The 115,343-nt window shown below is 56.4% G+C and carries 108 protein-coding genes, 1 tRNA gene and 3 pseudogenes (2 of these 112 only partly in view); 72 read left to right on the top strand and 40 right to left on the bottom strand.

The window, feature by feature from the left end:
* From SCD_RS09370 to SCD_RS09300, 15 genes are all read left to right on the top strand, one after another.
* Window positions 1-130: the final stretch of an ExbD/TolR family protein gene (locus SCD_RS09370; protein WP_009204898.1), read on the top strand. 293 nt of this gene lie to the left of the window's left edge; 130 of the gene's 423 nt are visible here — the last part of the coding sequence; its start codon lies off the left edge, out of view; the stop codon is at window positions 128-130.
* A gap of 35 nt (window positions 131-165) precedes the next feature.
* The gene (gene lpxK, locus SCD_RS09365; protein WP_009204897.1) at window positions 166-1,176 is read left to right on the top strand and encodes a tetraacyldisaccharide 4'-kinase; all 1,011 of its coding nucleotides are present in this window, start codon (window positions 166-168) and stop codon (window positions 1,174-1,176) included.
* Window positions 1,157-1,336 carry a Trm112 family protein gene (locus SCD_RS09360; protein ID WP_009204896.1) on the top strand — a complete coding sequence of 60 codons (180 nt, stop codon included), beginning with the start codon at window positions 1,157-1,159 and terminating at the stop codon, window positions 1,334-1,336. Before lpxK ends, SCD_RS09360 begins: the two co-directional genes overlap by 20 nt.
* A 23-nt stretch (window positions 1,337-1,359) precedes the next feature.
* Entirely contained in the window at window positions 1,360-2,115 is a 756-nt protein-coding gene (gene kdsB / locus SCD_RS09355) for a 3-deoxy-manno-octulosonate cytidylyltransferase (protein WP_009204895.1), read from the top strand.
* 134 nt (window positions 2,116-2,249) lie between these two features.
* Complete coding sequence (gene adk / locus SCD_RS09350) at window positions 2,250-2,903, top strand: adenylate kinase (RefSeq protein ID WP_009204894.1); 654 nt, start codon at window positions 2,250-2,252, stop codon at window positions 2,901-2,903.
* 10 nt (window positions 2,904-2,913) lie between these two features.
* Window positions 2,914-3,258: a hypothetical protein gene (locus tag SCD_RS09345; RefSeq protein WP_009204893.1), complete on the top strand. Its 345-nt coding sequence runs from the start codon at window positions 2,914-2,916 to the stop codon at window positions 3,256-3,258.
* Window positions 3,259-3,277: 19 nt separating this feature from the next.
* Entirely contained in the window at window positions 3,278-4,537 is a 1,260-nt protein-coding gene (locus SCD_RS09340) for a 6-phosphofructokinase (protein ID WP_009204892.1), read from the top strand.
* Window positions 4,538-4,788: 251 nt separating this feature from the next.
* Window positions 4,789-6,807, top strand: coding sequence for a sodium-translocating pyrophosphatase (locus SCD_RS09335; protein ID WP_041673424.1), 2,019 nt, complete (start codon window positions 4,789-4,791; stop codon window positions 6,805-6,807).
* A gap of 82 nt (window positions 6,808-6,889) precedes the next feature.
* Complete coding sequence (gene ppa, locus SCD_RS09330; protein WP_023506929.1) at window positions 6,890-7,438, top strand: inorganic diphosphatase; 549 nt, start codon at window positions 6,890-6,892, stop codon at window positions 7,436-7,438.
* A gap of 94 nt (window positions 7,439-7,532) precedes the next feature.
* Entirely contained in the window at window positions 7,533-8,045 is a 513-nt protein-coding gene (locus SCD_RS09325; RefSeq protein WP_009204889.1) for a metallophosphoesterase family protein, read from the top strand.
* Window positions 8,046-8,222: 177 nt separating this feature from the next.
* On the top strand, window positions 8,223-9,509 hold the full coding sequence (locus tag SCD_RS09320) for a CoB--CoM heterodisulfide reductase iron-sulfur subunit A family protein (protein ID WP_009204888.1): 1,287 nt from the start codon (window positions 8,223-8,225) through the stop codon (window positions 9,507-9,509).
* A 4-nt stretch (window positions 9,510-9,513) separates the two neighbouring features.
* Window positions 9,514-11,784: an FAD-dependent oxidoreductase gene (locus SCD_RS09315; protein ID WP_009204887.1), complete on the top strand. Its 2,271-nt coding sequence runs from the start codon at window positions 9,514-9,516 to the stop codon at window positions 11,782-11,784.
* Window positions 11,785-11,794: 10 nt separating this feature from the next.
* Window positions 11,795-12,394, top strand: coding sequence for a 4Fe-4S dicluster domain-containing protein (locus tag SCD_RS09310; RefSeq protein WP_009204886.1), 600 nt, complete (start codon window positions 11,795-11,797; stop codon window positions 12,392-12,394).
* A gap of 7 nt (window positions 12,395-12,401) precedes the next feature.
* Entirely contained in the window at window positions 12,402-13,304 is a 903-nt protein-coding gene (locus SCD_RS09305; protein ID WP_332370301.1) for a CoB--CoM heterodisulfide reductase iron-sulfur subunit B family protein, read from the top strand.
* A gap of 106 nt (window positions 13,305-13,410) precedes the next feature.
* Window positions 13,411-13,728 (top strand): hypothetical protein, encoded by a 318-nt coding sequence (locus tag SCD_RS09300; RefSeq protein WP_009204884.1) that lies wholly within the window; start codon window positions 13,411-13,413, stop codon window positions 13,726-13,728.
* Between the two features lie 3 nt (window positions 13,729-13,731).
* Here the strand turns inward: SCD_RS09300 and SCD_RS09295 are convergent, their stop codons facing one another.
* On the bottom strand, window positions 13,732-14,760 hold the full coding sequence (locus SCD_RS09295; RefSeq protein ID WP_084607493.1) for a DUF2279 domain-containing protein: 1,029 nt from the start codon (window positions 14,758-14,760) through the stop codon (window positions 13,732-13,734).
* A 196-nt stretch (window positions 14,761-14,956) separates the two neighbouring features.
* Between SCD_RS09295 and SCD_RS09290 the strand changes: the two genes are divergently transcribed.
* Complete coding sequence (locus SCD_RS09290) at window positions 14,957-16,153, top strand: ammonium transporter (protein ID WP_009204881.1); 1,197 nt, start codon at window positions 14,957-14,959, stop codon at window positions 16,151-16,153.
* Between the two features lie 206 nt (window positions 16,154-16,359).
* Here the strand turns inward: SCD_RS09290 and SCD_RS09285 are convergent, their stop codons facing one another.
* Entirely contained in the window at window positions 16,360-17,589 is a 1,230-nt protein-coding gene (locus SCD_RS09285) for an HD-GYP domain-containing protein (RefSeq protein WP_009204880.1), read from the bottom strand.
* A gap of 66 nt (window positions 17,590-17,655) precedes the next feature.
* The gene (trhP, locus tag SCD_RS09280; RefSeq protein WP_041673925.1) at window positions 17,656-19,002 is read right to left on the bottom strand and encodes a prephenate-dependent tRNA uridine(34) hydroxylase TrhP; all 1,347 of its coding nucleotides are present in this window, start codon (window positions 19,000-19,002) and stop codon (window positions 17,656-17,658) included.
* Window positions 19,003-19,022: 20 nt separating this feature from the next.
* On the opposite strand from trhP, the gene dnaE reads away from it, so the two are divergent.
* Both dnaE and SCD_RS09270 read left to right on the top strand, forming a co-directional pair.
* Window positions 19,023-22,466 (top strand): DNA polymerase III subunit alpha, encoded by a 3,444-nt coding sequence (gene dnaE / locus SCD_RS09275; RefSeq protein ID WP_009204878.1) that lies wholly within the window; start codon window positions 19,023-19,025, stop codon window positions 22,464-22,466.
* Window positions 22,467-22,664: 198 nt separating this feature from the next.
* The gene (locus SCD_RS09270; protein WP_023506927.1) at window positions 22,665-23,138 is read left to right on the top strand and encodes a WbuC family cupin fold metalloprotein; all 474 of its coding nucleotides are present in this window, start codon (window positions 22,665-22,667) and stop codon (window positions 23,136-23,138) included.
* A 19-nt stretch (window positions 23,139-23,157) separates the two neighbouring features.
* Here the strand turns inward: SCD_RS09270 and SCD_RS09265 are convergent, their stop codons facing one another.
* Window positions 23,158-23,433: an acylphosphatase gene (locus tag SCD_RS09265; protein ID WP_009204876.1), complete on the bottom strand. Its 276-nt coding sequence runs from the start codon at window positions 23,431-23,433 to the stop codon at window positions 23,158-23,160.
* Between the two features lie 285 nt (window positions 23,434-23,718).
* Here SCD_RS09265 and SCD_RS09260 point away from each other — a divergent pair, with 285 nt between their 5' ends.
* A complete protein-coding gene (locus tag SCD_RS09260; protein ID WP_009204875.1) occupies window positions 23,719-24,171 on the top strand; it encodes a DsrE family protein in 453 nt (150 codons plus the stop codon).
* Window positions 24,172-24,220: 49 nt separating this feature from the next.
* On the opposite strand, the gene metG is transcribed toward SCD_RS09260, so the two are convergent.
* On the bottom strand, window positions 24,221-26,260 hold the full coding sequence (gene metG, locus SCD_RS09255; protein ID WP_009204874.1) for a methionine--tRNA ligase: 2,040 nt from the start codon (window positions 26,258-26,260) through the stop codon (window positions 24,221-24,223).
* Window positions 26,261-26,396: 136 nt separating this feature from the next.
* Here metG and apbC point away from each other — a divergent pair, with 136 nt between their 5' ends.
* From apbC to SCD_RS09240, 3 genes are all read left to right on the top strand, one after another.
* Window positions 26,397-27,491, top strand: coding sequence for an iron-sulfur cluster carrier protein ApbC (apbC, locus tag SCD_RS09250; RefSeq protein WP_009204873.1), 1,095 nt, complete (start codon window positions 26,397-26,399; stop codon window positions 27,489-27,491).
* Between the two features lie 90 nt (window positions 27,492-27,581).
* The gene (gene dcd / locus SCD_RS09245) at window positions 27,582-28,148 is read left to right on the top strand and encodes a dCTP deaminase (protein WP_009204872.1); all 567 of its coding nucleotides are present in this window, start codon (window positions 27,582-27,584) and stop codon (window positions 28,146-28,148) included.
* Between the two features lie 99 nt (window positions 28,149-28,247).
* Complete coding sequence (locus tag SCD_RS09240; RefSeq protein ID WP_009204871.1) at window positions 28,248-30,494, top strand: arginine/lysine/ornithine decarboxylase; 2,247 nt, start codon at window positions 28,248-28,250, stop codon at window positions 30,492-30,494.
* 62 nt (window positions 30,495-30,556) lie between these two features.
* Here SCD_RS09240 and SCD_RS09235 read toward each other — a convergent pair whose 3' ends face one another.
* The 15 genes and pseudogenes from SCD_RS09235 to SCD_RS09165 form a co-directional block, all read right to left on the bottom strand.
* Complete coding sequence (locus SCD_RS09235; RefSeq protein ID WP_009204870.1) at window positions 30,557-31,375, bottom strand: metal-dependent hydrolase; 819 nt, start codon at window positions 31,373-31,375, stop codon at window positions 30,557-30,559.
* 16 nt (window positions 31,376-31,391) lie between these two features.
* A complete protein-coding gene (locus SCD_RS09230; protein ID WP_009204869.1) occupies window positions 31,392-31,883 on the bottom strand; it encodes a dihydrofolate reductase in 492 nt (163 codons plus the stop codon).
* 13 nt (window positions 31,884-31,896) lie between these two features.
* Entirely contained in the window at window positions 31,897-33,120 is a 1,224-nt protein-coding gene (locus SCD_RS09225; protein WP_009204868.1) for a methyl-accepting chemotaxis protein, read from the bottom strand.
* 130 nt (window positions 33,121-33,250) lie between these two features.
* Window positions 33,251-34,045, bottom strand: a complete 795-nt coding sequence (locus SCD_RS09220) for a thymidylate synthase (protein ID WP_009204867.1) — start codon at window positions 34,043-34,045, stop codon at window positions 33,251-33,253.
* Window positions 34,046-34,167: 122 nt separating this feature from the next.
* A complete protein-coding gene (locus SCD_RS09215; RefSeq protein ID WP_009204866.1) occupies window positions 34,168-36,654 on the bottom strand; it encodes an EAL domain-containing protein in 2,487 nt (828 codons plus the stop codon).
* Window positions 36,651-37,118 carry a response regulator gene (locus tag SCD_RS09210; RefSeq protein ID WP_009204865.1) on the bottom strand — a complete coding sequence of 156 codons (468 nt, stop codon included), beginning with the start codon at window positions 37,116-37,118 and terminating at the stop codon, window positions 36,651-36,653. Before SCD_RS09210 ends, SCD_RS09215 begins: the two co-directional genes overlap by 4 nt.
* Entirely contained in the window at window positions 37,115-38,647 is a 1,533-nt protein-coding gene (locus SCD_RS15725) for a sensor histidine kinase (RefSeq protein ID WP_009204864.1), read from the bottom strand. Before SCD_RS15725 ends, SCD_RS09210 begins: the two co-directional genes overlap by 4 nt.
* A gap of 146 nt (window positions 38,648-38,793) precedes the next feature.
* Window positions 38,794-39,525, bottom strand: a complete 732-nt coding sequence (locus SCD_RS09200; protein ID WP_009204863.1) for an arginyltransferase — start codon at window positions 39,523-39,525, stop codon at window positions 38,794-38,796.
* The gene (gene aat, locus SCD_RS09195) at window positions 39,522-40,205 is read right to left on the bottom strand and encodes a leucyl/phenylalanyl-tRNA--protein transferase (RefSeq protein WP_009204862.1); all 684 of its coding nucleotides are present in this window, start codon (window positions 40,203-40,205) and stop codon (window positions 39,522-39,524) included. Before aat ends, SCD_RS09200 begins: the two co-directional genes overlap by 4 nt.
* The gene (locus SCD_RS09190; protein ID WP_009204861.1) at window positions 40,202-40,591 is read right to left on the bottom strand and encodes a DUF302 domain-containing protein; all 390 of its coding nucleotides are present in this window, start codon (window positions 40,589-40,591) and stop codon (window positions 40,202-40,204) included. The genes aat and SCD_RS09190 overlap by 4 nt, the downstream gene beginning before the upstream one ends.
* A gap of 146 nt (window positions 40,592-40,737) precedes the next feature.
* Window positions 40,738-41,181, bottom strand: coding sequence for a c-type cytochrome (locus SCD_RS09185; RefSeq protein ID WP_009204860.1), 444 nt, complete (start codon window positions 41,179-41,181; stop codon window positions 40,738-40,740).
* Between the two features lies 1 nt (window position 41,182).
* Window positions 41,183-44,316, bottom strand: a pseudogene (locus SCD_RS09180) (efflux RND transporter permease subunit).
* A 1-nt stretch (window position 44,317) separates the two neighbouring features.
* Complete coding sequence (locus SCD_RS09175; protein ID WP_009204857.1) at window positions 44,318-45,649, bottom strand: efflux RND transporter periplasmic adaptor subunit; 1,332 nt, start codon at window positions 45,647-45,649, stop codon at window positions 44,318-44,320.
* Window positions 45,646-46,941: a TolC family protein gene (locus tag SCD_RS09170; protein WP_009204856.1), complete on the bottom strand. Its 1,296-nt coding sequence runs from the start codon at window positions 46,939-46,941 to the stop codon at window positions 45,646-45,648. Before SCD_RS09170 ends, SCD_RS09175 begins: the two co-directional genes overlap by 4 nt.
* Before the next feature lie 69 nt (window positions 46,942-47,010).
* Window positions 47,011-47,313 (bottom strand): copper-binding protein, encoded by a 303-nt coding sequence (locus SCD_RS09165; RefSeq protein WP_009204855.1) that lies wholly within the window; start codon window positions 47,311-47,313, stop codon window positions 47,011-47,013.
* A gap of 143 nt (window positions 47,314-47,456) precedes the next feature.
* On the opposite strand from SCD_RS09165, the gene SCD_RS09160 reads away from it, so the two are divergent.
* The 6 genes from SCD_RS09160 (at window position 47,457) to SCD_RS09135 (ending at window position 53,779) form a co-directional block, all read left to right on the top strand.
* Window positions 47,457-47,795, top strand: a complete 339-nt coding sequence (locus tag SCD_RS09160; RefSeq protein WP_009204854.1) for a hypothetical protein — start codon at window positions 47,457-47,459, stop codon at window positions 47,793-47,795.
* A 120-nt stretch (window positions 47,796-47,915) separates the two neighbouring features.
* Window positions 47,916-49,385, top strand: coding sequence for an EAL and HDOD domain-containing protein (locus SCD_RS09155; protein ID WP_009204853.1), 1,470 nt, complete (start codon window positions 47,916-47,918; stop codon window positions 49,383-49,385).
* A gap of 67 nt (window positions 49,386-49,452) precedes the next feature.
* Window positions 49,453-50,613: an ADP-forming succinate--CoA ligase subunit beta gene (sucC, locus tag SCD_RS09150; RefSeq protein WP_009204852.1), complete on the top strand. Its 1,161-nt coding sequence runs from the start codon at window positions 49,453-49,455 to the stop codon at window positions 50,611-50,613.
* A gap of 78 nt (window positions 50,614-50,691) precedes the next feature.
* Window positions 50,692-51,570 carry a succinate--CoA ligase subunit alpha gene (sucD, locus tag SCD_RS09145; RefSeq protein WP_009204851.1) on the top strand — a complete coding sequence of 293 codons (879 nt, stop codon included), beginning with the start codon at window positions 50,692-50,694 and terminating at the stop codon, window positions 51,568-51,570.
* Window positions 51,567-53,174 (top strand): NAD+ synthase, encoded by a 1,608-nt coding sequence (locus SCD_RS09140; RefSeq protein WP_009204850.1) that lies wholly within the window; start codon window positions 51,567-51,569, stop codon window positions 53,172-53,174. The genes sucD and SCD_RS09140 overlap by 4 nt, the downstream gene beginning before the upstream one ends.
* Before the next feature lie 266 nt (window positions 53,175-53,440).
* Window positions 53,441-53,779 carry a P-II family nitrogen regulator gene (locus SCD_RS09135; protein ID WP_009204849.1) on the top strand — a complete coding sequence of 113 codons (339 nt, stop codon included), beginning with the start codon at window positions 53,441-53,443 and terminating at the stop codon, window positions 53,777-53,779.
* A gap of 1 nt (window position 53,780) precedes the next feature.
* Here SCD_RS09135 and SCD_RS09130 read toward each other — a convergent pair whose 3' ends face one another.
* Complete coding sequence (locus SCD_RS09130; RefSeq protein ID WP_009204848.1) at window positions 53,781-54,608, bottom strand: outer membrane protein assembly factor BamD; 828 nt, start codon at window positions 54,606-54,608, stop codon at window positions 53,781-53,783.
* Here SCD_RS09130 and rluD point away from each other — a divergent pair.
* The 5 genes from rluD (at window position 54,607) to SCD_RS09105 (ending at window position 59,314) form a co-directional block, all read left to right on the top strand.
* Entirely contained in the window at window positions 54,607-55,596 is a 990-nt protein-coding gene (gene rluD / locus SCD_RS09125; protein ID WP_009204847.1) for a 23S rRNA pseudouridine(1911/1915/1917) synthase RluD, read from the top strand. The genes SCD_RS09130 and rluD overlap by 2 nt on opposite strands.
* Window positions 55,589-56,401 carry a peptidoglycan editing factor PgeF gene (gene pgeF / locus SCD_RS09120; protein WP_009204846.1) on the top strand — a complete coding sequence of 271 codons (813 nt, stop codon included), beginning with the start codon at window positions 55,589-55,591 and terminating at the stop codon, window positions 56,399-56,401. The genes rluD and pgeF overlap by 8 nt, the downstream gene beginning before the upstream one ends.
* Before the next feature lie 56 nt (window positions 56,402-56,457).
* The gene (locus tag SCD_RS09115) at window positions 56,458-57,237 is read left to right on the top strand and encodes a ZIP family metal transporter (protein ID WP_009204845.1); all 780 of its coding nucleotides are present in this window, start codon (window positions 56,458-56,460) and stop codon (window positions 57,235-57,237) included.
* A gap of 273 nt (window positions 57,238-57,510) precedes the next feature.
* Window positions 57,511-58,827: a 30S ribosomal protein S12 methylthiotransferase RimO gene (rimO, locus tag SCD_RS09110; RefSeq protein ID WP_009204843.1), complete on the top strand. Its 1,317-nt coding sequence runs from the start codon at window positions 57,511-57,513 to the stop codon at window positions 58,825-58,827.
* Between the two features lie 22 nt (window positions 58,828-58,849).
* Window positions 58,850-59,314: a hypothetical protein gene (locus SCD_RS09105; RefSeq protein ID WP_009204842.1), complete on the top strand. Its 465-nt coding sequence runs from the start codon at window positions 58,850-58,852 to the stop codon at window positions 59,312-59,314.
* Window positions 59,315-59,319: 5 nt separating this feature from the next.
* Here SCD_RS09105 and SCD_RS09100 read toward each other — a convergent pair whose 3' ends face one another.
* The 6 genes from SCD_RS09100 to ompR all read right to left on the bottom strand — a co-directional run bounded on the left by SCD_RS09100 (window position 59,320) and on the right by ompR (window position 62,671).
* Window positions 59,320-59,613: a hypothetical protein gene (locus SCD_RS09100; RefSeq protein ID WP_009204841.1), complete on the bottom strand. Its 294-nt coding sequence runs from the start codon at window positions 59,611-59,613 to the stop codon at window positions 59,320-59,322.
* A complete protein-coding gene (locus tag SCD_RS09095; RefSeq protein WP_009204840.1) occupies window positions 59,610-60,239 on the bottom strand; it encodes a hypothetical protein in 630 nt (209 codons plus the stop codon). Before SCD_RS09095 ends, SCD_RS09100 begins: the two co-directional genes overlap by 4 nt.
* Window positions 60,240-60,291: 52 nt before the next feature.
* Window positions 60,292-60,507: a heavy-metal-associated domain-containing protein gene (locus tag SCD_RS09090; RefSeq protein WP_009204839.1), complete on the bottom strand. Its 216-nt coding sequence runs from the start codon at window positions 60,505-60,507 to the stop codon at window positions 60,292-60,294.
* Window positions 60,508-60,651: 144 nt separating this feature from the next.
* Window positions 60,652-61,785: an ATP-binding protein gene (locus SCD_RS09085; protein WP_009204838.1), complete on the bottom strand. Its 1,134-nt coding sequence runs from the start codon at window positions 61,783-61,785 to the stop codon at window positions 60,652-60,654.
* A 20-nt stretch (window positions 61,786-61,805) separates the two neighbouring features.
* Window positions 61,806-61,955, bottom strand: a complete 150-nt coding sequence (locus tag SCD_RS16550; RefSeq protein ID WP_154655465.1) for a hypothetical protein — start codon at window positions 61,953-61,955, stop codon at window positions 61,806-61,808.
* Complete coding sequence (ompR, locus tag SCD_RS09080) at window positions 61,952-62,671, bottom strand: osmolarity response regulator transcription factor OmpR (protein ID WP_009204837.1); 720 nt, start codon at window positions 62,669-62,671, stop codon at window positions 61,952-61,954. Before ompR ends, SCD_RS16550 begins: the two co-directional genes overlap by 4 nt.
* Window positions 62,672-62,865: 194 nt before the next feature.
* Between ompR and SCD_RS09075 the strand changes: the two genes are divergently transcribed.
* The 4 genes from SCD_RS09075 to SCD_RS15710 all read left to right on the top strand — a co-directional run bounded on the left by SCD_RS09075 (window position 62,866) and on the right by SCD_RS15710 (window position 66,079).
* Window positions 62,866-63,447, top strand: a complete 582-nt coding sequence (locus tag SCD_RS09075; protein ID WP_009204836.1) for a hypothetical protein — start codon at window positions 62,866-62,868, stop codon at window positions 63,445-63,447.
* A 58-nt stretch (window positions 63,448-63,505) separates the two neighbouring features.
* Window positions 63,506-63,940 (top strand): DUF3106 domain-containing protein, encoded by a 435-nt coding sequence (locus tag SCD_RS15720; protein ID WP_009204835.1) that lies wholly within the window; start codon window positions 63,506-63,508, stop codon window positions 63,938-63,940.
* 55 nt (window positions 63,941-63,995) lie between these two features.
* The gene (locus tag SCD_RS15715; RefSeq protein WP_009204834.1) at window positions 63,996-64,457 is read left to right on the top strand and encodes a hypothetical protein; all 462 of its coding nucleotides are present in this window, start codon (window positions 63,996-63,998) and stop codon (window positions 64,455-64,457) included.
* 191 nt (window positions 64,458-64,648) lie between these two features.
* A complete protein-coding gene (locus SCD_RS15710; protein ID WP_009204833.1) occupies window positions 64,649-66,079 on the top strand; it encodes an HD-GYP domain-containing protein in 1,431 nt (476 codons plus the stop codon).
* A 272-nt stretch (window positions 66,080-66,351) separates the two neighbouring features.
* On the opposite strand, the gene SCD_RS09055 is transcribed toward SCD_RS15710, so the two are convergent.
* The 8 genes and pseudogenes from SCD_RS09055 to recJ all read right to left on the bottom strand — a co-directional run bounded on the left by SCD_RS09055 (window position 66,352) and on the right by recJ (window position 76,800).
* A complete protein-coding gene (locus SCD_RS09055) occupies window positions 66,352-68,733 on the bottom strand; it encodes a heavy metal translocating P-type ATPase (RefSeq protein ID WP_009204832.1) in 2,382 nt (793 codons plus the stop codon).
* 49 nt (window positions 68,734-68,782) lie between these two features.
* Window positions 68,783-69,472 carry a glycine zipper 2TM domain-containing protein gene (locus SCD_RS09050; RefSeq protein ID WP_009204831.1) on the bottom strand — a complete coding sequence of 230 codons (690 nt, stop codon included), beginning with the start codon at window positions 69,470-69,472 and terminating at the stop codon, window positions 68,783-68,785.
* A gap of 190 nt (window positions 69,473-69,662) precedes the next feature.
* On the bottom strand, window positions 69,663-71,171 hold the full coding sequence (gene lysS / locus SCD_RS09045; protein WP_009204830.1) for a lysine--tRNA ligase: 1,509 nt from the start codon (window positions 71,169-71,171) through the stop codon (window positions 69,663-69,665).
* Between the two features lie 70 nt (window positions 71,172-71,241).
* Window positions 71,242-71,595, bottom strand: a complete 354-nt coding sequence (locus tag SCD_RS09040) for a CZB domain-containing protein (RefSeq protein ID WP_009204829.1) — start codon at window positions 71,593-71,595, stop codon at window positions 71,242-71,244.
* An 83-nt stretch (window positions 71,596-71,678) separates the two neighbouring features.
* A protein-coding gene (gene prfB, locus SCD_RS09035) for a peptide chain release factor 2 (protein WP_148290763.1) occupies window positions 71,679-72,786 on the bottom strand; the annotation gives its coding sequence in 2 pieces (ribosomal slippage) (window positions 71,679-72,704 and window positions 72,706-72,786; 1,107 coding nt in all).
* 168 nt (window positions 72,787-72,954) lie between these two features.
* Window positions 72,955-73,809, bottom strand: coding sequence for a GGDEF domain-containing protein (locus SCD_RS15705; protein ID WP_009204827.1), 855 nt, complete (start codon window positions 73,807-73,809; stop codon window positions 72,955-72,957).
* Between the two features lie 95 nt (window positions 73,810-73,904).
* Window positions 73,905-74,997: pseudogene (locus SCD_RS17115) on the bottom strand (lipid A deacylase LpxR family protein).
* A gap of 102 nt (window positions 74,998-75,099) precedes the next feature.
* On the bottom strand, window positions 75,100-76,800 hold the full coding sequence (gene recJ, locus SCD_RS09020; protein WP_009204824.1) for a single-stranded-DNA-specific exonuclease RecJ: 1,701 nt from the start codon (window positions 76,798-76,800) through the stop codon (window positions 75,100-75,102).
* A gap of 99 nt (window positions 76,801-76,899) precedes the next feature.
* Between recJ and SCD_RS09015 the strand changes: the two genes are divergently transcribed.
* From SCD_RS09015 to SCD_RS08990, 6 genes are all read left to right on the top strand, one after another.
* The gene (locus tag SCD_RS09015) at window positions 76,900-77,868 is read left to right on the top strand and encodes an acetyl-CoA carboxylase carboxyltransferase subunit alpha (RefSeq protein WP_009204823.1); all 969 of its coding nucleotides are present in this window, start codon (window positions 76,900-76,902) and stop codon (window positions 77,866-77,868) included.
* Window positions 77,837-79,246, top strand: coding sequence for a tRNA lysidine(34) synthetase TilS (gene tilS, locus SCD_RS09010; RefSeq protein WP_009204822.1), 1,410 nt, complete (start codon window positions 77,837-77,839; stop codon window positions 79,244-79,246). The genes SCD_RS09015 and tilS overlap by 32 nt, the downstream gene beginning before the upstream one ends.
* Window positions 79,247-79,333: 87 nt before the next feature.
* Window positions 79,334-80,347, top strand: a complete 1,014-nt coding sequence (locus tag SCD_RS09005) for a TRAP transporter substrate-binding protein (protein ID WP_009204821.1) — start codon at window positions 79,334-79,336, stop codon at window positions 80,345-80,347.
* 79 nt (window positions 80,348-80,426) lie between these two features.
* Window positions 80,427-80,966, top strand: a complete 540-nt coding sequence (locus SCD_RS09000) for a TRAP transporter small permease (protein ID WP_009204820.1) — start codon at window positions 80,427-80,429, stop codon at window positions 80,964-80,966.
* Entirely contained in the window at window positions 80,963-82,252 is a 1,290-nt protein-coding gene (locus tag SCD_RS08995; protein WP_009204819.1) for a TRAP transporter large permease, read from the top strand. The genes SCD_RS09000 and SCD_RS08995 overlap by 4 nt, the downstream gene beginning before the upstream one ends.
* A gap of 79 nt (window positions 82,253-82,331) precedes the next feature.
* Entirely contained in the window at window positions 82,332-83,228 is an 897-nt protein-coding gene (locus tag SCD_RS08990) for an AEC family transporter (protein ID WP_009204818.1), read from the top strand.
* A 3-nt stretch (window positions 83,229-83,231) separates the two neighbouring features.
* Here SCD_RS08990 and SCD_RS08985 read toward each other — a convergent pair whose 3' ends face one another.
* Window positions 83,232-83,582: a DUF3147 family protein gene (locus tag SCD_RS08985; protein WP_009204817.1), complete on the bottom strand. Its 351-nt coding sequence runs from the start codon at window positions 83,580-83,582 to the stop codon at window positions 83,232-83,234.
* Window positions 83,583-83,590: 8 nt separating this feature from the next.
* Entirely contained in the window at window positions 83,591-84,307 is a 717-nt protein-coding gene (locus SCD_RS16420) for an SPOR domain-containing protein (protein ID WP_023506921.1), read from the bottom strand.
* Window positions 84,308-84,470: 163 nt separating this feature from the next.
* On the opposite strand from SCD_RS16420, the gene ndk reads away from it, so the two are divergent.
* The 18 genes from ndk (at window position 84,471) to SCD_RS08890 (ending at window position 103,326) form a co-directional block, all read left to right on the top strand.
* Window positions 84,471-84,896 carry a nucleoside-diphosphate kinase gene (ndk, locus tag SCD_RS08975; RefSeq protein WP_009204815.1) on the top strand — a complete coding sequence of 142 codons (426 nt, stop codon included), beginning with the start codon at window positions 84,471-84,473 and terminating at the stop codon, window positions 84,894-84,896.
* A complete protein-coding gene (gene rlmN, locus SCD_RS08970) occupies window positions 84,896-85,975 on the top strand; it encodes a 23S rRNA (adenine(2503)-C(2))-methyltransferase RlmN (RefSeq protein WP_009204814.1) in 1,080 nt (359 codons plus the stop codon). Before ndk ends, rlmN begins: the two co-directional genes overlap by 1 nt.
* An 82-nt stretch (window positions 85,976-86,057) precedes the next feature.
* Window positions 86,058-86,837: a type IV pilus biogenesis/stability protein PilW gene (gene pilW / locus SCD_RS08965; RefSeq protein ID WP_009204813.1), complete on the top strand. Its 780-nt coding sequence runs from the start codon at window positions 86,058-86,060 to the stop codon at window positions 86,835-86,837.
* A gap of 12 nt (window positions 86,838-86,849) precedes the next feature.
* Window positions 86,850-87,746, top strand: a complete 897-nt coding sequence (locus SCD_RS08960) for a RodZ domain-containing protein (protein ID WP_009204812.1) — start codon at window positions 86,850-86,852, stop codon at window positions 87,744-87,746.
* Between the two features lie 3 nt (window positions 87,747-87,749).
* The gene (gene ispG, locus SCD_RS08955; protein WP_009204811.1) at window positions 87,750-88,841 is read left to right on the top strand and encodes a flavodoxin-dependent (E)-4-hydroxy-3-methylbut-2-enyl-diphosphate synthase; all 1,092 of its coding nucleotides are present in this window, start codon (window positions 87,750-87,752) and stop codon (window positions 88,839-88,841) included.
* Window positions 88,841-90,100 carry a histidine--tRNA ligase gene (gene hisS, locus SCD_RS08950; RefSeq protein ID WP_009204810.1) on the top strand — a complete coding sequence of 420 codons (1,260 nt, stop codon included), beginning with the start codon at window positions 88,841-88,843 and terminating at the stop codon, window positions 90,098-90,100. Before ispG ends, hisS begins: the two co-directional genes overlap by 1 nt.
* Before the next feature lie 29 nt (window positions 90,101-90,129).
* Complete coding sequence (locus tag SCD_RS08945) at window positions 90,130-90,765, top strand: YfgM family protein (protein WP_009204809.1); 636 nt, start codon at window positions 90,130-90,132, stop codon at window positions 90,763-90,765.
* Window positions 90,762-91,940 carry an outer membrane protein assembly factor BamB gene (gene bamB, locus SCD_RS08940; RefSeq protein WP_009204808.1) on the top strand — a complete coding sequence of 393 codons (1,179 nt, stop codon included), beginning with the start codon at window positions 90,762-90,764 and terminating at the stop codon, window positions 91,938-91,940. Before SCD_RS08945 ends, bamB begins: the two co-directional genes overlap by 4 nt.
* Before the next feature lie 109 nt (window positions 91,941-92,049).
* Window positions 92,050-93,447, top strand: a complete 1,398-nt coding sequence (gene der / locus SCD_RS08935; protein WP_009204807.1) for a ribosome biogenesis GTPase Der — start codon at window positions 92,050-92,052, stop codon at window positions 93,445-93,447.
* 118 nt (window positions 93,448-93,565) lie between these two features.
* Window positions 93,566-94,735, top strand: coding sequence for a hypothetical protein (locus tag SCD_RS08930; protein WP_009204806.1), 1,170 nt, complete (start codon window positions 93,566-93,568; stop codon window positions 94,733-94,735).
* 112 nt (window positions 94,736-94,847) lie between these two features.
* Window positions 94,848-97,022 (top strand): EAL domain-containing protein, encoded by a 2,175-nt coding sequence (locus SCD_RS15690; RefSeq protein WP_009204805.1) that lies wholly within the window; start codon window positions 94,848-94,850, stop codon window positions 97,020-97,022.
* 130 nt (window positions 97,023-97,152) lie between these two features.
* Window positions 97,153-97,392, top strand: a complete 240-nt coding sequence (gene hfq / locus SCD_RS08920; RefSeq protein ID WP_009204804.1) for an RNA chaperone Hfq — start codon at window positions 97,153-97,155, stop codon at window positions 97,390-97,392.
* Window positions 97,393-97,400: 8 nt separating this feature from the next.
* The gene (hflX, locus tag SCD_RS08915) at window positions 97,401-98,552 is read left to right on the top strand and encodes a ribosome rescue GTPase HflX (RefSeq protein ID WP_009204803.1); all 1,152 of its coding nucleotides are present in this window, start codon (window positions 97,401-97,403) and stop codon (window positions 98,550-98,552) included.
* A gap of 21 nt (window positions 98,553-98,573) precedes the next feature.
* Entirely contained in the window at window positions 98,574-99,758 is a 1,185-nt protein-coding gene (gene hflK / locus SCD_RS08910) for an FtsH protease activity modulator HflK (protein ID WP_009204802.1), read from the top strand.
* The gene (gene hflC, locus SCD_RS08905) at window positions 99,755-100,621 is read left to right on the top strand and encodes a protease modulator HflC (RefSeq protein WP_009204801.1); all 867 of its coding nucleotides are present in this window, start codon (window positions 99,755-99,757) and stop codon (window positions 100,619-100,621) included. Before hflK ends, hflC begins: the two co-directional genes overlap by 4 nt.
* A 22-nt stretch (window positions 100,622-100,643) precedes the next feature.
* Window positions 100,644-100,829 carry a DUF2065 domain-containing protein gene (locus SCD_RS08900; RefSeq protein WP_023506919.1) on the top strand — a complete coding sequence of 62 codons (186 nt, stop codon included), beginning with the start codon at window positions 100,644-100,646 and terminating at the stop codon, window positions 100,827-100,829.
* A gap of 2 nt (window positions 100,830-100,831) precedes the next feature.
* On the top strand, window positions 100,832-101,986 hold the full coding sequence (locus tag SCD_RS08895; protein WP_009204800.1) for an ATP phosphoribosyltransferase regulatory subunit: 1,155 nt from the start codon (window positions 100,832-100,834) through the stop codon (window positions 101,984-101,986).
* 29 nt (window positions 101,987-102,015) lie between these two features.
* Window positions 102,016-103,326 (top strand): adenylosuccinate synthase, encoded by a 1,311-nt coding sequence (locus SCD_RS08890; RefSeq protein ID WP_009204799.1) that lies wholly within the window; start codon window positions 102,016-102,018, stop codon window positions 103,324-103,326.
* 41 nt (window positions 103,327-103,367) lie between these two features.
* On the opposite strand, the gene SCD_RS08885 is transcribed toward SCD_RS08890, so the two are convergent.
* Window positions 103,368-103,452 (bottom strand) — tRNA-Leu (locus SCD_RS08885).
* Window positions 103,453-103,490: 38 nt separating this feature from the next.
* Between SCD_RS08885 and rnr the strand changes: the two genes are divergently transcribed.
* The 10 genes and pseudogenes from rnr to SCD_RS08835 all read left to right on the top strand — a co-directional run bounded on the left by rnr (window position 103,491) and on the right by SCD_RS08835 (window position 112,998).
* Window positions 103,491-105,851 carry a ribonuclease R gene (gene rnr, locus SCD_RS08880; protein ID WP_023506918.1) on the top strand — a complete coding sequence of 787 codons (2,361 nt, stop codon included), beginning with the start codon at window positions 103,491-103,493 and terminating at the stop codon, window positions 105,849-105,851.
* Window positions 105,852-106,589 (top strand): 23S rRNA (guanosine(2251)-2'-O)-methyltransferase RlmB, encoded by a 738-nt coding sequence (rlmB, locus tag SCD_RS08875; RefSeq protein ID WP_009204797.1) that lies wholly within the window; start codon window positions 105,852-105,854, stop codon window positions 106,587-106,589.
* A 92-nt stretch (window positions 106,590-106,681) separates the two neighbouring features.
* On the top strand, window positions 106,682-107,086 hold the full coding sequence (gene rpsF / locus SCD_RS08870; RefSeq protein WP_009204796.1) for a 30S ribosomal protein S6: 405 nt from the start codon (window positions 106,682-106,684) through the stop codon (window positions 107,084-107,086).
* Window positions 107,087-107,392: a primosomal replication protein N gene (gene priB, locus SCD_RS08865; protein WP_009204795.1), complete on the top strand. Its 306-nt coding sequence runs from the start codon at window positions 107,087-107,089 to the stop codon at window positions 107,390-107,392.
* Window positions 107,393-107,394: 2 nt separating this feature from the next.
* Entirely contained in the window at window positions 107,395-107,661 is a 267-nt protein-coding gene (gene rpsR, locus SCD_RS08860; protein ID WP_009204794.1) for a 30S ribosomal protein S18, read from the top strand.
* A gap of 11 nt (window positions 107,662-107,672) precedes the next feature.
* Window positions 107,673-108,121, top strand: a pseudogene (gene rplI / locus SCD_RS16130) (50S ribosomal protein L9).
* Window positions 108,122-108,250: 129 nt separating this feature from the next.
* Complete coding sequence (dnaB, locus tag SCD_RS08850; protein WP_009204791.1) at window positions 108,251-109,624, top strand: replicative DNA helicase; 1,374 nt, start codon at window positions 108,251-108,253, stop codon at window positions 109,622-109,624.
* A gap of 82 nt (window positions 109,625-109,706) precedes the next feature.
* The gene (gene alr, locus SCD_RS08845) at window positions 109,707-110,774 is read left to right on the top strand and encodes an alanine racemase (RefSeq protein WP_023506917.1); all 1,068 of its coding nucleotides are present in this window, start codon (window positions 109,707-109,709) and stop codon (window positions 110,772-110,774) included.
* A gap of 2 nt (window positions 110,775-110,776) precedes the next feature.
* The gene (radA, locus tag SCD_RS08840; protein ID WP_009204789.1) at window positions 110,777-112,135 is read left to right on the top strand and encodes a DNA repair protein RadA; all 1,359 of its coding nucleotides are present in this window, start codon (window positions 110,777-110,779) and stop codon (window positions 112,133-112,135) included.
* A 74-nt stretch (window positions 112,136-112,209) separates the two neighbouring features.
* On the top strand, window positions 112,210-112,998 hold the full coding sequence (locus SCD_RS08835; protein ID WP_009204788.1) for an FHA domain-containing protein: 789 nt from the start codon (window positions 112,210-112,212) through the stop codon (window positions 112,996-112,998).
* Window positions 112,999-113,009: 11 nt separating this feature from the next.
* Here the strand turns inward: SCD_RS08835 and SCD_RS08830 are convergent, their stop codons facing one another.
* The gene (locus tag SCD_RS08830) at window positions 113,010-113,417 is read right to left on the bottom strand and encodes a TssQ family T6SS-associated lipoprotein (RefSeq protein WP_009204787.1); all 408 of its coding nucleotides are present in this window, start codon (window positions 113,415-113,417) and stop codon (window positions 113,010-113,012) included.
* A 14-nt stretch (window positions 113,418-113,431) separates the two neighbouring features.
* Complete coding sequence (locus SCD_RS08825) at window positions 113,432-114,856, bottom strand: serine/threonine protein kinase (RefSeq protein WP_009204786.1); 1,425 nt, start codon at window positions 114,854-114,856, stop codon at window positions 113,432-113,434.
* A 250-nt stretch (window positions 114,857-115,106) separates the two neighbouring features.
* On the opposite strand from SCD_RS08825, the gene SCD_RS08820 reads away from it, so the two are divergent.
* A protein-coding gene (locus SCD_RS08820) for a PP2C family protein-serine/threonine phosphatase (protein ID WP_009204785.1) crosses the window boundary here: on the top strand, window positions 115,107-115,343 show its 5' portion. It continues 588 nt past the right edge of the window; 237 of the gene's 825 nt are visible here — the first part of the coding sequence; its start codon is at window positions 115,107-115,109; its stop codon lies off the right edge, out of view.

Raw genomic sequence — 115,343 nt, 5'->3', positions numbered from 1 at the left:
GGATCCGGTTATTATTATTAATGCCGACGCCAAGGCGACCCACCAGGCGGTGGTGAACGTCATGGAGGCCGCGCGCCAGTCGGGCTACAGCCACATCACTTTTGCCACTCAGGCGAAACTAGAAAAGTAGGCGGGGATTGGGTCTGGCGCTCAACCCCGAATAATATGCTCTGGCTCCAGCGACAATGGTTCAGTCTAACGCCGTGGCAGGTTGTGTTGCTTCCCCTGAGCATTTTGTTCGGGCTGGTTGTGGCGCTGCGTCGAGGGCTTTACCGCGTTGGGTTGCTGCGCGCTATTCGATTGCCGGTGCCGGTGATCGTGGTTGGCAACATCAGCGTCGGTGGCACCGGAAAAACTCCGCTGGTACTATGGTTGACTGATTTTTTGCGGCAACACGGCTACCATCCCGGCGTTGTCAGTCGCGGCTACGGCGGCGGCACAGGTGGCATGGTGGGGGTTGATGTCGGAAGTGAGCCGGCGGTCGTGGGCGATGAACCTCTGTTGCTGGCAAAAAAAAGCGGTTGCCCGGTCTGGATTGGTCGAGACCGGGTGGCTGCAGGAATTGCTTTACTGCGTGCGCATCCGGAGTGTGATGTGCTGGTGAGCGATGATGGCCTGCAGCATTATCGCCTCGAGCGCGATATGGAAATCGTGGTTGTGGATGGGGAACGCAAATTCGGAAATGGATTGCTATTGCCTGCAGGGCCACTACGTGAAGGTGTTTCTCGACTCGGGTCGGTGGATGCGGTGGTGGTGAACGGGGGCGGCCCGAAGGCGGCCATGCACCTGCGCAACGAGTTTGAAATGAATCTCCAGGGCGGAGTGTTCTATAATTTGCTCAACCAGGAATTGAATGCTTCTGCGGCCGATTTTAGTGGCAAGGAGCTTCATGCCGTGGCTGGCATCGGTAATCCGCAACGGTTTTTTACTCATTTGCGTGGTCTTGGGTTGGTTTTCGAGGAACACGCTTTCCCTGATCATTGCGTCTTTCGGTCGCAGGATCTGGATTACGAAAATGCCGATGCCTTGCTGATGACCGAGAAGGATGCGGTTAAATGTGTCGGTTTCGCCGACGAACGCTATTGGGCTCTGGCGGTGGAGGCTAGTTTGCCACCGGCTTTCGGACAGACAGTGCTACAAAAATTGAAGGATATTGATGGACGCCAAACTGCTTGAAATTCTGGTATGCCCGTTATGCAAGGGGCCGTTGGTCTACAAAAAATCCGAGCAGGAGCTGGTTTGCAAGCCTTGCCGACTGGCTTACCCGGTTCGTGATGACATCCCGGTTATGCTTGAGGATGAGGCGCGCAAGTTGCCGGCCGAGGAAGAGGTTTGATTCTCTGCGGTAAATAAGCTCTCATGAACTTCAAAGTCGTCATCCCCGCCCGCTTCGCTTCCACCCGCCTGCCCGGCAAGCCATTGCTTGACATCGGTGGCCGGCCGATGGTGCTGCATGTGGTCGAACGTGCTCTGGAGAGCGGTGCTGATGAAGTCTGGGTGGCGACTGATCACCAGGGCATCGCCGACGTCGTGCGCGCCTGTGGTCACCAAGTCTGTATGACTTCATCCGATCATCCTTCCGGTACTGATCGAATTGCCGAGGTGGCAAGTCAACGCGGTTGGGGTGACGACGAGATCGTGGTCAACGTACAGGGCGATGAACCGCTGATCGAACCGTCGCTTATCCGTGAGGTGGCGCAACATCTTTACGACCATCCCGAGGCGGCGATTTCTACCGCCAGCCACGCCATTCATGATAGCTCCGACCTGTTCAATCCGAATATCGTCAAGGTGGTGACTGACCGTGATGGACATGCGTTGTATTTTAGTCGCGCTCCGATTCCCTGGGGGCGCGATGCGTTTGCCGTTGCGCCGGAAAATTTTCCGCCGGGATTGCCGGCCTATCGCCATATCGGTATCTATGCCTATCGCACTTCGTTCCTGAAAATTTACAAGCAGCTACAACCTGCCGCGATCGAGCAGTTCGAGGCGCTGGAGCAGTTGCGTGCGTTGTGGCATGGCTATCGCATAGGCGTAGCCGTAGTTGAGCAGGCGCCCGTTGCGGGCGTTGATACCGAGGAGGATCTGCAAAGAGTGAGGAGGCTTCTTAACTAGATTTATGGGTGGATACAAAATTTGAATGTGCATATGTAAGAGTTTTTGAATATCCTTGACGACAAGCTGGGTAAAAAGTTATTTGGCCGGACATGCGTCCGGGCAACCACAAACACACGACAATTGGAGGTTTTATGCGTTTAATTCTATTGGGCGGCCCTGGCGCCGGCAAAGGCACTCAGGCGACTTACATCAAGGAAAAATTCGGTATTCCGCAAATTTCTACTGGCGACATGCTGCGCGCTGCAGTCAAGGCCGGCACCGAGCTGGGTGTTGCTGCCAAGAAAATCATGGATGCGGGCGGTCTGGTGTCGGACGAAATCATCATCGGTCTGGTCAAAGACCGCATCCTGGAAGCGGATTGCGCCAAAGGTTTTCTGTTCGATGGCTTCCCGCGCACCATTCCTCAGGCTGACGCAATGAAGGCCGCCGGTGTGCCGATCGATTATGTGGTCGAGATCGATGTTCCTGATGAAGAAATCGTCAAGCGTATGTCCGGTCGCCGTGCCCATCTGGCCTCTGGCCGCACCTACCACGTTATCTTCAATCCACCCAAGGTGGCAGGCAAGGACGACGTGACTGGCGAAGATCTGGTTCAGCGCGACGACGACAAGGAAGAAACCGTGAAGAAGCGTCTGGATATCTACCATGCACAGACTGAGCCGCTGGTGAAGTACTACTCTGATTGGGCCACTGCGGGTGCTGCTGGCGCGCCTAAATACGTCAAGGTTTCCGGTATGGGTAAAGTTGACCAGATCCGTGACTCGATTTTCGCTGCATTGGGTTAAACGATAGAGCATGAGCGGCGTCCCCAACATCACCGATTCCGAGCTGTGGATGGTCGAGGCTACCCTCAGGGAGCGCTATGGCAAGCCGGTGGAAGTGCAGTTGGCGGACGTCGAGTTACGTCTGGATCCTGCTGTGATGGAGTTGACGCATTGTCCAGCGATGGTGTGGAAGGAGCAGGGTGCCGGTTTCGTGATATCCAAGGTGGATGATAACCGTTTCCGCTGCCAGTTTTTTTACTCGGCGCGCGAGCAGTACGGTACCGGCAAGGCGGAATACGATGACTTGCTGGATTGCGTGGTAACCGTACTCAAGCTCCAGGCCGACCACGACGCGAAGCGTCAACAGAATCAATAATTGAGGGAGTCTTAAAGATATGGCTAAGAAGAACGCTTTTTATGCCCAGTCCGGTGGCGTGACCGCGGTGATCAATGCATCCGCCTGCGGTTTGATCGAGACTGCGCGCAAGCACAAGGACATCATCGGCAAGGTTTATGCCGGCCGCAACGGTATCATCGGTGCGTTGACCGAAGACCTGATCGACACCAGCAAGGATACCGCCAAGGCCATCGCTGCATTGCGCCACACACCTTCCGGTGCATTCGGCTCCTGCCGCTTCAAGATGAAAAGTCTGGAAGAGAACAAGCTCCAGTATGAGCGCCTGATCGAGGTGTTCAAGGCGCATAACATCGGCTATTTTTTCTACAATGGTGGTGGCGATTCCGCCGACACCTGCCTGAAAGTGTCGCAGCTTTCGGAAAAGATGGGCTATCCGATCCAGGCCATCCATGTGCCGAAGACCGTGGACAACGACCTGCCGATCACCGATAACTGCCCTGGCTTTGGATCTGTTGCCAAATACATTGCTGTCTCCACTCTGGAAGCGACCTTTGACGTGGCCTCTATGTGCAAGACATCGACCAAGGTGTTCGTGCTCGAAGTGATGGGCCGTCACGCAGGCTGGATCGCTGCCGCTGGCGGGCTGGCTTCTACCAAGGACGCCGAGCAGCCGATCGTGATTCTGTTCCCGGAAGTGACATTTAACAAAGAAAAATTCCTTGCCCGCGTGGACGAGCTGGTTAAGAAATTCGGCTATTGCACCGTAGTGGTGTCCGAAGGTGTAATGAGTGCCGACGGCAAGTTTCTCGCCGACCAAGGCCTCAAGGACGCATTCGGCCATGCTCAACTAGGCGGCGTTGCACCGGTGGTGGCTAACATCGTTCGCGAAGGTCTTGGCCTTAAGTACCACTGGGGCGTGGCCGATTATCTGCAGCGTGCTGCTCGTCACATCGCTTCGAAGAGCGACGTGGATCAGGCCTATGCGATGGGTAAAGCGGCAGTCGAATTTGCGCTCAAGGGCCACAACTCGGTGATGCCTACCATCGACCGTGTGTCGAATGCACCTTACAAGTGGAAAGTTGGTATGGCGCAGCTCAGCAAGGTCGCCAACGTCGAAAAGATGATGCCGAAAAACTTTATCACCAAAGATGGCTTCGGGATTACCGAAAAATGTCGTGAATATCTGGCACCTCTGATCAAGGGCGAGGACTACCCACCCTATAAGGATGGTCTGCCACAATATGTTCGGCTCAAGAACGTAGCGGTGCCGAAGAAGCTAGGCGAATTCAAGCTTTAAGTCTTGGGAGTAAAGAATGAACTTGCTGCTGAACAAACCGTTTTACCGGATCAGTGGCAGGTTCATTCCCGAGTGCGTAGATGATCGAACGCATTTTGCGGGATTATTCCGGACAAAAAGCTGATTCCTGGATGAATGTTATTTGATGTAGATCAGTTTTTGTGGGTGTTTTTGGGTTTGGGTGTTGGGATGTTTGGCTTTAGGGCGATTGGCCGGCCCTGATCGGCCGGCTTAACTTGGGGAGAGTAATTATGTCAGGTGGTCTGGGGTTTGCACTGTTATGTGCAATTGCGGCGCTTCTATATGGAGCGGTTTCGATTAAGTGGATTTTGGGCTTGCCGACAGGCAACGATCGCATGCGAGAAATCGCCGCTGCAGTGCAGGAAGGGGCTTCAGCCTATCTTAATCGGCAATACACTACGATCGCTGTTGTTGGCGTGATTCTGCTGGTGGCAATTTATGCTGCCCTGGATTGGCAAACTGCGGTTGGTTTTGCTCTCGGCGCTTTTCTTTCCGGTCTGACCGGCTATATCGGCATGAACGTATCTGTTCGTGCCAATATCCGTACCGCTGAAGCCGCCAAGGATGGCCTCAACGCTGCCTTGAATGTGGCTTTCAAGGGTGGTGCGATCACCGGCATGCTGGTGGTTGGCCTGGGTCTCCTCGGTGTGGCAGGTTACTACGCAGTTCTTACCATGGGACTGGGCGAGACCACCACTCAAGCGACTCATGCTTTGGTCGGACTGGCCTTCGGTGGTTCGCTGATTTCCATCTTCGCCCGTCTTGGCGGCGGTATATTCACCAAGGGCGCTGACGTTGGCGCTGACCTGGTCGGCAAAGTCGAAGCCGGGATTCCTGAAGATGATCCACGCAACCCGGCTGTTATTGCAGATAACGTGGGTGACAACGTGGGCGACTGTGCTGGTATGGCCGCTGACCTGTTCGAAACCTACGCTGTAACCATTATCGCCACTATGATTCTGGGCGGCTTGTTGATGACTAGTTCTCCTAATGCGGTGATTTACCCGTTGGTGATGGGTGGCTTCTCGATCATCGCTTCCATCATTGGTACTTTCTTTGTTACGGCGCGTGAAGGTGGCAAGATCATGAACGCCCTGTATCGCGGACTGGCTGTTTCCGCTGTGCTGGCGCTGATTGCGTTCTACCCGATCACTTCCATGATGATGGGTGATAATGGTGTGTATTCGGTTAACGCGCTGTATGGTTCCGCTGTCATTGGTCTGCTGCTGACCGCTGCATTGGTGTGGATCACCGAGTACTACACTGCAACCGAGTTCAGCCCGGTGCGCCACATTGCCGAAGCTTCTACGACCGGTCATGGCACAAACGTGATTGCCGGTTTGGGTGTTTCGATGAAATCGACCGCAGCTCCTGTACTTGCAGTGTGTCTGGCAATTTGGGGCGCTTTTGCTTTCGCGGGACTTTACGGGATTGCTATTGCCGCGACCTCGATGCTGTCCATGGCCGGTATCATCGTGGCACTTGACGCTTACGGTCCGATTACCGATAACGCTGGCGGTATCGCTGAAATGGCAGGCTTGCCTGAAGCCATTCGTAATATCACTGATCCGCTCGACGCTGTGGGTAACACCACCAAAGCGGTGACCAAAGGCTACGCCATTGGTTCTGCTGGTCTGGCTGCGCTGGTGTTGTTCGCTGACTATACGCATGCGCTAGCCACCAACCATCCAGGCTTGACCTTCGACTTGTCCAACCACATGGTGATTATCGGTCTGTTCATTGGTGGTATGGTGCCTTACCTGTTTGCAGCCATGGGCATGGAAGCGGTAGGCCGTGCTGCGGGTTCGGTGGTGGTTGAGGTTCGTCGTCAGTTCAAGGAAATCCCGGGCATCATGGAAGGTACCGGCAAACCAGAATATGGTACCTGCGTCGACATGTTGACCAAGGCTGCGATCAAGGAAATGCTTATTCCTTCGTTGTTGCCTGTTGCGGTTCCTGTGATCGTCGGTCTGACCCTGGGTGCGCAAGCACTGGGTGGCGTGCTGGTCGGTACCATCGTTACCGGTATCTTCGTAGCTATTTCCATGACCACCGGCGGTGGTGCTTGGGATAACGCCAAGAAGTATATCGAAGAAGGCAACTTTGGCGGTAAAGGTTCCGAAGCCCACAAAGCGGCGGTTACTGGCGACACCGTTGGTGATCCCTATAAGGATACTGCCGGCCCTGCTGTCAATCCGTTGATCAAGATCATCAACATTGTTGCGCTGATGATTGTGCCTCTGCTGTAATCCTGAATCGGGCCAGTAGGCCCGTTAGGTAGCTGTAAATAAAGCCGGTATAATGCCGGCTTTATTTTTTGAGGTTAGCCAGATGAATCTTGACCGAGTCAGTTCCGGACGCGATCTACCGAACGATTTTAATGTCATCATCGAAATTCCGATGCACGGCGACCCGATCAAGTACGAAGTAGACAAGGATACCGGTGCCATGTTTGTGGATCGTTTCATGTCCACAGCCATGCATTATCCTTGCAACTACGGCTACATCCCTCATACCTTGTCTGATGACGGCGACCCGGTAGACGTGCTGGTGATTACGCCGGTGCCGCTGATTACCGGCGTGGTGGTGCGTTGTCGCCCGATAGGCATGCTCAAGATGACAGACGAGGCTGGCGAGGATGCCAAGCTGCTGGCAGTGCCGATCGACAAGTTGTGCAATCTTTATCGCAACATCGAGTCGCCGCGTGACTTGCCGGAACTGACGCTGTCACAGATCAGCCACTTCTTCGAGCACTACAAAGATCTGGAAGCAGGCAAGTGGGTCAAGGTGGAGGGATGGGTTGGTGCGGAGGAGACCAAGACCGAGATCCTGGCCGGCGTTAAGCGGTATCAGGAAGCAGCTGTCAAGCCGATGTTCTAAAATCCGTGAGGCGGGAGGGGTGAGGCGTTAGATGTGCCTTTGACCTTTTCTCCTTACCCTTCTCTTCTCTCTATCCTTGCTCCTCACGAAAATCATGAAAATCTGCATACTTTCCGATAGTCACGATAACCGCACGCTACTGGCATCCGCCGTGCAGGATGCCAAGGCGCGTGGCGCCGTTGCTGCGCTGCATTGTGGTGACGTTGTTGCGGCCAATACGTTGAGCGTGTTCAAGAAGCTGGACATGCCGGCACACGTAATTTACGGCAATAACACCGGCGACCTGTATACCCTGTCTCGCATGGCACACGAGTCGGGAAATCTGATCCACTTCTATGGCCAGGATGCGGGAATCACCCTGCATGGCCGCGCCATTTTCATCGTGCATTATCCGCATTATGCCCGTGCCTTGGCCTGTACCGGTGAGTGGGACATGGTCTGCTGCGGTCATGACCATCGCTCCGCGATTGAACAGGTGGAGAATATCCGCGGTGGAAAGACCTGGATGGTGAATCCGGGAACGGTCGGCGGAGTAGGGAAGCCGCCTACCTATGTGATAGGTGACCTGGAGCTGATGACCTTCGAAGTTCTTCCAGTTCCGGTCTGACATTGATTTAATCTATTTAAACATAAGAAAATTCAATTTATTCTTGTGAGCGGCGCTGTGGATTGGCTCTCCAATTGGGAGTAAGATTGTGTCCGGTCAAGAATTCCAATTAAATGCTTCAACCGGTGTAGGCGCACATGGTCGCCGAACCTGTTTATCCGTGATGGAGGTAACCTGATGACGGACGTTATTGCAACCAATCAGACCATTCTGGTCGTCGGTGGTGGCATCAGCGGTATGACAGCCGCCCTAGAGGCGGCCGAGTGCGGCAAGAATGTGGTGCTGGTGGAAAAGAACCCCGCCCTTGGCGGTCGTGTTTCCCAGCTTTATCGCTATTTCCCCAAGCTGTGCCACCCGACCTGCGGTCTGGAAATCAACTTGCGTCGTCTCAAACAGAATCCGCGCATCCGAGTGCTGACCATGGCTGAAGTGACGGCGATCACTGGCGGTGAAGGTGATTACAGTGCCACCGTCAAGCTGGCTCCGCGCTACGTCAACGAAAACTGTACCGCTTGCGGCGAATGCTCCAAGGCGGTAGATGCCGAAGTGCTGGACGCGTTTAATTACAACCTTGGCAAGATCAAGGCGGCTTATCTGCCTCATAAAATGGCCTATCCGCAGCGCTATGTGCTTGACCCGTCGATTATCGGTACTGCCGATGCCGACAAGGCCAAAGCCGCCTGCAAATATGGCGCGATCGATCTCGACATGAAAGAAGAGACCGTCCAGTTCAAGGCCGGGGCGGTAATCTGGGCGACCGGTTGGAAGCCTTACGATGCGGCGAAAATTCAACCCTATGGCTATGGCCGTTTCTCGAATGTCATCACCAGCGTCGAGTTCGAGCGCCTGGCCGATATTCATGGTCCGACCAAGGGCAAGATACTGCGGCCCTCAGATGGTAAGGAGGCGAAAAACATCGCCTTCATCCAATGCGCCGGTTCGCGTGACGAGAACCATCTGCGTCACTGCTCGCGTATCTGCTGCATGGCCTCGCTGAAACAGACTAATTACGTGCGTGAAGCCTACGGTGATGCCGGCAAGTCCACCATTTATTACATCGATATCCGGGCGATAGACCGTTTCGAGGACTTCTACCAGAAAGTGCTGAAGGACCCGACTGTCAGCTTCATCAAGTCCAAGGTCGCTAAAGTCACACAAGATGAGAAAACCGGCGACGTGATTCTGCACGGTGTGAATACCGAGGGTTATCACCGCTATGCCACTCCTCACGACCTGGTTGTTCTGGCGGTGGGTATGGAGCCATCCGTCACGGGCGCCAACCTCCCGGCGGAAATCGTATCCGATTCGAGTGGTTTCATCGAGGCTGATCCGGCCAACCACGCTTTCTTCGGCGCGGGTTGCGCATCCAATCCGTTAGATGTGAACCGTGCGGTGCAGAGCGCCACTGCGAGCGCTTTGCGCGCAATTCAGGTGGTTAACCGTGTTGCCAGAGTGGAGGGTTAATTAAATGGCAGATATGAAAGTAGCAGCCTACATTTGCCAGGGGTGTGGTTTGGGCGATCGCCTGGATACGGCCGCATTGGCCGGTGTGGCTAAAAAAGAAGGTAAGGCCGCGCTGGTCAGGGAGCATGAGTTCCTGTGCAACGCTGAAGGCGTCAAGATGATCCGCGATGACATTGCCAACGAAGCCGTTACCCATGTCATGATCGGCGCCTGTTCACGTCGCGCCAAAACCGAGGCTTTCGGCTTCACCGATGTCGCTGTGTCACGCGCCAATTTGCGCGAAGGCGTGATCTGGTGCCAGCCTGAGACCGACGAAGCGCGCGAGACCACGCAGGAAATGGCGGAAGACTACATCCGCATGGGCTGCGCCGAAGTGAAGAAAATGACCCTGCCTGAGGGTAATCCGGCAGCCGTTACCGAGCGTACCGTACTGGTGGTGGGCGGTGGTGTTTCCGGTATGACCGCTGCTCTGGAGGCTTCCAAAGCTGGCTACAAGGTGGTGCTAGTGGAGAAATCCGGCGCCCTCGGCGGTTGGGCGGCCAAGTTGCACAAGCGTTCGCCGGGCAAGTCGCCGTATGCTGAGCCGCAAGATACGCCAGTGGCGGATATGGACGCGGCGATAACAGCCGACGCCAATATCAAGGTCTACCTCAACGCCATCACCAGCAAGACCTCCGGCTCCCCGGGACAATTTGAAATCGAGATCAGCACTGAGTCTGGTTCTACCGCGACCGAGAAAGTTGGTGCCATTATTCAGGCCACCGGTTTCTCGCTGTACGACGCCAATAACCTTCCCGAACTCGGCTATGGCAAGTCCGCGAACGTTGTCGATCAGGCCGGACTGGAAGCGCTTGCCAAGGCGGCCAACGGTGGCGTGATCAAGCGCCCCTCGGACGGCGGCGAAGTGAAGACCGTGGTATTCGTCCAGTGCGCCGGTCAGCGGGACGATACCGGCAAACATTTACCTTACTGCTCTGGTTCCTGCTGCTCGACCTCGGTCAAGCAGGCGATGTATTTCAAGGATTCCAATCCTGACATCGATACGGTAGTGATTTACACCGATCTGCGCATGCCCGGCAATGGTGAAGATTTCTACCGCAGCGGCCAGAACAAGGGCGTGACTTTTACCAAGGGCAAAGTTTCCAGCGTTGAAGCCGCTGGCAACCAGTGTAAGGTGAATTTCCACGACTTGATCCTCAACGATCAGACCGCCATCGACAATGCCGACCTAGTGGTATTGGCCACCGGTCAGGTGCCGAATTCCGGCGTTGATATTGACACCAAGCTGAAAGCAGACATTGCCGCTGCAGCTGGTGATAACTCCCTGCTGGAAGCTTACAATGCCTCCCAGGCCGAAGGTGCCGTTCAGCCGATTTCCGTGCTCAACCTGACCTATCGTCAGGGGCCTGACGTGCCGCAGCTGAAGTATGGCTTTACCGATTCGCACTTTATCTGTTTCCCTTACGAAACTCGCCGTACCGGCATTTATTCCGCCGGCCCGGTGCGCCGTCCGATGGACATGGTGCAGGCGATGGAAGACGCCACAGGCGCTGCGATGAAGGCAATCCAGGCGGTCGAGAATGCCGGTCTGGGCCGTGCCGCGCATCCGCGTTCGGGCGATTTGAGCTTTCCGAAAGTGCGTCTCGAGGGCTGCACCCAGTGCAAGCGCTGTACAGTGGAATGCCCATTCGGTGCCATCGACGAAGATGAGAAACGCTTCCCGGTGTTCAATGAATCCCGTTGCCGCCGTTGCGGCACCTGTATGGGCGCCTGTCCAGTGCGCGTGATCTCTTTCGAGAACTACTCGATTGATACCGTCGGCTCGCAGCTGAAAGCGGTTGACGTTCCTGACGAGTTTTCCGAGAAGCCGCGCATTCTTATTCTGGCCTGCGAAAACGACGCTTATCCTGCGCTCGACATGGCGGCGATGAACCGCAACGTTTACAGTGCGTACGTGCGTATCATTCCGGTTCGTTGTCTGGGTTCTGTCAACACCATCTGGATCAACGATGCGCTGAGCAGCGGCTATGACGGTGTGATGATGATGGGTTGCAAGCATGGCGATGATTACCAGTGCCATTTTGTCAAGGGCTCGGAGCTTGCCAGCTACCGCATGAGCAAGATCGGTGACACGCTCAAGCAAATGGGGCTGGAAGAAGATCGGGTTGCCACCTTCGAGGTCGCAATTACCGACATCGAGCGCGTGCCGCAGCTGATCAACGATTACGCGGCGAAGATCCAGGAAATCGGCATGAGCCCGTTAAAGGGATTCTAGGAGGCGGCAAATGAGCGAAAAATATCATAATAATTTCCTCAAGGAAGTTGAGGAAATGGTCGAGGAAGGTGAATGGGTAAAAATGTGCATGCAGTGCGGCGTGTGTGCCGGCTCGTGTCCGCTCGGCCCGCACTGGGCACATCCGCCACAGGAAATTTTCATGATGATCCGCGCCGGCAAGCGCGAGGAAGTTCTGAGATCCGATTCGATGTGGATGTGCACTTCCTGCTACAACTGCGTCGTGCGTTGCCCGCGCAAGCTGCCGATCACCCACATCATGCACGGTTTGGCTAACTATGCTCACCGTCTGGGACTTTCGCCGAAGAACCAGCCGACGCAGCAATTCGCCACCCTGTTCTGGAACAACCTGGCACAGACTGGCCGCGTCAACGAGCTGAAACTTTCTCTTGGAATTTATTTCAAGGATGGTTTTGCTCAGGGCGTCAAGAACGCCATGGCGATGCAGAGCGTTGGCCTGGGAATGGTAAAGGCGAAGCGCCTGAACCCGATGGAATTGTTTGGTGGACACGGCGTTAAGGATAAGACCGGCTTCCATGCCATGCTGAAGAAAGCGAAGGAAATAGAAGACCGTCGCAAGAATTTCGCCTAAGGAGTCAATGATGGCTAAAAAGACATACTCGTTTTACCCCGGTTGCTCGTCACAAACCAAGGCGTCCTCAGACAACTACCTGAAGTCGACAAATTCGATGTGCAAATACTTGGACATCGAACTGAAAGAAATTCCGGACTGGAATTGTTGCGGTGCATCTATCGGCTATGCCGAAGGTGGCGAGTTGCCGCGCATCACGCTGTCTGCCCGCAATATGGCACTGTCCGAACAGCACAACCCGGGCATGGATCTGGTCGCAACCTGTGCTGCGTGCTGGCTTTCCACTCGTGAATCCAAGGAGCGCCTGGCTCACAGTTCGCAGACGCTGGCTGATGCCAACACGGCTCTGAACGAGGCGGGACTGACCTATAAAGGCAATCAGGCGGCACGCCATATGGCGGAGGTGCTGGTTGAGGATTTCGGTTTCGATGAACTGAAGAAGGGTGTAAAGAACCCGCTGCAGGGCATCAAATTCGCCGGTTACGTCGGCTGTCAGACTAATCGCCCTTTCGGTCTTGCCGGTGAATCATTTGAAAATCCCGTGTATCTCGATAACCTGATCGAGGCGATGGGTGGTGAAGCGGTATCTTACGACCAGAAAGTGACCTGCTGCGGCGGTGCATTGGCCTTCTCCGAGCCGGAGAAAAGCCAGAAACAGATCAAGGATATTATCGAATCTGCTTACGATCATGGTGCTGAGATGATCGTCACACCATGCCCGCTGTGCCAGGCCAACGTTGAGATCTACCAGGGTGAAGTGAACAAGCGCTTCGGTACCAAGTTCAACATCCCGGTGATGTATTATTCTCAGTTGATCACTGTCGCTTACGGCGGTAGCGCGCAGGAAGCTGCGCTGGACGGCCAGCTGGTTCGTGCGACCAAGCTAGAGGAAATTGCCAACAAGAAGTAAAGAATAACCATCTTGATGGCAGCAACTTGGGGGGCGGCCTGCGGGTCGCCCCTAATCGTTTCGCCTAGAGGCGCCTACTTTTGGTGCCGCAGGACAAGGAGGCATTATGAAAAATCCTAAAACTTTAGATGAATACATCGACCTGGTTCACCAGGCGGTTTATGAAGTGGATGAGCTACGCGCCATCGTCGAGGATGACGAAGAGCGCAAGACCATGATCCTGCCCTGGGTGGATGCGATGGACAAGGAATTGCGCCAGATGTTTGACGATATGACTTCCGGGCGCTACCAGTTCGACCCCAACGGGCCTGATCTGCCATATATGGCGATCGTCAAGAGGTTCGGCCCGAGCATTCCATTCAAGCTGCTACTCAACGTCATCAACCATACCCACCGCTTCGGGTTGGATATCGATTCCAAATAGCGGTTAAAGCCGGTGGTCGGCCAGTACAGCGGTACCGGGAACCTGAACATACTCCAGGACAGTATCGGTGACCTGCCGGTTGAGGTTTTTTTCTTTGGCATCGCGAAATACCGTGTTCCTTAAGATCTCCGAAATATTCAGTGAAATGCCGAAGTAGATGTGCCGGCTTCGGTCAGGTGCTGGCACTCCGTCGTTGGGTTCGAAGCCTCGTGAACCGTAACCCGCCACTAACTCGAAGTAGCGCAGCACATCATGGTTTTTCAGTTGCGGTATGCCGGTTGCCTTGGCAACAAGCAAGTAGGTTTGTCCCGAATAGTCTCCGACCGGTCCGACCTGATTGAGCCGTTTCGCATCGCCGGAAGGCCAGTAATGAAGGCGGAAATCGAACAGGTCGTCAAGGCGTTTGTTTTTCTCGAACAATAGACCCAGCCCGGTGCCGAGAGTATTCATGATCAAATCTTCCTTGCTGAACTTGTATCGTTTCGAGAAGCCATCGAGCGTTTCCACAGCTAGCATTGTGCCGAACACGGTTGCTGCCGACAGGATGACAGCGTCGTCCCGGTCGTTTCCTGCCCATTCGAAGGCGCTGGCAAGCAGGCGGGTTCCCACATAAGTAGAATAGGCATGGCCCAATTTGTCCGCCCCCCCGGCATAGGTGTCCTGTCCAAACCATCCTTCGTTGGTGGTACGGAAATGGCCGGAAGTTCCTTCCTTCCACCAGACAGTGGCACCATAGGCTAAAACGGTTCCGGCTCCGCCCCAAATTAGCGCCTGCGTCCGAAAACGCTTATCTTCCTCGGATAGCTCTGCTGCTCTTGCGCTATCCCCCTCAGCAGGGATATTCAGTGCTGCAACAGCATTTCGTTTGGCTTGGGTGTAAACCACGGAGTGTGTGCTGATGGGATCGTCTGATTCCGTGCCGCCATGAGCACCGGACAGGCAGAACAGTGTGGAAAAAATATACAATGCCATCGCATGAAAAACAGCGGATATCCGGATGTTGGCACCAACGCAAAGAAATTTATTCCTCATTATTTAAACCTAGCAGATGATGGTATGTTGTCAATTTACTTACGCAAACAGGCACCATTCAGGGGCGCTTAATTTGTGGTTGCACTAGATTGGTGCGCAATTATGTGCGGTGTTTGGATAGTTCCTTTCGAAACAAGGCATGCAATACTGGCCCAATTATTGCTTTTTTGGGTGAAACTTTATTTCTGGAGTAAAGATGGAAAATCTCAAGACTGGTAGCGACGTATTGTTCATCCTCATGGGTGCAATCATGGTGCTGGCGATGCACGCAGGCTTCGCCTTTCTGGAACTGGGTACGGTGCGCAAGAAAAATCAGGTTAACGCCCTGGTGAAAATCATGGTCGATTTCGCCATATCGACCATTGCTTACTTCTTTATCGGTTATAGCATCGCTTATGGGGTGAATTTCTTTTCCGGTGCCGAGGTGCTGGCGCAGAAGAGCGGCTACGATCTGGTTAAATTCTTCTTCCTGCTGACTTTTGCCGCGGCGATTCCAGCAATTGTCTCTGGTGGCATCGCCGAGCGTGCCAGATTCAATCCGCAACTGGCGGCCACTTTCCTTTTGGTGGGTTTTATTTACCCCTTTTTCGAGGGCATCGTATGGAATCATCACTTCGGTGTGCAGGACTGGCTTAAAGGAACTTTCGGGGCGGAATTCCATGACTTTGCCGGCTCCGTGGTGGTACATGCCATGGGTGGCTGGATTGCGCTGCCGGCAGTGCTGTTGCTTGGCGCACGGCGTGGTCGCTATTCCAAGGATGGCATGGTGGCTGCACATCCCCCCTCAAGCATTCCATTTTTGGCATTAGGTGCGTGGATACTGACGGTGGGTTGGTTCGGCTTCAACGTTATGTCGGCGCAGACCATAGATGCTGTCAGCGGCCTGGTGGCGGTGAATTCGCTTATGGCGATGGTGGGGGGGATTCTTGCCGCGCTGGTGGTGGGCAGGAATGACCCTGGCTTCGTGCATAACGGACCGCTCGCCGGTCTGGTGGCGGTGTGTGCCGGTTCCGACTTGATGCACCCATTGGGTGCGTTGATTACTGGCGGGGTGGCAGGTGCGCTATTCGTGTGGGCGTTTACTCTGACCCAGAACAAATGGAAAATTGACGATGTGCTAGGTGTCTGGCCTTTGCATGGCCTGTGCGGCGCATGGGGTGGAATCGCTGCAGGGATATTTGGTCTCAAGGCGCTGGGAGGCATCGGCAACGTGAGTTTTTCCGCGCAACTGATAGGTACCCTGATGGGTATAGCTATCGCTCTGGTTGGCAGTTTTGTGGTTTATGGACTACTCAAGAAGCTGGTGGGGATACGGCTGGACCCGGAAGAGGAGTTCAACGGTGCTGATATTAGCATACACAAGATCTACGCCACGCCGGAGGGCGAAGTCTAGCCTTCATGATCTTTTGCAGATAAAGGCAGCTGGAATTCGAAGCGGTTGGTACTAATAAGGCCCAGTTTTATTTCTGGGCCTTATTATTTTTGCCAATTCTGGAGAATGCTTATTCTTGAGTATTCCGGCTAGCTTGTTGGTTGAGCTTGTTGCAATTCACTCAACTTCATATTCTAATTCCCAGTAACGCGCATTGGCATAGAAAATTACACAGTCCATAACTGATCGAGATTCTTTATCCCCCATGTCGTTGCATCTTCTCGACTGACAATCCTTTCGGTGGTGCCGGGGCGAGAGAGATTGATCACCTCTGGTTGGATGTAGGCATTTGCCTTGGTTGAGAAGAAAACTTTGACGTTCGGAGTCAGCAGCGATTTTTCTGATTGCTCGGTCACCACCGCGAGGCGCCCGGACGAGAGGCGCACCAGCGATCCGACGGGGTAGATGCCGATGCTCTTGACGAAACTCTGAAAGACTTTCGTGTCGAAGTGGCCGTTGCACCACTCGGTCATTTTGCGGATTGATTCGGCCGGATCCCAGCCAGCCTTGTAGGGACGATTAGAGGTAATGGCGTCATAGACATCACAGACGGCGCCCATTTTGGCAAAAAGACTGATCTGCTCGTTCTTCAGTTGATGCGGATATCCGCGCCCATCAACCTTTTCATGGTGGTGCAGGCAGACGTCGAGAGAAATTTCTCCCACTGTACCCCCCTCGACTAACAGGCGATGGCCTTCTGTCGGGTGGCTCTTGATGAGGTCAAATTCTTCATCAGTCAGCTTGCCCGGTTTGTTGAGTATTTCCATGGGTATCATGGCTTTGCCAAGATCGTGCAATAGCCCGGCCATGCCGGCATCACGGATCTGATTATCGTCGAGATTGAGCTGGCGGGCTAACGACACCATCAGGGCGCAGACGGCAACTGAGTGCATATAGGTATAGTCGTCTGCGGTTTTCAGCCGTGCGAGACTGATTAGCGCCCCAGGGTTGCGCATTACTGAGGAGGAAATTTCATCTACCAGTTCGTTCGCGGCTTCGGCGGAAATTGCCTTGCCCATGCGCACTTCCTGAAACATGGAGACGACGGCCTCTTTCGAATTGGCACATATTTTGGCTGCGCGCTTTACTTCTTCAGCCATCGAAACCAGCTTGACCGGTTGGTCGCGAGCAGCGGACTGGATCAGGACCTTATCGACCGCGGCAGATACTTCTTCTTTGGTTTCGGTTTCAGAGGGCGCGATGCCTTGTTCAACATCGAGGCCAATTTTTACATCGATCCAGACTTCCGTTATGCCGCTATCGATGATGAGACGAATGTCGTTCGGATCCTTGAGGAGGAATTTTGTTCGCCAAAAGGGATGTTCCATCCAGGAACCGCAAAGTTCATGGAGATGCATTCCCAGCCGGAGATGTTTAACAGCAATTTTTTTTAGCATGTTATAGGCTATTCAGCGTTCTCAGGCTTTACTGGATTGTTGTCGTGGTGAGTAAGTCACCCAAATTTAAATAAACCTCGCTAGCATCGCTCTGTCGACATTGTCGCTGAGCGGGATGTGAACCACCCAGCCGCTACCCGGGGCTTCCATTATGGAAGCGCCTTTCTGGTTAAGGATTTGTTCCAGCACCATCTCACGATTGCCGGCGGGATGGATGAGTTCCAGCCGGTCGCCCACGGCGAAGCGGTTTTTTACTACCACCTTCGCCATTTTTCGGGTCGAGTCATAGGCGACGATGTCGCCGACATACGTCTGCCGCACGCTTTCCGATTGACCGGTGAGATAGTTCTGGTATTCAACGGTATGGTGACGCTGGTAAAAGCCATCAGTGTAGCCGCGGTTGGCGAGGTTTTCCAGCGCGCTCAAATGTGCTGTGTTGAATTCGCGACCCGCAACGGCATCGTCGATCGCCTGGCGGTAAATCTGGGCCGTGCGCACCACGTAGTAGGACGATTTTGTTCGTCCTTCGATTTTCAGGGAATCCACGCCGATTTCAGCCAGCCGGGCAACATGCTCCACTGCGCGCAGGTCCTTCGAGTTCATGATGTAGGTGCCGTGTTCGTCCTCGAGTACCGGCATCAGTTCGTCTGGGCGCTTGCTTTCCTCGATCATCCATACCTTGTCGGCGAGTGGGTGGCGTTGCTGGTCGCCGCATGCGGTAAGGCCGGATTCGCCCATGGCTTTGTTGAAATCGAATTCGGTTTCACGGATCACGCCCGCTGCGTCTTCCTGTGCTTCCTGAACCTTGTAGTCCCAGCGGCAGGAGTTGGTGCAGGTGCCCTGGTTGGCATCACGGTGGTTGAAGTAGCCCGATAGCAGACAGCGACCGGAATAGGCAATGCACAGGGCGCCATGGACGAATACTTCAAGCTCCATGTCGGGACATTGCTGGCGGATCTCGGCGATTTCGTCCAGGGAAATTTCGCGTGACAGGATTATCCGCGTCAAGCCCAGTGTTTGCCAGAATTTCACTGCAGCGTAATTGACGGTATTGGCTTGCACCGACAGGTGTACCGGGATTTCCGGCCACGCCTCGCGCACCATCATGATCAGGCCGGGGTCGGCCATGATCAGGGCATCCGGCTTCATGGCGATGACCGGTGCCATATCCGCCATATAGGTCTTGAGCTTGGCGTTGTGCGGAGTCAGGTTGCTGGCGACAAAAAATTTCTTGCCCAGCGCATGCGCCTCGGCGATGCCCGTTTCCAGTTCCTCCAGGCCGAATTCGTTGTTGCGGGCGCGCAGGGAATAGCGGGGCTGGCCGGCATATACGGCGTCCGCGCCATAGGCGAAGGCATAGCGCATCTTTTCCAGGCTGCCGGCGGGGAGTAATAGTTCGGGGGTCTTCATCATCATGGTAAAATTATACCATCATGCTTGCCCCTTCCTTTATCCACCTCCGACTGCACAGCGAGTATTCGATTGTCGACGGCATCGTGCGCATCAATGACGCAGTCGGCTTCGCCGTCGCTGATCGGATGCCGGCGCTGGCGCTGACAGATCTCAGCAACCTGTTCGGCATGGTGAAGTTCTACCAGGCCGCGCGCGGCAAGGGTATCAAGCCGATCGTCGGCTGCGATGTGTGGATCAGCAACGAGGCTAATCGCGACCAGCCTCATCGCCTGCTTCTGCTGTGTCGCAACCGGCAAGGTTACTTGCGTCTGTGCGATCTGCTCACGCGCGCCTATCGCAGCAACCAACATCGCGGTCGGGCGGAAGTGCGCCGCGAATGGTTCGAGGGTGGTGGCAGCGATGGCCTGATCGCGCTGTCCGGAGCGCACTTCGGCGATGTCGGCCAGGCGTTGTTGCAGGACAACCGCACGCAGGCACAGGAACTCGCAGCCGAGTGGCAGCACCTGTTTCCCGGCGCGTTTTACCTCGAGTTGCAGCGTACCGGACTACCCCAGGCCGATGTCCATGTGCGGCTCGCACTAAGACTGGCTTCGGAATTGCACTTGCCAGTGGTAGCGACCCACCCGATCGAGTTTCTGGCGTCCGACGACTACAAGGCCCACGAGGCGCGGGTGTGTATTTCCGAGGGCTATATGCTGGCGGACAAGCGGCGTCCGCGTGTCTTTACCGAGCAGCAGTACTTCAAGACCCAGGCGGAGATGGCGGAACTGTTCGCTGATATTCCCGAGGCGCTCACCAACAGTGTCGAAATCGCCAAGCGCTGCAATCTCAGTGTTGAACTAGGCAATAGCAAACTGCCACTGTTCCCGGTACCAGAAGGGATGACCCTGGACGACTACCTGTGCCAACGGGCGGAGGAGGGACTAGCAGAGCGCATGAAAGAGCTCTATCCCGACGAGGCGAAGCGGGCGGAGCAGTATCCCGTCTATACCGACAGGCTCAAGATCGAGCTTGGGACCATCATCCAGATGGGTTTCCCCGGTTACTTCCTGATTGTGGCCGACTTCATTACCTGGGGTAAACACAACGGTGTGCCAGTTGGCCCGGGGCGGGGCTCCGGTGCGGGTTCTCTGGTGGCCTACAGTCTCGGCATCACCGACCTCGACCCGTTGCGCTATGCCCTGCTGTTCGAGCGCTTTCTCAATCCCGAGCGGGTGTCGATGCCCGACTTCGATATCGATTTCTGCCAGGAAACCCGCTATAAGGTCATCGAGTATGTGCGCGAGAAGTACGGTGCCGACGCCGTCTCGCAGATCGCCACTTTCGGCACCATGGCGGCCAAGGCGGTGGTGCGCGACGTGGGGCGGGTGCTGGATCTGCCTTACAACTTCTGCGACCAGCTTTCCAAGCTGATTCCGGCTGCACCTGGCAAGCAGTATTCGCTGGACGAGGCGCTGACGATGGAGCCCCAGCTCAAGGAGCGCTACGACAACGAGGAGGAGGTGCGCGAACTGTTTATTCTGGCGCGCAAGCTCGAAGGGTTGACCCGCAACGTCGGCATGCATGCCGGTGGTGTGTTGATCGCGCCCGGCAAGCTGACCGATTTCTGCCCGCTGTACCAGCCGCCCAATGCCGACAACGTGGTCAGCCAGTTCGACAAGGACGATGTGGAGGCTGCCGGCCTGGTCAAGTTCGACTTCCTCGGCCTGCGCAACCTGACTATCATCGAACTTGCCCTCAAGTACATCAAGAAGCTCGACCCGAGCTTCGATCAACCCCTGGATACCCAGCATTTCGACGATCCGGCAGCGTATGAGGTATTGAGGAAGGCCAACACCACGGCGGTGTTCCAGCTTGAATCGGAGGGCATGAAGAAGCTGTTGTCCAAGCTCCAGCCTGACCGTTTCGAGGACATCATCGCCGTGCTCGCACTCTACCGGCCAGGGCCATTGGGTTCGGGCATGGTGGACGACTTCATCCTGCGCAAGAAGGGCAAGCAGACGATCGACTATTTTCACCCCGACCTGCAACCTTGCCTTGCACCGACTTACGGTGTGATCGTCTACCAGGAACAGGTGATGCAGATCTCCCAGATCATCGGCGGCTACACCTTGGGCGGGGCGGACTTGCTGCGGCGCGCAATGGGTAAGAAGAAGCAGGAGGAGATGGACAAGCATCGCAGCCTGTTCGTCGAGGGTGCGCTCAAGAAAGATTACCCGGAGAAGCTCGCCAATAGCCTGTTCGATCTGATGGCGAAGTTCGCCGAATATGGCTTCAACAAGTCCCACACAGCTGCTTACGCGGTGATTTCCTACCAGACCGCCTGGTTAAAGGCGCACCACACCTCGGCCTTCATGGCGGCGACGCTGTCCTCGGAACTGGACAACACCGACCAGCTCAAGGTGTTCTACGAGGACACCCTGGCCAACAAGGTGAAGGTGCTGGCGCCTGATGTGAATGTCTCCGGCTACCGTTTCGAGCCGGTCTCCATGACCGAGGTCCGCTATGGTCTTGGCGCCGTCAAGGGTACCGGCGAAGCGGCGATCAGCGTCATCGTCGTGACGCGTGAAAAAGACGGGCCGTTCACCAGCCTGTTCGACTTTTGCCGCCGGGTGGACAAGCGCACCGTCAACCGCCGCGTGATCGAGTCCCTGGTGCGCGCCGGTGCATTCGACACCATCAACGAAAACCGGGCGAGCCTGCTGGCGAGCGTTGGCGTGGCGATGGAAGCGGCTGAACAGGAGAACCGCGATATTCTCCAGAACAGCCTGTTCGATGCCATGGATGATGGCGGTGCGGAAAGTCGGCCCGATGCCATGGTGGATGCGCAGCCCTGGCCAATGATTGAACAGCTGACAAACGAGAAGAAAGCCCTGGGTTTTTACTTCAGCGGCCACCCTTACGATGCGTATCGCGCGGAACTCACTGGCTTCATCAAGACCCGGCTTTCCGACATTGCGCCGCAGCAACAACCGGTCTGGCTGGCGGGGGTGATCTATGCCATTCGTACTCAGATGACGCGGCGCGGGAAAATGGCATTCATTTCCCTGGAGGACGGGATTTCGCGCATCGAGGTTTCAGTGTTCAGTGAATTGTTCGATGCGCACAAGGATATTCTCAAGGAGGACCAATTGCTGATCGTCGAAGCCAAGATCAGCAAGGACGATTATTCCGGCGGATTTCGTGTGATTGCGGAAAGCTTGCTCGACCTGGCTGGGGCGCGTACGCGTTTCGCCAAGCTGTTGCGGTTGTCGTGCATGGCGCCCGCCAATACGGACAAATTACGCGAAATTCTGTCCGGCTACCGGGATCAGGCCGGGTGCAGGGTGCGGATCGGCTATTGCAACACCACGGCGAGCTGCGAGCTGGAACTGGGTGAAGACTGGCGTGTGAAGCTCAAGGACAATCTGCTAGCATCGTTGGCTGATTGCATCGGAGGTGAGAATTCCGCCATTCAATATTAGGTGCATTAAATATTCTTCAATTAATGGTTGCAAAGAAAATGAGAATATTAGATAATTCTAATAACTTGAATTACTCATCAATTGTGAGTTGTTCCGGTGTTGTCTCCTCCATCCTCCTTTTTTGGTGGATTTTAAGCGCGGTCACTTAGGTGAACCGCGTTTTTTTTGCTTTTTTCACGCATGGGTAGCATTGTTCGCATGAATATTCCGCAGATCATCAACCGTGAATTATTCGACCGCGTTTCGTCGGAAGCGCGGGCAGCGCCGCGTCGGCGCAAGAATTTTAATTTCCATGCCGTAGAGGCAGAGGCGAGTCATCGGCTGCTCAATGCAATGGAACCGGATTCATATATCCCGCCGCATTGCCACCGTGATGCGAGCAAGGATGAGTCTATCATCGCGCTCGCGGGTCGGTTCGGTGTCGTTTTCTTCGATCATGGAGGAAAAGTAACCGGGACGGCAATTCTGGCTCCGGGAGGTGAAGCGGTGGGAGTGAACATTCCTCATGGCGTGTTTCATTCCCTGGTGGCCCTGGAGTCTGGCAGCCTTTTCTTCGAGGCCAAAGCCGGCCCCTATAAGGCACTGGAGCCTGCAGAAAAGGCACCCTGGGCACCCGCCGAGGGTGGGCCGGATGCGGTCGCTTACCTGGGTATTCTTAGATCCTTATTCTAACTCGGTTGCTTACCACTCTTCACGCAGTATTCAGTCTCTCAAAATCGGTATACTCGCCACTGCCCGCACTGATTTCCACTCCTTCTACCCTCGCCATGTCCGGCCCTCTCCTGGCCCATTCGATCATGGCGCTGACCACTTCCGGCGCTCCCTGGATCATTGCTTCCACTGAGCCGTCGCTGCGATTTCTGACCCAGCCGGTGATGCCGAGCTGCCGAGCCTTGCGGTACATGGACTCGCGGAAGAATACGCCCTGAACATGACCGTAAATTCTAAGATGGTGGCTGATATTCATTGATCTATTTTAAGTAGAGTGTAAATAGGCCGATTCCAGCCCCGGAATTCGAGAGGCTGGTAAAAAATCAGCAGTAAATATTAAATTTCCTTTGATCTGTTTGTGTCCGGTCAACCCGGTCAACAAGATCTGGTTATCCATAAAACTAATAAAATCAGTGTATTGAGTACGTTTGGACTATATACATCCGTAATTTACGGTACTAAAGTTGAAAAGCAATCTGTAGAAGTTTTGTAGTTATGGAATTTTACCAATTCAAAATAATAATTATCGAGGAGACAAATAATGGCACGTTTGCGTAACTTATTCTTGCTGATCGCCCTATCTGGCTTGTTTGGCCTTGCGGGTTGTGCCTCAACCGGAGGCAAGTCGGCTGAGGCTGGATTTCAGGAGAACGTGGTTTATCATGTGAACGATTCCACAGTGGCGGGCGCAGCGATGAGAAACGTCAAAAACCATCTTGATGCCAATCCTCAAGCACATATCGTTATTGTCACCCATGGCAAAGGTATCGACTTCCTGCTTGAAGGCGCAAGAGATGACAAGGGGAACCCCTACGATATCACTGTCCAGGATCTGAAGAAAAAAGGTGTGACGTTCGATGTGTGCAACAACACACTGGTCAGTCGCAAGATTGATTCCAAGACAGTGTTGCCGGAAGCTCAAATTGTGCCATCGGGCGTGGCGGAACTATCCAAGCTACAATCGCAATACCACTACGCCTACGTGAAGCCCTGATCGAAAAAAGGGGGGTGAAATAAATAAAGGCGGCTCGAGCCGCCTTTATTTATTTCACCCGCATGCCCGGCTTGGCACCCTCGTCCGGGCTGAGAATGTACAGGCCTCCATCGCCGCCGGCAGCCAGCACCATGCCCTCCGACAGGCCGAATTTCATCTTGCGCGGTGTCAGGTTGGCGACCATCACGGTATGGCGACCGATCAACTTCTCCGGTGCGTAGGCCGACTTGATGCCGGCGAATACATTGCGTGTTTTCCCCTCGCCGATGTCCAGCGTTAGTTGCAACAGCTTGTCGGCCCCTTCTACATGTTCGGCATTGACGATTTTGGCGATGCGCAGGTCGATCTTCATGAAATCGTCGATGCTGATGGTTTCGGCGATCGGCTGGATTTCATGGGTTTGCTTCTCGGCATGGCGCGCGGGAGAGTGCTCTGCTGCCGGAGCTAGGGTGGCTTTGTTTTCTTCGGTCATGGCTTCCACTTGTTTCGGGTCGATACGAGTCATCAGGTGCTGGTAGGGGTTAATGGCGTGGCCTGCGGGCAGCAGGGTCTGCGCATCTTGCCAGGTTAGCGACGCGATGTTGAAAAAGGCTTCCACGTCAGCAGCCAGCTTGGGCAGTACCGGCTTGAGGTAGAGCGTGAGCAGGCGGAACAGGTTGAGGCTGACACTGCAGGCTTCGTGCAACCGGGCTTCCATGCCTTCCTGCTTGGCCAGTTCCCAGGGTTTGTTGTCGTCCACGTACTGGTTGGCGAGATCGGTCAGGCGCATGATGTCGCGCAAAGCCTTGCCGTATTCGCGCGATTCATACTGGGCGGCGATATCCTTGGCGGCGGCCTGGAGCCGTTGCGGCAGGGTCTGATCGCCAATGCTGCCGAGTTTGCCGCCGAAGCGCTTGGTGATGAAGCCGGCCGAGCGCGAGGCGATATTCACGAATTTTCCGATCAGGTCACTATTAACCCGCGCTGTAAAGTCTTCCAGACTGAGATCGATGTCTTCTATGCTGCTGTTGAGCTTGGCGGCGAAATAGTAGCGCAGCTGTTCCGGGTTGAGGTACTTGCGGTAGCTGGCGGCGGTAATGAAGGTGCCTCGCGACTTGGACATTTTCTGGCCGTTGACTGTAAGGAAGCCGTGGGCGAACACGCCGGTCGGCGTGCGATGGTCGGAGAACTTCAGCATCGCCGGCCAGAACAGGGCGTGAAAATAGAGGATGTCCTTGCCGATGAAATGGTAAAGCTCGGTTTTTGAATCCTTGCCCCAGAATTCCTCGAAGTCCATGCCATTTTTTGCACACAGGTTCTTGAAGCTGGCCATGTAGCCGACTGGCGCGTCGAGCCAGACGTAGAAATATTTGCCCGGTGCATCCGGGATCTCGAAGCCGAAGTAGGGCGCGTCGCGGGAAATGTCCCAGTTCTGCAGGCCTCCGGCTATCCACTCCTGCATCTTGTTGGCGGCTTCCGGCTGCAGATGTCCGGCGTTGGTCCACTCTTTCAGGAAATCAGTACAGGCGCCGAGCGTGAAGAAGTAGTGCTCGGATTCCTTGCGTACCGGGGTGGCGCCGGATACCGCCGAAACCGGGTTGATCAGGTCGGTGGGCGAGTAGGTGGCTCCGCATACTTCACAGGAGTCGCCGTACTGGTCTAAAGCATGGCACTTGGGGCACTCGCCCTTGATGAAGCGGTCCGGCAGGAACATTTCCTTTTCCGGATCATAGAACTGCTCGATAGTTTTGGTAGTGATCAGTTTCGCCTGGTCGCGCAGGGAGCGGTAGATACTCTGCGCCAATTCCCGGTTTTCATCGGAATTGGTCGAGTAGTAGTTGTCGAATTCGACATGGAAACCGTCGAAATCCGCTTTGTGTTCGTGCCAGACACGTTCGATCAGGGCTTCCGGGGCGATGCCCTCGGCTTGCGCGCGTAGCATGATGGGGGTGCCGTGGGTGTCATCGGCGCACACGTAATGACACTCGTGCCCTTGCATTTTCTGGAATCGTACCCAGATATCGGTCTGTATGTATTCAACCAGATGGCCAAGATGGATGCTGCCATTGGCGTAGGGTAGGGCGCTGGTAACCAGGATCTTGCGTTTCATTGCGGTTTGTCAGGAACTTGAAAGACCTCAATTGTAACAAACCGTGGTAGCAAGCCCAATTATTCGTTAAACTTTCGTTTTCTGCCTCTTGCCCTGATGGGTATTGGGCAAAAATGGTTACACTCAAGGAGTAAGCATGTCCGTGTCAGAACAGCAGGTGCAAGATGCACTGAAGGAAATTACCGATCCTACTACCAAGAAGGATTTTGTTAGTACCAAGTCGGTCAAGAACATCAAGATCGACGGCGACAAGGTGTCGCTCGACATCGTCCTCGGCTACCCGGGTAAGAGCGTGTTCGAAAGCATTCGCACCCTGGTTAGTGACAAGGTCAAGAGCATTGCCGGTATCGGTAGTGTGACGGTCAATGTATCCTCCAACATCGTTTCGCATAGCGTGCAGCGCGGTGTCAAGCTGATTCCGGGCATCAAGAACATCATCGCCGTGGCTTCCGGCAAGGGTGGCGTAGGCAAGTCCACCACCGCAGTGAACCTGGCGCTGGCACTGGCTGCTGAAGGCGCGCGAGTCGGCATTCTCGATGCCGATATTTATGGCCCCTCCCAACCCTTGATGCTGGGCATCAAGGATGACCGTCCCGAACCTTCTGCCGACGGTAAAAAACTGGAACCGCTGAATGGCCACGGCCTGCAGGCCATGTCCATTGGTTTTCTGATCGATCCGGACCAGCCCATGGTATGGCGCGGCCCGATGGTCACCCAGGCGCTGGGACAACTCCTGAATGACACCAACTGGAAGGACGTGGATTACCTGGTGGTGGATCTGCCGCCAGGGACTGGTGATATCCAGCTCACCCTGGCGCAAACCGTGCCGGTGACCGGCTCCGTGATCGTTACCACGCCTCAGGATGTGGCCCTGATCGATGCGCGTAAGGGTTTGAAAATGTTTGAAAAAGTGGGTATCCCTATCTTGGGTATCGTGGAAAATATGAGTCTGCACATCTGCACCAACTGCGGCCATGAAGAGCGTCTTTTCGGTACCGGCGGCGGAGAGAAAATGTGCAAGGACTTCGATGTCGAGTTTCTCGGTGCATTGCCTCTGGATATCAATATCCGGCAGCAAACCGACGAGGGTAACCCGCCGGTGGTAGCAGACCCTGATGGCCGTGTTTCCCAGATCTACAAGGAAATTGCACGTCGCGTGGCGGTCAAAGTGGCTGAGCAGGCGCAGGATTTCAGCGCACGCTTCCCCAATATTGTGATTCAAAATACCTAACCCAAGCAGCCAGTAGTCGGTTTTTAGCGGTCAGCTTCGTGCTGGCCGCTTTAACTGGTGACTGGCTGTTGATAGCTGAAGGCTGGATTTATGAGCATAAAGTCGGACAAGTGGATTCGCCGCATGGCGGAACAGCACGGAATGATCGAACCCTACGAGCCGGGGCAGGTGAGGAGCGTTGACGGCAAAAAAATTGTCTCTTACGGCACTTCCAGCTATGGCTACGATATTCGCTGCTCGGATGAATTCAAGCTATTCACCAACATCAACTCCACTATCGTCGATCCCAAGAATTTCGACCCCAATTCGTTCGTCGACGTCAAAAGCGATGTCTGCATTATCCCGCCCAATTCATTTGTTCTCGCGCGTACCCTGGAATATTTCCGCATCCCGCGCAGCGTGCTGACGATCTGCCTGGGCAAGTCCACCTATGCACGGTGCGGCATCATCGTCAACGTGACGCCATTCGAGCCGGAGTGGGAAGGTTACGTGACCCTGGAGTTCTCCAATACCACGCCGCTGCCCGCCAAGATTTACGCCAATGAGGGCGTGGCCCAGGTGCTGTTTTTTGAGTCGGACGAGGTTTGCGAAACCTCATACAAGGACCGTGGCGGCAAGTATCAGGGCCAGCACGGCGTGACTTTGCCAAAAATCTGATCTGGTGAGGAGTGAGGAGTAAGGAGTAAGGAGTAAAGCCACCGCTTGGTTTTGCCTTGACTCCTTACTCCTCACTCCTTACTCCTCACAGGAGTTTCCATGCGATTCCGTTTCCCCGTAGTCATCATCGATGAAGATTTCCGCTCCGAGAATGCGAGCGGTATTGGCGTGCGTGTGCTGGTCAAGGCGATTGAGGAAGAAGGCCTGGAAGTGTTGGGTGCTACCAGTTACGGTGACCTGACTTCCTTTGCGCAGCAGCAGAGCCGCGCCTCGACGTTTATTCTTTCGATCGACGATGAAGAATTCTCCACGCCTGAACTGGCGGAGCAGGCAGTTGAGCAGATTCGTGCCTTCGTGGTGGAAATCCGCCGCCGAAATGCGGATATTCCTATTTTTCTGTACGGCGAGACCCGTACTTCGCGCCATATTCCCAACGACGTGCTGAAGGAGTTGCACGGCTTTATTCATATGTTCGAGGATACGCCGGAGTTCATTGCGCGCTATGTGGTGCGGGAAGCAAAGGACTATCTGGACTCCCTGGCCCCCCCTTTTTTTCGGGCGCTGACTCATTATGCCGCCGACGGTTCCTACTCCTGGCACTGCCCTGGCCACTCGGGTGGTGTCGCCTTTCTCAAGAGTCCGGTGGGACAGATGTTCCACCAGTTCTTCGGCGAGAATTTGCTGCGCGCAGACGTGTGCAATGCGGTGGACGAACTCGGCCAATTGCTTGACCATACCGGCCCGGTTGCGGCCAGCGAGCGTAACGCTGCGCGCATTTTCAATGCAGACCATCTGTTTTTTGTCACCAACGGCACTTCCACTTCCAACAAGATGGTATGGCATTCCACGGTTGCACCGGGGGATGTGGTGGTGGTGGATCGCAACTGCCACAAATCGATATTGCACGCGATTATCATGACGGGTGCGGTGCCGGTTTTCCTTACCCCTACCCGCAACCATTACGGCATCATCGGGCCGATTCCGCTGGAAGAATTCAAGCCGGAGAATATCCGCAAGAAGATCGAGGCCAATCCTTTCGCGCGTGGGGTAAAAACCAAGCCACGGGTGCTCACTCTCACCCAGAGCACCTATGACGGGATTATCTACAACGTGGAAACCCTCAAGGAAATGCTGGACGGGGAGATTGACACCCTGCATTTCGACGAGGCATGGCTACCTCACGCCACTTTCCATGATTTCTACCAGGGCATGCACGCCATCGGCAAGGACCGTCCGCGCTGCAAGGACTCGATGATTTTTGCTACCCAATCCACCCACAAGATGCTGGCGGGGCTGTCCCAGGCATCGCAGATCCTGATTCAGGATTCCGAGACTCGCAAGCTGGATCGTGACGTATTCAACGAGGCCTACCTGATGCATACCTCCACCAGCCCGCAATACGCCATCATCGCATCCTGCGATGTGGCGGCGGCGATGATGGAACCGCCCGGCGGTACCGCGCTGGTGGAAGAGTCTATTCTCGAAGCCCTGGATTTTCGCCGAGCCATGCGCAAGGTGGATGCGGAATTCGGTGATTCCTGGTGGTTCAAGGTATGGGGGCCGGAGCACCTCGCCGAAGAGGGCATGGGCGAGCGAGACGACTGGATGTTGCGCCAGGGTGAACGCTGGCACGGCTTCGGCAACCTCGCACCGGGATTCAACATGTTGGACCCGATCAAGTCCACCGTCATCACGCCAGGACTGGATGTGGACGGGGATTTCGCCGACTCGGGCATTCCTGCAGCCATTGTCACCAAGTACCTGGCAGAGCACGGCGTGATCGTGGAAAAAACCAGCCTTTACTCCTTCTTTATCATGTTCACCATCGGCATTACCAAGGGTCGCTGGAACACCATGCTGACCGCGTTGCAGCAGTTCAAGGACGACTACGATCGCAACCAGCCGCTGTGGCGCGTGCTGCCCGAATTCGTCGCCAAGAATCCGCGCTACGAGCGGATGGGCCTGAGGGAACTGAGCGATAGCATCCACGGCATCTACAAGGCCAACGACGTGGCGCGTCTGACTACCGAGATGTATCTGTCCGACATGGTGCCGGCGATGAAACCGACCGATGCCTTCGCCCGCATGGCGCACAGGGAGATCGACCGGGTCGAGATCGACGACCTGGCCGGGCGCGTGACCAGCGTGTTGCTGACTCCCTATCCACCCGGTATTCCCTTGCTGATTCCCGGTGAACGTTTCAATGAGACCATCGTTCGTTATTTGAAATTCGCCCGTGAATTTAACGAGAAATTTCCTGGCTTTGAGACCGATATACACGGTCTGGTGAAGGAAGAACTGAATGGGAAGTCACGTTATTATGTGGATTGCGTGAAGTCTCTCTAGCGCAGGCTGTGCCAATGAAAAACGGGCGCTCTTGGCGCCCGTTTTTCATTGGCACATATGCCTCATAATTTGAGCGTCTCGCCCACTTTCATTTCATGTAGTCTGGACTTGCCACCCAGCTTCTTCAACGCCTTGGCAAAGTTTCCCACTGTTCCATCCAGCACCGGGAAGGTGCCGAAATGCATCGGTACGACCATGCCCGGTTTGACCAGCCGAACGGCTTCTGCAGCGCGCTCAGGCCCCATGGTGAAATGGCCGCCGATGCAGGCGAGCATTACGTCCACTTTGCCGAATTGACGAATCAGGGTCATGTCGTTGAACACGTCGGTGTCGCCGGTGTGGTAGATAGTCGGGCCATTTTTTACCGTAATCAGGAAGCCGCCAGGGTTACCGCCGTCGTGGATGTCCTTGTCAGCGCTGCCGTCGGGTGCCATCACCGTGGAGCTATGAATGGCCGGGATGAAAGCGATTTTCACCTCGCCATCGAGTAGCGTTAGCTCGCCGCCGAAGTTGCCCATGGTGTCGAACCCCATCTGCTTTTCCGGGTAACCGCCGTACTGGGCGATCGCCTTGCCCAGGTCGAAGGTGCTGACCAGCCTGGCGCCGGTTTTTCTGGCAATTTCCGCGCTGTTGCCGACATGGTCGAAGTGACCGTGAGTGATCAGGATCAAGTCGGCTTTTTCCAGCTTCGCCAAATCATCCTTGCCATTCTGGTTGGCCGGGTTGGTGAGCCAAGGGTCGATTAGCAATACCTTGCCGGCAGGGGTGGTGAGTTTGAAGGCGGCATGGCCGTACCAGGTGAGTTCGGCCTGGCCGGAGGCGATGGCGCTCAGGGGAATTTGCAGGAGCAGGAACACAAACAATGGGCGGAAAAATTTCATGCTTTATCCTTAAGCGTTAAGGTTTTTTATCATAGATCAAAAAATCGCATTCCAGCCCGCTTTCGGATTTGCAGGCCTTGCGTTCTGCTTCCCGCCACAGGTTCGTGTCGAACTCGGGGAACCACGCATCCCCCGAAAAATCCGCCTTGATTTCAGTAAGGTAAATCCGATCGGCAACATCCAGTGCCTGGCGGTAGAGATTTTCTCCGCCGATGAAAAAAATTTCGTCATCGTTATTGCAGGCGGCGACAGCCTCCGCAATAGAATTCGCCACAAGGCAGCCGGGCACCTGCAAATCCTGCGAACGGGTGATGACCACGCTGGTTCGACCGGGAAGTGGTCTGCCCAGTGATTCGTAGGTTTTGCGTCCCATCAGGATGTGATGGCCGAGGGTAAGGGCTTTGAAATGCTTCAGATCTTCGGGCAGGCGCCAAGGCAGGGTGTTGGCTATGCCGATAACCCGATTTCTCGCCATTGCAGCGATGATGGAAATGCGTGGATGCCCCATGTTCTCGCCAACGTTACACCCTGAAGCGTTTCGCCATTTCCTGCGCCGTGATGGCCAGTTGTTCCATGTGCTGGGCAGCCGCAGTGTTTTCCTGGGTGGCAGTCATGTTTTCTTCGGCCATTTGAGCGATTTTCTCGATATGCTGGGCAATGTCGTGGCTGGCCGCCTTTTGTTGGTTCACTGACATGGCTATATTGCTGATGCCTTCCGCGCTCTCTGACATAGATTGATTGGCGTCGCTCAGAACGATGGCTACGTTCTCCAGGTAATCCTGGCTGGTTTGCAAGGACTTTTTGCCATCCTGGATCGCTTGTTCCACGGTGGCAGATTGCGCACTGAGCGTCATGGTGACCTGGTCGATCTGGCTTGCGGATTGCGCCGATTTCTCTGCCAGCTTGCGCACCTCATCGGCCACCACGGCAAAGCCGCGGCCCTGCTCGCCGGCGCGGGCAGCCTCGATGGCTGCGTTGAGCGCGAGCAGGTTGGTCTGTTCGGCAATATCCTTGACCTGCCGTGTCATGTTGGTGATGGCCTCGGTGCTGCGAACGAATTCCGATACCGATTCGGCGATGGCTTCCACGGATGATTCCACAGTGGAAATTTCCCCAATCAATTCGGACAGCGATTCGTTGCCTTTTTCAATATGCTCCAGCCCTTGCCGGGAAATCTGGTTTACATGGTCGGTATTTTCCGCCACGGAAGCGATGCTGACAGCCATCTCTTCGACTGTGGCCGCTGTGGCCGAGGCTGCCTCGCTTTGCTCGTTCGAACGGGAAGCGACCTGGTTTGCCGAGGAAGAAAGCCTGGTGGCGGCGCTGTAACTTTCATTCATGAGTTCGCTAATGCGAGTAATCATGCCGCCGAGATTGTTGCGGAGTTGCTCTGCGCTGACTGCGATTTGCCCGATCTCATCCTCGGTAGGGTGCGAAATAGTCGCTGTGAAATCGCCATCGGCCAGTTTCTTCAAGTCATGAACCAGTTGGTTGGCGGGAGTGACAATGTATTTGTTCACCAGCACCATGAAGGCAATGAACGCCATGATTATTGCTGCTGCCATCAAACCGAGGCTAATGAGGATGCCGTTCTGGGCGCTTTCTATGGCTTTTTTGTTTTCAATTAGTTGAATATCACCCCAGGCCATCCACAGGCCGAATAGCGCTGCGGCGATCAGCAACACCGTGCCGGTTCCCGAAATCATAAAGAGTTTGTTGCGAATGCTGTGCTTGATCCAATGCATGTTATATAGCCTCCTGGTGGATAAGCGAAGTTATTATTATTTTGTGGGCACTAATAGAAGATATTTATACCATAATCCGGGCTGCGATATAGCACAATTATTCTGCTCCTGGTTCGAGAAGTTTCATTGATTATACTGCCACTGGCGCCTTGATGGCAGGGTGTGGGTCATAGCCCGCCAGTGTGAAATCCTCGAATTTGAAGTCGAAAATATTCTTCACATCTGGATTGAGCTTCATCGCTGGAAGCGTGCGTGGCTGACGTGCGAGCTGCTCGCGGGTCTGCTCGAGGTGGTTGAGGTAAATATGTGCATCGCCCAGGGTGTGGACGAAATCGCCCGGCTTGAGGCCGCACACCTGCGCCACCATCAGGGTGAGCAGTGCATAGGAGGCGATGTTGAACGGCACGCCGAGGAATATATCAGCGCTGCGCTGATAGAGCTGGCAGGACAGCTTGCCGTCCGCCACGTAGAACTGGAAGAAGGCGTGGCAGGGGGGCAGCTTCATCTTGTCAACGTCGGCCACGTTCCAGGCGGAGACGATCAGGCGACGGGAATCCGGGGTGTTTTTGATCTGTTCCACCACCTGTGAAATCTGGTCGATGTGGCGGCCATCCGGAGTCGGCCAGGAGCGCCACTGGTAACCATACACCGGACCGAGATTGCCGTTTTCATCAGCCCATTCATCCCAGATTCGGACGCCGTTATCCTTGAGGTATTTGATGTTGGTGTCGCCCTGCAGGAACCACAGCAGCTCGTGGATGATGGACTTGAGATGGCACTTCTTGGTAGTGACCAGGGGAAAACCTTGTGACAGGTCAAAACGCATCTGGTGGCCGAACACGCTGACTGTGCCAGTGCCGGTACGGTCACTTTTCTGGTGGCCGTGGTCGAGTACGTGCTGCATTAAATCGAGGTATTGGCGCATGGAATTTATGTATATGTGGTGTTGCTGATTTAAATGCTGGGTTAACTGCTTCCCGTTGCTGAATCCAGGCTGATTTTACACCAGCTTTCGTGGGAATAATCTGGTACAGATGAACCTTGATGTTATGAGCTTGTATCCAGGGTTTTACCTTGTCGTAGCAACTGGGCAAACTCTTCCGATGGGAGCGGTTTGCTGAAATAATATCCTTGCATGCCGGTGCATTTCTGGGTGTTCAGGAAGGCGAGTTGCTCGGGGGTTTCCACTCCTTCCGCGATGACCTTGATGCCCAGTGCGCTGGCCATCGCGATGATGGCCGCGGCGATGGCGGAGTCGTCCTTGTCGTGCGGAATGTCGCGGACGAAGGACTGGTCGATTTTCAGGGTCTCGATCGGGAAACGCTTGAGGTAGCTCAAGCTGGAATAGCCGGTGCCGAAATCGTCGAGTGAGAAGCTGATGCCGAGCTCCTTCAGCTGCTGCATGATGCTGATTGTGGCGTTAACGTCGTGCATCAGCATGCTTTCTGTGATTTCGAGTTCGAGAAAGCGCGACTCCAGCCCAGTATCGGCAAGCGCTTGGGCAACAATTGCGGTGATGTCCCGTTGGCAGAACTGGCGCGCCGATAGGTTGACGGCCACCCGCAATGGGGGGAGTCCCTCGTCCTGCCAGGCTTTATTCTGGCGGCAGGCTTCACGCAGCACCCAGGCGCCGATCAGGCTGATCTGGCCGGTTTCCTCGGCCAGTGGGATGAAAACCATCGGCGAAACCATGCCATGTTGTGGATGGCGCCAGCGTGCCAACGCTTCCATGCCGATAATTTCACCACTGGCGAGATCCACCTGGGGCTGGTAATGCAGCTCGAGCTCGTCGCGCGCGATTGCGTCATGCAGCGCGCTGGCCATGGCCAGGTTTTCCAGTGCCTTGATATTCATTTCGCTGGAGTAAAACTGGTAGGAGTTACCACCCAAAGCCTGGCTGCGATCCATGGCAGTAAGCGCAGCTTGCAGCAAGCCATCCGCGTTTTCACTGTCGGTGGGATAGAGGGCGATGCCGGCGCTGAAGGTGACAAACAGCTTGTGACCACCCACCGTGAGTGGGAAGTTTTCAAAGTGGTCAAGCACCTTTTGCGCCAGTCGGGCTGCGTCCTCACTGTGGGCAACATCGCTGAACAAGAGTGCGAATTCGTCACCGCCGGGGTGGGCTACCGTGTCGCCTTCACGCACCAGTCCGGTCAGTTGCTCGGCAACCATCTGTAGCGCCAGATCCCCCACCTCGTGTCCGAGGGATTCGGTGATGTTCTTGAAGCGGTCCAGGTCGAGGAAGACCAGAGCCGCCAGACGGTCATGTCGTTTCGCCTCGATCAAGCTCTGCTGCAGACGGTCGGCGAGCAGGTTGCGGTTGGGCAGGCCAGTGAGCGCATGGTGGTTGGCGAGATAAATCAGTTCGGCTTCGTGGCGCTTGCGTTCGGAGATGTCGCGTACGACGGTGGAAAAAAATTCCGGTGTTTCGTTTTTCCCCCGGTGGGCAATGATTACCTGGGACACCGGGATTTCCCTGCCATCGCGTGTGAGAAAGGCAGTTTCACCGCTCCAGGTTCCCTCGCGCATCGCGGTCGGGATGGCCTCAGCGTGAATGATGTCCATTGCCCAGCGGGGATGATAATCCTCTATGCGGGTGGATGAAATATCTTCATCCTTCGGTATTCCCATCATATTTCGCCCGCCGCAGTTCAAATATGTAACCCGGCCATCCATATCGGCGATGCTGATGAAGTCGCTGGTGGCCTCGATAATGGCGGTGAGCTGGGCGCTGGAAGCTTCGGCCAGTTTGCGTGAAGTGATATCGCGGGTGACGCCGAGCACGGCCGGGCCATCTTCCATTTCCAGAGACACGGCGTGGGCTTCCAGCCAGTGATGCCCACCCTTGAGAGCGCTGATTTCGAATTCCAGCGTGCCATGCCCCCCCTTGATTACTTGTGCGTTCAGTGCCAGATACGCCTTCCGGTATTCAGGCAAGATCAAGTCTGACATATTTTTTCCTAATATCTCTTTGGGGGAGTTCGCTTCCACCAGCGCCAGTCCAGCTGCATTGATGTAGCGCAGCTTTCCGTCCGCCCCGACGATTTTGACGCACTCCGGTTCTGCTTCGATGATGGCATGCAACATCGAATCGCTCTTGCGTAGCTCAGCCTCGGTTTTGAGTAACCTCTGCTTGTGTATGATCTGCTCCAGTACCGAACGCACCCGCGATGGCAGCCAGCCGTAGTGTTTGGGCGATTTGAGCACGTAGTCGTCCAGCCCCCCTTTCATCGCCTCCACTGCGATTTCTTCGGAGCCGGTGCCGGTAAACATCATCACCGGGCAATTCGGCCATTTTGACTTGGCCGCCCGCAGTATGATCAGCCCATCGCTCCAGCATAACTGGTAGTCGGTGATGATCAGGTCGAAGTTGCCGTATTCCAGCGCCTGGTTGAATCCTTCCTGTTCGGTGATTTCGGTGACATGCAGGGCGGGAAACTCCCGGCCCAGTTCGCGGATCAGCAGGGTGCGGTCGTCCGGGTTATCGTCGACCAGAAGAATATTCAGTGGGCCAGAGGTCATGTTTGTCATCATGCGTTTTCTGCCTGTGCAAGGTCTGAGTGTTCGTTCATTATCATCCAGTACAGTCCCAGTGCCTTGACCAGTTGCATCAGATTGTCGAAAGCGACCGGTTTCACCAGGTAGGAGTTGATACCCAGATCGTAGGCACGATTGACGTCGGATCTTTCTCGCGAGGAGGTCAGCGCCACCACCGGCACCCGCTTCAGACTGGTCTGCGATCTCATCCAGGCCAGCACTTCCAGCCCGGACATGCGCGGCAGCTTGAAGTCGAGCAAAACCAGCGCGGGCAGCGGGTAAGATTCCCGGTCGGCGTATTTGCCGCTGCCGGCGAGATAGTCCTGCGCCGCTTCGCCGTCACCCACTATCTGCAGCGGGTTGGCCAGCTTGCACTTGCGGTAGGCGCGCTGGAACAGCAAGACATCGTTGGTATCATCCTCCACCAGCAGGATGGTTTGCAGGGAACTGTTTGCTTTCATGGGTTTTCCGTACTCGGTGGTTTGCCTAACTCTACCCAAAATCGGCTGCCTTTGCCAACCATCGCTTCGACACCCGCTTCGCCGCCCATGCGCTCTGCCCCTTTGCGCACAATAGCGAGCCCGATGCCGGTGCCGGGATAGGTTTCAACCCCGTGCAACCGCTCGAATACCCGGAAGATGCGCTTCTGATGTTCTGGAGAAATTCCGATACCGTTATCCGCCACCCACAGGCGCACCCGCTCGCCGCGTTCCTCGGTCCATACTTCCACGCTCGGCCGAGTGCCCGAGGGGACGAATTTGATCGCGTTGCCGAGCAGATTGCTGATGATCTGGGCCAGAGTGGGGGCATGTCCAATTACCTCAGACAAAGAGGGCGCTACCGTGATCTGCGCCCCGGATTGCTTGATCTCGACGTCGAGCTGATCCAGCGCTTCCATAACTGCGCCGGTCAGGCTCACCGGCTTAATCTCTATGTCGGCGCGGGCCAGCTGACTGTAGGCCAGCAGGTCCTGGATCAGGGTGTCCATGCGCTGGGCAGAGGTAACAATACGTTGAATATAATCCAGCCCAGTGGAACCGAGCTTGGCGCCGTAATCTTCCTCCAGGGCCTGAGCGAATCCCTGCATGGCGCGCAGCGGTGCGCGAAGGTCGTGCGAAACCGAATAGCTGAAGGCTTCCAGTTCCCGGTTGGTGGCCTCGAGGTCAGCGGTGCGAACCTCAACCATTTTTTCCAGATGATCTCGGTAGGTTGCGAGTTCAAGTGCAGTCTTTTTGCGTTCGGTAATGTCGTGGAAGAAAATGGAAAGGCCCTCTTTGGAAGGGTAGATGCGATTTTCGAACCAGCGCTCCCAGGGTGGATAATAGGCTTCCAGCTCGATGGGCGTCTGTTCCGCCATGGCTTTGTGATAGGCATGGTAGAAAGGCTGGCCCACCCCCTCCGGAAACTCGGTCCAGATGTGCTTGCCGATCAGTGTTTCCGGTTTGTGGCCAAAAAATTCGCCAGCTTTGGCATTGACGTAGGTGTAGTGCCAGTCGGCATCCAGCGACACGAACGCATCAGAGATATTTTCCAGAATGCTAGTGATGCGCCGCTGGGCTTGTTCAAGCTCGGCGGTGCGTTTCGTTACCGCTTTTTCCAGCTTTGTGCGCGCTGTTCGTTCAGTTTTGTGGCGGTACAGGGCGATTTCGATGGCAAGCTGGATTTCCCTGGGGCTGCTAGGTTTGAGCAGATAGGCGTAGGGCTCGGTTACCTGGGCGCGCTGGAAGAAGGCATCGTCGGCGTAGGCCGTCAGGTAGAGCACCGGAATGTCACAGGACTCGCGGATTTTGTTCGCGGCTTCTATCCCGTCCATTTTTCCGGGCAGCACAATATCCATCAGCACCAGATCGGGGGGTGATGCTTGTGTCTGCTTAACGGCCTCTTCCCCATTGCTGACCAGGGCTGCGATCTGGTAGCCGCAGTCGATGAGTTGCAGTTTGAGGGCTTCCGCCATCAAGGGGCCATCTTCGACGATGAGGATAGAGGTCATCTTGTCCTTAAGCTTGAACTTTCATCGGATCAAAACTAGCCATGATTATGCGACTGCAAAGGTTTTTTTGGGATGCAGGCGGAGTATGGTTACCCATATTTCACAGAATACACTGCTGGAACTGGCTTTGCCGTATTTGCGTCGGCTCAGAGCGATGCAGGTAGGGTTTGCCAGTTGTCCTGAATGTAGCCTTGTAGCGGTTGGTAGTTGATCTTGTAGGCCATTTTTCGGCTGTGTTCGATCCAGTAGCCGAGGTACAGATAAGGCAATTCAAGTTCACGGCACAGCGTAGCCTGCCACAGGATGTTGTATGTGCCAAAGCTGGCGCGGGGCAGGTCTGGATCGTAGAAAGTATACACCGATGAGAGGCCGTCATTCACCCTGTCGATCAGGCTGACCATACGCAAAGCATCCCCCTCGCGAAATTCGACCAGATAGGTGGTGGCGTGGCTTTGCAGCAGGAAACGCTCGTACTGCTCCCGGTCGTCCTGATCCATGCCGCCGCCGGCATGCCGCGATGCCTGGTACCGCCGGTAGAGGTCGTGATGTTCGGGGTCGTAGACCAGTTCTCGCACCGCAGCGGTCATGGTGGAATGAGCTTTCCAGGCGCGCCGCTGAGCGCGGTTGCGTTCGAATTCATCGACCGCCAGCCGTACTGGGACACAGGACTGGCACTGGCTGCATTGCGGCCGATAGTTGTAGGCGCCGCTACGGCGGAATCCGAGACGGATCAGCTCGCTGTAAACCGTGCTGTCGACCAGCTCGTTGGGTGTGGCCACCAGCGAGCGTGCCATCCGTCCCGGCAGGTAGCTGCACGGGTAGGCGGAGGTCAGGTAGAACTGCAGCTCGCGCGTGGAAAAGTCATTCAGCAAATTCATGGTCGGTGCCAATGTCCGATATCTTCGGGAAAGTTTACCAGTTCCGTCAACTTTTGGCTGAATTCGGCGCGTGGGATCTCGCGCGCGCCGAGCGAGGCGAGGTGCGCGGTTTTCATCTGGCAGTCGATCATGCCGTAGCCCCAGCTGTCGAGCTGTCTGACCAGATGGACGAAGGCGATTTTGGAGGCGTCGGTGGCGAGGCTGAACATGGATTCACCGTAGAACATCCTGCCCAGGCTGATGCCGTACAGCCCGCCGACGAGCTTGCCATTCATCCAGGTTTCGACCGAGTGTGCCAGGCCTTGCCGGTGCAGTTCGGTGTAGGCGGCGACCATGGCGGGAGATATCCAGGTGCCGCTGTGGCCGTCGCGCGGTGCAGCGCAGGCTTGCATGACTTGGCGGAAGGCGGTGTCGATGCGGATTTCGCAGGTTTGATTCTTCAGGGTCTTGCGCAGCGAGCGGGAAACTTTAAGTTCGCCGGGAAACAGCACCATGCGGGGATCCGGACTCCACCACAGGATAGGCTCGCCGGGATTGAACCAGGGGAAAATACCGCGCGAGTAGGCCTCAATCAGCCGTTGCGGGGAAAGATCGCCGCCCGCCGCCAGCAAGCCGTTGGGCTCGCGGAGGGCGGAAGAAAGCGGCGGAAAGGGTGCGTCGTTATCGATCCAGGGGATCACGCCTTGAGGCTGTCGCGCACCCGTTCGAGCCGGCCTTTCACTTCTGCCGCCAGTTCTTCGATGCCAGGCTTGTCTACCAGTTTCAGCACCGCGGAGGGATCCATGAAGGCGACCACAATCTTGCCGTCGGCTTCTTCGCGCACCACCACGTTGCACGGCAGCAGCAGGCCGATATCGGGGTCTGCTTCGATGGCGCGGTGCGCCAGCGGCGGGTTGCAGGCGCCAAGGATGCGGTAGGGGCGGCCATCGATGTTGAGTTTGGCCTTCATGGTGGCTTGCACGTCGATGTCGGTGAGGACGCCGAAGCCTTCCACTTTCAGAGCGTCGATGGTTTTTGTAACGACTGCGTCGAAAGAGCCTTTTACTTCTGTGCTGAATCCGTACATGAAAGATCTCCTGGTAAATTAGAAAAAGCTAATTTTACAAAATTATAGAGCAAATTGCCCGGTTTTTGATTTCCAGGGCAGACAAACTGGGTCCGATGCCGCCGAGTTGCTCCAGATTGCTACACACGAACCCGGAAACAGTGTTTTCAGTTTTGCTTCTGTTCTACCCGGGTAAGCCATTGCAAGTGTATGGCATCCGACCAGAGTGAGGTGACATAAGTCACGACAGCGTCTATTTCCTGCTCGGAGAGCTTGCCCGACCATGCTGGCATATTCCCCTGCCCGACGGGACTTCCCTGGATGACCATCTGCTTGAGCCAGGCTCGCGGGTGATGCCAGGCATGGCCACTATCATCTAAGGGCGGGGGCGGAAATTTGCCGTCTGTGCCGCGGATGCGCCAGTCTGGCTTGGCCTCGCCATTGTTGCCGTGGCATTGTGCGCAGTTGGCTAGATAGACACGTTCACCGCGCGTCAGCACGTTCTTGTCGTACTGGCGCAGGCCCTTGCCCTGAACTTCCGGCTGTTTGGCATCATCGCCGCATCCAGCCAGTAGTGCGACACTCAGAGTGAGGATCAGTTTCTTGTTCATGTTAACTCCGTTTGAAAAGTGCCCATTCCTTGATCAGCGCATACAGTGCCGGAATGACGACCAGGGTGAGGATTGTTGATGAAATCATGCCGCCCACCATCGGTGCGGCAATGCGGCTCATCACCTCGGAGCCGGTGCCGTTGCTCCACATGATCGGCAGGAGGCCGGCCATGATCGCTACCACTGTCATCATCTTCGGCCGTACCCGTTCCACCGCGCCTTCCATTACGGCGGCGTAGAGGTCGGCCGGAGCCAGAGATTTACCCTCTGCCTCGCGCCTGGCTTTGATTTCGTTCAGCGCGTGGTCGAGGTAGATCAGCATCACTACTCCGGTTTCGGCGGCGACACCAGCCAGCGCGATGAATCCCACTGCCACGGCAACCGAGAGATTGTAGTCCAGCACCCACATCAGCCATACGCCGCCGACCAGAGCGAAGGGTACCGACAGCATCACGATCAGGGTTTCGGTGAGGCGGCGGAAATTGAGGTAGAGCAACATGAAGATGATCGCCAGCGTGACCGGGATGACGACCTTCATCTTCTCGGTGGCGCGCTCCATGTACTCGAACTGGCCGCTCCAGGTGGCGTAGTAGCCGGGCGGGAATTTCACCTGTTCGCGCACAGCTTTCTGGGCGTCGCGCACGTAGCCGCCGATGTCGCGGTCGCGGATGTCGACGTAGATGTAGGCGGAGAGCAGGGCATTCTCGGTGCGGATCGCCGGTGCGCCCTTGGTGATCTCTACCTTTGCCAGTTGCCCCAGCGGCACCATCGCGGGTGGGCCTCCCATTTCGCCGCCGATCGGCACCAGAATCTGCGTTGCGATGCTCTGCGGGTCGCTGCGCAAGTCGCGCGGATAACGCACATTGACGCCGAAGCGCTCGCGACCTTCCACCGTGGTGGTGACCATTTCTCCGCCAAGGGCGGTGGAGATCACGTCCTGCACTTCGCCTACGGTCAGGCCGTAACGGGCCAGCTGATCACGGCGTGGCGTGATGTCGAGTAAAAACCGCCGGTGATGCGCTCCGCATAGGCTGAAGTCGTGCCCGGCACCTGTTTGACCACGGCTTCGATCTCGCGGGCCAGCTTTTCCATACCCGTCAGGTCCTTGCCGAATACCTTGATGCCGATAGGGGTGCGGATGCCGGTGGAGAGCATGTCGATGCGCGCCTTGATCGGCATGGTCCAGGAATTGGCAATTCCCGGAATCTGCAGCGCCTTGTCCATCTCGGCGGTCAGCTTGTCTACCGTCATTCCGGGGCGCCATTCAGCTTCCGGCTTGAGATTGATGATGGTCTCGAACATCTCCATCGGCGCCGGGTCGGTGGCGGTATTGGCGCGGCCCGCCTTGCCGTAGACCGAGGCTACTTCGGGAAAGGTCTTGATGATTTTGTTCTGGGTTTGCAGCAGTTCCGCCGCCTTGGTGACCGACATGCCGGGCAGTCCGGTGGGCATGTAGAACAGCGTGCCTTCGTTGAGAGTAGGCATGAACTCGCTGCCCAGCCTTGAGGCCGGATAAAGGCTTGCTGCCAGCGCCGCCAGCGCCAGAACGATGGTCAGTTTCTTCCATTGCATCACCCAGGCGATCACCGGGCGGTAAATCCAGATCAGAAAGCGGTTCACCGGATTTTTTGCCTCGGGAATAACATGGCCGCGAATGAACAGCATCATCAGCACCGGCACCAGAGTTACGGAGAGGAGTGCTGCGCCGGCCATGGAGAAGGTTTTGGTAAAGGCCAGCGGCGAGAACAGGCGGCCTTCCTGGGCTTCCAGCGTGAACACCGGCAGGAACGATACGGTGATAATCAGCAGCGAGAAGAATAGCGCCGGGCCGACTTCCTTGCAGGCGTCTATCATGGCCTGGGCACGCGATTCGCCGGGCTTGAGCCGTTCGATGTGCTTGTGGGCGTTTTCGATCATGACGATGGCCGCGTCCACCATCGCACCAATAGCGATGGCGATGCCGCCCAGGCTCATGATGTTGGAATTCATGCCGAGCAGGCGCATGGCGATGAAGGCGATCAGCACCCCTACCGGCAGCATGATGATGGCGACCAAAGCGCTGCGCACATGCAGCAGGAATACGATGCAGACCAGAGCGACGATGGCGCTTTCTTCCAGCAGCGTACTCTTGAGATTGGAGATGGCGCGGTGAATCAGGTCGGAGCGGTCGTACACCGTTTCGATGGTGACCCCTTCAGGCAGTCCGCTGGCGACTTCCTTGATCTTTTCCTTGACGTTGGCGATCACTTCCAGGGCATTCTGGCCGTAGCGGGCCATGGCGATGCCTGATACCACTTCTCCCTCGCCATTGAGTTCGGTCAGGCCACGGCGTTCGTCCGGGCCGAGTTCCACCCGGGCGATATCGGTCAGTCTGACCGGCACGCCTTTTTCGCTCTTGACGACCAGTTGTTCAAGGTCAGCCTTGCTCCGCAGGTAGCCTTGTCCACGCACCATGTACTCGGTTTCGGCCATTTCCACCACGCGCCCACCGACATCGCGGTTGGAGTCGCGGATGACCTGGGTGACACGGTTGAGCGGCACGCCATAGGCCTGCAGCTTGCGCGGGTCAACTACTACCTGATACTGCTGGACGAAGCCGCCGATGCTGGCGACTTCCGCCACGCCCGGCGCCTTGGCGAGCTGGTAACGCAGGTACCAGTCCTGAATGGTGCGCAGTTCGGCCAGGGTCTTGTTCTTGGCTAGTACCGCGTACTGGTAGACCCAGCCCACGCCTGTGGCGTCCGGTCCGAGCTGCGGCGAGACGCCTTGCGGCAGGCTGCCGGCAAGCGAGGTGAGGTATTCCAGGACGCGCGATCGTGCCCAGTAGATATCGGTGCCATCCTCGAAGATCACATACACAAAGGAAGCGCCGAAGAACGAGAAGCCGCGTACTACCCGGGACTTTGGCACCGCCAGCATGGCGGTGGTGAGCGGGTAAGTGACCTGGTCTTCAACGACTTGCGGAGCCTGGCCAGGGTACTCGGTATACAAAATCACCTGTACGTCGGACAGGTCAGGCAGGGCGTCGAGCGGGGTTTTGATTACCGCATAGACACCGGCGCCGACGAGGAACAGGGTGGCCATCAGCACCAGAAATACATTGCGCGCTGACCACTCGATGAGGCGATTTAGCATGTCAGTGCCCCTTGTGTTCGCTGGATGGCGCAGGCGGTGTTCCAGGTTTTTCCTGGCCGCTGGTCATGTTGCTGAACGCCGCTTTGAGATTGCTTTCCGAGTCGATCAGGAAGTTGGCGCTGGTGACCACTTTCTCGCCTTCGCCCAGACCTTCCAGGATTTCGACGTAGTCGTTGCCCTGCACGCCGAGCTTGACTTCGCGCGGTTCGAAGCGACCTTCGGCCAGTTCCACCAATACGGTCTGGTGGGTGCCGCTACGCAGTACTGCCGAGCTAGGTACGGTCAGCACCTTGCCTTTGCCCTGCACGGCCAGGTCGATGTCGGCAAACATTGCCGGCTTGAGCATACCGCCGGGATTGGCGAGTTCCAGCCGAACCGGAATGGTGCGGGTCTGGGCATTCAGTGTCGGGTAGACGAAGACCACCTTGGCCGTGAACTCCTGGCCGGGATAGGCGTTGACCCTGACATTCGCGGTCTGGCCCAGCTTGATCAGGCCCAGGTCCTGTTCGAATACGTCAGCGATGATCCACACCGATGACAGATCGGCGATCTGGTAAAGCACTTCGCCAGGCATAAAGCGCATACCCTGAACGGCTTTCTTTTCCATCACGATTCCGTTGGCGGGCGAGCGGAATGTGATGGTGTGCCGGGTCTCGCTGCCTTTGCGCAGGGCTTGCAGTTGTTCGGCAGAGATATCCCAGTTTTTCATGCGCGCCAGACTGGATTCGGCGAGCTGCTTCATCCCGGCCTGAGCCTCCGAGCTGCCTTGCTGCAGTGACTTCTGGCCCTGAATGGCGATGGCGTATTCATTCTGCGCCGAGACCAGTTCCGGGCTGTATACCTCAAGCAGGGCTTGACCTTTGCTCACCGGTTGCCCGGTGGTGTTGACATGCAGTCTCTCGATCCAGCCTTCGAATTTTGGGGCGATGGTATAGGTCAGTCGTTCATTGGCTTCGACCCGGCCTACGGCATGGACGCTACGCGTCAGGTCGCGCAGACTGGCAGCCTCGCTGCGTACGCCCAGTTTCTGGATTTTCTCCGGGCTGATCTTGACCTGGCCGGCCGATTCCGGACTGCCGTCCTCGTCGCCTTCATATACCGGGATGTAGTCCATTCCCATCTCGTCTTTTTTCGGCACTGGCGAAGTGTCGGGCAGACCCATCGGATTACGGTAGAACAGGAGCTTGGGTACTTTCTTGGCTGGTGCGCTGCCCGCAATTTGCGTTGCTGGTGTAGTGCCGGATCCCAACATGTTCCTGTTGCCCAGCCAGTAGCCGGCGCCCAGTGCGGCGGCGATAACCACGCTCATTGCAATGGCTGTGGACTTATTCATAGGTCTTCTCCCAACAATCGTTCTATTTCGGCCAGCCCGATCTGCATTTCGCCCTGTGCCTTGAGGATGTCCAATTTTGCCTTGCGGATCTGGCGCTGGGCATCGAGCAGGGCGGCAAAATCCACCTTGCCGGTTTCATATCCTGCCATGGCAGCTTTGTAGCTCAGCTCGGCCTGGGGCAGGAAACTGGTGCTGTTCAGATGCTCGGTATAGCGGGCCGTGTCCAGCGTGGCGATGTTCTCGGACAGATCGGCGAGCAGCTGATTCTTGACGGATTCCCTGCGCGACTCGGCTGCCGCCAGCATGGCCTGAGCCTCGCGTTCCTGCGAACGGCGACTTTCCTGCTGGAGAGGGATGTTGAGCTCGATCATCAGCTCCCATTCGCTGACCTTGCTGCCGGTCTGGACTGGCGACAGACCCAGGTTGAAATCAGGGTAGCGGTTACGCAAAACCAGATCGCGGTTTTTGCCGGCTGCGGCAACCCGCGCTTCTTCGACAAATAGCTGCGGATTCCGGCTGCGCAGACGTTCTTCCAGTGCGCCATGATCGAGTTTGGCGGCTGAAGGAATCGGGCGCAAGTATTCGGGATCGGCCAGAGACGCCATGGTTGAGCGATTCAGTAAAGTGTTGAGCTTGATCATAGCGTGGTGCCGCTCGTTGCCGATTGCCACCAGTTCGCTGCGCATGCCGGTGCGCTCGATCTGGATGCGGATTACATCCTGCTGCGGTGTAAGGCCGTTGGCATAACGTGTCTGGGTGATTTTTTCCAGACTGCCGACCAGATCGAGTATTTCCCTGGTCAGGGCCTCGGCGTGGATCTGCACATAATACTGGGCGTAGGCCACTTTGATACGTGCCGCCAGGTCGGACCAGCTGGCTGATGCGTTACCTCTGGCCTGATTGGCCTGAGCTTCGGCCACATCCTGTTTCAGGTCGCGTTTTCCCCAGAAAGGCACCGGCTGGATCAGGGTGTATTTGGTGCTGCCAATCCGTCCAGGCAGCAGGTTGGGGCTGGCATCCATGCCCTGGTTGGTGATGTCGCGCAGCTCGGTGCGCAGGGTAGGATCGGGCAGGGCGCCGGCGGGGTAAACCCGCTCCGCTGCTGCTTCCGCTTCGTAGCGCATGGCGGCGAACTCGGGATTCTGGCTGCGTGCCAGTTCGAGCAGGTTTTCGACGTTGGCGCCGGGTAGTGATGCAGTGGGTTCGGCCAGTGCCGATGCGCTAGCCAGTGCCAAAACGAGCGCGAACGTATGCAGCTTTCCAGGCATGATTGGATAGCGATGAGGTTTCATTTGCCTCTGTCCTTAGAAAAGAAAATCGATATCGGTAACGGGAAGCCTTGCGGCCTCCCGTCAGCCAGCTTATTTTGCTGGTTCGATGTGTGAAATCACGTAACCGGTTTTCGCATCCTTGGTGAGGCCGAAAGTGACTGCCTGGCCTGCTTTGATGCCTGACAGAGCCTTTTTGTCAGCCACCTTGAAGTCCATCGTCATGGCAGGCCATTTGATAGCGGGAATGGCTTCGTGAGAGATGTTCAGAGTGGACGTTTCAGCGTCGATTTTGTTGACTGTGCCTTTGCCGTTCGCGGCATCGCCAGCCTGGACGGTGGAAACCGCCGTCAGCATAGTGGCGGCTGCGAAGAGGGTGATTAATGTTTTTTTCATGATTTTCTCCTAAAATTAAAGTCGTGCATGCGGAGAGCTATGGGATAAGCCCATAGACCTGCATCCAAGTCAAAATTTGGTAGAACTCAGGAAAAAAAAGCGTGAGGGGGTCGCTGAGGTTGTTCGGGAAAGACTAGCGGGAAGTGCGTGTCAAAAGCGAATTTGAAGGAGAAGCGGGCGTTATCGGGCAAGCCGGTCAGCGTAGGAAGCAGGGCGGGCGCACCAGCCAGGTGGCAATAGCCGCAATCGTCGCACTGCGTTTGGTGTGTGGCGGGGGCGTCATGGTCGCAATCATGGCCAGCATGATGATCTTGCATCCCGGCCTGCATTGCTGGCGGCGGAGTGTGATCGTGTCGGCAGAACGACATCCCGGCCGCGGCAAAACTCTGCAGTGGAAGCCACAGCAGCAGAAAGCCGAGTATGAAATTGCGCAGGCAGTGCCTCATAATTTTTTGGATATTGATTTTCTTGTGCGTTTATAGATGAAGCATAGATCAAAAGACACACTGTCCGCAATAAAAGTTCCCGTACGTAGCGTTTATGACATTTATATGCAGGTGGTTGCGTGCTAGAATCGACCAAGCTTTCATGGAGTGCGTCAAGTGCTAGGGAAATATCTGAAATTCATCAGGGGCGGTAAATCCGGCGGTGACAAGCCCAAAGCTGTACCCCCTGTTTCCAGTCCCGCTGTGACATCTTCCTCTTCCCTGGGCGAATCTATCCCCTTGCTCGATTCCATTCCGTCCGGAGCGGATGAAGAGGCGATCGATACCGGCCATATTGCGGCTGATAACGTGGTAGCCAGCATTCCTAAAATCGAAACGCACGGCCAGCGTACTAACAGGGAAAAACTACGGCTAAAAATCATCGGCCGCCAGCCGGTTCTGGATCGTTCTCAGCAGATTATCGGCTACGAATTACTGTTGCGCAGTAAGGTACTGCCCACGGTCAAAGAGCCAGATGCAGCGGTGCGGCGGATGCAGGACGAAGCCCTGATCCACTGCCTGGCGGACCTCGATGTTGACCGTTTGCTCGAAGACAAGCTGGCGTTTGTCGGCATTTCTCCTGTCATGCTGGATAGCCCTATGCTGCAGAAATTGCCCTGCAAGGGTGTGGTGTTGCTGGTATGCCCGGACCAGGACACATTGGAGGACAACCTGCTGCGCTGCCGCGAACTAAGGAGCATGGGCTACCAGATTGCACTCGATGATTTTGAGGCGAAACGGGGTCTGGGGCAATTTCTCACATTGGCGAGCTTCATCAGGGTGGACGTTGCCCGCTTCAACGCCATTGAGCTCGGCAAGCTGGCGGATCGCTTCCTGGATAAGTCTTCGCCGCAACTGCTGGCGAAAAACGTGGAGACCGATGACGATTTCGATGCTTGTTACAAGATGAATTTCCATTGCTTCGAGGGCAATTACTTCACCCGTTTGCGCCCCTCCATGCCGCCCCGTGTCGATAGCGACCGCATCAGGGTTCTGGAACTGCTCAACAAGGTAAAGAGCCAGGCAGAAATCTCTCAGTTGGAGGAAGGGTTCAAGCACGATGCGATGCTTTCCTACAAGCTGCTGCGTTACATCAACGCGCCGGTCAACGGATTTCAGCAGCAAATTCGCTCCATCGCTCATGCGTTGGTGATTCTTGGCTACAAACAACTGTATCGCTGGCTGACGTTGCTGCTGTTCACCAGCGGCAAGGCAGATCCGCGCAGCAAGGCACTGCTGCAGAATGCGCTGGTGCGTGCGCGCATGACGGAACTGCTGGGCCAAAGCAAGCTGTCGCCGACCGAGCGCGAAGGATTGTTTATCGTCGGGATATTTTCCTTGCTCGACGTATTGCTGAACGTGCCGATGGCGCAGGCGCTGGAGCAGTTGCAACTTCCCGACCCGGTTATGGCGGCGCTGGCACGTCGCGAAGGAGTCTACGCACCTTTCCTGGCGCTTGCTGTAGCGTGCGAGGAGGCCGATCAGGAAGGGATTATTGAGCATGCCGCCGCTTGCGGGCTGGATGCCAATGAGGTCAATACCGCCCAGCTCAAGGCGCTGGTCTGGGCCGAGGAAATTAACCTTTAGCTTCCGAACCTCCAAGTCCGCAGCGGACTTGCTATAATTGCCCCTCTTCCCCAAGTAGAGAACTCGTATGAACTTGCATGAATATCAAGCCAAACAGGTCTTGCGTGAGTACGGTGTTGCCACGCCGCGTGGCGTCGCGATCGAGAGCGCATCCCAGGCTGAAGGCGCTATTGCCGAACTAGGTGGCGATGCCTGGGTGGTGAAGGCGCAGATCCACGCCGGTGGACGTGGCAAGGCCGGCGGGGTGAAGCTGGTGAAGTCGCGCGGGGCATTGCTGGAAGCGGTCAATGCGCTGCTCGGTAAACAGCTGGTGACTTACCAGAACGCCCCCGAAGGGCAGATGGTGTCGCGCCTGCTGATCGAGGAAACACTGCCGATCGCCCGCGAGCTTTATCTTAGTTTGACCGTAGACCGCGAATCCGAGCGCATCGTGCTGGTTGCCTCCGGTAGCGGAGGTATGGAGATCGAGGAGATCGCCCAGACTTCGCCGGAAAAGATTCTGCGCGAGACCTGCGATACGCTGTGGGGATTGCAGGATTTTCAGTGCCGCGCTCTGGCTTTCGGTCTGGGGCTGGAAGGGTCGCAGATCGGCGAGTTCGGCAAATTGACCAAAGGTTTGTACAAGTTGTTCAAGGACAACGACTTGGCTATGGTCGAGATCAACCCGCTGATCGTGACCGCGACGGGCAGTCTTGTCGCACTCGACTGCAAAATCGGTGTTGATGACAACGCCCTGTATCGGCGCAAGAAGCTGGCAGAGATGAGTGATTCCACCCAGATCGACTCGAAGGAGGTGGCGGCCAAGGAGTTCGACCTCAACTACATCGCCCTCGCCGGCAACATCGGCTGCATGGTCAACGGCGCCGGACTGGCGATGGCGACCATGGATCTGATCAAACTGCACGGTGGTCAGCCCGCTAATTTCCTCGACGTCGGCGGCGGTGCCACTGCGGACACGGTAGCCAAGGCGTTCAAGATCATCCTTTCCGATGCCAACGTCAAAGCCATTCTTGTCAACATCTTCGGCGGCATCATGCGTTGCGACATCATCGCCGAGGGCATCATTACCGCGGTTAAGGAAGTGGGCGTGAAAGTGCCGGTGATCGTGCGTCTGGAAGGCACTAACGTTGAGCTGGGGCAGAAAATGCTGGCCGAGAGCGGCGTCGGCGTGATTTCCGCCAGTGATCTGACCGATGCGGCAAAGCGCGCGGTGGCGGCGGTTAAGTGATTTTTTGAACCGCAGAGACGCGGAGTGAACTCTCTGCGCCTCCGCGCCTCTGCGGTAAAGATTTTTAAGGAATTCCTCATGAGTATTCTCATCAATAAAAATACCAAGGTCCTGTGCCAGGGCTTCACAGGCAAGCAGGGCTCATTCCATTCCGAGCAGGCGATTGCCTATGGGACTCAGATGGTGGGTGGGGTGACACCGGGCAAAGGTGGGATGACCCATCTCAATCTCCCGGTGTTCAACACCGTGCGCGACGCGGTGCGCGAGACGGGTGCGACGGCCTCGGTGATTTACGTGCCACCAGGTTTCGCGGCGGATTCGATCATGGAGGCGGCGGACGCGGGCATCAAAGTGATTGTCTGTATCACCGAGGGTATCCCGGTGCTCGACATGCTCAATGTCAAGGCTGCGCTCAAGACCAGCGACGCTGTCCTGATCGGCCCCAACTGTCCCGGCATCATCACCCCGGAAGAGTGCAAGATCGGCATCATGCCGGGCTTTATCCACAAGAAGGGCAAGGTTGGCGTGGTATCGCGCTCCGGTACGCTCACCTACGAAGCGGTCTACCAGACCACCAAGCTCGGGCTGGGGCAGTCCACCTGCGTCGGTATCGGCGGCGACCCGATCAAGGGGCTGGATTTCATCGACTGCCTGAAGATGTTCCAGGAAGATCCGGAAACCGAAGCGATCATCATGGTCGGCGAGATCGGCGGCAATCGCGAGGAAGCGGCAGCAGAATTCATCAAGGCCCATGTTACCAAGCCGGTGGCAGCCTACATCGCTGGCCAGACTGCGCCAAAAGGCAAGCGCATGGGCCATGCCGGTGCGATCATCGCTGGTGGCAAGGGTTTGGCATCGGACAAGATCGCCGCCCTGGAAGCGGCCGGCGTGGTGGTGGCCAAATCGCCTGCCGGGCTGGGCGAAGCGGTAGTCGAGGCAATCAACAAAAAATCATGAAGATCGCTATCGCCCAAATCAACTGCACGGTCGGCGACCTGGCCGGCAACGTCGCGAAAATACTCGATTATGCTAATCGAGCCAAGGCGGCTGGCGTGCAGGTGATGGTGACTCCTGAGTTGTCCCTGACCGGCTATCCACCGGAAGACCTGCTGTTGCGCGATGGTTTCTATGCAGCTTGCGACCAGGCTCTGTTCGGATTGGCACGGGATACGCAAGGGATCACCCTGGTGATCGGTCATCCACAGCAGGTGGATGGGCAGCGCTACAACGCCGCCTCGGTGCTGCGTGACGGCAAGGTTGTCAGCTCTTATCACAAGCAGATATTGCCCAATCATTCCGTTTTTGATGAAGTGCGCTATTTCTCTCCCGGCACCGAACCGTGTGTGTTCGAAGCTGATGGCATCAAATTAGGCATCAACATCTGCGCCGATATCTGGGAAGAAGGTGCCGCTACCTGTGCGCTCAACGCGAATGCTGATTTGTTGCTGGTGCTGAACGCCTCTCCCTATCATATGGACAAGCAGGTTTCGCGCTACCATGCGGTTCGTGAGCGGATCGGCGAATGCGGGTTGCCAGTTTTCTATGTCAACCTGGTTGGCGGCCAGGACGAACTGGTATTCGATGGCGCCTCTTTCGTTATGGACGGCGCGGGTGTGCTGGTTCACCAGCTCCCGGCATTCGAGGAGGCGTTGCGCATCGTAGAGCTTGAGAATGATCGGCCACTGCTGGGAGAGGTCGTTCCGCAGCCGCCGGTCGAGGCATCCGTGTACAAGGCATTGTGTCTGGGCGTTCGGGATTATGTAATGAAAAATGGTTTTCCCGGTGTCGTGTTGGGACTGTCCGGGGGAATCGACTCTGCGCTGACGCTGGCGATAGCGGTGGATGCGGTGGGTGCTGAACGGGTGCAGGCGGTGATGATGCCGTCTGAATTCACTGCCGACATCAGCCTGCAGGACGCACAGATTATGGCGGAAAGGCTGCAGATACGTTACAGCGAGTTGCCGATCAAGCTGGCATTCGATTCTTTTCTCCGCACGTTGGCTGAAGAATTCAACGACTTGCCGTTCGACACCACCGAAGAGAATATCCAGGCTCGTATCCGGGGAACATTGCTGATGGCACTGTCCAACAAATACGGATCGATTGTCCTGACCACCGGTAACAAGAGCGAAATGGCGGTGGGCTACGCCACGCTGTACGGCGACATGGCCGGCGGATTCGCGGTGCTGAAGGATGTGCCGAAAACCCTGGTGTATCGCCTGGCGCGCTACCGCAACAGTCTCGGCGAGGTGATCCCGGAACGGGTCATCACCCGTGCGCCGTCCGCCGAACTGCGCCATAACCAGACCGACCAGGATGCCCTGCCGCCGTATGAGATTCTGGATGCCATCATGGAAGCCTATGTCGAGCACGACCTGTGTCCGCATGACATAATCGCGCATGGTTACGCTGAAAAGGACGTGCGCCGCGTAGTAAAACTGATCGACAGCAACGAGTTCAAGCGCCGCCAGGCGCCTGTCGGAGTCAGGGTCACGCCACGCGGATTTGGCAAGGATCGGCGCTATCCGATTACATCGAAGTATCGTCCCTGGCTGGAATAGGGGTCATCCTAGAAACCTTAGTTGGACGGGGTGGAGTGTGCGGTTTTTGTGGTGCAGGGCAAGGCGCAATGACGCGGGAATGGTTGTTCCATTCCAAGAAGTTGCAACGCCGCCATGCGTCACAAAAACCGTGCAATCCACCCAGTAGCGGACGTGCCAACCGGGTGAAACGGTAAATCATGAAGAGGTTTATTGGAGTTACGGCGTTAAATATCTAGTAAAGCGGTCAACTGAGGTTTCTAGGATCATACAAGCGGGAGTGGCAAATGAAAAAGATTGAAGCGATTATCAAACCGTTCAAACTCGATGAAGTGCGTGAAGCGCTACATGAAATTGGCGTAACCGGCCTGACCGTGACCGAGGTGAAGGGCTTCGGTCGGCAGAAGGGGCATACCGAACTCTACCGTGGCGCCGAATACGTGGTCGACTTTCTGCCCAAGGTCAAGATCGAATTAGTGATTACGGCCAGCCAGGTAGAGGCCGCCATCGATGCCATTGTCAAGGTGGCACGCACCGGCAAGATCGGCGACGGCAAGATCTTCGTCACCAGCGTGGAGCAAGTGGTGCGTATCCGCACCGGCGAAACCGACGAAGCGGCGATCTAAACTACCAGATTTTCCACCACGGCGTTTCCGCCTTTTTCACCAGGGCGAAGTAGCGGCTATTTGGGAAGTTCTTTTGCATGATGCGCAGGGTGTCGTCGCGCAGGTCATTCATACCGAGCGCATCGTAGGCTTTTATCATGATAGTCAGCGCCTCCTCGGTGGCGGGTGCCTGCGGATACTGCTGCATCGTGGTCTGAGCGCGGTTGACGGCGGCAATATAAGCGCCGCGCCGGTAATAATAGCGAGCCACGTGAACTTCATGCGAAGCGAGGGCGTTGACCAGATATTTCATGCGGGCAATCGCGTCCGGTGTGTATTTACTGCCGGGGAAGCGGGTCGCTAGCTCCTTGAATGATTCAAAGGCTTCACGTGATGCTTTCGGGTCGCGTTCGCTCATGTCCTGCCTGGCGAGGGGCGCAAGGGTTTCCGAGGATTCGGCAATCTTCTCCGTCAGGGCGCCGAGGAAGCCCAGGTCGTCGTTGAAGTTCACCAGCCCTTTCAGGTAATAGATGTAATCCACATTGGGGTGGTTGGGGTGGAGTTTGATGAAGCGATCACAGGCGGCGAGAGCGGAAGCCGGTTCGTTCGCCTTAAAGTAGGCGTAGGCGATTTCGATTTGGGCTTGCTGCGCATAACGGCCGTAAGGATAGCGTGCCTCCAGTTTTTCGAAGTACTGAATGGCTTTTTCATAGCCTCCGTCGGCCATTTGATCCTTGGCTTCGACGTAGAGTTTCTGGGCTGACCAGCCCTTGGTTTCATCCTGGACTTCCGGCAGCAGGCCGCAGCCAGTTATCAACAATGCAAGAATTAACGCTAAACTAAGCCTCATGACAATATCCGATGCCCAGCAGGGCGAAAGTGGTAATCCGCCCGATTATAACCCAAATCCGGCACCCATCAACTTGACGATTCCGCCGGAAATGACCGGCTTGCGCCTCGATCAGGCCTTACAGCAGTTGTTGCCGGATTATTCCCGCAGCCGCCTGCAAACCTGGATCAAGGATAAACGCGTCACGCTCGATGGTGAGTGTGTGGCGTCCAAGCAGACGGTATGGGCCGGTAGCAAGGTCAGGGTGGAGCCAGAATTGCATCCATCAGAAACACCGTTCTCGGCGGAAGATATCGCCCTCGAGATAATGTATGAAGACGATGCGCTGCTGGTGGTCAACAAACCCGCCGGGCTGGTGGTTCACCCCGGTAGCGGCAATTGGCAGGGTACCCTGCTGAATGCCTTGCTGTACCATGCGCCGCAACTTGCGTGCATCCCCCGCGCCGGCATCGTTCATCGTCTCGACAAGGACACCAGCGGCCTGCTGGTTGTAGCCAAAACCCTGACTTCACAGACCGATCTGGTGCGGCAGCTTCAGGCTCGCAGCGTGAAGCGCGATTACCTGGCGGTGGTGCAGGGTCTGGTGTCTGGTGACGGCAAGGTGGATGCGCCGCTAGGCAGGCATCCCAGTCAGCGCGTCAAAATGGCGATCGTCCACAATGGCAAAGCTGCGGTGACGCATTACACCGTGCTGGAGCACTTCGATCGCCACACCCTGATTCGTTGCAGCCTGGAAACCGGTCGCACGCACCAGATCCGGGTGCACATGCAGTCCATCGGTCATCCTTTGGTGGGCGACCCGGTTTATGGCGGCAGACCGCTGAACTTGCCGCCGCTCTTGTCCGATGTGGTCAAGCATCTGGGGAGACAGGCCTTGCATGCGGAAAGGCTCGGACTGATCCACCCGGTCAGCGGCGAGGCGATGGAATGGCAGGTGGAACTGCCACAGGATATGGCTGATTTGTTGAAAGTCCTGCGGAATGAATGAGATCGGGATTGCCCCTGACTGGCCGGCACCGGCAAATGTGCGCACCTTGCAAACCACCCGTGATGGCGGGGTAAGCGCGGGCCCCTATGCATCCCTCAACCTGGGTGACCATGTCGGCGATGACCAGGTTGCCGTGGTGAGGAACCGGGCATTACTGCGTGCAACTCTCCCCGCCGACCCGGTCTGGTTGAAACAGGTGCATGGCAATTTCGTGGCGGATGCAGACCGTACGGCTGGCGTACCTGATGCCGACGCTTCTGTCGCCAGGAAGGCCGGTGCAATCTGCGCGGTGATGACGGCGGATTGCCTGCCGCTGCTGTTGTGCGATGAAGCCGGCACGGTAGTGGCCGCCGCCCATGCTGGATGGCGCGGACTGGCGGGCGGTGTGGTGGAAGCGACGGTGAAAGCGATGAACGCCGCGCCGGAGCGACTGCTGGTCTGGTTAGGCCCGGCTATCGGGCCGCAGGCTTTTGAAGTGGGCGATGAGGTCAGGCAGGCATTCATGGCGCATGACACGGCAGCCGCAAAGGCTTTCGTGCCGCGCTTGCCCCTCACCCCTCACTCCTCATACGACCTTTCATGCGCTTCAGCGCATAGAAAGTCGGAGTACCCTTGTGGTGCACCCCTCACCCCCCAGAAATGGCTGGCGGATATCTATCTCCTGGCGCGCCAGCGCCTTGCCCTCCTAGGCGTGAAACAGGTGTACGGTGGCGGTCTGTGCACCTATACCGATGCCGAACGCTTCTACTCCTACCGCCGCGATCAGGCTACCGGGCGAATGGCGTCGTTAATCTGGCTTGCTTGATGTTATCCCGTATAATGTCGGCCTCTAGTCCTTTTCAGGTTTAACGCCAGGCGCTCATGTCCACTCTGACCGGAATCATCCTTGCCAGCTTGTTCGGCGGCACGCTCAGTATTGCCGTGGCGGCATTGTTCGCCATGTCGGCGCGCGCCGAGTGGGTGCCGATGCTGGTCAGCTATGCCATTGGTGCCTTGCTCGGGGCGGCATTCCTGGAGATTTTGCCGCACGCTTTCGAGTTGACCAAAAGTATCGAAAATACTGCGGCCACCATCCTGTTTGGCATCCTGATGTTCTTTGTGCTGGAGAAGTTGGTGCTGTGGCGGCATTGCCATGTCGATCATTGCGAAGCTCATGTTCCGGCCCACGATCACGGTCACGATCATGGCCGCAGCGGTCTGATGATCATGGTCGGCGACACCTTTCACAATTTCGTCGACGGCATTATTATCGCTGCCGCGTTCCTGGCCGATTTCCAGATTGGCGTGGTGACCGCGCTAGCCATTATCGCTCATGAAATTCCGCAGGAGGTGGGCGATTTCCTTATCCTGCTGCATTCTGGCTACAGCAAGAAGCAGGCGTTCCTGCTCAATCTGCTATCCAGTCTGGCGACGGTTGTGGGCGGCGTGCTCGCGTATTTCATGTTGCAATCGATGCATGAGTGGATCCCATTCTTCCTTGCCATTGCCGCGGCGAGCATGATTTATGTGGCGGTGGCGGATTTGATTCCGGGCCTGCATAAGCGCCCGGAGTTGCTCGTTACTCTGCAACAGGCGCTATTGATCGGGTTGGGTATCGGATCGATCTGGCTGACCAAGGCGCTCCTGGGCGGCCATGCGTGAACGCCTGAGCCGTCGCAACGTGATGTAGAACACGATGCCCAACGGCAGCAAGCCTAAAAAAATGAAAGTTAGCGCGCCGGAAACAAAACTTTTTGCCGTAACGGCCATCATGAGTATGACGTAGGCCCAGCCGATTGCGATGATGTATAGGTACATGGGCGGTAGTATAAAAGAAAACTTGATTTTACCGCAGAGGACGCTGAGGAAACCAAACCCAGGCATATTGGGTATTGCCTTTTCTCTGCGGTTAACGCTTTTAACGGATATTTTCTAATGGCTTCAATTCCAAAAGTCGGCTTCGTTTCCCTCGGTTGCCCCAAGGCGCTGGTGGATTCGGAGCAGATCCTCACCCGTTTGCGTGCCGAGGGTTATGCTATTTCGCCCAGCTATGAGGGGGCCGACCTGGTGGTGGTCAACACCTGTGGCTTCATCGATGCTGCTGTTGCCGAGTCGCTCGATGCCATCGGCGAGGCACTCAAGGAGAACGGCAAGGTGATCGTTACCGGCTGTCTCGGCGCCAAGTCCGACGTGGTGCTGGCGGCGCATCCCCAGGTGTTGGCGGTGACCGGCCCGCACGCTGCAGCCGAGGTGATGGCGGCCGTGCACCAGCACCTGCCGCAGCCGCACGACCCATTCGAAAGCCTGATCCCGCCCCAAGGCATCAAGCTCACGCCGAAGCATTACGCCTACCTGAAGATTTCCGAGGGCTGCAACCACCGCTGCACTTTCTGCATCATCCCGTCGCTGCGCGGTGATTTGGTCAGTCGGCCGGTGGGGGAAGTGATGCAGGAAGCGGAAAACTTGGTCAAGGCCGGCGTCAAGGAACTGCTGGTGATCTCGCAGGACACCAGCGCCTACGGCGTCGACGTCAAATACCGCAGCGGTTTCTGGGGCGGTCGCCCGCTCCGCACCCGGATGACCGAACTGACAAGCGCTCTAGGCGAACTGGGCGTGTGGGTGCGGCTGCATTACGTCTACCCTTATCCGCATGTTGACGAGGTCATTCCGCTGATGGCCGAGGGCAAGATCCTGCCCTACCTGGATGTGCCTCTCCAGCACGCCAGCCCGCGCATTCTCAAGGCGATGAAGCGCCCTGGAAATATCGAGGGCACGCTGGCCCGGATTCATGGCTGGCGCGACGTGTGCCCGGAGATCACGATACGCAGCACCTTCATCGCCGGTTTTCCTGGCGAGACCGAGTCCGATTTCGAACTGCTACTGGACTTTCTGCGCGAGGCGCAGCTTGACCGCGTTGGCTGCTTTGCCTACTCGCCGGTGGAAGGGGCAACAGCCAACGCGCTGCCCGGTGCAGTGCCGGAAGAGGTGAAACAGGAGCGTGTGGCACGTCTGATGGAACTGCAGGAAGAAATCAGCGCAGCCAAACTGGGGCGCAAAATCGGCCAGACCTTCACCGTGCTGGTGGACGAAGTGGACGAGGAGGGCGCGGTCGCCCGCAGTGCCGCGGATGCGCCGGAAATCGACGGTTTGGTCTATATCGAGGAGGCGGGCAACCTGAAACTTGGTGATTTCGTCGATGTGGAAATCACTGACGCCGATGCCCACGATTTGTGGGGGCGGCGCGTCAGTTGAGTCGCGTCATGCGCCTTTGAATATGGTCAGGAACCTCCTGTTTCTTATGCTGGCAGTGCTGGGATCGATGCCGGTCCCATTGCTCGCGGCGCCCACGACCTTCGAGCCGGTGATCGGCAGCGCTTTGCTGTGCAACGATCAGATCGACCCCGCTTACTTCGAGGATTACCTGATCCGTTTCTTCAAGAAGCCATACAAGACCGAAGGCGAGGCCTACTGGTTCAAGCCGGACCCGTCTCAGCGACTTTATGGTCTTGAACTGATGGACATTTACGTCAGTACGGAGAGCAGTCGTTACGCCTTTCTGGGCGTGATATTCAAGGAAAACCTCGATACGGCCAGGAAGAAGATACTGGAGATAAAGGGGGTCAGCTATCTGCCGTTTTCGGGCGACACGGTGCTACGGTCGGCGCAGGGCAGTTTCCTGATCGAGTACGATAAGACCAAAACCAAGCTGTACTGCGTGAAACATCGAGTAACCCAGTAACCCCCTTATTCCTTTGGCTTGACACTCTTCAGGCTGGACCGGGTAATCGGCACGACCTTGGCTTTCTTCGTGTCGTCGCTGTAGTGGGGTCTTTCCTCGGCGATACCGGCTTCCTTTGCCAACTCCATTTCCCTCGCCGAGATCAGCGCGAAGCAGGCCTTGATGTCTTCAATGGTCTGCTGTGACAGGGCATGGTGCATGCCAGGCTGTGGGGTGGTGTCCTTGACGACACTCCCCAGCACTTTACGCATTACGCGCAGGATGCGCTGTTCCATTGAGGTTTCATCGTTGCTTGTCATTGCTGTTCATCCTTTTTTTCGTTGCTGGAGGCGCCCTTCAGGAATTCATCGAATTCGCCCATGGAGATTTCCTCCACATGCAAATCGTTCACGGCCAAATGCGGCGGAATGTGAAAAAGACTGTCCTGTTCCAGAGGTTCACCCACGGTTTTTGCCTGTTCCATTAAAGCGGCCTGCTCCTGTTCTGTAGCCGGGTTCTGGGTCCGATCCTGCGGATAATGCGGCTGTTCGTCGAATTCGTAATCGGCCTGTTCCGGACCTGGAACTTCGCTGTAGTCAGTTTTGAAGCGCCAGAATACCGCAGGCACCTCGATCGATAAAGTTTCTCGAATAAACTTCCTGATTTGAATTTCGATAATATTGGAAAAGCGAAGTTTCTTTTGCGGCGCGACCTGAATCAATACCACCGGTTGCGCGTCATAAGCAATAGTGTAAACCTTGAAATTCTCTATGCCTCTAACCTCAAGGAAATTGTATGCGGCCTGGTTAATAGCCTTGAGCTTGTCCCGACTGATGGTGGCGGCTTCTTTTTCCTTATTGAGGAACGGAAAAAAAGCTCCGATTGCCAGCACGGGAGAAAAACCATGGGCAAGGTCGAAAACAGGAGCAAAGTCGAATGGGTTCATTTCAGGATATTAAATCGCACGGCACTCATGATGAAGAATACAGCGCAAACTTTCAACCATTACCGACAACTTCATAGCCGGCATCCTGGATCGCGGATTTGAACTGATCTGGACCGGCTTTGGCGGGATCGAAAGAAATGGTGACCTGGCCGCTTTCCAGGACAATGTCTACGACTGCGACACCGGGAATCGGCTCAAGCACGTTTTTGACGCTCTTGACGCAGCCCATGCAGGTCATGCCTTTGACTGTCAGGATGATGTTTTCCATGGGTGAACTCCTGTTAAAAATAAAACTCGCGCAGCGAGAAGAGAGGGTGATGATCCTGAACCCCGGCCAATTCCTTCTATTGTAAGGCGGATGTTCGATGCTGCCCACTACCGGAAGTTGCCCGAGAAATGCAGTATGCGTTTGTCAGGAGTCGCGGGGCAGGGTGAGCGCGGCGCTGAGTCCGCCGCCCTCACGACGTTCCAGGCGAAATTTGCCGCTATGCAGACGGGCGGTGCGCTCGACGATCGCCAGGCCGAGGCCGGAGCCGCCGATGCCACCGCGTGCAGTATCGAGCCGGACAAAGGGACGCTTGGCCGTTTCCAGGCTGTCTGCAGCGATGCCCGGACCACGGTCGAGTACGCTGAAGCGTACGGCGGGTCGGCCCTGCCAGGGTACAGTTTCCAGTTTGAGAACGATTTCGCCTCCACCATATTTGACCGCATTGTCGAGCAGATTGACCAGCGCCCGTTTGAGCAGCAGCGGGCGCACTTGGGTTGGGGGCAACTCGTCCAGTTCCAGTTGCACGCCATGGCTGGCATAGGGTGCGGCAGCTGATCCAGCCAGTTCGGCGAGATCGCACTCGGCAGCGGCTTCCTGCTCGCCAAGCCGGGCATAGTCGAGGAACTGCCCGACCACGGCGTCCATTTGCTCGACATCGGCAATGACGCCTTCGCGCGATGCGGTTTCGTTGATGAACTCCGCCGCCAGACGCAGTCGGGTCAACGGAGTGCGCAGGTCGTGGGAGATGCCGGCCAGCACCAGAGAACGCACCTGTTCGATGGCAGCGAGGTCGGACGACATCTGGTTGAAGGCGCGCGCGACAGCCGCTGTTTCCTCGGCACCTGCTTCGACGACTGGTGCTGAGTTTTCGCCACGGCCGATGAGGCGTGCCGCATTGGCCAGATCACGCAACGGCTTGCCGACCTGGCGGGCGATCAGTGCGCCGCCGGCCAGCGCCAGCAGCAGTACCAGAGCGATCCAGCCCAGCCAATGCCAGGCCTGGGCCTGTTCGAGGCGTTCGCGCGGCATGATCACCCAGAATTCCTCGTTGCCGATAAAGAAGCTCACCCAGAATTCGTCGAAGCCGTCGCGAGCGGTTGCAAAGCGGGTGTTCTTGCCCAGTTGTCGGCGCACTTCCGCCGTTATCAGTCGTGTGAAAGAGTCATCGGCAAGGGCATCCAGTTTGTTGTTCTGGTCGGCGGGAAAAACTCGAATACCTTCAGACTCAGCCATTTCTGCCAGCAGCGCGGAGCGCAGTGTGGTGTCGGCCGACAGCACGGCGGCGCGGGTAAGATTTACTACCGAGGCGATCTCTGCGCCCGTTGATATGCACGTGGCTCGCGCTCAGCCTGGCGAAGCAGCAGGGCGCTGGCCACCAGCGATGTCACGATCAGTAGTGCGATCAGCAGAAAAGCGCGGACGCCGAGGCTGCGCGGGACCAGCCTCATGTTTCGCCGTCGTCCGGCACAAACACGTAGCCGTGGCCCCATACCGTCTGGATGTAGCGAGGTTTAGCGGCATCGGGTTCGACCTGCTTGCGCAGGCGCGATATCTGCACGTCGATGGTCCGGTCGAAGGCTTCGTGGTCGCGTCCCCGTGCCAGTTCCATCAACCGGTCGCGGGAAAGTGGCTGGCGCGGGTGGTTGACCAGCACTTTCAGCAGCGAAAATTCGCCGGTGGTGAGCGATACTGATTTGCCGTCACGGGTCAGTGTGCGGGTGCCGAGATCGAGGTGGCAGGAGCCGAAGTTGACCGTGCCCGCCGATGAATCCGGTGCGCCCGGCAGCGCAATGCGCTGACGACGCAGGATGGCATTGATGCGCGCCACCAGTTCGCGCGGGTTGAACGGCTTGGCCAGATAATCATCGGCGCCCATTTCCAGCCCGACGATGCGGTCGATTTCGTCACCCTTGGCGGTGAGCAGGATCACCGGTGTGTTTTCGCCGGTGCCGCGGGCGCGGCGCAGGATGGACAGACCATCCTCGCCCGGCAGCATGAGGTCCAGTACCCACACGTCGAAGCGGCCGCGATCGAGCAGTTGGGCCATTTCCCGACCATCGGCCGCGGCCTTAACATCGAAACCCTGTTCGGTGAGGTAGCGCAACAACAGTTCGCGGATGCGGGCGTCGTCGTCGATGAGAAGAATGCGGGCAGCAGAAGTCATGGCGCTATCTTAACTTGCAAAGCAGGATGAATTGTGAGGAATTGTTACAAAAATCTGGCTGTTAATAATTTGTTACAAATTCCGGCAATTTGTGCATAGCTTGTTTACATCTACCCCCTACGATGGCCCCAACGTCTGAAGCAAACTGGGCGTAGGTCAAACAACCAAATTCATTATTGAACAGGGAGATTATCATGAACTTCGATAAAAAAACTTTTGTGACTATCGTCGGCCTGGGTGTTTTTGCCATGGCAGCCGGGTCTGTGCTGGCTGAAGGCAGCAGCCAACGCATGCACAACCAGCATCAGCGTATCGAACAGGGTGTGAACTCCGGCCAGTTGAATCGCCATGAAGCAGCCAGGCTCAACCACGAACAGCGGCAGATCCGCAATGAAGCCCGCGAATACCGTAGCGATGGTGTAGTGACCAAAGCCGAGCGCGCCGATCTTCGTCATGACCAGAACCGTGCCAGCCGCCATATCTACGCTGAGAAGCATGATGGCCAGTCTGGTACCGCCGGCGCAGTGCGTGACCCCGGCGTGAATGCGCGCCAGGTGAACCAGCGCGAACGTATCCAGCAAGGTGTTCGTTCCGGTGAGTTGACTCGCGGTGAAGCCAGGCAGCTTGGTACAGAACAGCGGTCTGTCCGCCAAGAGGAGCGTCAGTACAAATCCGACGGTGTCCTGACCAAAACCGAGCGCAAGGATTTGCAGCAGGACCTGAATGTCGTCAGCAAGGATATTTACAACGAGAAACATGACGCAGAGCGTCGCTAATCACTCATCGCACCAAACTTGCCAAGTTGGCGCACTGTAACCATTGAAAGGTAGAATTATGAACAGGATAAATAGAATCGGCCTGCTGGCCATCACTGTAACCCTTTTGTCACTGGGGCAGGCTGTCAGTGCGGATGAGCCGCCAGCCGGACCTGCTTCCGTTGTGGAACAGTCCAAAACCATGAACCTGGAGGAGCGCCAGGTTGCGCGCGAACAAAGGCGTGAGCAGTGGCAAAAGATGAGCCCGGAGGAACGGGCTACAAAACAGGATGCAAGGCGCAAACGCGTGGAAAACATGAGTCCCGAGCAGCGCGAGGCAATGAAGCAGCGTTTCCGCGAACGCCAGCAGAATATGAGCCCGGAAGAGCGTGAAGCGAAAAGGGGGGAAATGCGCAAGCGCATGGAAAACATGAGCCCTGAGCAACGCGAGGCGATGAAGGAGCGCTTCCGCGAACATCGCCGAAATGCTGGTGGCGGTGCAGGGCAAAGCTAGAAACCGTGCCGCGCCACCTTGTGAGGTGGCGCGTGCTTGCAGCTAAGGAGATGTGATGTTTTCCGCTCGTTATGGATTGCTGGCCGCTGCTGCGGCCTTTATGACATTGTGCCAGCCGGCTTTTGCTGAGCCGCCGTCAGGTCCCGGCTCGATGCCGCCCGAGCAGTTCAGGAACATAAGCCCGGATGAACGGGCTGCGAATCGGCAGGAACTGCGCCAGCGTTTCCAGGAACAACGGCAGAATACCGCTCCGGGCGAGCGCGAGCAACGGCGCCAGGCGTTGCGCGAACGCTGGCAGAATATGAACCCGGAAGATCGAGAATCGATGAAGCAGCGCTTCCGCGACCAGCGCCAGCAGAGTTCACCCGAAGAGCGCGAGCAACGGCGCCAGATATTGCGCGAACGCTGGCAGAATATGAACCCGGAAGAGCGGCAGCGCCTGCGCCGCGATTTTGAGGGGGCGAACCGGAATGGTGCCTCTGACCAACGGAGTGAAGGCCGTCGGCTACGCCGATAATCATGGGTCGAGTGCGTCAAGTGTAATCAAACAGCAAGAAATTCCTCCGGCACCTGCTACTAAACCTTCTGCTTGTGCTCTATGATGTGCGCAACCATTGAATTTCCGGATGCGAATTATCCCTTCTGGATAATACAATGCCTGCATGTGAGATACATGTCTTCCAGACATTGAGCGTGAGGCAGTTGTTGATGATAATAAAACCGAGTATAAAAACCATCACTGTAAAAAGTCTGGTTAATGTCCTGTCGATTCTGGCATTGGTATTGCTGCTGATTACAGGCCTTAATTTCCGCTCTCTCTCTACCCAGGCCATCGAGAATCAGGCGCTGGCGCATGCCGAGCTGGTCAAGGCTGGTCTGACCTCCCACATGAAGGCGCGCATTATGGATCGGCGTGACTACTATCTGGATGAGATCCGAGAGCTGCACCATGTTAAATCCCTGAACATTATTCGTGGCGATGTGGTGACGGAGCAGTTTGGCCCGGGCAAGGCCAGTGAGCGGGTCACAGATCCGATCGCCAACCAGGCCTTTGATACCAAAAAACCGGTATTCATCCTGAATGAGTTTTCACTCCAGCCAACCGTTCGCGTCATCATTCCCTATATTGCATCACAACAGGGAGGACTCAACTGCCTCTCCTGCCATAAAGTTACTGAGGGGACCGTGCTTGGTGCTGTAGATATTGAGCTTGACGTTAAAGAGTATCGCAATCATGCACTCTGGATAATGGCGGGTCTGCTGGCGTTATCCATAGTGACTTTTGCTCTTATCCTCGTGAACACCGCTCGCACCATCAAGAATCATGTTCAGCAACCGCTGGAGACGCTCATTGATCACGCCATGACGGCCTACAAGCAGCATCTTCCGGTGAGTTCGGATCAATTTTATAGCCGCGAGTTTTCCAATGTTGCCGATGAGATTAACCTCTTCAATACAGAGATTCTTGCCCATCAGGAAATTCTGCAAAAAAAGAATGAGGAGTTGCTCGCCCTCAATGACGAAATCGAAAGTACGCTGCGAGAGACCATCTACACCATGGGCGTTATCGAAGAGAGGCGGTCCAAGGAGACCGCCAATCATACCCGGCGTGTTTCGCTCTACAGCCAGCTGCTGGCGCAGAAGGCGGCGTTGACGCCGAGAGAGGTGGAGTTAATCACAGCTGCGTCACCACTGCATGATATTGGCAAACTTGGGATTCCCGATGAGGTATTGCTGAAGCCCGGACACTTCACCGATGAAGAGCGGCATATCATGATGAATCATCCTGCTATCGGTTACGCCATGTTGCGGCACTCGCAGCGTGACACTCTGGTTGCGGCCGGCATTATTGCTTACCAGCACCAGGAGAAGTGGGATGGCAGCGGCTATCCGCAGGGGTTGGCGGGTGAAAACATCCATATCTTTGGTCGCATCGTGTCGCTGGCTGACGTCTTCGATGCGCTCTATTCATCACGTGTTTATAAAGAGGCTTGGTCACTCGAGAAAGTGGTTAAATGGTTTGGTGAACAGCGCGGCATACACTTTGATCCACAGCTAGTGGATATTTTCCTCGCCGATATCGATGAGTTCGTGGCGATCTACAATCAGTATCCGGCAGATAAAGAGACTGAAATGTAACTAAAGCAAGAGGATCATTCTGCTGCGCCCCCTATGATGAGGCTGAGGCGAGCTCATGTGCTTATACATGGATTCAGGGTAAAGAGAAACGAGGTCATCGCAATTTGGCATGCAGCGGTATTGCGCTGGGTGGTGCAATACATCCAGCGGGAGGAGCTCAAGGATATCCAGAATAAATATCAACGCTGACTACCCGGTACTGGAACGCAACAGCAGAAAACGGCGCCTGACAGCAGGCTGTCAGATCAAGCCGGAACCACACAGCGCATTGCTTACTGACCTTCCCGCCAGCGCTTGAGCAGCAGCGAGTTACTCACTACCGACACTGAACTCATCGCCATCGCCGCGCCGGCAATCACCGGGTTGAGCATGCCCAGGGCTGCCAGCGGGATGCCCAGCACGTTGTAGATGAAGGCGAAAAACAGGTTCTGGCGGATCTTGCGCAGGGTGGCGCGCGACAGGTCGATGGCATCGGCCACGCTGGCCAGGTCGTTGCGCATCAGGGTTACGTCGGCGGCCTCGATCGCCACGTCGGTACCGCTGCCGACGGCAAAGCCGACATCCGCCGCAACCAGCGCTGGCGCATCGTTGATGCCGTCGCCCGCCATGCCGACCACAAGACCTTGTGCCTTGAGCTTGTCGATTTCTGCGGCTTTGTCCTGTGGCAGCACTTCCGCGAAAAAGCGATCGATGCCGGCTTGCACCGCAATGGCGGCGGCGGTGGCGGCATTGTCACCGGTCAGCATGATCACCTCGACCCCCATTGCCTTCAATCTTTTCACGGCACCGACCGAGCTGTCGCGCAGCGCATCGGCAATGGCCAGGTAGCCTAGCACCGCTTTCTCGCTGGCCAGTACGACCACTGTCTTGCCTTGTTGCTGCAGGCGCGCAACCGTCGTTTGATCAATGTTCAGCCCGCGCTCGGCGGCAAGGGCAGGGGAGCCCAGGGAATACGGAGCACCGTCGATTTCACCGCTGACACCCTTGCCGCTGAGCGCGGCGAAGCGGGTAACAGCTGCCGGGGCAATGCCGGTCGATGCGGCTTGGGACAATACCGCCTTGGCCAGAGGATGCTCCGAGCCTTGCTCCAGGGTGGCGGCGAGTCGGAGCAGCGTGTGTTCATCGCTGCCACCAGCAGGGACGATATCGGTGACGGTGGGGCTGCCGAGAGTCAGGGTGCCGGTCTTGTCTACCACCAGGGTGCGGATTTTTCCGGCCCGCTCGAGCGCTTCTGCATTCCGGATCAGGATGCCGGCTTTGGCGCCATTGCCGGTGCCGACCATGATCGCGGTGGGCGTGGCCAGACCGAGGGCGCATGGGCAGGCGATCACCAGCACCGCGACGGCGTTGATCAGGGCCGGAGTGAACTCGCCGCCGATCAGCCACCAGGCGGAAAAGGTGACCAGGCTGATCGATACCACCACCGGCACGAAAACGCCAGAAATAATATCTGCCAGGCGCTGGATCGGCGCTTTCGAGCCTTGTGCCTGTTCTACCAGGCGGATGATACCGGCCAGCACGGTGTGGCTGCCGACGCCGGTGGCACGGCATTTGAGCATGCCCTGCTGGTTCTGAGTGGCGGCGAACACCTTGGCGCCGGCTTGCTTGCCGACCGGCAGGCTTTCGCCGGTGAGCATGGCCTCCACCACGCTGGAGTCGCCTTCGATCACTTCGCCGTCGACCGGGATGCTTTCGCCGGCGCGCACGATGAAGATGTCGTCCAGCTTCAGGCTGGCGGCATCGACCTCGATGATTTCACCGTCGCGTTCGATGCGTGCGGTCTTCGGCTGGAGCTTGACGAGTTCCTCGATCGCCGCCGAGGTACCCGCCTTGGCGCGCGCTTCCAGCAGCTTGCCCATCAGCACCAGGGTGATGACGGCTGCAGCGGCCTCGAAATAAACATGCTGATCCAGACCGAACAAGGTGACAACAGCGCTGAGGAGGTAGGCCATGCTGGTGCCGAGCGCCACCAGTACGTCCATGTTGGCGCCGCCCCCGCGCAGGGCGTGCCAGGCGCCGACATAGAAGCGCTTGCCGGCCCAGAATTGCACTGGCGTGGCGAGCGCCCACTGCAGCCAGCGTGGCAGAACATCTTCGTGGTGACCGAGAAACATCGCGCCCATCTGGGCCACCAGCGGCAATGTCAGCGCCGCGGCAATCCAGAATATGCGCAGTTCCTTCTGGTACGCGGCGGCACGCCGCTGCTTTTCCTCTTCGCGGCTGGTGCCGATCGATTCGTGGGCGGCGTAGCCGGCCTTGGCCACTGCGGCGATCAGCGTATCCAGCGTGGCCGCGCCCGGGGCAACGCGGATTCGGGCTTTTTCCGTGGCGAAATTGACCGTGGCGCTGACATCCTCGATCTTGTTCAACACCTTTTCGATGCGTGTGGCGCAGGCGGCGCAAGTCATGCCTTCCAGTTCCAGCACTACCTCTTGATCGGGTACGGAAAAACCGGTTTTCTGGATGGCTTTCACCAGATCGGCTGGCGAGGCCTGCGTCGAATCGAATTCGATGTGGGCTTTTTCGCTGGCGAGGTTGACTGCGGCTTTTACACCGGGCAGTTTGTTGAGATTTTTTTCGAGGCGCGCAGAACATGCCGCGCAGGTCATGCCGGCGATGGGTAGCTCGATGTGCTGTTGGGAAGAGGAGGGCATATCGATTAGATTCTACATCATCCAATTGATTCCCCTTCCCCGGAATGGACTAGTTGCGAACTATTGCGCCGTCGATGATCTTTACCTTGTCACCGATGGCAAATGCCGGTGAGATGTCCTGTGTCATGGTGCGGTAGCTACCATCATCCATGCTTACGCTGATTTCGTAGTGCTTGGTGGATTTGACCTTCTTCTCGACCTGGTGGCCGGCATAGCCACCGCCGACTGCGCCGGCGATGGTGGCGATATCCTTGCCGGTGCCCCCGCCGACCTGGTGTCCCAGCAGTCCACCCACCACGCCGCCTGCAATCGCTCCCAGGCCGCTGCCTTCGCCAGCCTGCTCGATAGTGCGGATGGAGGCAATGACGCCGCAGTTGTCGCACGTCGGAGCCTGTACTTTTTTAGGGCTCTCCTCGCTTGCTGCTGCCTTGGCGGCAGGCTTTGCGACGGCAGCCTTACGAACCGGTTTGGCGGTGATTTTTTCCGGGGCGTCGGGTTTGCTGGTCTTTTCCTCTGCAGTGTCGGTTTTAGCCATCATGGCGGGCTGGGGCGACGTTGTGACGTCGCCAGCGGTTTTGTCTGTTTCGGCAGGTACACTTGCCACGGGCGGTACTTCAGTTTGAGCGTTCCGGCCAGGAATCAGCCCGGTCATGGAGCCTACTCCCACGATGCTGGCGATGATCACCGCGATGGATGCGGCAATGACGAAGGGGCTGGTTTTGCTGGTGGGTTCTGTCATGACTAAATTCTCCAGGTAGTAGTAAAAATCAGTGCGTCGATTATTTATGAATAGTCGAATGGGTGTCGACAAGCAAGCATTATTATTGGCGCTCACTTAGCATAACGTTTGTAAGTTATGTCTGGATATTAAATGTAGGTAATAAAAAAGGGCGTCCAGAAGAACGCCCTATAGCCGGTTGCGACTTAAATCAATCTTCCTTCCGCATCTGCGGGAACAGGATCACGTCGCGGATACTCGGGCTGTCGGTTAGTAGCATGACCAGACGATCAATCCCGATGCCCTCGCCGGCAGTGGGTGGCAGGCCGTATTCCAGAGCGCGGATGTAGTCGGCGTCGTAGTGCATCGCTTCGGCATCTCCCGCTTCCTTCTGTCGTACCTGCGCCATGAAACGCTCTGCCTGATCTTCCGGGTCGTTCAGCTCGGAGAAGCCGTTGGCGATCTCGCGACCGACGATGAACAGCTCAAAGCGCTCGGTAATGCCGGGGGCGGCATCGTTGCTGCGCGCCAGCGGCGAGACTTCGGCCGGATAGTCGATGATGAAGGTCGGCTGGATCAGCATCTGTTCGGTGGTTTCCTCGAACAGGCTCAATTGCAGCCCGCCGACGCCATCGGTAGGGTGATGATCGGCACCCATTTTTTCCAGCTGCGCTTTCAGGAAGGCGCGGTCGTTGAGCTGTTCGTCGCTGAAGCGCCCCGGATGGTATTTGTGGATCGACTCGGTGATGGTGAGGCGGTCGAAGGGCTGGGCCAGATTGATGGTGTGACCCTGGTACTGCACCACCGCATGGCCGAGCACGGCCTTGGCGGTTTCGCGGAACATTTCTTCGGTCAGGTCCATCATGTAACGGTAATCCCGGTACGCTTCGTAGAATTCGATCATGGTGAATTCAGGATTGTGGCGGGTGGAGAGGCCCTCATTCCTGAAGTTGCGGTTGATCTCGAACACCTTTTCAAAGCCGCCCACGACCAGGCGCTTGAGGTAGAGCTCAGGTGCGATGCGCAGAAACAGCTCCATGTCCAGCGCGTTATGGTGGGTGGTGAAGGGTTTGGCCGAGGCGCCGCCGGGGATGGGATGCATCATCGGCGTTTCCACTTCGAGGTAGCCGCGATCCACCAGGAAAGTGCGGATCGACTGGATGATCCTGGTGCGCACGATAAAGGTCTTGCGGGTTTCCTCATTGGTGATCATGTCGAGGTAGCGCTGACGATATTTCGCTTCCTGGTCGGTCAGGCCGTGGAATTTTTCCGGCAGCGGACGCAGGGATTTGGTCAGCAGGCGCAGTTCGTAAACGCGCACCGACAGCTCGCCCTTGTTGGTCTTGAACAGGGTGCCTTTGGCGGCGATGATGTCGCCCATGTCCCAGTGCTTGAAAGCCTCGTGGGTCTCGGCGCTGACGCCCTCGTCGTTGATGTAGAACTGGATGCGGCCGCTCATGTCCTGCACCGTGGCGAAACTGGCCTTGCCCATCACGCGCTTCAGCATCATGCGGCCGGCGAGGGCGACGCTGACGTTTTCCGCTTCCAGCGCTTCCTTGTCCTTGTTGCCATGAGCCGCCAGCAAATCACCCGCCACATCCTTGCGGTCGAAGTCATTGGGGAAGGCGATGCCTGTTTCGCGCAGCTTCTTCAGCTTGTCACGGCGCTCGGCGATGAGCTGGTTTTCGTCCTGGGGTGGGCTAATTTGTTCTTGGGTCATGATGGCAATCTTGGGTAAAAAAATTAACGGCGAGGCTTTGCTTGGCCGAGGAGGAGCATGATTAAATGAATCAGAGCTTGATCTTGAGCATGCGTTGCATTAATGCATTGCTGGCCCGGCCGAATGCGCCTTTCGAGGCGAGGTCCTGCTGTGCACCCTGGATATCACCCTTGTTTTTCTTCGCAACGACGGTGCCGGCGACCCGGTGGAATTCAGCGTGGAGGCTGAAGATCTCATCGTGAACCTCCTTCGGCAGCAGCATCCTTTCCCCTTCTTTCTCGATCCACTGGCCGAACTGGCAAAGGTTTTCCTTTCCCACCGTTGCGGCGTCGAGTTCGATTTTTCCATTGATAAAATCACGGAAACGCGCCTTCCATGCGGCATGATCTTCGATCGCCTGATCAATCTCTTGTTTGAGTGCCATTTTCTCGCTCCTTTAACAGGCAAGTGATTAAAGCCTAACGTAAAAACAGTAATTAGTCAGCGTGTTCTGGTTGGCGTGGCGTGTCACACCCCTTGCTTCAAACTGGCGCTGATGAAGTCGTCGAGGAGGTCACCGTCGAGCACCCCCTGGGTGTTGCCGACTTCGTAATTGGTGCGCAAATCCTTGATACGCGACTGATCCAGCACATAAGAGCGGATCTGGTGGCCCCAGCCAATATCGGTCTTGGTGTCTTCCATCGCCTGCTTTTCCTCGTTGCGCTTTCTGAGTTCCAGCTCGTACAGCCGGGCTTTCAGCATGCTCATCGCCTCGGCGCGATTCTTGTGCTGCGAGCGGTCGTTCTGGCACTGCACCACGACGTTGGTCGGCAGGTGAGTGATGCGGATCGCCGAGTCGGTCTTGTTGATGTGCTGGCCGCCCGCGCCCGAAGCGCGGAAGGTGTCGATGCGCAGATCGGCAGGGTTGATCTCGACCTCGATCGAGTCGTCCACTTCAGGGTAGATGAACACGCTGGAAAACGAGGTGTGGCGGCGGTTGCCGGAGTCGAACGGGGATTTGCGCACCAGGCGGTGCACGCCGGTTTCGGTGCGCAGGTAGCCGAACGCGTAGTCACCGCTGATTTTGAGCGTAGCGCTTTTGAGCCCCGCTACCTCGCCTGCGGATTCCTCCAGGATTTCCACCTTGAAGCCCTTGCGCTCGCAGTAGCGCACGTACATCCGCATCAGCATAGAGGCCCAGTCCTGCGCCTCGGTGCCGCCGGAGCCGGACTGGATGTCGATAAAGCAGTTGTTGGGGTCCATCGGGTGAGAGAACATACGGCGGAATTCCATTTCCGCCACGGTTTTCTCCAGCGCTTCCGCATCCGCTGCGACACTCTCCAGAGTGGCGTCGTCGCCTTCTTCCTTCGCCATCTCGAACAGGTCGGCGCTGTCGTGCAGGCTCTGGTCGAGATTTTTCAGCGTATCGACGATCCCTTCCAGGGTACGGCGTTCCTTGCCCAGTTCCTGGGCACGCTTGGCGTCATCCCAGACCGCCGGGTTTTCCAGCAGCTGGACGACTTCAGTCAGGCGTTCCTGTTTGCTATCGTAGTCAAAGATACCTCCGCAGGTCAGTGGCCCGTACGGAAAGGTTTTCGAGCCGGTTGGCGATGGCGTTGAGTTGTTCGGCTTCCATGATTCGTTGCTCGTGTGAGTCAAAGCGGGAATTATACATGGGGAGGCGGGGGAGGGGTTATAGGTGAGGTATGGAACGTTTTGAAGAGGGTATTCAACGAGGGCGGCTTGCTCAGTTGACACAGGATTCTAATCCGCCCTGCGAGTCCTGTGGTTAAGGGCTTTTACGTTAATACACTTCTTGCCGGATGGCGTTTTTGCCATCCTGCTTGACGGTGTACATCAGTGTGTCGGCATTCTTGATCAGCTGATCAAGGCTATCGGGTGTGGTGTTGAAGGTTGCGACGCCGATGCTGAAGGTGACTGGCCAGCTATGACGTTCCATGGCTTCTATCAGACGGGCGCGCAGTTCGGCGGCAAAACTCGCGGCGGCTTCTTCGCCCGTTTCCGGCAGCAGCACGGCGAATTCATCGCCGCCCAGTCGTCCGCAGATATCGGTGGTGCGCAGGCGGGAGTGGAGAATCTCCGCGACGGTTTTCAGCAGGCGGTCACCTTCGCCATGCCCCTTGGTATCGTTGACGGTCTTGAAGTTGTCGAGGTCGAAAAATATGGCGGTGAAGGGGCGATCATAGCGCCGGGAACGTTCCGTCTCGACCTCTCCCATCTCGTAGAAGGCACGCCGGTTGGGAAGGCGGGTGAGGTTGTCTTGTCGCGCCATCTCGTGCTCGCGGTCGAGCGCGATGCGCAGGCGACTGGCTATCTGGACCACGATCAGGAGCACGCTGAAGCGAAAGATGTTATTAATGAATTCCGCCCAGAATGGGGAGTCATGCAATATGCCCATATCCACAATCATCCAGCCAGCCACGCTGAGTAGGCTGAGCAGATTGCCGGCTTTTCTGCCGCCGTACCAGCTCATAAGGATGACCGGCAGCAGGAAGAACATATCGATATGGTAGTGCTGGCCGAGTTTGTAGTGCACCCAGGTCGCGCCAATGATCGTGGCCAAGGTGGAGGCATACAAAACCGTCCGGCCTCCGGGGGCGGGTTTCCATCGAATGATGCGAAAGATGTCGATACTCATGTGACTCTATAAATAAACTGCCGGTTCAGATTGCACTAGTGCAACCCTGCCTATTTAATAATAGGCAGGATGTTTAATTTATGAAACATTGCATTTCAATACTCAAGGCTGAGCGTGATCGAGCCGAAGGCGTGCATGCTTTCCTGGGTGGTGAATTCCTTGCTGCGGATGTAGCGCGCGTAGGTGATTTTACCACCCTGCCATTGCCAGGCGATGCCGGTGGCCAGATCGCCTACGAAGTTTTTTTTGTCGACGTGGTGGCTGCTGGAAAAGGTGTTGCCGTCAAGGAAAATGTCATGAGCGACAGCGCGGGCGTCGGCCGAGAGAAAGGCATGCAGCCCGCCATCCGAAAACCGGCGGGTGACAGGGCCTTCAAGCGGGGCGTTGCTGTCGCCGGCGGGGCGTATCGGAGAGGTGCCGAAATCGTTCGGGATGCGGCTGCCGGCCCTTAACTCCAGGCCGGTGTTGAGATAGGTGCGGATATTGCCGAGGCTGGCGCCGTAGTGGGTGATGGCATCGAACTGAAGGCCTGCACCGCTTTCGTTCCAGACCCTGTTTTTGCGTTCGGCGACAAGCTGGAAGCCGAATTCGTTGTGGAGCTGATTGCGCCAGCCTCGAACGGGGGATGCCGCGCAGGTCATGGACGAATTCCTGGTTTTGCCGCGCCAGCGCGGCTGGACCGACCACGCCGAGGTTGATTTCGACCGTGTCCATCTGACGCGCATTACGGGCATTGTAGCCCAGCCCCAGGTAGAGCCAGCCGGCATAGGGCCGGTCGTTGAGGATCGGGTCGGTTCGGTAGCGGTCGCGCGGGGTGAACATCGATTGTCCTCCCGTAACCACCATGTTGCGCGAGGTGTATCTGCCCGGATGCAGGGTTTCGAAGATCTGATTCAGCTGTCGTACCCAGTGCGGCAGACAGGGGTCGTGGGTATAGTCCTTGAGGTTGGCCGAAACCCAGGAAAACTTGACGCCATTGGTGTAGCCATTGTCGGTGCCGTCGAACAGGTCGTTCTCGAAATAGAAATTGTAGAGATCGGGGTGCCGTGCGAGCGCCTTGATGCCGGGGGGGCTCTCATCGCACAGGCTGGATTCGCCGTCCCCGGCCAGAACTGGGTATGGCGCCAGGGCCAGAAAAACAACTGGAAAGCTGAACAGTAGTTTCGAAATCCACGAAATAGGTGTCATAGGTTGCTCTGAAATTCTTGCGTTCTGCTGTATGGGGTGGGCAGCTTGTTGCCGGCCGGGAAATCATCATCGAGGAATTGATGGAAAATATCCGTTCACCTCTTACCCTTTACTGGCTTCTTCCCAATATTCGATCATCAATTGCAGGCTTTGGGAGCCGTTGTATTCGTTCACGTCCAGCCGGTAAACAGCGTTGATCCAGTCAGGCAGCGGCTCATTGTGAAAAAACAGGATGCCGTCGAAAACCTGGTCGGCCTTGCCGAGCTTGAGTCGCAAGTGTTTTTCGCCTACTACCCGCTGGCTTTTAACTGCAAATTTCTCCTGGAAAGCCGGTTGCGGAAAGCCCTGCCCCCATACCTGCTCCGTCAGGGTTTTGGCCAGATGCAGATTCATGGCTGGGGTTTCCAGACTGCCGTCGCTTTCGATGATGCGTTCCAGGTCGGCCGGGGTGAGCAGGGACTGGGCGATTTCTTCGAAAGCGGCGGTGAATTCCTCGAAATGATTTTCCTGGATGGTCAACCCGGCGGCGAAGGCGTGACCGCCGAATTTTTGCAGCAGGTGGGGTTTCCGTTTGGCGACCAGGTCGAGTGCATCGCGCAGGTGCAGGCCGCGGATAGATCGGCCGGAGCCTTTTAACTCGCCGTTGTTGCTACGGGCGAAGGCGATCACCGGGCGATGGTATTTGTCCTTGAGTCGAGAGGCAAGGATGCCGATCACGCCCTGGTGCCAGTTCGGGTCGTACAGGCTGAGCGAGTGGTTTTCACTCACCTCAACCTGCTCCAGCGCGGCTAGAGCTTGTTCCTGCATGTCCGCCTCGATTTCGCGCCGCTCGCGGTTGAGGGTGTCGAGCTGTTGCGCTATGGAGTAAGCTTGTTCCTCGTTTTCGGTGAGCAGGCATTCGATTCCCAGCGCCATGTCATCCAGGCGTCCGGCAGCATTCAGGCGGGGGCCGACGACAAAACCGAGGTCGTAAGTCGAAGCTTTTTCAGCTTTTCTACTGGCTACTTTCAGTAATGCATTGATGCCTGAGCAGGCTCGACCGGCACAGATGCGCTTGAGTCCCTGGTGCACCAGGATGCGGTTGTTATCGTCCAGTTTCACCACGTCAGCCACCGTGCCTAGCGCTACCAGATCGAGCAGCCTGGCCAGATTGGGTTCGGGCTTGGTGGTGTACGCTCCCCGATTCCTCAACTCTGCACGTAACGCCAGCATGACGTAGAAGATGACGCCCACGCCGGCCAGGTTCTTGCTGGGAAAGTCGCATCCAGGCTGGTTCGGGTTGACGATGCAGGCGGCATCCGGCAACTCGTCGCCAGGCAGATGGTGGTCGGTGACCAGCACCTGCATGCCCAGTCGGTTGGCCTCTTCGACCCCAGCTACGCTGCTGATGCCGTTGTCTACAGTAATGAGGATGTCGGGCTTGCGTGCCTCCGCTAACTGAACGATTTCTGGCGTCAACCCATAGCCGTATTCGAAGCGATTCGGGACGAGGTAGTCTACTGTTGCGCCGAATTCGCGCAGGCCACGCATTGCCACGGTGCAGGCCGTGGCGCCATCGGAATCGTAATCGGCGATGATCAGTAAACGCTTGTCGGCCTCTAACGCATCCGCCAGCAGGCGCGCCATTTCCCCGATGTTTTTCATGTCTGTGTAAGGGAGCAGGGCGCCCAACTCGTGTTCGAGCTGACGTATTTCCTGAATGCCACGGGCTGCGTAGATGCGGGCGAGTACCGGATGAAGGCCGCTTGCAGCAAGGCGGCTGGCGTCAGGTTGTGAGTAGGGGCGGGAGGCTATGTTGGGCATGGTGGCGATTATACCCTGAGGGAAGGTTGAGTCAGACCTGTTTAGGCGGGCATGAAATCCTGTATCATTACGCTTTCATGAATTTGAAACTGCCTGCTTATGAAAACCACTTTTCTTGATTTTGAACAGCCGATCGCAGAACTTGAGGCCAGGATCGAGGAGCTCCGCTTCGTGCAGGATGACTCCGCCGTAGATATCTCCGAGGAAATCGGACGGCTACAGAAAAAGAACAATACGCTGACCAAGGACCTTTACGCCAAGCTTTCCTCTTGGCAGATTTCCCAGGTTTCCCGGCACCCGCAGCGGCCATACACGCTCGACTACATTCAAAATATTTTTACCGATTTCGAAGAATTGCACGGCGACCGCGCCTTCTCCGATGATCCGGCCATTGTGGGTGGCCTGGCGCGCTTCAATGGGCAGCCGGTGATGGTCATTGGCCAGCAGAAGGGTCGCGATACCAAGGAAAAAATTTACCGCAATTTCGGCATGCCACGGCCAGAAGGCTACCGCAAGGCGATGCGTTTGATGCGCCAGGCAGAGAAATTCGGACTGCCAATCATGACCTTCATCGATACGCCGGGCGCTTACCCCGGCATCGGTGCGGAAGAACGCGGCCAGTCCGAGGCGATTGCGCGTAACCTGTATGTCATGGCCGAACTCAGAACCCCGATCATCTGCGCCATCATCGGCGAAGGCGGCTCTGGCGGTGCGCTGGCCATCGGCGTCGGCGATGTGACGCTGATGCTGCAATATTCGAGCTATTCCGTGATTTCTCCTGAGGGCTGCGCTTCGATTCTGTGGAAGAGCGCGAGCAAAGCACCGGAAGCCGCAGAAACGCTGGGGATTACTGCTGTCCGCCTTAAAACCCTCGGCCTGGTCGACAAGATCGTGAACGAGCCGCTCGGCGGCGCTCACCGTGACCCGGACGTGGTCATGCAAAACCTGAAAAAAGCCTTGCAGGAAAGCCTGCGCCAGCTTCAGGACCAGTCGCTGGACGATCTGCTCAAATCGCGTTTCGAGCGCCTGATGGGCTATGGCAAGTTCAAAGAAACTGCTGCCAAGTGATCTGCCCGCGTTTGTCGAAGCCAAGCTAAAAAGTTGGGTTCAGCCGGGCCGGCATCTGATGCTGGCCCTGAGCGGCGGGGCGGATTCCGTGGTCCTGCTCGACATCCTTGTACAACTTCGCACCAGTCTGCATTTCCCCCTTTCCGCTATTTACGTCAACCATCAGATCAGCCCGAATGCGGCTGATTGGGCCGAGTTTTGCGCTCGCTTGTGCGACGGGTACAACATTCCTTTGCAAGTCGTTAAGGTCGATCTCAAGCGCCAACCGGGTGAGAGCCTGGAGGCGCTGGCGCGAGACGCCCGCTATCAGGTGTTTGCTGAACAGCAGGCTGATTTTATCGTGCTGGCGCAACATCTTGATGATCAGGCGGAAACGCTGCTGCTCCAGTTGCTGCGTGGCGCTGGAGCGAAGGGCCTGAGCGCCATGGGTGAGATCAGGACTCAGGGCGCGGAACTCAGGACTGGCTTCTTGCGCCCTCTGCTCGATGTGCCGCGGCGCTTGATTCTCGATTATGCGGCACTGCACAAGTTGCAATGGGTCGAGGACGAGAGCAATGCTGATATTTCCTACGACCGCAATTACCTGCGCCACCGTGTTATGCCCGAACTGGAGAAGCGCTTTCCCGGGTACCGTGTAACCTTTTCCCGTGCCAGCCGGAACTTGGCAGAAAGCGCGCAGCTGGCTGACGACCTGGCTCGGCTGGATGCCGCGATTGCCGTGATCAATGGCAATTTGCGGGTGGATGCTTTGCGCAGCCTGTCTGGGGCGCGTGCCCGGAACCTGTTGCGCTACTGGCTGGCAGAGTTAGGGATTTCCATGCCTTCTGCTGGGCGGTTGGAAAACCTGCTGCAACAACTATGCAGTGCCCGTGATGATGCTCAGATTCGCATTTCCCTGGGAGGTGCTGTGATCCGGCGCTATCGTGGGGAGGTGTATCTTGAACCCTCTGCTACTTGCCCTACAGTGAGTGGGGCGAGGGAATTGCCAGAGGGCAAGAAAAAGTTACTTGCGCCATTGCCGGAACCGGTATTAATCTGGTCGCATCAGGATGTGCTGGATTTGCCAAGAATGGGAGGCCGGTTGGTGTTTGAGTGGACAACAGGGCAGGGCTTGAGTCTGGCCAGACTGACTTCCGCACCGGTTACGATCAGATTGCGCCAGGGTGGAGAGCGTTTGCGCCCGAATTGCCTCAGGCCTACGCGCAGTTTGAAAAATCTGTTGCAGGAGGCAGGAATTCCTCCCTGGCAACGGCAACGACTGCCGTTGCTGTTTAGTGGGGAAAAACTGGTATTCGTGCCCGGTGTTGGGGTGGATTGCGATTACCGGGTACAGGAAGGTGAGCCCGGCGTGATTGTAAAGCTCGAGAGGGCAATATAGTATGGTGCTTGTGTCTCTTATATAAGATAGAGTTTCCTGGACGTAGTTGCCAATTTTGGTTGAACACCTTGATTTTGGAGAAGTCACATGAAAATTCGCACAGCAATGATGTTTATTCTAGCCCTCGGGGTCAGCACGCTTGCCAATGCCGCAGGCGAAATCGTCATCAAGTTCAGTCATGTGGTGGCTCCCGACACACCCAAGGGTCGCGCGGCAGAGAAATTCAAGCAACTGGCGGAGGAAAAGACCAAAGGCAAGGTCAAGGTTGAAATCTATCCCAATAGCCAACTCTACAAGGACCGCGAAGAAATAGAAGCCTTGCAGATTGGTGCGGTACAGATGCTGGCACCGTCGCTTTCCAAATTCGGGCCGATGGGCGCACGCGAATTCGAAGTGTTCGACCTGCCCTACATCTTCCCAAATAAGGAAACCCTGTACCGCGTCATGGACGGTGATGTCGGCAAAAAGTTGTTCGCCAAGCTGGAATCCAAGGGCGTTATGGGATTGACCTTCTGGGATAACGGTTTCAAGCAGATGAGCGCGAATAGACCGTTGATCAATGTGGCGGACTTCAAGGGACTGAAGATGCGTATTCAGTCGTCAAAGGTGCTTGATGCGACAATGAAAGCGCTCGGCGCGAACCCGCAGGTGATGGCGTTCAGCGAGGTATACACTGGCCTGCAGCAGGGCGTGGTGGATGGCACCGAGAACCCCGTGTCCAACTTCTACACCCAAAAGATGAATGAGGTGCAGAAATATATGACGATTTCTCAGCATAACTATCTGGGCTACGCGGTGGTGGTCAACAAAAAATTCTGGGAAGGCCTGCCGGTCGACGTCCGCACGGCTCTGGAGTCGGCGATGAAGGAAACGACCGCTTTCGAGCGTGATATTGCCCAGCAGGAAAACGACGAAGCGCTTGCCAAGGTAAAAGCAGCCAAAACCACGGATATCCACTATCAGTCGCCCAAGGAAAGGCTTGATTGGTACAAGGCATTGCTGCCGGTGCATAAGGAGTTCGAGGACGTGATTGGCAAGGACATCATCCAGGCGGTGTACAGCACAGCCAGCCAAGTCGAAAAAGAGTTGGTCAAGAAATAAGCAGATTGCTTTTTTCGACTGCCCCGGCTCTGAGCCGGGGTTTTTTGCCTGGCATCATCATAATTAAAGCGACGCCGATATGATTAACCGTATTCTGGATCGTCTCGAAGAAACCCTGATCATCACCTTCATGGCCGCTGCCACGCTGGTTACGTTCAGCGCTGTGATGATGCGCTATCTGGGTGGCTCCGGCATCAGTTGGGCGCAGGAACTCACCATCTACCTGTTTATCTGGATGGCGAAATTCGGCGCTGCCTATGGTGTGCGTACCGGCATTCATATCGGCGTGGATTTCGTGGTTAATGCGGTGCGCCCTTCGATCAGGCGCTTGCTGATTATCGCCGCCATGTCGCTGGGTGTGATTTTTACTGGCGTGATTGCCTTTTTTGGTGGGCGCTGGGTGATCTTTATCTATGGTACTGGTCAGATTTCACCAGACCTGGAATGGCCGATGTGGATCATCTATCTGGCCATTCCTTTCGGTTCCGGCCTGATGTGCTACCGTTTCATCCAGGCGATGATGCTTTTCTTCCGTAGCGGCCATATCCATACCCATACTTACGGCGAAGAGGAAGATCGTGAAATCGACGTAATTCACGAGCAGGAGGTGCGGTCATGACCTTTCTGATCATCATATCCATCCTGTTGCTGCTGCTTATTACGGGTACGCCCATTTCTATTGCGCTCGGCATGACTGTGCTGACGTTCCTGCTTGGTTTTTCAACGTTTTCGATGGACACCGTCAACATCATCTCGCAGCGCCTGTTCACCGGTCTGGAGAGCTATGCCATCATGGCGGTGCCGTTCTTCGTACTTTCCGGACAGTTTCTGATTGACGGAAAGATAGCCAAGCGCATCATTCGCTTCGCCAACAATGTGGTGGGCTGGATGCCGGGTGGCATGGCAATGGCCGCGGTGCTGGCGAGCGCCTTTTTTGCCACGATCTCCGGTTCCAGCCCGGCCACGGTAATGGCGATCGGTTCGGTGATGCTGCCCGCCATGGTGGCTGCAGGCTATCCGAAGCGCTTCGCCGTCGGCGTAATTGCGACTTCAGGCTCGCTGGGCATCCTCATCCCGCCCTCAATCGTGATGATCATCTATGCGGTTGCCACCAGCGAGAGCGCCGGCAAGATGTTCATTGCCGGTATCGTGCCGGGCTTCCTGCTCGCGCTCATCATGATGTCGCTGGTGTATGTCCAGGCCAAACGGCACAACTTTCCGACCCAGCCTAAACCCACGGCCAAGGAGCTATGGGAGTCGTTCAGGGATGCTTGGTGGGGAATGTTCCTCGTGGTTATCATCATCGGCGGTATCTACGGCGGCATTTTTACCCCGACCGAGGCGGCGGCGGTTGCGGCGGTCTACGCTTTCCTGGCTGCGATGCTTATTTACCGTGACCTGAAGTGGAAAGAAGTTCCCAAGGTGCTGCTGAGTGCGGCCAATACCAGCGCCATGCTGCTCTATATCATCACCAATGCCATCCTGTTCTCCTTCCTGATGACTACGGAACAGATCCCACAGTCGATGTCTGCCTGGGTGGTGGCTCAGAATTTGGAACCCTGGATGTTCCTGCTGGTGGTGAACCTCGCCTTGATCGCAGCGGGGCAGTTCATGGAACCCAGTTCCATCGTTCTGATCCTGGCGCCGCTGTTCCTGCCGATTGCCAAAACCCTGGGCATCGACCCGATCCATCTCGGCATCATCATGGTGGTAAACATGGAAATCGGCATGATCCATCCACCGGTGGGCTTAAACCTGTTTGTCGCCAGCCATTTGGCAAAGATGGGGCTGACCGAGGTTTCGATCGCGACGCTGCCCTGGGTGGGGGTCATGCTGCTCTATCTCGGCCTGATCACCTACGTGCCGGAGATATCCATGTGGTTGCCGAATCTGCTGTATAAATAAGCCGTTTTTTCTTCGTGCAACGCCCCGCCTGCTTGCGGGGCGTTCTTGCTTAACCGCTATGCAACCTTGTTGAGGCAACATGTCTGTAGCGCAGGCCATCTTTCCCATTTTCGCCTTGATCCTGCTCGGCTACGGGCTGCGCCGGTGGTTCCGTTTGAGCGACGATTTCTGGCCGCAACTGGACCGGCTGATTTACTACGTGTTTTTCCCCGCACTGCTGTTCCATTCCCTGTCCGGTTTTCAGATCGATCTGGGGGCAGCCACCCCGATGCTGGAGGTGGCTATCCTTTACATGCTGGCCGGCATGGCTCTAGGTTACGTTGCCAAATATCTATTCCATGCCCCCCCCAAAGTATTTGCAGCATCTTTCCAGTCGTCCTTCCGCTTCAACAGCTACGTGGGATTGGCAGTGGCGGGGGCGATTCATGGCCAGGATGGGCTGGCGGCGATCGGATTGCTGATGGGTTTTCTGGTGCCGATGGCCAATGTGGCCGCGGTATGGGCGCTGGCGCGCCATGGCGAGGGTCACTGGCTGAAGGAAATCCTGTTCAATCCACTGATCATGGCCACTGCGGGAGGAATTTTCTTCAGCCTGGCGGGGTTGCATTTGCCGGATTTGTTGCAGCGCCCCATCGCACTCCTTTCCCAGGCTTCATTGCCGATGGGGCTGATCGCCGTCGGCGCCGGCTTGAAGCTACAGAGTTTGAACCGCTATCGGAGAACCCTGTGGTATGGCGTGCTTGTGAAATTGCTGGTACTGCCCGCCATTGCCTGGGGGCTGGCATCGGTTTTCGGTCTGACCGGAGTGTATTTCCATATCGCTGTACTGATGGCCGCGCTGCCGGTCTCGACAGTGTCTTACGTGCTGGCGATGCGCATGGGCGGGGATGGCAGCATCAGCGCCGCCCAGGTGATGGTGACTACGCTGCTGGCGATGGTGACGCTACCGATGTGGTTGCTGCTGATGGGGTTTTGACGGCTAGGTATTGATGTGAAGTCGTTCCAGTATCCATGCCATGCCGAAATAGGCAGCGGCAGTAGCCACTGAGGAGGTGCCGAGGCTGCTCCAGAAACCCCAACCGGCCCGCAAGAGTAGAGGGAGCAGAACGAACAGCAGCAGCGATGGAATAACCAGCCAGAAAATGCCTTGCGCAAGTGCGGTGACCTTCTGGGTGTCGCCGGTTTCGACATAGAGCCATATGAGTGCAAGCAGTGAGGTAAGCGGCAATGATGCCAGTGCTGCAGCCCAGAACGAGTTGCGCTTGGCGATTTCGGATATGGCCACAACGATAGCCGCAGTGAGTGCGATTTTCAACGTATATTGCCACATAGCTGGATTTACCGAATCGGCACCACCACGGCGCTGACGCCCATCGAACGGATTTTCGCCAGTGCCTGGTCGGCTTCGGCCTTGTTCTGGAACGGGCCGACGTTGAGTTTGGTTTCGGTGTAGGACTTGATGCCGTGCTGGGCCAGTTTTTCTTGCAGCTGGAGGGCATTGGTCGGGTTGGAGAAGACGCCGAGCTGCACGGTATAACCCTTGGGCGCGTGCTCGGTGGGAGACGTGATTTTTTCTGAGGTGGTTTTTGCAGGTTGCGCTGGCTGCATTTCCTGGGGGGTACGTGCAACTGTTTGAGGTTGTGTGGCAGCAGGTTTTGCCGGGGCGGGTCGGGCGGAAACTTCGGCTTCAGCGCCGGGTCTGACGGGGGTTGGTCTGGCGGATTTTGGCGCCGTTTCGGCAGAAGAGGCAGGCGTGGGTGCGTTCACTACCTCAGGAGGTGGAGGTGGCGTAGCGGGTTGAACTTCTTGCTCTGGCGTTGTGGTCGGCGGTGCGGCCATTTCTTCCGGGGCCGGCGCCGCGGGTTCGAGTTGCGCAACGGGAGGAAGCGCGGTCCCTTGTGTAGTTGTTCGGGTGACGGGCGTTTCCGATTTGTAGCGGGTCAGGACGGTGAGCGCTGCGATAGCGGCTGCCACTAGGACGGAAGCGACAATAACGCGTCGGATGGCGCGTTTCTTGATCTCGTTTTGTTCGTCGAGTGACGGTTGCTCCGGCATGGTATTGTCCTTGTTTTAATGGAAAATCCGGCTGCGTTGCATGGTAGCACGATATCTCCGGCCGCAACAGCGCATGGGGCCAAGGTCGCATAAGACGTTTATTTTAAGTGGTAAATGTGGTATTTTTACACGTTTTAAATTAAAGCAACTCTGGAGAAAAAGAATGGCTGTTGAACGTACCCTCTCAATTATCAAACCCGACGCAGTGGCAAAAAACGTGATCGGCAAAATTTATTCCCGCTTCGAAAGCAATGGCCTGAAAATCGTCGCCTCGCGCATGATTCATCTGAGCCGTTCCGAAGCCGAAGGCTTCTATGCGGTTCATCGCGAGCGTCCTTTCTTCAAGGATCTGGTCGAATTCATGATGTCCGGCCCGGTGATGGTGCAGGCGCTGGAAGGCGAGAGCGCTGTAGCCAAGAACCGCGAACTGATGGGCGCCACCGACCCGAAGAAGGCCGACAAGGGTACTATTCGCGCCGACTTCGCCGAGAGCATCGATGCCAACGCGGTACACGGATCCGATAGCCTGGATAATGCCAAGATTGAGATCGCCTATTTCTTCCCTTCGATGGAAGTCTATTCAAGTTAATGGCCGTCAACCTGCTCGACTTCGACCAAGAGAAGCTTGCTGTTTTCTTCGCGGAAAGCGGCGAAAAGCCGTTCCGCGCCAAGCAGCTACTGCGCTGGATGCATCAGTTCGGGGAAAGCGATTTCTCCCGGATGAGTGATCTGTCCAAGGTGCTGCGGGAGAAGCTGGGCGGGCTGGCAATCGTAGAGCCGCCTCGCTTGATCCAGGAGCAGATTTCCGACGATAGCACACGCAAGTGGCTGCTCGACGTGGGTGCGGGGCAGGGTGTTGAAACCGTGTTTATTCCCGAGGGGGATCGCGGTACGCTGTGCGTGTCCTCACAGGTGGGCTGCGCGCTGGAATGCAGTTTTTGCTCTACCGGGAAACAGGGTTTTAACCGTAATCTCAGCGTGGCCGAGATCATCGGCCAGTTGTGGTGGGCTAACAAGGCGCTGGGATGTACGCCGCGCAATGAACGAGTGATCAGCAACGTGGTGCTGATGGGCATGGGCGAGCCCCTGCTCAATTTCGACAATATGGTGACCGCGTTGCGCCTGATGCTGGACGACAATGCCTATGGTCTATCGCGCCGTCGTGTGACGGTCAGCACTTCCGGCATCGTTCCCGCCATGGATCGGTTGCGCGAGCAGTGTCCGGTGGCTCTGGCTGTTTCGCTACATGCGCCGAACGACGCACTGCGCGACATACTGGTACCGATCAACAAAAAATACCCGTTGAGTGAGCTGATGGCGGCCTGCCGCCGTTACGTCGTCGATGCACCACGGGATTTTATTACTTTCGAATACGTCATGCTGGAAGGTGTCAACGATAGCCCCGCGCATGCGCGTGAGCTGGTCGCCTTGACGCGTGACGTGCCGTGCAAGTTCAACCTGATCCCGTTCAATCCGTTCCCGGATTCTGAATACAAACGTTCGTCCGCCGATGTCATTCGGCGTTTTGGGGCGATTTTGATCGAAGCCGGACGCGTGGTGACGACGCGCAAGACTCGCGGTGATGATATCGACGCCGCCTGTGGCCAGCTAGCCGGTAAGGTGCAAGATAAAACCAGGCGCACGATAAAAATTGAGGTAGCTGCATGAGCAGGGAGCAGGTTCCGGCCGCGATTTCTGCCGGCCACCGACATGATTCAGGGGACGCTAGGGTGATTGACGAGGTAGCTGCATGAGCGGGGAACAAAATCTGAAGAAAAATCTGAAGCAACTTCTATTTCTGATGGTGCTCGGGGCCGGCTTTCTGGCAGGTGGTTACGCATCTGCGGAAGAGCAGTCCGATGCCCGCCAGCGTGCCCAGGTCCATACCGATCTGGGTGCTGCCTATTTTAGTGCCGGTCAGTTAGGTGTGGCGCTGGAGGAGCTGAATTTGGCGATCCGGGCGGATTCCAGCTTTGCATCTGCCTACAACATGTTGGGCCTGGTTTACATGACGCTGCGGGAGAATGACAAGGCGGAAGAGAACTTCCGCCGATCGCTCAGCCTGAGCAGCAACGATTCCGACACCAACAACAATTACGGTTGGTTTCTTTGTCAGCGCGGCAAGATCGACGATTCCATCCGGTATTTCATGGCGGCGCTCAAGAATCCCCTGTACGCCACACCTGAGAAGTCTTATCTCAACGCCGGGATTTGTGCGCGCAAGAAAAATGACGATGTCGAAGCTGAGGAATTTCTGCTGAAAGCGATCAAGCTGCAACCCCGTCAGCCCCAGGCGCTATTCAACCTGGCCGATATTAACTTGACGCGTGGAAACTACAGCGAGTCCAGAAAATTTATTAATCAGTTTTTCCAGATAGCCGCTCCGACCCCGGAAAGCCTGTGGCTGGGGATGCGCATCGAACGCAGGCTTGGCAACCGCAGCGATGAAGCCAGTTATGGTCTGCAACTGAGAAAATCCTTTCCCGATTCGCCTGAAGCCCAAGCGTTGCGCAGCGGGAAATTTGAGTGACAGAGGTATTGAGTGACTGAAGAATTTGAGGTTAATCCTGCTGAGCAGCAGGTAGAGGTCAGGCCGAGTGCGGGCAAAATGCTTGCAGAATCACGCGAGCGGCTTGGCTTGAGCGTGGCTGAAGTGTCGCGTCAACTCAGACTTTCGCCACGCCAGATCGAGGCGCTGGAAACAGACGACCACGCCAGTCTGCCAGGTGAAACATTCCTGCGTGGCTTTCTGCGTAATTATGCCAAGTTGCTGCAAATCGATCCCGAAGCGTTGCTGGCACTGTGTCAGCCTGAGCCGCTTCAAGCCCAGTCAATTGAGGTGCCGACGAGCCGGATCGAATTTGGCGGCAAGCGCAGGCTGATGCCGTTTGGCGACCATTCCGGCAAGCCATGGTCAAAATATGCTGCAATCATCGGTGTGGTCGTGCTGGCTTTGTCCTGGGGGGTGTACGAGTTGTTTCTGGTGCAATCCTCGTCCCAGAATACGCCAGTGAAGTCCGCTGGAGAAACGACGATGGTTCTGTCGTTGCCGCAGGCTGTAGCCCCGGTTCAGACCGCGCCCGTCACGAATCAAGCTGTCGAAACGGTTCCTGCAACTGCGCCTGAAACTGCAACCGTAGCGGTTGCTCCGGCTACTGCAGAGGCTCCAGTTTCCTCTGCTCCTTCCCCGGCGGAGGTCGGTGGCCAGCGTCTGCAGTTTGTGTTCGATGGCGATGCCTGGGTCGAAGTGAAAGATAAAGGCGGCAAGGTGATTTTTTATCAGTTGAACTCGAAAGGCAGCCAGCAGTTGGTGCGCGGCAACCCGCCGTTTTCACTGGTGATTGGCAATGCCGCCCACGTTCGGTTGACTTACAACGACAAGCCGATTGACCTTGCGCCCCATATCAAGGTGGATGTGGCGCGACTGACCATCGAGTAAACCATGTTTAAACCTGAAATACCCCGCCGCAAGAGCCGGAAAATCATGGTCGGTTCAGTCGCCGTTGGCGGCGATGCACCGATCAGCGTGCAAACCATGACCAACACCGAAACATGTGACGTCGAGGCGACGCTTGCCCAGATCGATCGCGCAGCGAGGGCGGGTGTGGATATCGTACGGGTTTCCGTTCCCAGCATGGAGGCGGCGGAAGCCTTTGGCGAGATCAAAAAACGATCACAGGTGCCCTTGATTACCGACATCCATTTCGATTACAAAATCGCTCTGCGCGTCGCCGAACTGGGTGCTGACTGTTTGCGCATCAATCCCGGCAACATCGGGCGCGAGGATCGCGTACAGGCGGTGGTGCAGTCGGCGAAAGACCACGGCATTTCGATCCGCATCGGTGTCAACGCCGGTTCGCTGGAAAAGGATTTGCAAAAGAAATACGGCGAGCCCACTCCCGAAGCTTTGGTGGAATCGGCGATGCGCCACATCGAGATCCTTGACCGTCTGAATTTCCCGGATTTCAAGGTGAGCCTCAAGGCCTCCGACGTGTTTACCACGGTAGAGGCGTACAAGATACTCGCCGCCCAGATCGAACAACCGTTGCACCTCGGTATTACCGAAGCGGGGGGACTGCGTTCCGGCAGCGTCAAGTCGGCGATTGGCCTCGGCATGTTGCTGGCCGCCGGCATCGGCGACACCATCAGGGTTTCGTTGGCGGCCGATCCGGTGGAAGAGGTCAAGGTCGGATTCGATATTCTGAAGAGCCTGCATATCCGCAGCAAAGGGATCAACATCATTGCCTGCCCGAGTTGCTCGCGACAGGAGTTCGACGTGATCAAGACGGTCAACGCACTGGAAGCGCGTCTTGAGGATGTGCTTGAGCACATGGATGTGGCGGTGATGGGCTGTGTGGTGAACGGGCCGGGCGAGGCGCGCGAGGCAAATTTCGGTATCGCCGGGGGTTCTCCCAATTTACTTTATGTAGATGGCAAACCTGCCTACAAAGTAACGGAAAATGAGATCGTGGATCAGCTGGAACGACAGGTTCGCGAACGTATTGCCCGGATGAAACAAGAGTCACAAAAGTAATGAGCCCAATTCAAGCCATACGCGGGATGAACGATATTCTGCCGGAACATGCCGATCTCTGGACCTTTTTCGAGGACACCGTGGAGGACTGGCTGCGCAGCTATGGTTACCGCGGCATCCGCATGCCGATTGTCGAGCAGACTGCGCTGTTCAAGCGCGCCATCGGGGAAGTTACGGATATCGTCGAGAAGGAAATGTACACCTTCGTCGATGCCCTCAACGGCGACAGTCTGACGCTGCGCCCGGAAGGTACCGCCTCCTGCGTGCGCGCTGTGATCCAGCACAACCTGCTGTACAATGCGCCGCAGCGCCTTTATTACACCGGGCCGATGTTCCGCCACGAGCGCCCGCAGAAAGGGCGCTACCGCCAGTTTCATCAGGTCGGGGTGGAGTCGCTCGGTTACGCAGGGCCGGACATGGATGCCGAACACATCATCATGACGGCACGGTTGTGGAAGCGACTTGGCCTCAATGATATTGCATTGCAGATCAATACGTTGGGCAGCAGTGCGGATCGCATTCGTCACCGTTCCCGCCTGGTGCACTATCTTGGGCAGCACGTCGACATGCTCGACGAAGATTCGCGCCGGCGCCTGCAAACCAATCCGCTACGGGTACTCGACAGCAAGAATCCGTCTCTGCAGGAACTGATCGAGGCGGCACCGAAGCTGCTGGATGATCTTGACGAAGCGTCGCTCAAGCATTTTGAGGATTTACAGGTGATGCTGCGTGCTGCCGGTATCGAATATCAGATCAACCCGCGTCTGGTGCGTGGTCTGGATTATTACAACTTTACCGTGTTCGAATGGGTAACCACCCAGCTCGGTGCACAGGGTACGGTGTGCGCTGGAGGTCGATATGACGGCCTGATCGAGCAGATCGGCGGCAAACCGGCGCCGGCTTGCGGTTTTGCCATGGGTGTGGAGAGGCTGCTGGCACTGCTCGAGGAGAACGCATTTCAGGCGCCGCGGGTCGCCACCGATGTTTATCTGGTGCATCAGGGAGATGCGGCAAATAAATTTGCCATGGCGGCGGCTGAACAACTGCGCGACCAGGGCTTGCACGTGCTCCTGCATTGTGGTGGCGGCAGTTTCAAGTCGCAAATGAAAAAGGCGGATTCCAGTGGCGCGCGCTACGCGCTGATCATCGGTGACGATGAGGCGGGGGCAGGAGAAGTCACTCTCAAGCCTCTGCGCGAGCTGGGAGAGCAGATGCGGATGACGGTGAATGCAGCGGCGAGTCTGATCAATGCTGGATAGCGCTAAATTTAATTTAATCGGGGAAAAACATGGCTTACGATCTTGAAGAACAGGAAAAAGTAGACGAGCTGAAAGCCTGGTGGAAAAAAAACGGGACGACAGTGATGCTGGCGGTCGCAGTGTTTGCTGCGGTGGTGGCTGGCATGCAGGGTTGGCGTGCCTACCAGCATAGCCAACAGCGCCAGGCTGCACTGGCGTACGAAGCGGTGCAAAATGGGGTGCAGAGCAAGGATATCAAGCGTATTCGTGATGCGGCTGGCCAGCTTATCGAAAAATATCCGGGCACCCCTTACGCCTCGCGAGCTGCGCTGCTTGCGGCGGGGGTTAATTACGAATCGGGCGATGCCAAGAGCGCAAAGGCACAGCTGCAATGGGTGGTCGAACATGCCAAGGAAGATGGCGCGCGCGACATCGCCCGGTTGCGTCTGGCTGGTATCCTGCTGGATGAAAAAAATTACGAGGAAGCCATGAAAACCCTGGAAGCGTCGCATGAAAAGGCGTTTGATGGCTTGTTTTCGGATCTTAAGGGAGACCTGCTGACGGCTCAGGGCAAGATGGCGGATGCCCGTGTGGCCTACAAGGCCGCACTGGAAAAAATGGATGAAAAAAGCGCTTATCGCCAGGTCGTGGAAATGAAGCTTGATGGTCTGGGAGAACGCGGATGATGCACAATGTGCCAATAAGATGGCTGTTGCTTCTGGCGACAATTTTCCAGCTGGCGGGTTGCAGTGGCATGGGGGAGAAGGTTTCCACCGGCTTTGGTCTTTGGGGCGGCAAGGATACTGGTGAGAAGCCGGCGGCGCTGGTCGAATTCAAACCTACTGCGGAACTCAAGTCGAGTTGGCAGGAGCGTGTCGGAGGGGCCGGGGATACGGTGCTGTTTCCCGCTGTGGTGAGTGATGGTATTTACGCGGTGGGCCTGGAGGGAAAGATTTCCCGTTTCAGTGCGGATACCGGCAAGCAGCAGTGGATTATTGATTCCGGGCGCAAAATTTCCGGCGGCGTCGGTGCAGACAGCGCTCTGGTGGCGGTGGGAACCGCCAAGGGCGAGGTGATGGCCTTTGACACCAAGGGGCAGCCACTGTGGCAGGCACGTCTTTCGAGCGAAATCTTGAGTGCACCGCAGGTGGCCAACGATATCGTGGTAGTACGCACCGGCGACGGCCGTATTTTCGGACTGGATGCCAGGGATGGCAAGCGCAAGTGGATATACCAGCGTGCCATGCCGGCGCTCTCCCTGCGCAGCAATGCCGGCGTGGTAGTGGCGCACGGTGCGGTGTTCGCCGGTTTTGCCGGTGGCAAGCTGGTGGCGCTCAACCTGGCGACCGGCAATATGGGTTGGGAAGCGACCGTGGCTCTTCCGCGTGGAACCACCGAGCTGGAGCGTGTGACCGATGTCAGCAGCCTGCCGGTGGTGGATGGTCGAATGATCTGCGCCACTGCTTATCAAGGACGTACAGCCTGCTTCGATATTGCCAGCGGCAACCTGCTCTGGGCGCGTGATGTCTCCAGTTCTGCCGGTCTGGCGATGGATGATCGCACCGTTTACGTCAGCGATACCCGAGGTGCAATCCATGCTCTCGACAAGAACAGCGGTGCGAGCCTGTGGAAGCAGGATAAGTTGCTAGCCCGCCAAGTTACTGCGCCACTGGCTCTTGGACGCTATATCGCGGTGGCCGATGTACAGGGTTATGTTCATCTGCTGTCACGGGAAGATGGCAGCTTCGCAGCACGCATTGCCACCGATGGCAGCCAGATCGGCGCGCCTCCCGTAGCGCTGAACAAGGGTTTCCTGGTGCAAACTCGCAATGGCGGGCTGTACGCGTTAACAGTGCAATAAACTTAATAAATCGTGAGGGGTGAGAGGTGAGGCGTGAGGCGAAAAATCAGAATCCGCACCGTCGCCGTTTTTTCTCCTCACCTCTAACCCCTAACGCCTAACCGAACTCATGAAACCCACACTCGTACTGGTCGGCCGTCCCAACGTCGGCAAATCCACTTTATTCAACCGGCTAACCCGAAGCCGCGACGCGCTCGTTGCGGACCTGCCGGGGTTGACGCGCGACCGCCATTACGGCCATGGTCGAGTGGGAGACAGGCCCTATCTGGTGGTGGATACCGGTGGTTTCGAGCCGGTGGCGAAGGACGGTATTCTTCACGAAATGGCGCGGCAGACCCTGCAGGCGGTGGCTGAGGCCGATGCTATCGTGTTCCTGGTCGATGCGCGCCAGGGCTTGGCCGCCCAGGACAAGATCATCGCCGACCAGCTGCGGAAAATGGGACGCCCCTTATTTCTGGCGGTGAACAAGGCAGAGGGCATGCGACGCGATGTGGTTGCTGCCGAATTCTACGAACTCGGTCTGGGCGACCCGCTGGTGATTTCGGGTGCGCATGGCGAAGGCGTCCATGACCTGGTGGAACTGGCGCTGGAGAGCTTCCCGCTGGATGAAGTTGACGAGGAGGAGGACGATCACCCCAAGATTGCCATCGTCGGCCGCCCTAACGTGGGCAAGTCCACGCTGGTCAACAGCCTGCTTGGTGAGGAACGGGTCATCGCCTTCGACCAGCCGGGTACGACGCGCGACAGTATCTACATTGATTTCGAGCGCGATAGCAAGTATTACACCCTGATCGATACCGCCGGTATCCGCAAGCGCGGCAAGGTGTTCGAGGCGATCGAGAAGTTTTCCGTGGTGAAAACCCTGCAGGCAGTGGAAGATGCTAACGTGGTGGTGCTGGTGCTGGATGCCCGTCAGGACGTGTCCGAGCAGGATGCCCATATTGCCGGCTTCATTCTGGAAAGTGGTCGCGCCCTGGTGGTGGCAGTGAACAAGTGGGACGATCTTTCCGCTGACCGGCGCGAAGTGGTCAAGAGCGATATTGCACGCAAGTTGCAGTTTCTGGATTTCGCCAAGTTCCACTATATTTCTGCCCTGCAGGGAAGCGGCGTGGGAGGCCTGTTCAAATCCATCGACGGTGCCTATGCGTCGGCCATGATCAAGATGCCAACGCCGAGGTTGACCCGTATCCTGATGGAGGCAACCACCCAGCACCAGCCGCCCAAGTCCGGCCCGTTCCGTCCCAAGCTGCGCTACGCTCATCAGGGCGGATCCAATCCGCCGCTGGTGATTATTCACGGCACCTCGTTGTCGAGTCTGTCGGCCAGCTACAAGCGCTATCTGGAAAGCACTTTCCGCCAGGCGTTCGAGCTGACGGGCACACCGCTCAGGGTGCAGTTCAAGCAGGGGCATAATCCCTTCGCTGACAGGGTGCCTGCACCCAAGACCGAAGCTGATGAAAAACGCGCCCACCGCCAGCGCCGGCGTGGCCGTAAGCTGTATGGTTAATAACGTGTGAGGCGTTAGGGGTGAGGAGTGAGGCGGAAAGTCAAAATCCGCGCCAACTCCGCTTTTTCCCCTCACCCCTCACCCTTCACCCCTAACGGAACCTAGTACTGGAACCAGCATGACGCAATCCGGCCCCCGCGAAATTACCACTCCTTTCCGCCCCATTCCTCTTGAAGTGCCGGAGGGGATGAAGCACAACGAATTTTTCAACAGTACTGAAAATCTCAACGATCTGATGCACAACAATGGATTGTTGATGAACGATGAAAACCTGTTGCTGTATCGCAAGGCTTTGGGTCACAGCAACGAGTTCGATGCCTCGATTATCTACAATACTTCGCAATGCATCCTCAATCCGTTGGGGCGCCCGGTCCGTCGCACTCAGGTTCCGGATAATGTGAAGCATGTGTGGAACCGGATGAACCAGATCATCATCGACTACATGCTGGAGCAATACCCCGATCCGGATGAGGCGTTGATTCTGGCGGGCGAGGCGAGCCTGGATGCTACCTGGCCGCTGACCTCGCCAGGGGTGCCGAGTATCCGCATGTTGCACAATCACTTCATTGTTTTTCCCAAGGACGAACTGCGCAACGCCAAACTGGCTGATCTGAAAAACCCCAATTTAACCGATGGTGGCCAGCACAGCCTGTTTCAGGCCTATATGCGGGATGTTTACCGCGAATTTTTCGACAAGGCGCTGGAGCTGGAAATTCTCAAGCCCGCCAGCGAAGCGGATGCATGCATCGCACTGACGGGCTACCCGCAGGGTCTGCCCAGCTGGGAGATTCAGGGTGGCGCGGCGGCGCTGAAAGATGTGCGCTTCTGGAAAGAATACGATGAGGTGCTGAAGGGTTTTATCGACTTCTATCGCACCTTCTTCTCGCAGGTCTCCACTCGTAATGCACCTCCCCCAAGTGATGCCTATTACCCGGATGAAGTTGAAAGCGTACTGCTGTTTAACAATGATTTCCTGAAAACAGCAAAGAAGGTGCGCGACAACTGCATTGTCGATGCAAAATACGCTAATGCCATACGCTGGCAGCCTGCGTTCAAGCAACTCATTTATCGTAATGACGAAGGCAAGTTGATCGTTACTATCAGCCAGAATTCGATCGGCAACGCGATCACCGAGCTGCTCGGCGTAGTGGTTAACCGTGTCGCTGATCCTGAAGGATACGAAAAGAGTGAGCCAAAACTGATCAGCCGATTGCTCGAAGTGCGGCGCCGCCTGATCGAAGCTGATCTGGGTGATGGTATAGCGACCGACTACTGGCCTGAAGAGTAACCGCATTCAGTGAAAACTTTCCAGACTCCGGTAACTTCAGAAAAGCGCCTTCCCTTGCGCACCCCAGCGCCAGGGTGTTCCTCATCGTAGCGAGGTAAGCGAGATCGACAATTTGCGTTCAAACCTGTCCGACCCTCAGCAGAGGCTGGAGGATTTAGCGCAGAACCGTGAAAAATTGCTGTTGACTGCGGCTCATGCGGGCACCTACGCGGTGCGTGCCCGGGATCATGTGGTCGTGGCGGCCGACCGGTCATTCCTCGAAATTCTGGGCATGGAAGAAGGCGAGGTGGTGGGCCGTTCCTGGAACAATCTTCTGGCGGAACATGGGACGCCTCCCGGAGGTGTCCGGGAACTGAAAGTCAGCGAAGTAGTGCAGCTGGTTCAGAAGTTCGTAAATCACAAGGGCCGGACACTTTGGCTTTCTCTCGCTGAATTCGAGCAGGCAGACGACACTGGGGAGGTTATCCGTCATGGCCTGGCGATCGATGTGAGCGATCGGGAACGGCTGTTGATGACGGTAAAGGACCAGTCAACGCGCCTGCAGGTACTGTGGCAAATCGCCACCAGCCGCACCCGTTCTGAAGGCGAGAAGGTCAGGCTGATGCTCCGGCTGGGAATGGATACTCTGGATATGGATGCGGCATTGCTGAGCGAGAAAGTCGGCGATCATTTCATGCCGGCGTATTTGGTGGACACGCTGGGCCTTTTCAAGGCAGAGGAGGTCTGTCCACTGGATATGCTGTGCCAGCGTGCCGCCGATGAGAATCGTGGCCTCTTCATCGCAGACTTGAATACAAGTGAAAGGCCGGAGTTGGCGAAGGTGGTAGTCAGTTTTGGCATCCATGCCTACGCCGGTATCCCGCTTTGGGTCGAGGAGCAATTCTATGGAACCTTGGTTTTCTTGCGGAAGAAGCCGTTGGCAGAGGGGAAATTTACCCAGGGTGACGAGGCGTTCATGGAACTGCTTGCGGCCTGGTTCAGCCAGATGTTGCTGCAGCTCAAGCAGCGACAGAAGTTGGAAACGCAGGCGCTCACCGATGAACTCACTGGATTGCCAAACCGGCGTGCCGCGGAACTGCGTTTCGACGAGGAGATCGCCCGAGCCAAGCGCGATGGCATCGGATTTTCCGTCGCCACTGGTGATCTGGATCGCTTCAAGCTGATCAATGACCACTATGGGCATGGTGTAGGAGATGAAGTGCTGCAGCAAGTTTCGCTCATCATGCGTCAGGCGTTACGCGAGGGGGACTGGCTGGCACGGTGGGGTGGAGAAGAATTTATTCTGTTCCTGCATGATTCCGACCGTGCCGATGCCATTGCGGCGGCGGAACGGGTCCGCCTGGCGATCAAGGCTCATCCGCTGAAGACCGGCCACGGTAGTCTGGAAATTACCGCCAGCTTCGGCATTGGCGTGTGTCAGGCAGGGGACGAGGATATCTCTCAGGCGCTGTCCGAATCGGACAGCTGTCTCTACGAGGCCAAGCGCAAGGGCCGTGATTGCGTGGTTGCCAGGGATTCTGCCGGTTCGGGCACATTGTGGCGCGCCGGCATGCTGCAGCGCGCACTTAAGGAGGAGCGGATCGTCGCCGCCTATCAGGTCATGGTGGACCTGAATACCCGCAAGCCGGTGGCAGATGAAGCGCTGGCACGCATGCACATGCCCGATGGTTCCGTTATTGGCGCCGGCGAATTCATCGAGGCGGCGGAAGGGATCAACCTTATCCACGAGGTGGATCGCAGCATTACCCGCCACGCTATGAATCGTTGCGCGGTCAACCTGACGGACGGTCACGACCCCGGCTTTGCTCATTTCATCAACCTCTCGCCCCAGTTCCTTGCGCGCAAGGATTATGTGGATGAACTTCTGGGCGGGGCCATGCAGTTTTGTTCCACCTGCGATATCGATTTTCCCAAATACAAACCGGTGGTGTTCGAGATTACCGAGCGCCAGTTGCTGACGGATTTCGAACGCATACGATTTGATTTGCAGCCTCTGCTGGATTTCGGCTTCCGCCTGGCACTCGATGATTTCGGTAGCGGCTACTCTTCTTTTCTCTACCTGGCGGAACTGCCGGTCAGCTTCCTTAAGATCGAAGGCTGGATGGTGCGCAACATGGCCAGCAACGAGCGGGTGCGCGCGATGGTGGAAAGCATAATCGTATTATCGAAGAAATTGAATATCACCACTATTGCAGAATGTATCGAAGATCGTGAAACGGTAGACATGCTGCGCGAGATGGGGGTGGACTGGGGGCAGGGGTATTATTTTGGCCGCCCCGAGATATAAATAGGGTCGCCATCTTGAAATGCGCTGATTTTCCCATATAGTGATATATAGTGGCTGCTGCTGGCAGCCTTTTGAAAAATCAAGTAAAGTAGCCATCCAAAACTAACCATAACTACGAACTGGAGAAATCATGAGCGCGAAAGGGCAGCTATTACAAGACCCGTTTTTAAATGCCTTGCGTAAAGAGCATGTACCCGTTTCCATTTATTTGGTAAACGGTATCAAGCTTCAGGGCCAGATCGAATCATTCGACCAGTACGTCGTGCTGCTGAAAAACACCATTACCCAGATGGTCTATAAACACGCGATTTCCACGGTAGTGCCTGTGCGTCCCGTGAACATGTCCTTTGATCTTCCCGCCGAGGACTAAAACGTTTAATGATTGAACGCCCGGGTAGCGGTGACGCTGCCGTATTGGTCAGCCTGGATTTTGGTGACACGGATTATGAGGAAAGCCTGGAGGAACTCCAGCGCCTCACTGAAAGTGCGGGTGTGGGGATTCTGGGCATTGTCCGGGGAAAGCGCTCCAGGCCAGACGCAGCGCTGTTTGCCGGCTCCGGCAAGGCGGATGAGATCGGCGAGTCGGTGATTGCCAATGAAGCCAATCTGGTGATTTTCAACCACGAACTTTCCCCTGCGCAGCAGCGTAATCTGGAACAGCGGATGAACTGCCGGGTGATCGACCGCACCAGCCTGATTCTCGATATTTTCGCGCAGCGCGCCCAAAGCCACGAAGGTAAATTGCAAGTGGAACTGGCGCAGTTGGAGCATTTGGCTACAAGACTGGTGCGCGGCTGGACCCATCTGGAGCGTCAAAAGGGGGGTATCGGACTGCGCGGGCCGGGCGAGACTCAGCTCGAAACGGATCGCCGCCTGCTTGGCAAGCGGGTTAAGCTGCTCAAGGAAAAACTTGCCAAGTTGGGCCGCCAGCGCTGCGTGCAGCGCCGTGCCAGGGTTCGTGCCAACGTGCTGTCGGTGTCCATCGTTGGTTATACCAATGCCGGGAAATCCACTTTATTCAATCGCCTCACTCATGCCAAGGCCTACGTGGCGGATCAGTTGTTCGCTACCCTTGATACCACCAGCCGCAAGTTTTTTGTCGCCGATGGCGGATCTGTGGTGCTGTCCGACACGGTCGGCTTCATCAAGCATTTGCCCCATACCCTGGTGGCGGCTTTTCGTGCCACCCTGGAAGAGGCTGTGGCGGCTGATCTGCTGCTTCATGTAGTGGATGCTTCCAGCCCCGGCCGCGATCAGCAAATCGAAGAGGTGAACAAGGTCCTGGCGGAGATCGGTGCAGATCACATCCCGCAGCTGATGGTGCTGAATAAAATCGATGTCAATGGCTTGGCGCCCGGCGTCGAGCGGGATGAGTATGGTAGAATTAGTCGTATTTGGGTCAGTGCGCGCACTGGCGAGGGTTTTGATTTGCTGAGAGAGGCGTTGGCAGAATACAGTCGTCAGCACCAGGCTGAAGCTGTACGTGCAGTGGTTCAGGCCTCAGTAGATACTGGATTTAACCTTAATTAATCAGGTTTTGGAAAAATAAATATGGCATGGAATGATCCCGATTGGGGCAAGAAAAATAGTGGCGGACCACCTGACCTCGATGAGGTATGGCGCCGCTTCAACCAGAAGCTGAATGCTCTGTTTGGTGGCAAGGGCGGTAGTGGTGGTCCAACCGGTGGCAGCCCTATGTCGAACGGCAAGATGGCTGCCGGCTTGGGGCTGATCCCGGTTCTGGTGATACTGATCTGGCTGGGCAGCGGATTTTATATCGTCAATGCGGGTGAGCGCGGTGTGGTGCTGCGTTTTGGCAAGTTTGTCGAAACCACGCAACCAGGTCCTCGCTGGCATTTTCCCTATCCGATCGAGGCCGCCGAAGTGGTGAATATGCAGCAGGTACGCACGGTGGAAGTAGGGTATCGCGCCAACGTCAAGAGCAAGATACTGAAAGAGTCGCTGATGCTGACTGACGATGAGAACATCATCGACATTCAGTTTGCTGTGCAGTACATCTTGAAAAGTCCGGAAGAATACCTGTTCAACAACCGACATCCTGACGATGCGGTGCACCAGGCAGCGGAAACGGCAATTCGCGAAATAGTGGGTAAGAGTAAAATGGATTTTGTTTTATATGAAGGACGTGCAGAGATCGCGACGCGCGCCGCCAAGTTGATGCAGGAGATCCTTGATCGCTACAGGACCGGTATCAGCATCAGCAAGGTGACGATGCAGAACGCTCAGCCGCCGGAGCAGGTGCAAGCAGCGTTCGACGATGCTGTGAAGGCAGGGCAGGACAAGGAACGTGCCAAGAACGAAGGCCAGGCCTACGCCAACGATGTGATTCCGCGAGCTCGTGGCGCTGCCTCGCGCCTACTGGAAGAGTCGCTAGGTTACAAGCAGCGCGTGATTGCAAACGCCGAGGGTGACGCCAGCCGCTTTAAGCAGATTCTGGTGGAATACAGCAAGGCGCCGAAAGTGACACGCGACCGTATGTACCTGGACACGGTCCAGCAGATGATGAGCAATTCCAGCAAAGTGCTGGTAGACCAGAAGGGCGGCAACAGCCTGCTCTATCTCCCGCTGGACAAACTGATCCAGAGCGCAGGAGCTAGCTCGACATTCCTGGCTGATTCCCCTCCGGCAAAGACGTCTGATGCAACAGTCCCGGCGGAAAGTACGGCTCGCTCGCGCGAAGCCTTCCGCAGTCGTGAACGGGAGGTGCGTCCATGAAACATCTTAATGCCATCATGACCGGACTGATCGCAATCTTTATTTTGCTCAGCCTGACCATGTTTACCGTCGATCAGCGCCAAAATGCGATTGTTTTTCAGTTGGGTGAAGTGATCTCTGTAAAAAAAGATCCCGGCCTTTATTTCAAGGTGCCGCTGCTGCAAAATGTGCGTATTTTCGATACCCGTGTGCTCACCTTGACCTCGGCTGAGCCGGAGCGCTTCATTACTTCGGAAAAGAAAAACGTGCTGGTGGATTCTTTTGTCAAATGGCGCGTCGTTGACGTCAAGCAGTACTACGTCAGCGTTGGCGGTGACGAGACGCGTGCCCACTTGCGCCTGTCGCAGACCATCAATGATGGTCTGCGTGCCGAATTTGGTAAGCGCACTGTGCATGACGTGGTTTCCGGGCAGCGCGACCAGATCATGGAGATCTTGCGTCAAAAGGCCGATGCCGATGCGCGCACAATTGGTGTTCAAGTGCTAGACGTGAGGATTAAACGGGTAGATTTGCCACAGGAAGTGAGCGAGTCGGTGTACCAGCGCATGGAAGCCGAGCGTAAACGGGTGGCTAACGAATTGCGTTCCACCGGTGCCGGCGAAGCGGAGAAAATCCGTGCCGATGCTGATCGTCAGCGCGAGATCATTCTTGCCGAGGCTTATCGTGATGCGCAGCGTACCAAAGGTGAAGGTGATGCTAAGGCTGCTGCGATCTATGCCGAAGCCTTCGGTCGTAATCCTGAGTTCTATGCTTTCTACCGAAGCATGGAAGCTTACCGGCAGACTTTCAAGAACAAGAGCGACGTGATGGTGCTGGACCCCAGTTCGGAGTTCTTTAAATACTTGAAGTCGCCAGGCAAATAAAGCGCCCGATTCGGCATAATCCGTGAAAACCAGTCTGCTTGCCGCATTGGCGCTGATGCTTGTGTTGGAAGGGATTTTGCCTTTTTTGGCGCCTGCCGTTTGGCGTGAAACTTTTCGTAAAATGACTGAAATGTCCGACGGACAGTTGCGCTTCGTTGGATTGACTTCGATGTTGGGCGGCTTGCTGCTGCTATATCTGATAAATTGATCATGCATAACTGGTTACTTCCCGAATATATTGAGGACATGCTGCCGGCCCAGGCGTTGCGTTTTGAACGGGTACGGCGGCAGTTACTCGATTGGTTTTATGGCTGCGGCTACCAGCTTGTGGTTCCGCCTCTGCTGGAATACCTGCCTTCCCTGCTTTCCGGCACGGGTCGAGACATGGACCTCAAGACTTTCAAAGTAGTGGACCAGCTTTCCGGCCATCTGATGGGGTTGCGCGCCGACATCACGCCGCAAGCTGCACGGATCGATTCACACCTGTTGAACCGCCAGGGTGTGGTCAGGCTGTGCTATGCCGGCAGTGTGCTGCACGCAATGCCGGATGGTCAGATGCAGACTCGCGAACCGTTGCAGATCGGCGCTGAATTGTTCGGCCACGGCGGAATCGAAAGCGATGTGGAAATCCAGTTGCTGATGATCAAATCACTGCAACTTGCAGGGGTCGGATCAGTGCAGCTTGATCTCGGGCATGTGGCAATTTTTCATAGTCTGGTCGAGCACGCATCGGTTTCACCAGAGCTGGAGTTGGAGTTGTTCCAGGCCATGCAGGGCAAGGACATACCCGGACTCGCCGAGCTGACCGCCTCACTCGATGAGGTTTCCAGGGAGGCACTGCGGGTTCTTCCCCAACTGTATGGCGGCGTCGAGACTCTGGCCGCCGCGCAGCGGCACTTGCCCGACTACCCGGAAATCGGCAAGGCGCTGGATGATCTTCGCACCATCGGTAGTCAGGTACAGGATGGTGTCCACCAACTCTGTTTCGACCTGGCAGAGTTGCGTGGTTACCATTATCACAGCGGGGTGGTGTTCGCTGCATATGCCTCTGGCTGGGCCAATGCAGTTGCTCTGGGCGGACGCTACGACAAGGTGGGCAAGACTTTCGGCCGCTCCCGCCCGGCAACCGGCTTTAGCATGGATTTGCGAGCCGTGCTCGGCGCACAGTCTACGCCACCGTTGCCCAAGGCGATTCTTGCACCCTATGTTCAGGACCCCGAGTTACAGGATAAAATCACCCTTTTGCGCGTTCAGGGTGAAGTAGTGGTGGTGGATTTGCCTGGGCACGAGATAAGCAGGGAAGAGTTGAATTACGATCGCGTTCTGGTGCAGGGTGAAGTTGGCTGGGCCGTCGTCAAAGTTTAAATAAAAATTCGTTGAAGGATAGAATCAGCATGGCAAAGAATGTAGTAGTAATTGGCACCCAGTGGGGAGATGAAGGCAAGGGCAAGATTGTCGACTGGTTGACCGACCACGCTCAAGGCGTTGTGCGCTTTCAGGGCGGTCACAATGCGGGCCACACTCTGGTGATCGACGGCAAGAAAACGGTGTTGCATCTGATTCCTTCCGGCATCTTGCGCGAAAAGGTGCAGTGCTACATCGGCAACGGCGTGGTGGTGTCACCCCAGGCGCTGCTGGAAGAGTTGGACATGCTGGAGGCCGCCGGCGTAGCGGTGAGTAACCGGCTGAAAATCTCAGATGCCTGCCCGGTGATCATGCCCCATCACGTTGCGCTGGATCAGGCCCGCGAGATCGCCAAGGGCGCCGGCAAGATCGGCACCACTGGCCGCGGTATCGGACCGGCCTACGAGGACAAGGTGTCGCGTCGCGGCATCCGCATCCAGGACATGTTCCACCGCGAGCGTCTGGCGGCCAAGCTGGGGGAGATTCTCGACTATCACAACTTCGTGCTGAAAAACTACTTTCATGCCGACACGGTGGATTTTCAGAAAACTCTGGATGAGACCTTGATCGTTGCGGAGCGCATCAAGCCGATGGTGGCCGACGTGCCGCGCTTGCTGTTCGAGGCTTTCAAGGGTGGCAGCAATTTGCTGTTTGAAGGCGCGCAGGGGGCATTGCTGGATATCGATCATGGCACTTATCCATTCGTGACTTCTTCCAATTGCATCGCCTCCAATGCCGCCACGGGTAGTGGTGTGGGACCACAGATGCTGCATTACGTGTTAGGAATCACCAAGGCTTATACTACCCGTGTAGGTGCAGGGCCATTCCCAACCGAACTGTATGACGCAGTAGACATGCTTGACCCGGTTGGCAAAGGCCTGGCTGATCGTGGCAACGAGTTCGGGTCAACCACGGGTCGTGCGCGTCGCTGCGGCTGGTTTGATGCGGCTGCGCTCAAGCGCTCGATTCAGATCAACGGTGTGACAGGTCTGTGTGTGACCAAGCTCGATGTCATGGATGGCATGGAAGTTGTGCGTCTGTGTACTGGATACAAGGTGGATGGCGCAACAATCGACATTCTGCCGTCAGGCGCTGAAATGCTGGCCAAATGTGAACCGATTTACGAAGAGATGCCGGGCTGGAAAGACAGCACTGTGGGTGTAAAGAGCTACGACGGGCTGCCAGTGGCGGCGAAGAATTACCTCAAGCGTATGGAAGAGCTATGCGGTGTGCCGATCGATATTATTTCGACCGGACCAGATCGTGATGAAACGATCGTGTTGCGTCACCCGTTTGAGTAAAATAAAAAAGGCAGGTTCCGAAGAACCTGCCTTTTTATATTTGGTGCCCAGAAGAGGACTCGAACCTCCACACCTTGCGGCACACGGACCTGAACCGTGCGCGTCTACCAATTCCGCCATCTGGGCAAATCAAGAAGGCCGAACTTTAATAGGAAAGAGATATTTTGTCAACGAAGAAAATTAGATCCAAAGACCCCTTCCTCGAGCGTGAACGTGCTCAGTACGAGCATCCATTGCCGAGTCGGGAATATATATTGCAGCTTCTTACCGAGCAGGGTGTTCCTGTTGCAGAGAATAAACTGGCCAAGATCCTGGAAATTCAGGAAGACGAGGTGGATGTATTCAGCCGTCGTCTCAGAGCAATGGAGCGGGATGGCCAGATCATGCGCAACCGCAAACATGAAGTTTGCGTGGTGGACAAGCTGGACTTGATCAAGGGCAAGGTGCAGGGACACAAGGACGGCTTCGGCTTCCTGGTGCCTGATGATGGCGGAGAGGATTTGTTCCTGGGCCCGAGCCAGATGCAGAAGGTATTGCACGGCGACCGCGTGATGGCGCGGATGATCGGCGAAGACCGGCGCGGTCGTCCCGAAGGCAGCATCGTCGAGGTGTTGGAGCGGGTTAATACGCGCATTGTGGGTCGCCTCTTCAACGAGCATGGCATCCTTCGGGCGGTGGCTGAAAACAAACGCATCAGCCAGGACTTCCTGATTCCGCCCGGTGGCGACATGGGCGCCCAGCCCGGCCAGGTGGTGATGATAGAAATCATCGAACAGCCAAGCAAGCACGCCAAGCCAGTCGGGACAGTGGTAGAGATCCTCGGTAATTACACCGACCCCGGCATGGAAATTGAAATCGCACTGCGCAAGCACGATTTGCCGCATGTGTTTCCGCCCGAGGTGGAAAATCTGGCGAAGAAATTCTCGCCGAAAGTGTTGAAAAAAGACATGGCAGGGCGCGAGGATCTGCGCGAGTTGCCGCTGGTCACCATCGACGGCGAGACCGCCCGCGATTTCGACGATGCCGTGTTCTGCCGTCCGCTGGACAAGGGCTGGAAGATACTCAGCAAGGGCGGCTGGAAGCTGTACGTGGCGATCGCCGACGTCAGTCATTACGTTCAGCCCAAGGACGCGCTCGATCTGGAAGCGTTCGATCGTGGCAACTCGGTGTACTTTCCGCGTCGTGTTATCCCGATGTTGCCGGAGGAATTGTCCAACGGCCTGTGTTCTCTCAACCCCCACGTCGAACGGCTGTGCATGGTGTGCGAGATGGACATCAGCGGCAACGGTGATATCAAGAAATACAAGTTCTACCCAGCGGTGATGAACTCGCACCAGCGCTTTACCTACACCACGGTAGCGGCGATGCTGGCCGACCCCAAGGGCAAAGAAGCCAATGAACACAAGGACCAGTTGCCGCATGTCCAGGAGTTGCACAAGCTGTTCAAGGTGCTGCTCAAGGCGCGCGGGAAACGCGGCGCGATCGATTTCGAGACTATCGAAACCCAGATGATTTTCAACGATCAGGGTAAGATCGAGCGCATTGTGCCGGTGCATCGCAACGATGCCCACCGCGTGATCGAGGAATGTATGCTGGCGGCCAACGTGTGCGCATCGGATTTCCTGCAGAAGAACGAGCACCCGACCCTGTACCGCATCCACGAGGGTCCGACCCCGGAGAAGCTCGAAGGGCTGCGCGAATTTCTCAAGGAGTTCGGCTTGCCTCTGGCCGGCGGCGACGATCCCCACGCCAAGGACTACGCCAAGCTGCTGTCCAAGGTCAAAGGGCGGCCGGACGAGCAGTTGCTGCAAACGGTCATGCTGCGCTCGTTGCGGCAGGCGGTCTACAGCCCGGACAACGTCGGCCATTTCGGCCTGGCCTACGAGTCCTACACCCATTTCACTTCGCCTATTCGCCGCTATCCGGACTTGCTGGTGCACCGTGCCATCAAGGCCGTGCTGAATGGCGATAAATACAAGCCGGGTAAATGGGCGGAACTGGGCATCCACTGTTCCCAGACCGAACGTCGTGCCGATGAGGCGACGCGCGACGTCAACGACTGGCTCAAGTGCTTCTACATGCAGGACAAGGTGGGCGAGACTTTCGACGGTACCGTCGCCAGCGTCACCGGCTTTGGCGTGTTCGTCGCGCTCGACAATATCTATGTCGAAGGCCTAGTGCATATCACCGAGCTGGGCAGCGATTATTTCCATTTCGATGCCGCCAAGCACCAGTTGCTGGGCGAGCGAACCGGACAGCGCTTCCGGCTGGGCGATCGGCTGAAGGTCAAGGTGGCGCGGGTCGATCTCGAAACCATCAAGATCGACTTCGTCATGGCGGAGCCTGTCGTCAAAGGGTCGTTATCGGGCAGGCAGCATACGTCCAGGGAAACGGCGGGCGGCAAGCCGCGCGCTGCTACGCGTGCGGCTAAAGGAACACGGGAAAAAGAAGGCGGCAGGGGGGTAGCCCCCAAGGTGGAGGAAAGTGGCAAGAAACCCCGCCGCAAACGGAAGCCCACGCATTAAATGGCCGACAATTTTATTTACGGCTTTCATGCCGTTGTCAGCCGCATCCGGCAAGATGCAAAAAGCGTAACTGAAGTCTACCTGCACCGGGAGCGGCAGGACCCACGTGCCCGCGACCTGCTGCAACTGGCCGAGGAGCAGGGCGTGCGTGTCATCTTCATGGAACGTCACCGTCTTGACGGCATGGCCGGCAACGACAAGCACCAAGGCGTAGTGGCTAAGGTCGTAGCGGCGCGGGAATACCACGACGTGTTCGATGTGCTGGAGAATTTAAAAGAACCGGCGCTATTGCTGGTGCTGGATGGTGTGCAGGACCCGCACAACTTGGGGGCATGCCTGCGTGTGGCGGACGCGATGGGTGCGCATGCCGTGGTCGTTCCGAAAGACCGCGCTGCCGGGCTCAACGCCACGGTGCGCAAAGTCGCCAGCGGTGCGGCCGAAACTGTGCCTTTCGTCACCGTCACCAATCTCGCCCGTAGCCTGCGCGAAATCAAGGAGGCCGGCGTGTGGGTAGTTGGTGCAGCAGGCGAGGCCGAGTCTGATCTTTTCTCCGCCAAGCTCGAAGGCCCGACCGCCTGGGTGCTGGGCGCCGAGGGCGAAGGCCTGCGCCGTCTTACCCGTGAAACCTGTGACCAGCTGATCCGCATCCCGATGTTCGGCAGCGTGGAAAGTCTGAACGTTTCCGTCGCCAGCGGTATTTGCCTGTATGAAACGCGACGTCAGCGCAATCGTATTTGATTTTTCAGCCGATTTTCATTAAACTGTTCGGCTTTTCCACCTTGCCTCACCGTCCCGCATGGCGGGAGGCTTAATATCCATAAGGAGCATGCATGCGACATTACGAAATAGTTTTCATCGTTCACCCCGATCAGAGCGAGCAAGTGCCCGCCATGATCGAGCGCTACCGCGCCCTGATTACCGCCAAGAGCGGCCAGATCCATCGTCTCGAAGACTGGGGTCGTCGCCAGATGGCCTACCCGATCCAGAAGATGCACAAGGCACACTATGTGCTGATGAACATCGAGTGTGACCAGGAAACTCTGGACGAACTCGATCATGCATTCAAGTTCAACGATGCGGTTCTGCGCCACCTGACTATCAAAGTGAAGGAAGCAGTAACTACGCCTTCGCCGATGATGAGGGAAGACCGGGCCCGCTTCACGGAAACTCCTGTAGCCCCTGTAGCCGTGGAAACCCCGGTCGAGGCGCCCGCTACCCAGGAAGCTGCTGCCTAAGTGAATTGCAACCAGGTTGTCCTGACTGGCCGGATCGCCGAGATGGATGCCTTGCGTTATACCCCAGCCGGTTTGCCCCTGATGGCCTTCAGAATAGGCCATGTTTCAGAGCAGATCGAGGCAGGGTTCAAGCGCAAAGTTGAATGTGAAATACCCGCGATCGCGATGGGTGATCCCGCTCAGATCGTTGCTGGCTGGAAAGCTGGCGACAGTATCAAGGCAGCGGGTTTCCTGGCACGCAAGAGCCAGCACAGTCAGCAACTGGTGTTGCACTTGAATAGAATAGAATTGATTGAGAAAGGTTAAAAATGCCACGTCCTACTACGAAAAAACCGACCCGGCCGAGCAATCGGGGCGGCATGTTCAAGCGCCGCAAATTTTGCAAATTCACCGCTGAAGGTATCAAGGAAGTCGATTACAAGGATACCGAAATCCTGAAGGATTTCATCGCGGAAAACGGCAAGATCATCCCGTGCCGTATTACCGGTACGAAAACCCGCTACCAGCGCCAGCTGGGCACGGCAATCAAGCGCGCCCGCTTCCTGGCCCTGATCCCCTACACTGACCAGCACTAAGGAGACACCAGATGCAATTAATTTTATTGGAAAAGGTAGTCAACCTCGGTCAACTGGGCGACATCGTCAAAGTCAAGGACGGCTACGGCCGCAATTTCCTGATCCCGCAGGGCAAGGCCAAGCGTGCTACGGAAAAGACAAGGCCGAGTTTGAAGTCCGTCGCGCCGAACTGGAAAAGCAGCAAGCTGCGATTCTGGCCGATGCAACGGCCCGTGCCGAGAAACTGGAAGGTCAGCTGGTCAAACTTTCCCAGAAAGCGGGTGTGGATGGTAGGCTGTTCGGTTCCGTTACCAACACCGACATTGCTGACGCACTGAATGCCATGGGTTTTGAAGTTGCCAAGGCGGATATTCGCATGCCTACTGGCCACCTCAAGCAAATCGGCGATTACCCGATTGTTGTTGCGCTGCATCACGATGCGGTTGCCAACATCACGGTTACCGTGCTTGGCGAAAGCTGAGATTAAGGTTGTTCCGGCAAAAAGGGGCTGCTTGCAGCCCCTTTTTGTTTGTGTCTGTTTAGAGCTTATTTGGGTATACTTTCAACATGTTTTTATCCCCTATATTTGCCTCTCCCCATATAAATCCTGATGAATGATCAAGAGCTGGATAATCTGAAGCTGCCGCCCCATTCTGTTGAGGCAGAGCAGTCCGTGCTGGGCGGCCTGTTGCTCGACAACAGCGCGTGGGAAAAGATTGCCGACCTGGTCACCGAAGGGGATTTTTATCGCCACGACCACCGCCTGATTTACCGCCATATCAGCAAGCTGGTGGAACACAACAAGCCGGCGGACGTTATCACTATCGCGGAATCGCTGGAGAACAGCGCCAAGCTGGTCGATGCGGGCGGTTTGGCCTATCTGGGGGCGCTGGCGCAGAATACGCCGAGCGCAGCCAATATCCGCCGCTATGCGGAGATTGTTCGGGAGCGTGCGGTACTCAGAAAACTGGTCGAAGTCGGCAGCGGCATTGCCGAGGATGCGCTTAGTCCCGCCGGTCGCTCGATGGCACAATTGCTGGATGAGGCTGAAGCGAAAGTGTTCGAGATTGCCGAGGCGGGCTCGAAGGGCAAGCAAGGTTTTGTCGAGATTCAGCCGTTATTGACCCAGGTTGTAGAACGCATCGACATGCTTTTTCAGCGTGATAATGCGAGTGATATCACCGGAATACCTACCGGTTTTTCTGACCTCGATGAGAAAACATCCGGCTTGCATGGGGGTGACTTGATTATCGTCGCGGGTCGGCCGAGTATGGGCAAAACCGCATTCTCTCTGAATATTGCGGAAAATGTGGCGATACAAACCGGAATGCCGGTCGCGGTCTTCAGTATGGAAATGGGCGGGTCGCAACTGGTGACGCGGATGATCGGTTCGATTGGTCGTCTTGATCAACATCGGATACGTACTGGCCGTTTGCTGGACGAAGATTGGCAAAAACTCACTTATGCAGTGGGCAAGCTGAACGATGCCCCGATTTATATCGATGAGAGTGCGGCGCTGACTTCGATGGATTTGCGAGCGAGAGCGCGTCGTTTACATCGTCAATGCGGCAAACTCGGCCTGATCGTGATCGATTACCTGCAACTCATGAGCGGAAGCGGCAAGGGTGGGGGCAACGAAAATCGAGCCACCGAAATTTCAGAAATTTCACGTGGCCTCAAGTCTTTGGCCAAGGAATTAGATGTGCCGGTGATCGCCCTTTCCCAGCTCAACCGTAGTCTGGAGAATCGCCCCAATAAACGTCCGGTGATGTCGGATCTGCGCGAATCAGGTGCTATCGAGCAGGATGCTGATATCATTTTGTTTATTTACCGTGATGAGGTTTATAACACCGACACACCAGACAAAGGCATCGCCGAGATTATCATCGGCAAGCAGCGTAACGGCCCGATCGGCACGGTGCGCATGACCTTCCTAGGTGAATACACCCGATTTGAGAATTATGCTCATGGGGGGAGTTATTAGTGCTGAGTCCTGAGTGCCGAGTTCTTGTTTTTCGGACCTTGCTTTGCTCAGTACTCAGCACTCGGCACTCAGGACTTTATTTATGACCCGTCCGCTACAAGCTCAAATCGACCTCTCGGCACTCAAGCATAATCTTGGCGTTGTTCGTGGTCACGCACCTCAATCCAGAACTATGGCTGTGATCAAAGCCAACAGCTATGGCCATGGCATGTTGCGGGTGGCCCATGCGTTGGATACTGCCGATGGTTACGCTGTACTCAATGTGGAAGAGGCCGTGGCACTGCGCGAGGCGGGCTTCAATCAGACCATCCTGCTGCTGGAGGGTTTTTTCAGTGTGGACGAACTGCCGACCCTGGCGGAATACCGTCTGGCCAGCGTCATCCATTGCCCGGAACAGATCGAGATGCTCGAAATGTCTGGACTGCCGGTCAAGCTTGATGTGTTTCTCAAGCTCAACAGCGGCATGAACCGGCTCGGCTTCAGGCCCGAGGCTTTTGGCGCTGCGCTGCAGCGTCTTCAGGCCGCGCGCGCGGTGGGCAGGATCACGCTGATGACCCATTTTTCCTGTGCCGACGAGGCGCAGGGTATCGCAACTCAACTTGCTTGTTTCGACACTCTCGCTGCGGGTCTGGACGCGCCGCGCAGCCTGGCCAATTCTGCTGCCATCCTGCGCTATCCGCAAGCCCATGGCGACTGGGTGCGACCCGGTATCATGCTTTACGGTTCGTCACCCTTTGCCGATGCAAGCGCGGCAAGCCTTGATCTCAAACCGGTGATGACGCTGACCAGTGCCATTATCGGGGTGCAGGAACTACAGGTGGGGGAAGCGGTCGGTTATGGCGCCGCTTTCCGTGCAGAGCAGCCTGCCCGCGTCGGCATCGTCGCTTGCGGTTATGCCGATGGTTATCCGCGCCATGCCCCGACCGGAACGCCGGTGCTGGTCAATGGCCAGCGCAGCCGCATCCTGGGCCGCGTATCGATGGACATGCTGTGCGTCGATCTAAGCGGCATTCCCGGTGCCGGCATCGGTAGTCCAGTGACCTTGTGGGGCAAGGGTTTGCCGGTGGAGGAGATCGCGGCAGCGGCAGGTACCATCAGCTACGAATTGTTGTGCGCACTGGCGGCCAGGGTGCCTGTGGTGGAAATCTGAGCATGGCCAAACAAAAATCCGTATACAGCTGCACCGAATGTGGTGGGCAGGCAACCAAGTGGCAGGGCCAGTGCCCGCACTGCATGGCGTGGAACACGCTGGTGGAAACTGTTGCCGAGACTGCGCCGACCGTCAACCGCTACAGTGCGCTGGCCGAGCCCAGCCAGCTGCAGCGCTTGTCCGACGTGGAGGCGCTGGAAACGCCGCGCCAGACCACCGGCATCGCCGAATTCGACCGCGTGCTTGGTGGCGGCATGGTGCCGGGCGGGGTGGTGCTGATCGGCGGCGATCCGGGTATCGGTAAGTCCACTTTGTTGCTGCAGGCCTTGTGTCATCTCGGCGCAAACAACAAGGTGCTGTACGTCAGCGGCGAAGAATCCGCGCAACAGATTGCATTGCGTGCCAAAAGGCTGGCGCTTGATGCGGGGCCGGTGCAATTGCTGGCGGAAATTCAGCTGGAGAAGATCTGTGCCACCTTGCTGGCGCAGAAGCCTAATGTGGCGGTGATCGATTCGATCCAGACCGTTTATTCCGAGGCGCTGCAGTCTGCTCCCGGCAGCGTGGCGCAGGTGCGCGAGTGTGCGGCGCAGCTGACACGCCTGGCGAAGCAGACCGGTATCACCGTGATCCTGGTCGGTCACGTGACGAAGGAAGGCGCTTTGGCCGGGCCGCGCGTGCTTGAACACATTGTCGATACGGTGCTGTATTTTGAGGGCGACAGTAATTCCAGTTTTCGCCTGATCCGCGCTTTCAAGAACCGCTTCGGTGCAGTCAACGAGTTAGGTGTGTTCGCCATGACCGAGAAGGGGCTGCGCGAGGTGAGCAACCCCTCGGCGCTATTCCTTTCACACCACGGTCAGGAGGTGGCGGGTTCGTGCGTGATGGTGACGCAGGAAGGTACTCGACCGCTGCTGGTGGAAGTGCAGGCGCTGGTGGATGAGGCGCATGCACCCAATCCGAGAAGATTGTCCGTGGGGCTGGAACAGAACCGGCTGGCGATGCTGCTGGCCGTATTGCACCGCCATGCCGGCATCGCCTGCTTCGATCAGGATGTGTTCGTTAATGCCGTAGGCGGAGTCAAGATTACCGAGCCGGCAGCCGACTTGGCGGTGCTGCTGGCGATAGTTTCATCCCTGCGTAACAAACCGCTGCCGGCCAAGCTGGTGGTATTCGGTGAAGTTGGCTTGGCCGGTGAGGTTCGCCCGGTACAACGCGGCCAGGAACGCTTGAAAGAGGCGGCCAAGCTGGGTTTTACGCATGCAGTCATTCCCAAGGCCAACAACCCGAAGCAACGTGTTGCCGGTATGGAGGTGGTGGCGGTGGATCGACTCGAGGATGCGGTAGCATATTGCAGGGGCTAAAATTAAGTGACATGATAGTCCTGACGAGAAAATACTAATCTAACCTTTGTGAGCGGGTTGGACGGAGCGATAAGATGTCAAAATTGCTGGTTTATTTAGATGGAGAACTGGTTGGGGAGCAGCAGCTCGATCGTGAACGCATCATGATCGGGCGCAAGCCTAACAACGATTTACAGTTGGCCCACAATGCAGTGAGCAGCAGTCATGCCATGATCATTACGATTCGTAACGACTCCTTTCTGGAAGACCTGAACAGCACCAACGGCACCAAGGTCAACGGCAAAAGTATCAAGAAATATCTGTTGCGAGATGGTGACGAAATCAAGTTAGCTAAACATTCCCTCAAATATGTGTTCGAGCCTCTGGTGATCAAGCCAGAAAATGATGGCAGCCGCCGCTCGGAGAAGCTGCGATACCTCGATAATCTGATTCAGAGTGCCGACGACACCTTGGCAACCCAAGAAGAAAGTCTGCTCCATACTCAGGGTTTTCCCTCTGCTACGCAGGGACAAACTCATTCTGGAAACCGACCGACTGGGAGAACCTCATCTGGAGAACTGCCGATGGCGGGTCTTCAGATTCTAAGTGGAGTTGGCGCGGGTAAGGAAATGGATCTGGACCGAACTCTGACCACGCTGGGCAAGCCCGGTATACAGGTGGCGGTAATTACACGTCATGAGGAAGGTTACACCCTGACACATCTGGAAGGCACACAAGCTCCTTTGTTGAATGGGATTGCTGTCAGCGGCCCACCCCATGTGCTGGAAGACCATGACATTATCGAAATTGCCGGAATCAAGCTGGCGTTCCATTTAAAAAGGTCGCCTACAATGCCAGCGAGTGGCCGGCAAGGTGTTCCCTAGCCGCTCTGAGCCTATTTTTTGTGTTCCGCCTTGACTGCACGGAATACCGGACCCCAGATGGGATGTCCAACCTCGGCCGGATTCAGGTCGAATTTATTATCTTTCTCCAGCGCTTTCCTGAATTCATCGCGGCATTGCTTCTCCCGGTTTGACAGGCAGTGAATGAATGCCAGGTATTTATGCGCCCGTGCAGCATCGCTGTCAAAGGTTAGGCCTGAATCCAACGCGTTTTGCAGGGTCTTTGCTGCAGCTTTGTAGTTGCCGTCCTCGTAGTTTGTTATCCCGGTAGAAAGCTCCTGTTCCGCCTTGCGCGGTGAGAGTTTGTCGAGCCCGACATCCCTGGCCGGACCGGAAGAACAGCCTGTGTTGAGCAACAGAAGCAGGGCGGATGTCAGAATAAGCAAGCGGGAGCGTATCATAATATGATCCTGATTTATTTAAATTTATGCCGGATTATCTTGCTTGCCCCGGCCTCCATCTCCACGGTCTGACGATAGGGAGGGAGGTCGGTGTTCTTGATCTCGATCTGGTGTTTGCCGGGGGGTAGCCTGATCTCCCTGAGCGGTGGTGAGGCTCCCTGACTTTTGCCATCGATAAAAATTTCTCCCCATGGGAGTACCGCGAAACCGAGTGTGGCCTGGGTGGGGACGGCAATGCTTGGTTGCCCATCCGGCGCTTTGGTAGGGGCGGCCATGCTCGATTTCCCATCTGGCTCTTTGCTTTCGGATGCATCAGGAAGAGCCGGCTTTGTGGCGGTTTCCTCAGGGGGTGGGGGTGTTACATTGGCTGTCGAAGTGGTCTGGGCAGTAGTTAGCTTGTTGTCATCGACGGTCGTCACCGCAGACTCGCGACTGGACGTGACGAATAGCACGATGGCTGAGACAATAATTGCAGCAACTGCAAGGGTTGCCCGTTTTTTTCCGCTGCTCTGGCTGGGGTCTGCCGGAATTTGGCTTGCATTCAATCTGACGGTGGCATCTCCATCGTTTCCTGTTTTTGCAGCAGATTTCTTCCTGGAGGAAGTCGAAGTGGCGGTCAGATTCCTGAAATTTCTGAGGTCGTTGGCCATTTCCCGTGCGGATTGATAGCGGTTTTCAGGCGCCTTGGCCAGCGCTCTGGCGACAATGTAATCGAACGCCATGGGAAGTGAGGGGGTGACGTCTGATGGCGATGCCGGCATTTCATTCATTACCCGGTACATGATGGAGGTCAGGGTGCTGTCCTCCCCGCTAAAAGCGGGTTTGCCTGTCAGTAATTCGTATAGCACTGCCCCCAGGGAAAAAATATCGGAGCGGCCATCCACGGGTTTGCCGGCCACTTGCTCAGGAGACATGTACTTGGGAGAGCCGAGAATGATACCGATTTGGGTTCGGGATCCGGACGACATCTTGGCGATGCCGAAGTCGGTGATTTTTACACTGCCATTACGGAGTACCATGATGTTGGCAGGTTTTATGTCACGGTGTACAACGCCATGGTCGTGGGCGAATGCCAAGGCGTCGGCGACCTGGGTGATGATTTCGGCTGCCCTGCCAGGTTGCAGAATCTCGCCGGAAGCGATGATCTCCTTCAGTTCGCGGCCTTCCAGATACTCCATCGCCATGAAAGCGACATGATCGGCCCTGCCTACATCGTAGATCGTGACAATATTGGGATGGTTCAGTCGACCGGCAGATTTGGCTTCGCGGTTGAAGCGCTCCTCGAAATCCGCGAGTTCGTCATTGGACAGGTTGAGATTTATGGTCTTGATAGCGACAGTACGATCTATGAGCGGATCGACTGCTTTGTAAACTACGCCCATGGCGCCTTGCCCTAACTCGGACAGGATTTCGTAGCGGCCCAGTTTTTCGATTTCCATGAATAACCGATGCTGAATTTGTGATGCTGAATTTATTGTGAAGAGACGTCTATCGAAGACCTATAACAGTAGATTTTTAGCTGTGCCGTGTCAAGCCGAATTCATCATTGGAAGCTGTTCTTGCACCCCTGCCAGGTGAGGTGTGAAGATTTCGGTAAAAATTAAAGAATATCAATGTTGTTAACGTGATCATTCATTGTTGCTATGATGGCGCGACCAGGAACGGCTGGTTTTCAGGGGAACTGAACGCATGACAGTACAAAGCAGGGTTGAATTCGCCAGCGCCACGGATACTGGCGTAGTGCGCAAATTCAATGAAGACAGCATTGCCACCGATAGCGAGATAGGTCTGATGATGCTGGCTGATGGCATGGGCGGCTATATGGCCGGTGATGTGGCCAGTGCCCTGGCGATTTCGGTCGTCAAAGAAGAGTTGGCCGCAGCGCTGGGAAACCTGGAGTCAGTGGAGAATGATGCGGCCAAGAGA

It is taken from the genome of Sulfuricella denitrificans skB26 (genome assembly GCF_000297055.2).
GTDB classification, from domain to species: Bacteria; Pseudomonadota; Gammaproteobacteria; order Burkholderiales; family Sulfuricellaceae; genus Sulfuricella; species Sulfuricella denitrificans.
The sequence above is the reverse complement of the archived record's forward strand: the minus strand, read 5'-3'. Positions and strand labels throughout refer to the sequence as shown.

Bases quoted from the DNA above. Each gene is read 5' to 3' on its own strand.
- lpxK (WP_009204897.1), top strand. From the start codon at position 166: ATGCTCTGGCTCCAGCGACAATGGTTCAGTCTAACGCCGTGGCAGGTT.
- SCD_RS09360 (WP_009204896.1), top strand. From the start codon at position 1,157: ATGGACGCCAAACTGCTTGAAATTCTGGTATGCCCGTTATGCAAGGGG.
- kdsB (WP_009204895.1), top strand. From the start codon at position 1,360: ATGAACTTCAAAGTCGTCATCCCCGCCCGCTTCGCTTCCACCCGCCTG.
- adk (WP_009204894.1), top strand. From the start codon at position 2,250: ATGCGTTTAATTCTATTGGGCGGCCCTGGCGCCGGCAAAGGCACTCAG.
- SCD_RS09345 (WP_009204893.1), top strand. From the start codon at position 2,914: ATGAGCGGCGTCCCCAACATCACCGATTCCGAGCTGTGGATGGTCGAG.
- SCD_RS09340 (WP_009204892.1), top strand. From the start codon at position 3,278: ATGGCTAAGAAGAACGCTTTTTATGCCCAGTCCGGTGGCGTGACCGCG.
- SCD_RS09335 (WP_041673424.1), top strand. From the start codon at position 4,789: ATGTCAGGTGGTCTGGGGTTTGCACTGTTATGTGCAATTGCGGCGCTT.
- ppa (WP_023506929.1), top strand. From the start codon at position 6,890: ATGAATCTTGACCGAGTCAGTTCCGGACGCGATCTACCGAACGATTTT.
- SCD_RS09325 (WP_009204889.1), top strand. From the start codon at position 7,533: ATGAAAATCTGCATACTTTCCGATAGTCACGATAACCGCACGCTACTG.
- SCD_RS09320 (WP_009204888.1), top strand. From the start codon at position 8,223: ATGACGGACGTTATTGCAACCAATCAGACCATTCTGGTCGTCGGTGGT.
- SCD_RS09315 (WP_009204887.1), top strand. From the start codon at position 9,514: ATGGCAGATATGAAAGTAGCAGCCTACATTTGCCAGGGGTGTGGTTTG.
- SCD_RS09310 (WP_009204886.1), top strand. From the start codon at position 11,795: ATGAGCGAAAAATATCATAATAATTTCCTCAAGGAAGTTGAGGAAATG.
- SCD_RS09305 (WP_332370301.1), top strand. From the start codon at position 12,402: ATGATGGCTAAAAAGACATACTCGTTTTACCCCGGTTGCTCGTCACAA.
- SCD_RS09300 (WP_009204884.1), top strand. From the start codon at position 13,411: ATGAAAAATCCTAAAACTTTAGATGAATACATCGACCTGGTTCACCAG.
- SCD_RS09295 (WP_084607493.1), bottom strand. From the start codon at position 14,760: ATGAGGAATAAATTTCTTTGCGTTGGTGCCAACATCCGGATATCCGCT.
- SCD_RS09290 (WP_009204881.1), top strand. From the start codon at position 14,957: ATGGAAAATCTCAAGACTGGTAGCGACGTATTGTTCATCCTCATGGGT.
- SCD_RS09285 (WP_009204880.1), bottom strand. From the start codon at position 17,589: ATGCTAAAAAAAATTGCTGTTAAACATCTCCGGCTGGGAATGCATCTC.
- trhP (WP_041673925.1), bottom strand. From the start codon at position 19,002: ATGATGAAGACCCCCGAACTATTACTCCCCGCCGGCAGCCTGGAAAAG.
- dnaE (WP_009204878.1), top strand. From the start codon at position 19,023: ATGCTTGCCCCTTCCTTTATCCACCTCCGACTGCACAGCGAGTATTCG.
- SCD_RS09270 (WP_023506927.1), top strand. From the start codon at position 22,665: ATGAATATTCCGCAGATCATCAACCGTGAATTATTCGACCGCGTTTCG.
- SCD_RS09265 (WP_009204876.1), bottom strand. From the start codon at position 23,433: ATGAATATCAGCCACCATCTTAGAATTTACGGTCATGTTCAGGGCGTA.
- SCD_RS09260 (WP_009204875.1), top strand. From the start codon at position 23,719: ATGGCACGTTTGCGTAACTTATTCTTGCTGATCGCCCTATCTGGCTTG.
- metG (WP_009204874.1), bottom strand. From the start codon at position 26,260: ATGAAACGCAAGATCCTGGTTACCAGCGCCCTACCCTACGCCAATGGC.
- apbC (WP_009204873.1), top strand. From the start codon at position 26,397: ATGTCCGTGTCAGAACAGCAGGTGCAAGATGCACTGAAGGAAATTACC.
- dcd (WP_009204872.1), top strand. From the start codon at position 27,582: ATGAGCATAAAGTCGGACAAGTGGATTCGCCGCATGGCGGAACAGCAC.
- SCD_RS09240 (WP_009204871.1), top strand. From the start codon at position 28,248: ATGCGATTCCGTTTCCCCGTAGTCATCATCGATGAAGATTTCCGCTCC.
- SCD_RS09235 (WP_009204870.1), bottom strand. From the start codon at position 31,375: ATGAAATTTTTCCGCCCATTGTTTGTGTTCCTGCTCCTGCAAATTCCC.
- SCD_RS09230 (WP_009204869.1), bottom strand. From the start codon at position 31,883: ATGGGGCATCCACGCATTTCCATCATCGCTGCAATGGCGAGAAATCGG.
- SCD_RS09225 (WP_009204868.1), bottom strand. From the start codon at position 33,120: ATGCATTGGATCAAGCACAGCATTCGCAACAAACTCTTTATGATTTCG.
- SCD_RS09220 (WP_009204867.1), bottom strand. From the start codon at position 34,045: ATGCGCCAATACCTCGATTTAATGCAGCACGTACTCGACCACGGCCAC.
- SCD_RS09215 (WP_009204866.1), bottom strand. From the start codon at position 36,654: ATGATGACAAACATGACCTCTGGCCCACTGAATATTCTTCTGGTCGAC.
- SCD_RS09210 (WP_009204865.1), bottom strand. From the start codon at position 37,118: ATGAAAGCAAACAGTTCCCTGCAAACCATCCTGCTGGTGGAGGATGAT.
- SCD_RS15725 (WP_009204864.1), bottom strand. From the start codon at position 38,647: ATGACCTCTATCCTCATCGTCGAAGATGGCCCCTTGATGGCGGAAGCC.
- SCD_RS09200 (WP_009204863.1), bottom strand. From the start codon at position 39,525: ATGAATTTGCTGAATGACTTTTCCACGCGCGAGCTGCAGTTCTACCTG.
- SCD_RS09190 (WP_009204861.1), bottom strand. From the start codon at position 40,591: ATGTACGGATTCAGCACAGAAGTAAAAGGCTCTTTCGACGCAGTCGTT.
- SCD_RS09185 (WP_009204860.1), bottom strand. From the start codon at position 41,181: ATGAACAAGAAACTGATCCTCACTCTGAGTGTCGCACTACTGGCTGGA.
- SCD_RS09175 (WP_009204857.1), bottom strand. From the start codon at position 45,649: ATGAATAAGTCCACAGCCATTGCAATGAGCGTGGTTATCGCCGCCGCA.
- SCD_RS09170 (WP_009204856.1), bottom strand. From the start codon at position 46,941: ATGAAACCTCATCGCTATCCAATCATGCCTGGAAAGCTGCATACGTTC.
- SCD_RS09165 (WP_009204855.1), bottom strand. From the start codon at position 47,313: ATGAAAAAAACATTAATCACCCTCTTCGCAGCCGCCACTATGCTGACG.
- sucC (WP_009204852.1), top strand. From the start codon at position 49,453: ATGAACTTGCATGAATATCAAGCCAAACAGGTCTTGCGTGAGTACGGT.
- sucD (WP_009204851.1), top strand. From the start codon at position 50,692: ATGAGTATTCTCATCAATAAAAATACCAAGGTCCTGTGCCAGGGCTTC.
- SCD_RS09140 (WP_009204850.1), top strand. From the start codon at position 51,567: ATGAAGATCGCTATCGCCCAAATCAACTGCACGGTCGGCGACCTGGCC.
- SCD_RS09135 (WP_009204849.1), top strand. From the start codon at position 53,441: ATGAAAAAGATTGAAGCGATTATCAAACCGTTCAAACTCGATGAAGTG.
- rluD (WP_009204847.1), top strand. From the start codon at position 54,607: ATGACAATATCCGATGCCCAGCAGGGCGAAAGTGGTAATCCGCCCGAT.
- SCD_RS09130 (WP_009204848.1), bottom strand. From the start codon at position 54,608: ATGAGGCTTAGTTTAGCGTTAATTCTTGCATTGTTGATAACTGGCTGC.
- pgeF (WP_009204846.1), top strand. From the start codon at position 55,589: ATGAATGAGATCGGGATTGCCCCTGACTGGCCGGCACCGGCAAATGTG.
- SCD_RS09115 (WP_009204845.1), top strand. From the start codon at position 56,458: ATGTCCACTCTGACCGGAATCATCCTTGCCAGCTTGTTCGGCGGCACG.
- rimO (WP_009204843.1), top strand. From the start codon at position 57,511: ATGGCTTCAATTCCAAAAGTCGGCTTCGTTTCCCTCGGTTGCCCCAAG.
- SCD_RS09105 (WP_009204842.1), top strand. From the start codon at position 58,850: ATGGTCAGGAACCTCCTGTTTCTTATGCTGGCAGTGCTGGGATCGATG.
- SCD_RS09100 (WP_009204841.1), bottom strand. From the start codon at position 59,613: ATGACAAGCAACGATGAAACCTCAATGGAACAGCGCATCCTGCGCGTA.
- SCD_RS09095 (WP_009204840.1), bottom strand. From the start codon at position 60,239: ATGAACCCATTCGACTTTGCTCCTGTTTTCGACCTTGCCCATGGTTTT.
- SCD_RS09090 (WP_009204839.1), bottom strand. From the start codon at position 60,507: ATGGAAAACATCATCCTGACAGTCAAAGGCATGACCTGCATGGGCTGC.
- SCD_RS16550 (WP_154655465.1), bottom strand. From the start codon at position 61,955: ATGAGGCTGGTCCCGCGCAGCCTCGGCGTCCGCGCTTTTCTGCTGATC.
- ompR (WP_009204837.1), bottom strand. From the start codon at position 62,671: ATGACTTCTGCTGCCCGCATTCTTCTCATCGACGACGACGCCCGCATC.
- SCD_RS09075 (WP_009204836.1), top strand. From the start codon at position 62,866: ATGAACTTCGATAAAAAAACTTTTGTGACTATCGTCGGCCTGGGTGTT.
- SCD_RS15720 (WP_009204835.1), top strand. From the start codon at position 63,506: ATGAACAGGATAAATAGAATCGGCCTGCTGGCCATCACTGTAACCCTT.
- SCD_RS15715 (WP_009204834.1), top strand. From the start codon at position 63,996: ATGTTTTCCGCTCGTTATGGATTGCTGGCCGCTGCTGCGGCCTTTATG.
- SCD_RS15710 (WP_009204833.1), top strand. From the start codon at position 64,649: ATGATAATAAAACCGAGTATAAAAACCATCACTGTAAAAAGTCTGGTT.
- SCD_RS09055 (WP_009204832.1), bottom strand. From the start codon at position 68,733: ATGCCCTCCTCTTCCCAACAGCACATCGAGCTACCCATCGCCGGCATG.
- SCD_RS09050 (WP_009204831.1), bottom strand. From the start codon at position 69,472: ATGACAGAACCCACCAGCAAAACCAGCCCCTTCGTCATTGCCGCATCC.
- lysS (WP_009204830.1), bottom strand. From the start codon at position 71,171: ATGACCCAAGAACAAATTAGCCCACCCCAGGACGAAAACCAGCTCATC.
- SCD_RS09040 (WP_009204829.1), bottom strand. From the start codon at position 71,595: ATGGCACTCAAACAAGAGATTGATCAGGCGATCGAAGATCATGCCGCA.
- SCD_RS15705 (WP_009204827.1), bottom strand. From the start codon at position 73,809: ATGAGTATCGACATCTTTCGCATCATTCGATGGAAACCCGCCCCCGGA.
- recJ (WP_009204824.1), bottom strand. From the start codon at position 76,800: ATGCCCAACATAGCCTCCCGCCCCTACTCACAACCTGACGCCAGCCGC.
- SCD_RS09015 (WP_009204823.1), top strand. From the start codon at position 76,900: ATGAAAACCACTTTTCTTGATTTTGAACAGCCGATCGCAGAACTTGAG.
- tilS (WP_009204822.1), top strand. From the start codon at position 77,837: ATGGCAAGTTCAAAGAAACTGCTGCCAAGTGATCTGCCCGCGTTTGTC.
- SCD_RS09005 (WP_009204821.1), top strand. From the start codon at position 79,334: ATGAAAATTCGCACAGCAATGATGTTTATTCTAGCCCTCGGGGTCAGC.
- SCD_RS09000 (WP_009204820.1), top strand. From the start codon at position 80,427: ATGATTAACCGTATTCTGGATCGTCTCGAAGAAACCCTGATCATCACC.
- SCD_RS08995 (WP_009204819.1), top strand. From the start codon at position 80,963: ATGACCTTTCTGATCATCATATCCATCCTGTTGCTGCTGCTTATTACG.
- SCD_RS08990 (WP_009204818.1), top strand. From the start codon at position 82,332: ATGTCTGTAGCGCAGGCCATCTTTCCCATTTTCGCCTTGATCCTGCTC.
- SCD_RS08985 (WP_009204817.1), bottom strand. From the start codon at position 83,582: ATGTGGCAATATACGTTGAAAATCGCACTCACTGCGGCTATCGTTGTG.
- SCD_RS16420 (WP_023506921.1), bottom strand. From the start codon at position 84,307: ATGCCGGAGCAACCGTCACTCGACGAACAAAACGAGATCAAGAAACGC.
- ndk (WP_009204815.1), top strand. From the start codon at position 84,471: ATGGCTGTTGAACGTACCCTCTCAATTATCAAACCCGACGCAGTGGCA.
- rlmN (WP_009204814.1), top strand. From the start codon at position 84,896: ATGGCCGTCAACCTGCTCGACTTCGACCAAGAGAAGCTTGCTGTTTTC.
- pilW (WP_009204813.1), top strand. From the start codon at position 86,058: ATGAGCGGGGAACAAAATCTGAAGAAAAATCTGAAGCAACTTCTATTT.
- ispG (WP_009204811.1), top strand. From the start codon at position 87,750: ATGTTTAAACCTGAAATACCCCGCCGCAAGAGCCGGAAAATCATGGTC.
- hisS (WP_009204810.1), top strand. From the start codon at position 88,841: ATGAGCCCAATTCAAGCCATACGCGGGATGAACGATATTCTGCCGGAA.
- SCD_RS08945 (WP_009204809.1), top strand. From the start codon at position 90,130: ATGGCTTACGATCTTGAAGAACAGGAAAAAGTAGACGAGCTGAAAGCC.
- bamB (WP_009204808.1), top strand. From the start codon at position 90,762: ATGATGCACAATGTGCCAATAAGATGGCTGTTGCTTCTGGCGACAATT.
- der (WP_009204807.1), top strand. From the start codon at position 92,050: ATGAAACCCACACTCGTACTGGTCGGCCGTCCCAACGTCGGCAAATCC.
- SCD_RS08930 (WP_009204806.1), top strand. From the start codon at position 93,566: ATGACGCAATCCGGCCCCCGCGAAATTACCACTCCTTTCCGCCCCATT.
- hfq (WP_009204804.1), top strand. From the start codon at position 97,153: ATGAGCGCGAAAGGGCAGCTATTACAAGACCCGTTTTTAAATGCCTTG.
- hflX (WP_009204803.1), top strand. From the start codon at position 97,401: ATGATTGAACGCCCGGGTAGCGGTGACGCTGCCGTATTGGTCAGCCTG.
- hflK (WP_009204802.1), top strand. From the start codon at position 98,574: ATGGCATGGAATGATCCCGATTGGGGCAAGAAAAATAGTGGCGGACCA.
- hflC (WP_009204801.1), top strand. From the start codon at position 99,755: ATGAAACATCTTAATGCCATCATGACCGGACTGATCGCAATCTTTATT.
- SCD_RS08895 (WP_009204800.1), top strand. From the start codon at position 100,832: ATGCATAACTGGTTACTTCCCGAATATATTGAGGACATGCTGCCGGCC.
- SCD_RS08890 (WP_009204799.1), top strand. From the start codon at position 102,016: ATGGCAAAGAATGTAGTAGTAATTGGCACCCAGTGGGGAGATGAAGGC.
- rlmB (WP_009204797.1), top strand. From the start codon at position 105,852: ATGGCCGACAATTTTATTTACGGCTTTCATGCCGTTGTCAGCCGCATC.
- rpsF (WP_009204796.1), top strand. From the start codon at position 106,682: ATGCGACATTACGAAATAGTTTTCATCGTTCACCCCGATCAGAGCGAG.
- rpsR (WP_009204794.1), top strand. From the start codon at position 107,395: ATGCCACGTCCTACTACGAAAAAACCGACCCGGCCGAGCAATCGGGGC.
- dnaB (WP_009204791.1), top strand. From the start codon at position 108,251: ATGAATGATCAAGAGCTGGATAATCTGAAGCTGCCGCCCCATTCTGTT.
- alr (WP_023506917.1), top strand. From the start codon at position 109,707: ATGACCCGTCCGCTACAAGCTCAAATCGACCTCTCGGCACTCAAGCAT.
- radA (WP_009204789.1), top strand. From the start codon at position 110,777: ATGGCCAAACAAAAATCCGTATACAGCTGCACCGAATGTGGTGGGCAG.
- SCD_RS08835 (WP_009204788.1), top strand. From the start codon at position 112,210: ATGTCAAAATTGCTGGTTTATTTAGATGGAGAACTGGTTGGGGAGCAG.
- SCD_RS08830 (WP_009204787.1), bottom strand. From the start codon at position 113,417: ATGATACGCTCCCGCTTGCTTATTCTGACATCCGCCCTGCTTCTGTTG.
- SCD_RS08825 (WP_009204786.1), bottom strand. From the start codon at position 114,856: ATGGAAATCGAAAAACTGGGCCGCTACGAAATCCTGTCCGAGTTAGGG.